General features: G+C 35.4%; 103 protein-coding genes, 4 tRNA genes, 1 riboswitch and 3 other annotated features. Of the genes, 13 read left to right on the forward strand and 94 right to left on the reverse strand.

Translation table 11 applies throughout. The features are described 5' to 3' along the window. The 3 genes from LDM90_RS06940 to LDM90_RS06950 form a co-directional block, all read right to left on the reverse strand. A partial coding sequence (locus tag LDM90_RS06940; RefSeq protein WP_223898742.1) for a phenylalanine--tRNA ligase subunit alpha occupies window positions 1-839 on the reverse strand: 839 nt, incomplete at its 3' end. A 38-nt stretch (window positions 840-877) separates the two neighbouring features. Further along, window positions 878-1,080: a binding site (T-box leader), on the reverse strand. Window positions 1,081-1,128: 48 nt separating this feature from the next. Then, a complete protein-coding gene (locus LDM90_RS06945) occupies window positions 1,129-1,479 on the reverse strand; it encodes a winged helix-turn-helix transcriptional regulator (protein WP_034980194.1) in 351 nt (116 codons plus the stop codon). A 78-nt stretch (window positions 1,480-1,557) separates the two neighbouring features. Next, on the reverse strand, window positions 1,558-2,328 hold the full coding sequence (locus tag LDM90_RS06950; RefSeq protein WP_034980192.1) for a TrmH family RNA methyltransferase: 771 nt from the start codon (window positions 2,326-2,328) through the stop codon (window positions 1,558-1,560). A gap of 92 nt (window positions 2,329-2,420) precedes the next feature. Between LDM90_RS06950 and LDM90_RS06955 the strand changes: the two genes are divergently transcribed. Further along, complete coding sequence (locus LDM90_RS06955) at window positions 2,421-2,753, forward strand: acylphosphatase (protein WP_223897110.1); 333 nt, start codon at window positions 2,421-2,423, stop codon at window positions 2,751-2,753. A 33-nt stretch (window positions 2,754-2,786) separates the two neighbouring features. Further along, on the forward strand, window positions 2,787-3,752 hold the full coding sequence (gene yidC, locus LDM90_RS06960) for a membrane protein insertase YidC (protein ID WP_223897112.1): 966 nt from the start codon (window positions 2,787-2,789) through the stop codon (window positions 3,750-3,752). Between the two features lie 129 nt (window positions 3,753-3,881). On the opposite strand, the gene LDM90_RS06965 is transcribed toward yidC, so the two are convergent. The 30 genes from LDM90_RS06965 to LDM90_RS07105 all read right to left on the reverse strand — a co-directional run bounded on the left by LDM90_RS06965 (window position 3,882) and on the right by LDM90_RS07105 (window position 30,502). After that, window positions 3,882-5,462 (reverse strand): HAMP domain-containing sensor histidine kinase, encoded by a 1,581-nt coding sequence (locus LDM90_RS06965; RefSeq protein WP_223897113.1) that lies wholly within the window; start codon window positions 5,460-5,462, stop codon window positions 3,882-3,884. Further along, window positions 5,440-6,153, reverse strand: coding sequence for a response regulator transcription factor (locus LDM90_RS06970; protein WP_034980187.1), 714 nt, complete (start codon window positions 6,151-6,153; stop codon window positions 5,440-5,442). The genes LDM90_RS06965 and LDM90_RS06970 overlap by 23 nt, the downstream gene beginning before the upstream one ends. A gap of 155 nt (window positions 6,154-6,308) precedes the next feature. Continuing rightward, window positions 6,309-6,863: a DUF177 domain-containing protein gene (locus tag LDM90_RS06975; protein ID WP_223897115.1), complete on the reverse strand. Its 555-nt coding sequence runs from the start codon at window positions 6,861-6,863 to the stop codon at window positions 6,309-6,311. Beyond that, window positions 6,864-8,018, reverse strand: a complete 1,155-nt coding sequence (locus LDM90_RS06980) for a nucleotidyltransferase (protein ID WP_223897117.1) — start codon at window positions 8,016-8,018, stop codon at window positions 6,864-6,866. Window positions 8,019-8,024: 6 nt separating this feature from the next. Further along, on the reverse strand, window positions 8,025-8,372 hold the full coding sequence (gene rsfS / locus LDM90_RS06985; protein ID WP_034980181.1) for a ribosome silencing factor: 348 nt from the start codon (window positions 8,370-8,372) through the stop codon (window positions 8,025-8,027). A gap of 9 nt (window positions 8,373-8,381) precedes the next feature. Next, the gene (gene yqeK / locus LDM90_RS06990; RefSeq protein WP_034980179.1) at window positions 8,382-8,978 is read right to left on the reverse strand and encodes a bis(5'-nucleosyl)-tetraphosphatase (symmetrical) YqeK; all 597 of its coding nucleotides are present in this window, start codon (window positions 8,976-8,978) and stop codon (window positions 8,382-8,384) included. Then, on the reverse strand, window positions 8,971-9,609 hold the full coding sequence (locus tag LDM90_RS06995; protein WP_373307193.1) for a nicotinate-nucleotide adenylyltransferase: 639 nt from the start codon (window positions 9,607-9,609) through the stop codon (window positions 8,971-8,973). Before LDM90_RS06995 ends, yqeK begins: the two co-directional genes overlap by 8 nt. Window positions 9,610-9,620: 11 nt before the next feature. Further along, window positions 9,621-10,736: a ribosome biogenesis GTPase YqeH gene (gene yqeH, locus LDM90_RS07000; protein WP_223897121.1), complete on the reverse strand. Its 1,116-nt coding sequence runs from the start codon at window positions 10,734-10,736 to the stop codon at window positions 9,621-9,623. Next, the gene (locus LDM90_RS07005; protein WP_223897124.1) at window positions 10,729-11,253 is read right to left on the reverse strand and encodes a YqeG family HAD IIIA-type phosphatase; all 525 of its coding nucleotides are present in this window, start codon (window positions 11,251-11,253) and stop codon (window positions 10,729-10,731) included. The genes yqeH and LDM90_RS07005 overlap by 8 nt, the downstream gene beginning before the upstream one ends. A gap of 106 nt (window positions 11,254-11,359) precedes the next feature. Continuing rightward, window positions 11,360-11,716 carry a 50S ribosomal protein L20 gene (gene rplT, locus LDM90_RS07010; RefSeq protein ID WP_034980161.1) on the reverse strand — a complete coding sequence of 119 codons (357 nt, stop codon included), beginning with the start codon at window positions 11,714-11,716 and terminating at the stop codon, window positions 11,360-11,362. A 36-nt stretch (window positions 11,717-11,752) separates the two neighbouring features. Next, window positions 11,753-11,953: a 50S ribosomal protein L35 gene (gene rpmI / locus LDM90_RS07015; RefSeq protein WP_034980158.1), complete on the reverse strand. Its 201-nt coding sequence runs from the start codon at window positions 11,951-11,953 to the stop codon at window positions 11,753-11,755. A 22-nt stretch (window positions 11,954-11,975) separates the two neighbouring features. Then, complete coding sequence (infC, locus tag LDM90_RS07020; RefSeq protein ID WP_034980154.1) at window positions 11,976-12,488, reverse strand: translation initiation factor IF-3; 513 nt, start codon at window positions 12,486-12,488, stop codon at window positions 11,976-11,978. Between the two features lie 37 nt (window positions 12,489-12,525). Then, window positions 12,526-12,637: a sequence feature (ribosomal protein L20 leader region), on the reverse strand. Between the two features lie 63 nt (window positions 12,638-12,700). After that, a complete protein-coding gene (locus LDM90_RS07025) occupies window positions 12,701-13,354 on the reverse strand; it encodes an amino acid ABC transporter permease (protein ID WP_223897126.1) in 654 nt (217 codons plus the stop codon). Between the two features lie 13 nt (window positions 13,355-13,367). After that, entirely contained in the window at window positions 13,368-14,006 is a 639-nt protein-coding gene (locus LDM90_RS07030) for an amino acid ABC transporter permease (RefSeq protein WP_223897128.1), read from the reverse strand. Beyond that, window positions 14,003-14,821 (reverse strand): transporter substrate-binding domain-containing protein, encoded by an 819-nt coding sequence (locus LDM90_RS07035; RefSeq protein ID WP_045928315.1) that lies wholly within the window; start codon window positions 14,819-14,821, stop codon window positions 14,003-14,005. Before LDM90_RS07035 ends, LDM90_RS07030 begins: the two co-directional genes overlap by 4 nt. Window positions 14,822-14,835: 14 nt before the next feature. Next, the gene (locus tag LDM90_RS07040; protein ID WP_274381267.1) at window positions 14,836-15,573 is read right to left on the reverse strand and encodes an amino acid ABC transporter ATP-binding protein; all 738 of its coding nucleotides are present in this window, start codon (window positions 15,571-15,573) and stop codon (window positions 14,836-14,838) included. A gap of 207 nt (window positions 15,574-15,780) precedes the next feature. Then, entirely contained in the window at window positions 15,781-17,715 is a 1,935-nt protein-coding gene (gene thrS / locus LDM90_RS07045; RefSeq protein WP_223897131.1) for a threonine--tRNA ligase, read from the reverse strand. Window positions 17,716-18,032: 317 nt separating this feature from the next. Then, entirely contained in the window at window positions 18,033-18,932 is a 900-nt protein-coding gene (dnaI, locus tag LDM90_RS07050; RefSeq protein WP_223897139.1) for a primosomal protein DnaI, read from the reverse strand. Between the two features lie 10 nt (window positions 18,933-18,942). Next, window positions 18,943-20,307, reverse strand: coding sequence for a DnaD domain protein (locus LDM90_RS07055; RefSeq protein ID WP_223897148.1), 1,365 nt, complete (start codon window positions 20,305-20,307; stop codon window positions 18,943-18,945). 2 nt (window positions 20,308-20,309) lie between these two features. Next, on the reverse strand, window positions 20,310-20,777 hold the full coding sequence (nrdR, locus tag LDM90_RS07060) for a transcriptional regulator NrdR (RefSeq protein ID WP_198178841.1): 468 nt from the start codon (window positions 20,775-20,777) through the stop codon (window positions 20,310-20,312). Beyond that, entirely contained in the window at window positions 20,764-21,381 is a 618-nt protein-coding gene (gene coaE / locus LDM90_RS07065; RefSeq protein WP_223897150.1) for a dephospho-CoA kinase, read from the reverse strand. The genes nrdR and coaE overlap by 14 nt, the downstream gene beginning before the upstream one ends. Then, window positions 21,378-22,208: a DNA-formamidopyrimidine glycosylase gene (gene mutM, locus LDM90_RS07070; protein WP_223897152.1), complete on the reverse strand. Its 831-nt coding sequence runs from the start codon at window positions 22,206-22,208 to the stop codon at window positions 21,378-21,380. The genes coaE and mutM overlap by 4 nt, the downstream gene beginning before the upstream one ends. 12 nt (window positions 22,209-22,220) lie before the next feature. Further along, a complete protein-coding gene (gene polA / locus LDM90_RS07075; RefSeq protein WP_223897154.1) occupies window positions 22,221-24,899 on the reverse strand; it encodes a DNA polymerase I in 2,679 nt (892 codons plus the stop codon). Between the two features lie 257 nt (window positions 24,900-25,156). Beyond that, window positions 25,157-25,282 carry a hypothetical protein gene (locus LDM90_RS09435; protein WP_274381268.1) on the reverse strand — a complete coding sequence of 42 codons (126 nt, stop codon included), beginning with the start codon at window positions 25,280-25,282 and terminating at the stop codon, window positions 25,157-25,159. A 130-nt stretch (window positions 25,283-25,412) separates the two neighbouring features. After that, window positions 25,413-26,723 carry a UDP-N-acetylmuramate--L-alanine ligase gene (gene murC, locus LDM90_RS07080; protein WP_223897156.1) on the reverse strand — a complete coding sequence of 437 codons (1,311 nt, stop codon included), beginning with the start codon at window positions 26,721-26,723 and terminating at the stop codon, window positions 25,413-25,415. Between the two features lie 156 nt (window positions 26,724-26,879). Next, a complete protein-coding gene (ytpR, locus tag LDM90_RS07085) occupies window positions 26,880-27,527 on the reverse strand; it encodes a YtpR family tRNA-binding protein (protein ID WP_198212158.1) in 648 nt (215 codons plus the stop codon). Window positions 27,528-27,548: 21 nt separating this feature from the next. Continuing rightward, complete coding sequence (locus LDM90_RS07090) at window positions 27,549-27,869, reverse strand: thioredoxin family protein (protein WP_034980119.1); 321 nt, start codon at window positions 27,867-27,869, stop codon at window positions 27,549-27,551. Window positions 27,870-27,904: 35 nt separating this feature from the next. Next, a complete protein-coding gene (trmB, locus tag LDM90_RS07095; protein ID WP_198212160.1) occupies window positions 27,905-28,564 on the reverse strand; it encodes a tRNA (guanosine(46)-N7)-methyltransferase TrmB in 660 nt (219 codons plus the stop codon). An 8-nt stretch (window positions 28,565-28,572) separates the two neighbouring features. Continuing rightward, window positions 28,573-29,769 (reverse strand): ABC transporter permease, encoded by a 1,197-nt coding sequence (locus LDM90_RS07100; protein ID WP_223897160.1) that lies wholly within the window; start codon window positions 29,767-29,769, stop codon window positions 28,573-28,575. Continuing rightward, window positions 29,762-30,502, reverse strand: a complete 741-nt coding sequence (locus LDM90_RS07105; RefSeq protein WP_198212164.1) for an ABC transporter ATP-binding protein — start codon at window positions 30,500-30,502, stop codon at window positions 29,762-29,764. Before LDM90_RS07105 ends, LDM90_RS07100 begins: the two co-directional genes overlap by 8 nt. A gap of 90 nt (window positions 30,503-30,592) precedes the next feature. Here LDM90_RS07105 and LDM90_RS07110 point away from each other — a divergent pair, with 90 nt between their 5' ends. From LDM90_RS07110 to LDM90_RS07120, 3 genes are all read left to right on the forward strand, one after another. After that, complete coding sequence (locus tag LDM90_RS07110) at window positions 30,593-31,024, forward strand: HIT family protein (RefSeq protein WP_122052645.1); 432 nt, start codon at window positions 30,593-30,595, stop codon at window positions 31,022-31,024. Window positions 31,025-31,033: 9 nt separating this feature from the next. After that, the gene (locus LDM90_RS07115; protein ID WP_223897162.1) at window positions 31,034-31,375 is read left to right on the forward strand and encodes a hypothetical protein; all 342 of its coding nucleotides are present in this window, start codon (window positions 31,034-31,036) and stop codon (window positions 31,373-31,375) included. A gap of 114 nt (window positions 31,376-31,489) precedes the next feature. After that, complete coding sequence (locus LDM90_RS07120; protein WP_223897164.1) at window positions 31,490-32,389, forward strand: peptidylprolyl isomerase PrsA; 900 nt, start codon at window positions 31,490-31,492, stop codon at window positions 32,387-32,389. Window positions 32,390-32,429: 40 nt separating this feature from the next. On the opposite strand, the gene LDM90_RS07125 is transcribed toward LDM90_RS07120, so the two are convergent. Genes LDM90_RS07125 through LDM90_RS07145 form a run of 5 tightly spaced genes read right to left on the reverse strand, consistent with a single transcriptional unit; the run spans window position 32,430 to window position 39,524 of the window. Continuing rightward, window positions 32,430-33,407, reverse strand: a complete 978-nt coding sequence (locus tag LDM90_RS07125; RefSeq protein WP_034980102.1) for a 3'-5' exoribonuclease YhaM family protein — start codon at window positions 33,405-33,407, stop codon at window positions 32,430-32,432. Next, window positions 33,400-35,898, reverse strand: coding sequence for an ATP-binding protein (locus tag LDM90_RS07130; RefSeq protein WP_223898743.1), 2,499 nt, complete (start codon window positions 35,896-35,898; stop codon window positions 33,400-33,402). The genes LDM90_RS07125 and LDM90_RS07130 overlap by 8 nt, the downstream gene beginning before the upstream one ends. Next, on the reverse strand, window positions 35,885-37,096 hold the full coding sequence (locus LDM90_RS07135) for a metallophosphoesterase family protein (protein WP_223897168.1): 1,212 nt from the start codon (window positions 37,094-37,096) through the stop codon (window positions 35,885-35,887). The genes LDM90_RS07130 and LDM90_RS07135 overlap by 14 nt, the downstream gene beginning before the upstream one ends. Before the next feature lie 2 nt (window positions 37,097-37,098). Next, window positions 37,099-37,452 carry a YlbF family regulator gene (locus tag LDM90_RS07140; RefSeq protein WP_223897176.1) on the reverse strand — a complete coding sequence of 118 codons (354 nt, stop codon included), beginning with the start codon at window positions 37,450-37,452 and terminating at the stop codon, window positions 37,099-37,101. Window positions 37,453-37,466: 14 nt separating this feature from the next. Further along, entirely contained in the window at window positions 37,467-39,524 is a 2,058-nt protein-coding gene (locus LDM90_RS07145; protein ID WP_223897178.1) for a PBP1A family penicillin-binding protein, read from the reverse strand. Window positions 39,525-39,608: 84 nt separating this feature from the next. On the opposite strand from LDM90_RS07145, the gene LDM90_RS07150 reads away from it, so the two are divergent. Beyond that, the gene (locus LDM90_RS07150) at window positions 39,609-40,478 is read left to right on the forward strand and encodes an RluA family pseudouridine synthase (RefSeq protein WP_223897180.1); all 870 of its coding nucleotides are present in this window, start codon (window positions 39,609-39,611) and stop codon (window positions 40,476-40,478) included. A gap of 178 nt (window positions 40,479-40,656) precedes the next feature. Here LDM90_RS07150 and LDM90_RS07155 read toward each other — a convergent pair whose 3' ends face one another. Then, window positions 40,657-41,571: a proline-specific peptidase family protein gene (locus tag LDM90_RS07155; RefSeq protein ID WP_223897182.1), complete on the reverse strand. Its 915-nt coding sequence runs from the start codon at window positions 41,569-41,571 to the stop codon at window positions 40,657-40,659. A gap of 19 nt (window positions 41,572-41,590) precedes the next feature. Then, window positions 41,591-43,357 (reverse strand): oligopeptide ABC transporter substrate-binding protein, encoded by a 1,767-nt coding sequence (locus LDM90_RS07160; protein ID WP_223897184.1) that lies wholly within the window; start codon window positions 43,355-43,357, stop codon window positions 41,591-41,593. 183 nt (window positions 43,358-43,540) lie between these two features. On the opposite strand from LDM90_RS07160, the gene LDM90_RS07165 reads away from it, so the two are divergent. Beyond that, a complete protein-coding gene (locus LDM90_RS07165) occupies window positions 43,541-44,908 on the forward strand; it encodes a serine hydrolase domain-containing protein (protein ID WP_223897186.1) in 1,368 nt (455 codons plus the stop codon). A 78-nt stretch (window positions 44,909-44,986) separates the two neighbouring features. Here LDM90_RS07165 and LDM90_RS07170 read toward each other — a convergent pair whose 3' ends face one another. The 8 genes from LDM90_RS07170 to LDM90_RS07205 form a co-directional block, all read right to left on the reverse strand. Then, window positions 44,987-45,766 (reverse strand): alpha/beta hydrolase, encoded by a 780-nt coding sequence (locus tag LDM90_RS07170; protein ID WP_223897188.1) that lies wholly within the window; start codon window positions 45,764-45,766, stop codon window positions 44,987-44,989. Window positions 45,767-45,947: 181 nt separating this feature from the next. After that, window positions 45,948-46,847, reverse strand: a complete 900-nt coding sequence (locus LDM90_RS07175) for a ketose-bisphosphate aldolase (protein ID WP_223897190.1) — start codon at window positions 46,845-46,847, stop codon at window positions 45,948-45,950. 84 nt (window positions 46,848-46,931) lie between these two features. After that, a complete protein-coding gene (locus LDM90_RS07180) occupies window positions 46,932-48,050 on the reverse strand; it encodes a PTS fructose transporter subunit IIC (protein ID WP_223897192.1) in 1,119 nt (372 codons plus the stop codon). Between the two features lie 5 nt (window positions 48,051-48,055). Continuing rightward, the gene (locus LDM90_RS07185; RefSeq protein ID WP_223897193.1) at window positions 48,056-48,385 is read right to left on the reverse strand and encodes a PTS fructose transporter subunit IIB; all 330 of its coding nucleotides are present in this window, start codon (window positions 48,383-48,385) and stop codon (window positions 48,056-48,058) included. Between the two features lie 6 nt (window positions 48,386-48,391). After that, a complete protein-coding gene (locus tag LDM90_RS07190; protein WP_034980067.1) occupies window positions 48,392-48,868 on the reverse strand; it encodes a PTS sugar transporter subunit IIA in 477 nt (158 codons plus the stop codon). A 13-nt stretch (window positions 48,869-48,881) separates the two neighbouring features. Continuing rightward, window positions 48,882-49,319, reverse strand: a complete 438-nt coding sequence (locus LDM90_RS07195) for a PTS sugar transporter subunit IIA (RefSeq protein WP_223897195.1) — start codon at window positions 49,317-49,319, stop codon at window positions 48,882-48,884. Continuing rightward, complete coding sequence (locus tag LDM90_RS07200; protein WP_223897197.1) at window positions 49,300-50,790, reverse strand: BglG family transcription antiterminator; 1,491 nt, start codon at window positions 50,788-50,790, stop codon at window positions 49,300-49,302. Before LDM90_RS07200 ends, LDM90_RS07195 begins: the two co-directional genes overlap by 20 nt. A gap of 330 nt (window positions 50,791-51,120) precedes the next feature. Beyond that, complete coding sequence (locus LDM90_RS07205) at window positions 51,121-51,984, reverse strand: aldo/keto reductase (RefSeq protein ID WP_223898745.1); 864 nt, start codon at window positions 51,982-51,984, stop codon at window positions 51,121-51,123. Between the two features lie 129 nt (window positions 51,985-52,113). Here LDM90_RS07205 and LDM90_RS07210 point away from each other — a divergent pair, with 129 nt between their 5' ends. Then, on the forward strand, window positions 52,114-52,683 hold the full coding sequence (locus LDM90_RS07210; protein WP_223897201.1) for a histidine phosphatase family protein: 570 nt from the start codon (window positions 52,114-52,116) through the stop codon (window positions 52,681-52,683). Between the two features lie 54 nt (window positions 52,684-52,737). On the opposite strand, the gene fba is transcribed toward LDM90_RS07210, so the two are convergent. The 5 genes from fba to LDM90_RS07235 form a co-directional block, all read right to left on the reverse strand. Continuing rightward, window positions 52,738-53,652: a class II fructose-1,6-bisphosphate aldolase gene (gene fba, locus LDM90_RS07215; RefSeq protein ID WP_223897204.1), complete on the reverse strand. Its 915-nt coding sequence runs from the start codon at window positions 53,650-53,652 to the stop codon at window positions 52,738-52,740. A 97-nt stretch (window positions 53,653-53,749) separates the two neighbouring features. Then, complete coding sequence (gene argS, locus LDM90_RS07220) at window positions 53,750-55,435, reverse strand: arginine--tRNA ligase (protein WP_223897205.1); 1,686 nt, start codon at window positions 55,433-55,435, stop codon at window positions 53,750-53,752. 255 nt (window positions 55,436-55,690) lie between these two features. Next, window positions 55,691-56,338, reverse strand: a complete 648-nt coding sequence (locus LDM90_RS07225) for a L,D-transpeptidase (protein WP_034980052.1) — start codon at window positions 56,336-56,338, stop codon at window positions 55,691-55,693. 41 nt (window positions 56,339-56,379) lie between these two features. Then, window positions 56,380-57,222, reverse strand: a complete 843-nt coding sequence (locus LDM90_RS07230) for an NAD(P)H-hydrate dehydratase (protein WP_223897211.1) — start codon at window positions 57,220-57,222, stop codon at window positions 56,380-56,382. A 1-nt stretch (window position 57,223) separates the two neighbouring features. Further along, on the reverse strand, window positions 57,224-58,504 hold the full coding sequence (locus LDM90_RS07235; RefSeq protein ID WP_223897213.1) for a serine hydrolase: 1,281 nt from the start codon (window positions 58,502-58,504) through the stop codon (window positions 57,224-57,226). Window positions 58,505-58,605: 101 nt separating this feature from the next. Between LDM90_RS07235 and LDM90_RS07240 the strand changes: the two genes are divergently transcribed. The 3 genes from LDM90_RS07240 (at window position 58,606) to LDM90_RS07250 (ending at window position 60,507) form a co-directional block, all read left to right on the forward strand. Then, window positions 58,606-58,689: transfer RNA gene (locus tag LDM90_RS07240), tRNA-Leu, on the forward strand. A 325-nt stretch (window positions 58,690-59,014) separates the two neighbouring features. Continuing rightward, complete coding sequence (locus tag LDM90_RS07245; protein ID WP_045928355.1) at window positions 59,015-59,239, forward strand: PspC domain-containing protein; 225 nt, start codon at window positions 59,015-59,017, stop codon at window positions 59,237-59,239. A gap of 164 nt (window positions 59,240-59,403) precedes the next feature. Further along, a complete protein-coding gene (locus LDM90_RS07250; RefSeq protein ID WP_223897215.1) occupies window positions 59,404-60,507 on the forward strand; it encodes a pyridoxal phosphate-dependent aminotransferase in 1,104 nt (367 codons plus the stop codon). Between the two features lie 232 nt (window positions 60,508-60,739). Here LDM90_RS07250 and LDM90_RS07255 read toward each other — a convergent pair whose 3' ends face one another. Next, window positions 60,740-62,383, reverse strand: a complete 1,644-nt coding sequence (locus LDM90_RS07255) for a putative polysaccharide biosynthesis protein (RefSeq protein WP_223897217.1) — start codon at window positions 62,381-62,383, stop codon at window positions 60,740-60,742. A 95-nt stretch (window positions 62,384-62,478) separates the two neighbouring features. Then, window positions 62,479-64,893: a leucine--tRNA ligase gene (gene leuS, locus LDM90_RS07260; protein ID WP_223897219.1), complete on the reverse strand. Its 2,415-nt coding sequence runs from the start codon at window positions 64,891-64,893 to the stop codon at window positions 62,479-62,481. 38 nt (window positions 64,894-64,931) lie between these two features. Beyond that, window positions 64,932-65,122, reverse strand: a binding site (T-box leader). 56 nt (window positions 65,123-65,178) lie between these two features. Between leuS and LDM90_RS07265 the strand changes: the two genes are divergently transcribed. Further along, complete coding sequence (locus LDM90_RS07265; RefSeq protein WP_198212212.1) at window positions 65,179-65,841, forward strand: phosphatase PAP2 family protein; 663 nt, start codon at window positions 65,179-65,181, stop codon at window positions 65,839-65,841. 55 nt (window positions 65,842-65,896) lie between these two features. Here LDM90_RS07265 and LDM90_RS07270 read toward each other — a convergent pair whose 3' ends face one another. The 7 genes from LDM90_RS07270 to LDM90_RS07300 all read right to left on the reverse strand — a co-directional run bounded on the left by LDM90_RS07270 (window position 65,897) and on the right by LDM90_RS07300 (window position 70,919). Beyond that, a complete protein-coding gene (locus LDM90_RS07270) occupies window positions 65,897-66,385 on the reverse strand; it encodes a cupin domain-containing protein (RefSeq protein ID WP_223897220.1) in 489 nt (162 codons plus the stop codon). Window positions 66,386-66,850: 465 nt separating this feature from the next. Continuing rightward, window positions 66,851-67,597, reverse strand: a complete 747-nt coding sequence (locus tag LDM90_RS07275; RefSeq protein WP_223897222.1) for a tyrosine-protein phosphatase — start codon at window positions 67,595-67,597, stop codon at window positions 66,851-66,853. 139 nt (window positions 67,598-67,736) lie between these two features. Next, window positions 67,737-69,191: an MDR family MFS transporter gene (locus LDM90_RS07280; protein WP_223897224.1), complete on the reverse strand. Its 1,455-nt coding sequence runs from the start codon at window positions 69,189-69,191 to the stop codon at window positions 67,737-67,739. A 29-nt stretch (window positions 69,192-69,220) separates the two neighbouring features. Beyond that, window positions 69,221-70,420 (reverse strand): methionine adenosyltransferase, encoded by a 1,200-nt coding sequence (gene metK, locus LDM90_RS07285; protein WP_034980024.1) that lies wholly within the window; start codon window positions 70,418-70,420, stop codon window positions 69,221-69,223. Next, a riboswitch (SMK box riboswitch) is annotated at window positions 70,418-70,498 on the reverse strand. It overlaps the preceding gene by 3 nt. An 80-nt stretch (window positions 70,499-70,578) precedes the next feature. Continuing rightward, window positions 70,579-70,651 (reverse strand) — tRNA-Val (locus LDM90_RS07290). A 4-nt stretch (window positions 70,652-70,655) separates the two neighbouring features. Then, window positions 70,656-70,727, reverse strand: a tRNA-Glu gene (locus LDM90_RS07295). 119 nt (window positions 70,728-70,846) lie between these two features. Next, window positions 70,847-70,919 (reverse strand) — tRNA-Val (locus tag LDM90_RS07300). Window positions 70,920-71,597: 678 nt separating this feature from the next. On the opposite strand from LDM90_RS07300, the gene LDM90_RS07305 reads away from it, so the two are divergent. After that, a complete protein-coding gene (locus LDM90_RS07305) occupies window positions 71,598-72,209 on the forward strand; it encodes a hypothetical protein (RefSeq protein ID WP_223898747.1) in 612 nt (203 codons plus the stop codon). A gap of 180 nt (window positions 72,210-72,389) precedes the next feature. On the opposite strand, the gene LDM90_RS07310 is transcribed toward LDM90_RS07305, so the two are convergent. From LDM90_RS07310 to LDM90_RS07460, 32 genes are all read right to left on the reverse strand, one after another. Continuing rightward, on the reverse strand, window positions 72,390-73,037 hold the full coding sequence (locus LDM90_RS07310) for a phage tail sheath N-terminal beta-sandwich domain-containing protein (protein WP_223897226.1): 648 nt from the start codon (window positions 73,035-73,037) through the stop codon (window positions 72,390-72,392). Beyond that, window positions 73,034-73,441, reverse strand: coding sequence for a phage tail terminator family protein (locus LDM90_RS07315; protein ID WP_223897229.1), 408 nt, complete (start codon window positions 73,439-73,441; stop codon window positions 73,034-73,036). Before LDM90_RS07315 ends, LDM90_RS07310 begins: the two co-directional genes overlap by 4 nt. Beyond that, window positions 73,438-73,878 carry an HK97 gp10 family phage protein gene (locus tag LDM90_RS07320; RefSeq protein ID WP_223897230.1) on the reverse strand — a complete coding sequence of 147 codons (441 nt, stop codon included), beginning with the start codon at window positions 73,876-73,878 and terminating at the stop codon, window positions 73,438-73,440. The genes LDM90_RS07315 and LDM90_RS07320 overlap by 4 nt, the downstream gene beginning before the upstream one ends. Continuing rightward, the gene (locus LDM90_RS07325; RefSeq protein ID WP_223897314.1) at window positions 73,875-74,240 is read right to left on the reverse strand and encodes a hypothetical protein; all 366 of its coding nucleotides are present in this window, start codon (window positions 74,238-74,240) and stop codon (window positions 73,875-73,877) included. Before LDM90_RS07325 ends, LDM90_RS07320 begins: the two co-directional genes overlap by 4 nt. Continuing rightward, window positions 74,240-74,599, reverse strand: a complete 360-nt coding sequence (locus LDM90_RS07330; RefSeq protein WP_223897232.1) for a head-tail connector protein — start codon at window positions 74,597-74,599, stop codon at window positions 74,240-74,242. Before LDM90_RS07330 ends, LDM90_RS07325 begins: the two co-directional genes overlap by 1 nt. Before the next feature lie 2 nt (window positions 74,600-74,601). After that, window positions 74,602-75,567 carry a capsid protein gene (locus LDM90_RS07335; RefSeq protein WP_223897233.1) on the reverse strand — a complete coding sequence of 322 codons (966 nt, stop codon included), beginning with the start codon at window positions 75,565-75,567 and terminating at the stop codon, window positions 74,602-74,604. Next, on the reverse strand, window positions 75,567-76,121 hold the full coding sequence (locus LDM90_RS07340) for a phage scaffolding protein (RefSeq protein WP_223897235.1): 555 nt from the start codon (window positions 76,119-76,121) through the stop codon (window positions 75,567-75,569). Before LDM90_RS07340 ends, LDM90_RS07335 begins: the two co-directional genes overlap by 1 nt. 114 nt (window positions 76,122-76,235) lie before the next feature. Next, window positions 76,236-76,628 (reverse strand): hypothetical protein, encoded by a 393-nt coding sequence (locus tag LDM90_RS07345; RefSeq protein WP_223897237.1) that lies wholly within the window; start codon window positions 76,626-76,628, stop codon window positions 76,236-76,238. Window positions 76,629-76,667: 39 nt separating this feature from the next. Further along, window positions 76,668-76,919 (reverse strand): hypothetical protein, encoded by a 252-nt coding sequence (locus tag LDM90_RS07350; protein ID WP_223897245.1) that lies wholly within the window; start codon window positions 76,917-76,919, stop codon window positions 76,668-76,670. Beyond that, window positions 76,906-78,294 (reverse strand): minor capsid protein, encoded by a 1,389-nt coding sequence (locus LDM90_RS07355; protein ID WP_223897246.1) that lies wholly within the window; start codon window positions 78,292-78,294, stop codon window positions 76,906-76,908. The genes LDM90_RS07350 and LDM90_RS07355 overlap by 14 nt, the downstream gene beginning before the upstream one ends. Beyond that, window positions 78,272-79,708: a phage portal protein gene (locus LDM90_RS07360; RefSeq protein WP_223897248.1), complete on the reverse strand. Its 1,437-nt coding sequence runs from the start codon at window positions 79,706-79,708 to the stop codon at window positions 78,272-78,274. Before LDM90_RS07360 ends, LDM90_RS07355 begins: the two co-directional genes overlap by 23 nt. Further along, window positions 79,699-80,949, reverse strand: a complete 1,251-nt coding sequence (locus LDM90_RS07365; RefSeq protein WP_223897250.1) for a PBSX family phage terminase large subunit — start codon at window positions 80,947-80,949, stop codon at window positions 79,699-79,701. The genes LDM90_RS07360 and LDM90_RS07365 overlap by 10 nt, the downstream gene beginning before the upstream one ends. Continuing rightward, window positions 80,933-81,775, reverse strand: a complete 843-nt coding sequence (locus LDM90_RS07370) for a terminase small subunit (protein WP_223897252.1) — start codon at window positions 81,773-81,775, stop codon at window positions 80,933-80,935. The genes LDM90_RS07365 and LDM90_RS07370 overlap by 17 nt, the downstream gene beginning before the upstream one ends. 69 nt (window positions 81,776-81,844) lie before the next feature. Further along, window positions 81,845-82,009: a hypothetical protein gene (locus LDM90_RS07375; RefSeq protein WP_223897254.1), complete on the reverse strand. Its 165-nt coding sequence runs from the start codon at window positions 82,007-82,009 to the stop codon at window positions 81,845-81,847. 53 nt (window positions 82,010-82,062) lie between these two features. Next, window positions 82,063-82,770 (reverse strand): type II toxin-antitoxin system death-on-curing family toxin, encoded by a 708-nt coding sequence (locus LDM90_RS07380; RefSeq protein ID WP_223897256.1) that lies wholly within the window; start codon window positions 82,768-82,770, stop codon window positions 82,063-82,065. Window positions 82,771-83,277: 507 nt separating this feature from the next. Next, a complete protein-coding gene (locus LDM90_RS07385; RefSeq protein ID WP_223897258.1) occupies window positions 83,278-83,769 on the reverse strand; it encodes an ArpU family phage packaging/lysis transcriptional regulator in 492 nt (163 codons plus the stop codon). Window positions 83,770-83,798: 29 nt separating this feature from the next. Further along, a complete protein-coding gene (locus LDM90_RS07390; protein ID WP_223897260.1) occupies window positions 83,799-84,302 on the reverse strand; it encodes a helix-turn-helix domain-containing protein in 504 nt (167 codons plus the stop codon). Then, window positions 84,295-84,804, reverse strand: a complete 510-nt coding sequence (locus LDM90_RS07395) for a RusA family crossover junction endodeoxyribonuclease (RefSeq protein WP_223897263.1) — start codon at window positions 84,802-84,804, stop codon at window positions 84,295-84,297. The genes LDM90_RS07390 and LDM90_RS07395 overlap by 8 nt, the downstream gene beginning before the upstream one ends. A gap of 43 nt (window positions 84,805-84,847) precedes the next feature. Then, on the reverse strand, window positions 84,848-85,006 hold the full coding sequence (locus tag LDM90_RS07400) for a hypothetical protein (protein WP_223897265.1): 159 nt from the start codon (window positions 85,004-85,006) through the stop codon (window positions 84,848-84,850). Window positions 85,007-85,022: 16 nt separating this feature from the next. After that, a complete protein-coding gene (gene ssb / locus LDM90_RS07405; RefSeq protein WP_223897267.1) occupies window positions 85,023-85,502 on the reverse strand; it encodes a single-stranded DNA-binding protein in 480 nt (159 codons plus the stop codon). Next, the gene (locus tag LDM90_RS07410; RefSeq protein ID WP_223897269.1) at window positions 85,495-85,968 is read right to left on the reverse strand and encodes a class I SAM-dependent methyltransferase; all 474 of its coding nucleotides are present in this window, start codon (window positions 85,966-85,968) and stop codon (window positions 85,495-85,497) included. The genes ssb and LDM90_RS07410 overlap by 8 nt, the downstream gene beginning before the upstream one ends. Continuing rightward, entirely contained in the window at window positions 85,968-86,093 is a 126-nt protein-coding gene (locus tag LDM90_RS09440; RefSeq protein ID WP_274381270.1) for a hypothetical protein, read from the reverse strand. The genes LDM90_RS07410 and LDM90_RS09440 overlap by 1 nt, the downstream gene beginning before the upstream one ends. Before the next feature lie 186 nt (window positions 86,094-86,279). Continuing rightward, entirely contained in the window at window positions 86,280-86,456 is a 177-nt protein-coding gene (locus LDM90_RS07415) for a hypothetical protein (RefSeq protein ID WP_223897271.1), read from the reverse strand. 2 nt (window positions 86,457-86,458) lie between these two features. Beyond that, complete coding sequence (locus tag LDM90_RS07420; protein WP_223897316.1) at window positions 86,459-87,232, reverse strand: phage antirepressor; 774 nt, start codon at window positions 87,230-87,232, stop codon at window positions 86,459-86,461. Next, window positions 87,204-87,422: a hypothetical protein gene (locus LDM90_RS07425; RefSeq protein WP_223897273.1), complete on the reverse strand. Its 219-nt coding sequence runs from the start codon at window positions 87,420-87,422 to the stop codon at window positions 87,204-87,206. The genes LDM90_RS07420 and LDM90_RS07425 overlap by 29 nt, the downstream gene beginning before the upstream one ends. Continuing rightward, window positions 87,419-88,219, reverse strand: coding sequence for a DnaA ATPase domain-containing protein (locus tag LDM90_RS07430; protein WP_223897274.1), 801 nt, complete (start codon window positions 88,217-88,219; stop codon window positions 87,419-87,421). The genes LDM90_RS07425 and LDM90_RS07430 overlap by 4 nt, the downstream gene beginning before the upstream one ends. 12 nt (window positions 88,220-88,231) lie before the next feature. Then, a complete protein-coding gene (locus LDM90_RS07435) occupies window positions 88,232-89,074 on the reverse strand; it encodes a helix-turn-helix domain-containing protein (protein WP_223897283.1) in 843 nt (280 codons plus the stop codon). A gap of 11 nt (window positions 89,075-89,085) precedes the next feature. Next, window positions 89,086-89,745, reverse strand: coding sequence for an ERF family protein (locus tag LDM90_RS07440; protein ID WP_223897285.1), 660 nt, complete (start codon window positions 89,743-89,745; stop codon window positions 89,086-89,088). Continuing rightward, a complete protein-coding gene (locus tag LDM90_RS07445) occupies window positions 89,738-90,001 on the reverse strand; it encodes a hypothetical protein (protein WP_223897287.1) in 264 nt (87 codons plus the stop codon). The genes LDM90_RS07440 and LDM90_RS07445 overlap by 8 nt, the downstream gene beginning before the upstream one ends. Further along, window positions 90,001-90,300, reverse strand: a complete 300-nt coding sequence (locus LDM90_RS07450; protein ID WP_223897289.1) for a hypothetical protein — start codon at window positions 90,298-90,300, stop codon at window positions 90,001-90,003. Before LDM90_RS07450 ends, LDM90_RS07445 begins: the two co-directional genes overlap by 1 nt. Window positions 90,301-90,358: 58 nt before the next feature. Continuing rightward, complete coding sequence (locus LDM90_RS07455; RefSeq protein ID WP_223897291.1) at window positions 90,359-90,523, reverse strand: hypothetical protein; 165 nt, start codon at window positions 90,521-90,523, stop codon at window positions 90,359-90,361. A gap of 62 nt (window positions 90,524-90,585) precedes the next feature. Beyond that, window positions 90,586-90,822 carry a helix-turn-helix domain-containing protein gene (locus LDM90_RS07460; RefSeq protein WP_223897293.1) on the reverse strand — a complete coding sequence of 79 codons (237 nt, stop codon included), beginning with the start codon at window positions 90,820-90,822 and terminating at the stop codon, window positions 90,586-90,588. Window positions 90,823-91,040: the final 218 nt, after the last annotated feature.

Below are 91,040 nucleotides of genomic sequence, written 5' to 3' on the forward strand. Positions count from 1 at the left end.
TTACAAATTGAGCACCCCTTGCCATTGCAGTTAAAGCAGGAAACATCCATTTCAACAGAAGGCTCAGTAAAAGGAAAGTAACTAGGACGCAGACGGGTTTCGCGGTCTTGACCAAAAATATGCTTTGCCATTAATTCCAAGGTTCCCTTTAAATCACCCATCGTAATGTTTTTTTCAACTACAAGACCCTCCATTTGCATAAACTGATGTGAGTGAGTAGCATCATCGTCATCACGGCGATATACTTTGCCTGGTCCTACCATCTTTAAAGGGCCCTTGGCAAAATCATGTTTTTCCAATACGCGAGCTTGGTCACCAGAAGTCTGAGAACGTAATAAATCTTCAGAATCAATATAAAAGGTTTCTTGCATGTCTCTTGCTGGGTGGTCTTTTGGCAAATTCATCATTTCAAAACAATAATGATCAGTTTCAATCTCTGGTCCTTGCACAACTTTATAACCCATGCCAATAAAATATTTTTCGAGATCATCCAAAATAATATTGATTGGATGCTTTGTACCAAGATGCATTTCTCTACCTGGTAAAGTAACATCGATTTTTTCTTTAGCAAGTTGATCTTCAACTAAAGTTGCTACTATTTCATTTTTAGCATCATCCAGCTTGGCATTAAAAAGATCTCGCAATTTATTAACTCGTTGTCCGACTTCACGTCTATCACTTGGATCAATATCTTTCATGGAATGAAGAATAGTTGTTAATTCACTTTTACGACCAGTTAATTTAACACGAACATCATTTAACTTCTCTTCATTTTTAGCCTTATCGATCTCATCAAGACCCTTTTCACGCAGTTCTTTTAACCTGTCAAATAAGTCCATAAAACTTTTCCTTTCAAATCAAAAAAAAGCTTCATCCCAAAAGGGACGAAGCTTCGCGGTACCACCCTAGTTTGGACACAAAATGCCCACACTCATGTTTCGATAACGGTGAATACCGGAATGGATTAGATTCTACTAGTAAGATGAAATTCACAGTTCTGTTTAGACTTTTCTTTCAGCTCAATAAAAAAGTCTCTCTGATTAAATGAATGCTGCTACTAGTCTTACTCTTTGTAATTAGTTAATAGAATATATCTTTTTTTAAAAACTTTCAAGTGGATGTATAAATTTAAACCCACTTATCTGCCCAGCCATGAATTTGGTCAAAAACAGGTTTTAATTCTTCACCTTTTTGTGTCAGGCTATAAGAAATGATTTTTGTTCTACTGTCGACTGAACGATTGACAATATTTTCTTTTTCTAATTCTTTCAATCTTTCGACCAAAACACGGTCAGAGCAAGGCAACACACACTGTGCTAGATCTTTAAAGCGCATATAATCACCGGCACATAGTGAACTAATGATTAAACCGTTCCACTTCTTACCAATGATTTTAAATGCGTTAATAAAATGCTTGCAGTATTCATAATTTGAAGCGCCACAATCCGCACAGTTTTTGTCCTTAATACCTTGAGCCATGATACTGTCCTCCCACAAGAAAGTGTCTACTTTGTGTTTATTATATTAAATATACTTACTAAAAACAAGTATTAACAGTCAGGAGAAATAGTAGACGATAATTCCAGCTGCTACTGCAGCATTCAATGATTCAGCTTTACCTTTAATAGGAATATATAATTTATGATCACAGATTTTTGCTATTTCTGAAGTAACACCATGTGCTTCATTGCCAATAACAATCCCTACCTGTGGTACTTTTACAAACTCCTGTAATTTCCTAGCATTTCGATCCAGCATGCTTGAATATATTGGTATTGCATTGTCCTGCATTTCTTTTATAACATTAATCAAATCTTGAACAACTAACTTGATATGAAATTGACTTCCTTGCATTGCGCGCTGAGTCTTAGGATTATAGATATCAACACTTTCAGGTGATAAAACAACACCATCAAATCCAGCTGCATCTGCTGTCCTAATAATTGTGCCAACATTCCCGGGATCTGCCAGATGGTCTAACAAAACCCACTTGCCAAAATTAAAATGGTAGTTTTGCGGTTGAGTAATTTTTAAAACCATAAATATATCTTGTGAATTTTTAGTGCTGGCAAGATGATGAGCAACAGAAGAGTTAATTACGAAAGTATTCATACTTGTCAATAAGTGTGGAAAAATATCTTGAATCTTAGCTAAAGCTTCTTCAGTGCCTAAAAGATACTTGTACTTTTCGTTTGCATTAAGAGCTTCAGTGACTAGATGAAAGCCTTCGATTACGTATAATCCATTTTCTTGGCGATATTTTTTCTGCTTCAATTTAATTAATTCTTTTACCAATTTATTATTTAATGAACTTATTTTTTTAGACATTAAGGTATCTTCTTTCGTATTTATCAATATTATTTTTAATTTCAAGCTGATAAAATGTTAAAATCAAGAAAGTAGGACTAGGAAGGATTATTATGGGATTTTTTAATAAACACAAGAGCGAAAGAAAAAGCGATCCAGCTGATAATTCAAGAGAAACTTGGCAATTAACCATTTCGGGTATTGTCCAGGGTGTGGGCTTTCGTTGGAGCGTATTAAACCTTGCTCAAAAAATGAAAATGACTGGCAATGTTCGTAATAACAGTGACGGGACAGTCACAATTACTTTACAGGCAGAATTAAGCCGAGTCAATCAATTTTGTGCTGAATTACCCAAAAATATTTCTCAATTTGCTCGCATTTCAAATATTAAAAAAGAAAAACTAACAAAAGTAAGCAAAATGAATGGTTTTCATGTATTATATTAGTTATTGGCAAAAAATAATAATTGGGTGAATTGAATGAAAAAATTTCGCAAATATATCGGATTAATTACTGTTTGTTTAACAGTCATGTTATTTGTTACTGCTTGTGCACAAAATGGTGGGGTAAATAAACCACCAACTGGTTTTATATACGGGTCAATCTATAAATTTATTGGTAAACCCATGCAAAATATAATGCTCTATTTTTCTAACCTCATAGGTGGAGCTAATGGAGCCGGCTGGGCTATTATCATAATGACTTTTGTAGTTAGAATGATTCTCTTGCCATTAATGCTTAATCAACAAAAGAAATCGACTACGCAACAAGAAAAAATGGCACGCCTGCAGCCGCAAATGAAGCTAATTCAAGATACCATGAAACGCAAAGATCTAAATCAAGATCAGCAAATGACTTTAGCCGGTTGGCAACGTGAACTATATTCTAAAAATCATTTATCATTAACTGGGGGAATGGGCTGCTTACCGTTAATTATCCAGTTCCCGATTATGATCGGAATTTATGATGCTGTAATGTATTCAAAGAGTTTGGCTAGTTCGTCATTCTTTGGTATTTCATTAAGCAGCAGGTCTATATCAGTAACAGTTTTTGCTACCATTTTTGCTTTTGCTCAAGGCTACCTTTCATTGGTAGGGATCCCTAAAGAGCAAAAGAAACAGATGCAATCTATGATGCTCATGAATCCTATTATGACGCTCTTCATCTGCCTCTCTGTTTCTGGTTCAGTTGCTTTATATTGGGCTGCCGGAAACTTTTTCTCCGTTATTCAACAGTTGATAGTAACATATATCATTATGCCTAAAGTTAAAAAAGAAGTAGACGAAGAATTAAAACGTGAACCTATTACAGAAGTCGTAACAAAGGAAAAAGTAGATGAGCTTCTTAACGCGAAGAAGGCTTCTCCTGCTCAGTCAAAGCAAACAAAACAGTTGCACGAAAACTTACGTAACCGCAACAAAGGAAAGCAACAAAGACGACCTTAGTTGTTTTTTTGAGTCCCAAAAGTGGTCCAACTTTCAGGCTCACATATAAGTTGATAAGTAAAAAGACCTTTTAAGTCTGTTTATCTTTAGATTGGGCAAACCAATCAATAGACTTTACAAAGGTCTTTTTTAATTTGTTTCTTTTTTATTTTTCTTTGCTTTTTCAACTTCTTCACGTTTATGCAGTTTTTGGGATTGAGCTTTTGTAAGTGCTGGAAATTCTATTATAAACTGACTTCCTTGTCCTTCCACAGATTCGACACTGATTTTCCCATGATAACTGGTAACTAACTTTTGAGCAATTGATAAACCTAAACCGTTGCCACCTTTTTCTCTAGTTCTAGCTTTATCGACTCTGTAAAACCTATTGAAAATTTTGCTTTGTTCTTTTTTAGAAATACCTTCACCAAAATCCTGGACTATAATATGCACATCATCTTGCGACAATCCCGCTGAAACATTCATTTCCTTACGATCTGTAGAGTATTTAATACCATTATCAATTAGAATAACAAGTAACTGTTCCAAATGGCCTTGATAAATTTGGATTTCAGTATCGCTAGGTAAATCATCCATATCCAGTCTGATAGCAAAATCCTTATGAACGAGCGACATATCACCAACGACCCGTTTAAGAACTTCAGAAACTTTGGTCACAGCATTAGGGTACTGTACATTAATTTGTTCCGCACGCGTTAAATCAAGCATTTCTTGAATTAAATGCTGCATTCTTTTAGCTTCTTGTAAAGAAGCATCAATTGATTCTTCCAAAATCTCCGGATCATCCTTGCCCCAGCGTTTAAGCATGTTTAAATGACCTTCAATTACCGCAACAGGAGTGCGAAGTTCATGAGAAACATCACCCACAAATTCCTTTTGTTGATCAATATAGCGTTGCATTCGATCTAACATTTGATTAAAAGAAACTGCTAGTTCTTGCAATTCATCATGACGATGGAAATCTCTTATTCTTGCAGTACTATTTGGATCATCATTAACTTCTAAAGCAACTCGTGACATTTCTTTCACAGGCTTTACAATGTCACGAACAATTATATAAGCTACCAGTGTAAAAAGTACGATAGCTATTAAAGAAATTCTTACCATCCACTTTAACAGGTCTTTCATTAAACCGTTGTAATATGTCATTTTATTAGCAACAACTATATAACCTGTAACTTTTCCTGAATGAGCAGTTCTAACTTTTTGATAAGTAATCAGTTCTTGTTTATGATTCTTAAAATTACGAGTCATCTCATAGTCACCTTTTATATTCTTAAAAGGAATAATTTTGCCACCATTATCAAAAACATCTTCTTTTCTAAGATTATAAACAACTACACTCAAATCCGGATTTGTTAACGAAGACAATAAATCATCGTTAAATGCACTGTTATGTTGGTCAGAGCTGATCGGGGGATTGCCTTTTAATACTTCTCTAGCAGATGGTGTTAAAGCCGGAACAACATTTGCAATTTCTAATTCTTTGGGTATTCTGTTCAGGCTACTATTGAGCTTGCTTACCATCTCATTCGATGTTTCTTTTTGCTGGACCATCGATTGCTGACCTACAAACGAATATATTATTACTGAAAATACAATAAAAGAGACCATAATCGTCAGAGCAACGATACTAACCCATCGCAATACCAACGATGAATGTTTGGTCTCTTTTTGGGATCTTTTTTTACTTCTTTTCATCATCCTCATCTCTTACCATGTAGCCAGTTCCACGAACCGTTTTGATATATGATTGTTTACCAGGCACATCAATTTTATTGCGTAAATAACGCACATAGACTTCGACAACGTTTGTTTCGATATTTGAACCAGGTCCCCAAATTTTTGCCAGCAACTGATCACGGCTAACCACGTTGTTTTTATTCTTAATCAAAGTCATGAGCAGGTTATACTCACGTTTAGTTAAGTCAACTGCTTTACCATCTCCACGGCGAACAATTCTATTTGCCGTCTCAATAGTAAGATCCTTGAATTTTACTACCTTCTTTTCAACAGAATCATCTGATGCGTCTTTTTCAATTTTTACTCTTCGTAAAACTGCACGTAAGCGCGCCAAAAGCTCTTCAATTGCAAATGGCTTAACAATATAATCATCAGCTCCATGATCAAGACCAGAAACGCGGTCAATAACAGAATCACGTGCAGTCATCATAATGATCGGTGTGCTCTTAACTTGACGAACTCTTCGGGCAATTTCTAAACCGTTAAGATCAGGAAGCATAAGATCTAGCAGAATAGCATCAAAATCTTCTTTTAAGGCCAAATCTAATGCCTTGCGACCATTACTTTCAACGACAGTATCATATTTTTCATGTTTTAATTCCAATTCAACAAAGCGAGCTAAATTTTTTTCATCTTCAACAATTAATATTCTTGCCATTTTTTATCTTCCTTTTTTAAAATTTGATTTCAGTTAATTTAATTTGTATTCTTGTCAATAAGTAAAGCATACTTTAAAAATGCTTTTAAAACAAGATTAAAAACCAGCATTTTAATAATACTGATTTCTAATTATATTTAATTATTCTTATTTAACTAATTATGGTTCTCATTATTTTCTTTAAATAAATCTTTTAATTTAGCAAAGGCAGGGTTTATTTGTTCCTTTTCTTTCTTATCAAATTCATCTTCAGAAATCACAGCCCAACCATTTCCTTCAGGATAAATATTTTGATCTCGTTCTTCCTCAGTCAAAATTGTGGTTGGGATATTTAATAAAACGTTGTCTTCAATCGCTTTTTGCAAATTAATAACTTCGTTTTTTACTTTCACAATCGGGATGTCACTCTCATCGATTTCCTCTTTAGCTACATCTGTATCAGTATAATTCTCGCTAAAACGAAAATTTTCTGTAAACTCAACAGGCTTTAAACTACGACTGGAAGGAACAACTAAACAGGCTTGCACGTGAAAGTCACCAGTAACGTATGGTTGATTGTAAAATGCATCCCCTGAAACAGTCACGTTATTTACTTGATAAACTAAGCCATGACTTCGCTTAATAAATTCTTCTTGCAACTCGACCTCACATTCAATGTGAGTTACAGGTTCGTTGCTATTTTTTATTTGAGTAAAATTCAAAGTTAACATTTAGACCTCCACTGGACGTCGCCCAAAGTTTTGATCAACTCCCATAAGTTGCTCAAAAAAACGATCAACACGTAATTGTAATTTCATTGATCCACTTTTAGTATTTTTTTGATCAACCTTCGATATGATGTCTGCGAATGGGGTTTTTCTAATCCCTTTAAGATATTTTCTTCCTAATTTACTATAGCCCAAAAGTAGAAGCGATTCATGGTTAAAGCTGGCAGTCATGTCTTCTTGAGTTACATTTAAGAGCGTATACAGGCTAAGACGACGCAAACGAGAATAAGTATAACGCTTTGATTTTACCCTTCGTAAAAATCCTGTAAAAGTTTGTGCAGCGTGAATCTCATGTTTCATTTTGTACTCAAGGCCTTCACTCATTTGATAAATTCTTCTTAGTTCAGAAACTGAAGAAGATTCCAATCTATATTTTAAAAATGGAAACAGCAAATTCCAATTTGGATAATTCTTTTGCTTGAATAGAAGCTGAACCTCTTTTTTAGGCAACCATTGTTCCAATGTATAATTAGTTTCATTATGAAGAATCATATTTCGTATTGCACTTGCACTTTGAACAACTTTATTACTCTGCAAAACGTCATCATGTCCAGCGCCAATTCGGTTAACAGGATGCAAAACTAAAGGCGTCCCCAAATTATGATTAGCAACTGCATAGGCTAGAGCAAGAATCGCATTGGGCTCACTAACTTCATGACCAACTTCTCTTGCTACCATTTGGTTATATTGGGTTGAATAAGTTTGACTATAATCATTAAAGTCCATATGACTTTGTGGGATTTCAGCAATTTTACTACCTAAATAAGCATAATTTTGTGTAGCGTCTTCAACTCCAAAAATCAAGTCAGTTGCGCCAACTTTTACCAGTTGATCTATACTGCCAAGTGCAAACAAATCAGCTGGTTCAACGGAAGTGGAAAATGGCAGTTCAAGTACTAAATCAGCACCACTTTCAAGTGCTGCCTGCGTACGAGACCATTTATCCATAATTGCCATTTCCCCACGCTGAACATAATTACCAGACATGACTACGATTATTGGGTCTTCACTACCAGCAATATATCGAGCCTGATTCATTAAAAATTCATGCCCACTATGGAAGGGATTGTATTCTGCAATGATCCCTACTACACTCATTGTTAGCTAATCTTCCTTTAATTCTAATCTTTTACCATTAGCCCATAGTTTTTCAACATTGTAAAAATCACGTGCATCTTCAGTAAAAACATTTACAACAACATCGCCTAAATCAAGCAGAAGCCAATTTGATTCACTCGTGCCTTCAACGCGATAATCATAATAGTTAACCTTGTGAGCTTCATCAATGATAGCATTAGCTATAGCATGTAATTGTCTGTTTGAACCAGCACTGGTCACAACATAATAATCAGCTAAAATACTATGTCCCTGCATATCGTAAGCTGCAGTATCTTCCCCATGACGATCACTAATTGCCTTTAGAGTAAAAGCCAATATTTCTTTACTAGTCAATTTTTCTCCTTATTCTTTAATACCCCAAACATTATAAGCGTCTAAAGTACGTGGATAGATTTTATTTCTTTTCTCAATTAAAAATTCAAGAGTATGTGCTAATTGATAGCCAACTCCCTTATCAAGATTAGCATAAGTTATTTTACGCGCTTCTTCAACTCCTGGAAATGACCTGCCAGGTTCAATATAATCAGCCATAAATACAATTTTATCTAAAGTTGTCATTTCAACGTCAGCTGTTGTATGCCTGCGTACTGCCGTTAAAATTTCTGAATCATTAATTTTCAGATCTCTCTGAATAAAATATATACCTACAATACCATGCCAAATGCTTCGATTCCAATTTAACAGATCTTGATCAAAGCCCTTGGTTTTAATAACTTCACGATATTCCTCGACTGAAACTTGTTTTGCATAATCATGTATAAATCCAGCTAATGCAGCTTTATCCTCATCATATTGGTTTAACTCTGCTAATTTTTTAGCAGTTTTGCTAACTCCAATACAATGCTCAAAACGATCTTCAGTCATATTACTTTTTTCTTTAGACACAATTTCATCACTAGATAGAACCGAATAAGTCTTTTTGAAAAATAAATCATTCATGATATAAGCCTTTTTTCTGAATATAATTTCTCACTGTATCAGGTACCAGGTATCTGATTGAACCCCCAATCGCAATTGTTTGTCTAACAAGGCTGGAACTAATTTCAATGGCAGGAACATCAACCCAAATCATTGGTAATTTTGCTTTTTGGGGGTATCCGGCCCTTTGAACTCCAACAAGAGTTGCCAGTTGAGCCAATTTAGTAGGCTCTTTCCATTCACCTAGATTATTAACTTGATCACTGCCCATGATCAAATAATAATGATTTTCGGGTTGAGATTCACGCAAATATCTTAAGGTATCAACTGTATATGAAACCCCTCCACGATATAATTCGAATAATTTCACTTGAAAACGAGGATTATCCTGAGTACCTAACTCAAGCATATTTGCACGATCTTGTGCAGAAACCACTGGCTCATCCTTTAATGGAGGAACATTGGTAGGAATAAACCAAATTTCATCAAGATGAAGTTTGGTCAATACTTGTTCAGCTACTATTAAATGACCTAAATGAATTGGATTGAATGTTCCACCAAAAATACCGATTTGACGACCTTTTTTGTGTTCTAATTTTTCTTCAGCTACTTCAACAGTTGGTGTTTTTTGATAATTCTTAGCAATAGCAATCATTATATCCTCTAAATTAATGCACGTCTAATACCTAGACCAATTTGACCTGGTGTATATACTCTAACCAAACAATTAGCAGGAACTGTTACAAAGCCTATTCCACCCAATAGCAAATCACTTTTTTCTTTAGTATGATATTCCTGCCATTTTAAAGGGGGCAACTCATCACTTTGCGAAGGTGGATTGAGCAGTTCACCGAGATGTTTATCATAGAAACTATCTGCATTTTCAGTTTTAGTCCTGTGAATATATAATCCCCGTGCTGCATAAACCGTAAAACTTGCTTTTTCCCCCTTTAAAAAGTCCACTCTGCCTAATCCAGCTAAAAATAAAGTGTTACCTGAATTAAGCTGAAAAGTTACAGGCTTAAGCTGCTTTTGCGGTGAAATAATGCTCAATTCCTGAGCGTTTAAACGTGTAGCCAACTGATTTTCCGTTATTATGCCCGGAGTGTCGACTAAAAAATGACCATTTGCCAAAGGAATTTCAATTTTATCAAGTGTTGTTCCCGGAAAGCGTGACGTAGTGATCAAATTTTGAATATCTCCCATTTGATCAATAATTGCATTGATAAGAGTGGATTTACCTACATTTGTTGTTCCTACAAAATACACATCTCGATCACGTGAGTTTTGATCTAAATATGCTATCAATTCTGATAAATTCTCTTTATTTTTAGCGCTAACCAAAAATACTTTTTTAGGAAATAAACCAACGCGATTAGCTTCCTGTCGCATCCAGTCCTTTATTTTGCTTTGACGAGAATTTTGCGGAAAAAGATCAAATTTATTGCCAACAAGAATAAAATCATTCTTTCCAATAAAACGTGTAATTGCAGAAAGCAAAGAATTGGTGAAATCAAATAGATCTACGACGTTGACAATTAATGCTTTCTTTTCTGATAAAGAATTTAATAATTTTAAAAAGTCATCATTATCAGACTCGACTGGCATAATTTCATTATAATGACGCAAGCGAAAACACCGCTGGCAATAGATATCATTGCCCTCATCTTCACTTTCTCTTGCTTGCTTCAAACGGGAAGCGGGTAAAAATCCTGCTTCTTGTGGACTATCTGATTGAAGAACAGCACCGCAACCGATACAAATAATTTGGTCATCCATTTTTTAATGTCTCCTTAAATGTAACTGGGTGTGAAAGGCTTAAAAAGAAAAAAATAATTTTCTCAAAAAAACGATTAATACGTGTATTCCACTTATCAGTTTGAATAAGCGGTTTTACTAATACTGATTCTACACCAGCCAAGTTTCCTGCCTGTATATCTGTGATTAACTGATCACCAACCATCATGACCTGGTCTTTTTTTAATCCCATTCTTTTTCTTTTCTTTGTTATAGCAAAGGGCAATGGCTTTTTCGACTTGGCTACAAAGTCAATATGATAAGGATTTAGAACTTTGCCCACTCTTTCAGCATTGTTATTAGAAATCACAACTAACTTAATATTGGCTTGTGCTAATTTTTTATTTAGATTATTCATTTTTTCAGCAGTTTCAAATTCGTTCCATGCCAAAAGAGTGTTGTCTAAATCTGAAAATACTGCTTTGATACCAATTCGGTTTAGCACCTTAATATCTAAATGATAAATTGTGTCAATTGTATAGTGTGGTCTGAATAACATTCAATTTCCCTCTTATCTATCACTGCACTAGTTTAATATACCAAATTTTCTACTGCAAGTGCTAAATTTTGACATAAAAAAACGGCGCCATAAGCGCCATTTTTGGTTAATTTAAAGCCTTTTTAGCAGTTTCTGCTAATTTTGCAAAGGTCTTTGAATCGTTATAAGCAATATCAGCTAACATCTTACGGTTAATATCAACACCAGCTAATTTTAAGCCGTGCATTAACTTAGAATATGAAATATCATTTTGTCTTGCTGCAGCGTTAATTCTTGCAATCCATAACTTTCTGAAGTCGCTCTTGCGTCTTCTTCTGTCACGAAACGCATATCTGTATGATACAAATAACTGTGTACTTGCAGCCTTAAATTGCATATGCTTTGCGCCACGGTAACCCTTGGCAAGCTTCATAATCTTTTTACGACGTTTACGTGTAACTGTTCCACCCTTAACTCTTGGCATCTAAAATTCCTCCTAAATATCGTTTTATATATTTGATTAACGCATTTGAGAGAGCATCTGTTTGATGCGCTTCAAGTCGCTGCGTGAAACCATTGCAGCCTTTCTCAAATGACGACGTTGTTTCTTAGTTTTGCCGTGGAAACGGTGACCTGTAAAAGCGTGATGACGCTTTAATTGACCAGAAGCAGTTCTCTTAAAACGCTTAGCAGAAGCGCGGTGGGTTTTCATTTTTGGCATTTTTCTAATTCCTCCAAATTAACTAATTATTTTTGTCACTCTTCGGAGCGAGCATTAAGAACATTGAACGGCCTTCCATCTTGGGCTTGCTAATTACAGTAGCAATATCGGATGTGGCTTCAGCCATTTTTTCCAACACTTCACGACCTAGTTCCTTATGAGTGATTGCTCGACCTCTGAACCTGATCGAAACGCGGACTTTAGCACCTTCCTTGGTGATAAATTTACGCGCATGTTTTAACTTGGTGTTAAAATCGTTACCCTCAATCGTTGGACTTAAACGGATTTCTTTTACACTAACCGTTTTAGACTTTTTCCGAGATTCTTTAACTTTCTTTTGTTGCTGGAAACGGTACTTTCCATAGTCCATGATACGAGCAACAGGTGGCTTGGCATTAGGCGAAATTAGAACTAAATCTAAATTTGCAACACTTGCTTGACGTAAAGCTTCAGTTTTAGTTACAACACCAACTTGTTCACCATCTTCATTAATTAAACGAACTTCGCGAGCGCGAATTTGATCGTTCAATATCAAATTCCTTGGAATAATTCTTCACCTCCATGTTAATCTGAGGACAAGAAAAAGGCGGGTAAACTTTACCCGCCCATAATCAACAGAAAATATCGATCAGCCTAGAGGTCAACTTAACTTAGGCGAGAAGCGGGAAGCTTCTTCTTGTTCTCAACTGTCGTAATTATACTCGTCTTTTGTAACTGTGTCAATCAGATAAATTTTAATGCTTTGATTTATGCAAATTGTTTATTGAGTCTATTACCGATTAGGGACAGGGTAAAGCAAACAATAAAATATAAAAGCGTCAGAGCCGCAAACATTGGTACGATATAATTGGCATTTTGACCATAAATAACTTGTGCGTGTTGCATTAGTTCAGGTACAACAATGATAGTAGCTAAAGATGTGTCCTTAATTAAGGACACAAACTGTCCAATAATAGTAGGAATCATATGACGATATGCCTGCGGCAAAACAACATGCCATAATGCCTGCACGAATGTCATTCCTGTGGATCTGGCACCTTCAATTTGACCCACAGCAACTGACTGAATACCTGAGCGCACAATTTCAGCAATCATACTGGATTCAAAGATTGTCATTGCAATAATTGCTGACAAAATTGCTCCTGGCCTTAAACCAATATTTGGCAAACCAAAATAGGTAAAGAAAATAATCAATAATAACGGTAAATTTCTCACAATGTCAATAATGAAACCAACAATTGCCGAAATAAATTTAATTTTTGCATAGCGAATTATTCCCAGAATCGATCCTGAAATGAAACTTAGCACGATTGCAAAAACTGAAATAAATAATGTGACTGCTAACCCCTTTAATAGAAAACCAAAGTTTAACCATGATAGGGCATTAATCCATGTTTGCATTTTAGTCGCCTCCCTAAGCCATTTTCTTTTCTAGATATTGCATATAATAACTTAACGGCATAGTAATTATTAAATATAGCACACCGATTACAAAATAACTGTTAAAAGTATCAAAAGTCACAGAAGCAATTGCATTAGCCTGGTACATTAAATCAAAACCAGCCACAAAAGCTAAAATAGACGAATCTTTTATTAAATTGACAAATTGATTTCCTAATGGTGGAATGACAATTTTAAAAGCCTGAGGTAAAATCACATAACGCATAGCTTGCTTATAAGTCATCCCCGTAGATCTGGCACCTTCCATTTGGCCTTGTGAAACAGACTGAATGCCTGAACGGATTATTTCAGCAATAAAAGCTGAAGTATACAAGAACAAACCAATTGTACCTGCAGTAAAGCCGTCAATTTGAACAAAATATTTCGGTACTATTAAGTAAAAGAACATTACGATAATTAATAACGGAATATTGCGAAAAATCTCAACGTAAGTCCTACCGATTTTGTTTGCCGCTTTATTAGGGATAACCTCTAGAAGCGCTAATAAAACTCCAAAAATCAGACTAAATATTAAGGTTAACAAGCTTGATAAAATAGTCCAGCCGAATCCTGAAAATAGTTGACTACTAAAATTATTGAAGATACGAATCATTTTATATACATCTCCTTATAGTTAAAACCAGGAACTTGACCGAACCACTTTTTAATTAAGCGATTGTATTCTCCACTCTTTTGAATCTTGTCAATCGCTCGATTTATAGCCCTATGAAAAGGTTCTTGATTTTTATTTACTGCGATGCCATAAGGTTCTTTAGTATAAGTTCCTCCGGTTACTTCAAGGCTTCCAGGACTCTGTGCGGCTAAACCATATAAAATACCATTATCACTAGTCAAAGCATCTCCTTGATGTGATTTCAAAGCTGATACTGCCTGACCATAATCTTGCATTGCGACAACTTTTGCTCTGGGAGCAACTTTCTTTACTGCCTCAACAGAGTTGTCTCCAACAATACCGATTACAGTTTTGCCATTAAGATCACTTGGCTTTTTAATTTTTGATCCTTTAGGGACAAGAAATGATTTACCAGCCTGAAAATACGATTTGGAAAAACTAATTACTTGTGCTCTTTCAGGAGTAATTGTCAAAGTGGCAATTACCGCATCAACGTTACCATTTTTCAATAAAGGTATTCTCGACTGTGAAGTGGCAAGCGTAAAGCGAGCTTGTCCTTTAGGACCTAAAATTTCTCTAGTAATGGCTTTGGCCATATCAATATCAAAGCCCTTTTCTTTATCATCTCTAATATCGATTAGACTAAAAAGCTTTTTGTCACCTTCAACTGCCCAAGTAATGGTATTGGACGAGCGCACATTTTTCAAAGCTGACTGGTCAGTGACACTATTGCCACAACCAGATAAAAGGAACATTCCCAAAAATAGCGAGATTGAGCAAATTAATTTTTTCATGATATTGCCCCCTCTTAATGCGCTATTATTTTGCTTAAAAATTGCTGAGCCCGTTCTGTTTTTGGCTGTTTAAAGAAGGAAGAACTGTCATCATCTTCAACAATATGACCCTGGTCCATAAAGATGACACGATTAGCCACTTCTTTAGCAAAACCCATTTCGTGGGTAACGATCAGGGAAGTCATATCACTAGAAGAAGTAATCTTTTTAATTACCTGTAAAACTTCATCAATCATCTCTGGGTCAAGTGCTGAAGTTGGTTCATCAAAAAGCAATAATTTGGGATGCATTGCTAAAGATCGAGCAATTGCTACACGTTGTTTTTGTCCACCAGATATCTGTGCTGGCATATTTTGGGCTTTATCAGCCATACCGACCATATCAAGCAAATTCATTGCCTGTTTTTTATTTTCATCCTCAGGTAAATGACTGACAATTCTAGGTGCCAACATCACATTTTCCAAAACATTTTTGTTTTTATAAAGATTAAAGTGTTGGAAAACCATACCTACATCCTGGCGCAACCTATTTGAATCTGTCTTGGGATTGGACAAATCCTGGTTATTAACTATCAGTTTCCCACCCTGGATTGACTCTAAGCGATTTATTGTTCTAATAAGCGTACTCTTGCCAGAACCAGAAGGTCCGATTAAAACAACAGTTTCGCCTTTATCGATGTGTAAATTAATATTATGCAACGCGTGAAATTTGCCATAAAATTTCTGCACGTCATGAAATTCTACCATTGACATAATTAATGCTCCTTTTTAGCAGTCCTAATTTAACTATCTAAACCAAGCTTTTTTAGCAATTGATTAATTAATCAAAAGTGCATCCCGTCAACACTACATTTTGTTACTCGACGTGCAAATTTTAGCGGTTTTGTATTTAAGGTCTAAGTCATCAAATTATTCCTGCAATCTATTAAATTAAACTTATCTTTACTATTTTTTACTCGATTATTCTTCACGTGAATATGATTTAACATCCTGTTCAATTTCACGAATAAATTCATCAAAACTCTTGGCTACTTCTTCTTCAGTGCCGTAGCGACGAACATTAACACCATTGTCCTTTAATTCCTTGTCACCTAAAACAAGAGTATATGGTACTTTTTGTGTTTGTGACTCACGAATCTTGTAACCTAATTTTTCATTACGCAGATCTGCTTCAGCTCTAAAACCACGTTTATTAAGTTCATCGCGAACTTTCTTAGCATAATCAGAATGAGCATCAAGATTAACTGGGATCACTTCTACTTGAACTGGAGCCAGCCAGGTTGGAAAGGCACCCTTGTAAATCTCAATCAGATATGCAATGAAACGTTCCATAGTACCTACAATTCCACGGTGAATCATAACTGGTCTCTGTTCTTCACCATCTTGACCCACATAGGTTAAATTAAATCTTTCGGGAAGCATGAAGTCCAGTTGAATTGTGGACATTGTTTCATCTGCACCCAAAGCCGTCTTAGTTTGAATATCTAGTTTTGGACCGTAAAATGCAGCTTCACCTTCAGCTTCAACATAGTCAAGTCCCATATCGTCCATAGCCTTTTTCAGCATTGACTGACTTCTTTCCCACATTTCATCATTTGCAAAATACTTTTTAGTATTCTTGGGGTCACGATAGGAAAGTCTGAAGTAGTAATCGGTGATATCAAAGTCTTTGTAAACATCTAAAATTAAAGTCAAGATCTTTGAGAATTCACTTTGAACTTGATCTAAAGTTACAAATGTATGACCGTCATTTAAAGTCATTTCTCGTACACGTTGCAGGCCTGACAGAGCACCAGATTTTTCATATCTGTGCATCATGCCCAATTCGGCAATTCTAATTGGCAGTTCACGATATGAACGAATGTGATGCTTGTAAATTTGAATGTGGGAAGGACAATTCATTGGACGCAGTTCAAGCATTTCACCGTCACCCATATCCATTGGTGGGAACATGTCATCACGATAGTGTGCCCAATGTCCTGATGTCTTATAAGCATCAACGTTCATTAAAACTGGAGTATAAACGTGTTGGTATCCGTCAGCGACTTCTTTATCGATAATGTAGCGCTCAACTACACGGCGAATTGTGGCACCTTTTGGCATCCAGTACGGTAAACCAGCACCGACTTGAGGATCAACAAAGAATAAATCCAGATCACGACCAATCGTTCTGTGATCACGTTCTTTGATTTCTTCACGCCGTTTGATATCTGCATCTAAATCTGCCTTTTTGAAGAATGCAGTACCAGAAATTCTTTGAAGCATAGGATTTGAAGATTGCCCTTTCCAGTAGGCACCGGCAACAGATAATAATTTAAATTGCTTAATTTTACCAGTGTTTGGTAACAGTGCGCTAAAGCCAAAATCGACAAAGCTGCCTAACTTATAAACTTGTACCTGGTCATTTTTTTCATCTTTAAGCATTTCACTCTTATATGGATCGTCCTTAAAAAGATCAGAAAGCTCATCTTTAGACATCAAGCAAGATTCAATTTTTTCTCCTGCTTTAATTGCTTTTTTGATTGTTTTTTCCAAGTCTGGTAATTCATTGATTTTTATTTGATTTTCTTTATCAGTATCAATGTAAAACCCCTCATCGTCAGATCCATGTTCACCAAAATGAATTTCAGGATAAGCTTTCTTGGCCACGGCCTCAAGAACAAATGCAACGGTATCTCGTAGAATTGCTAAGCCATCTTTATCTCTGTCAGTAATAATTGCAACCTCCGCATTTTTGCTCAACTTATAGTCTAAAGCAACAATTTGACCATCTACTTTTGCACCAAGAGCAGCTTTACCTAAAGATGTACCAATGCCATGTGCTAAATCAGAAATTGAAACAGCTTCAGTAAAATCTTTTTTTGAGCCATCAGGCAAAGTAATCGAAAAACTCATTTTTTCCTCCAAAAATTAAATAAAATAAAAAATCCCAGTGCAATTAAGCACTGGGACGTTAATTAACGTGGTTCCACCCAAAATTTAGTTCAAAAAAATGAACTATCTCGTTATAGATTGTTAACGGAATCTAACCTATTATCAAAATTTAGGTATGAATGAGTGGATTGCAAATACTAATGAAAGCTTTCAGAATAACGCTTTTCTCTCTGAACCGTCTTGCAACATGTTCATTCATTGGAGTTAATTATAACCCAATAATTTTTTAATGCAAGTATATTTTCATAATTATTAAGTTATTCCATAATTTTAGTAACTCAATGACGCCGATTGGGTCCAGATATTACTATTTCTGTTGCCAAAGAAGTTATTCTTTCCATAATTCTGGCTGCTTTTACTGGTTCGATTGAATTTTTAGTTTCCTTAAAATGGTCTTCTAAGTCACCCATCGCAAAGTTAGATGAGAAAAAGGTTGGCAAAATATTGTCCATTCGTGCCTGCAAAATTACTGCTAAAACCTCATCTCTAGACCATTGACTTAAATTTTCTGCACCTATATCATCCAGTATTAACAAGTCAGAACTAGCAATTTTTTGCACTTCATTTTGTAAACTATTGTCATTAAAATGACTGGACAAACTGGCAATGAATGTTGGAACATGCAAAAAGACAACATATTTTTCCATTGCCGCTACTTGATTTGCCAGCCCCGCTAAAATATGCGTTTTACCAATGCCAAAATTACCGGATAAATAAAGACCCTTTTGGTGGATATCTTGAGAATATTGATATAAAAAACGCTGAATAGCAGTCATTACTTCGGCTCTTTCTGATGTCATTTCAATTTGACTTAAGCGAACATCATGCAAACCTTCGGGTAAGTTAATTAAACGCAAGTGCTTTTTAATATTAATTTCCTGGTCATGAATCAGTTTACTGTCTTCAGGAACAAATTTAAGACTAATGGCATTTTTATTCATTATCAAATCCGGATAATATCCTTTGGTCACCGGATCTTTTTTATGTTGGCTCAAATAAAATTCAAAAAGACTGGGAAGGCTTTTATCAATTATACTGTCATTAAGTTGTGCTCGGTGCTGACTGATAAATTGTTGCACTTTAGGCTCAGCCAAAACTTTTTGCTTAATTTTAGCGGTACTCTCGTCTTCTGCTTTAGCAGTTTGTCCTTTAGCCATAAATTTTTTAATGGGTTGCATTTTATTTCACCTACTTCATGCCGTTTTTATCTTCAAAATTCTTGAAAAATTCTTTTAGCTCCGCGCTTGAAACATCAGATTTTACTTTTGGCTTTTGCTTGTTCCAATCAGTGCCCTTTTCAAACGTTTTTCTGGGAGCAAATCTGTTATAGCGCTTGCTCTGCCTTTGTTCTTGGGTCTTTTTTCTCTTTTCCATGTAATCTAAAGCCTGAGCACCAGTTTTAATTCCATGTTGCAGCCAATCATGCAAAATTTTGTTTGCTAATCGAAAAGAAATGTTTGGACTGCTTTTTAAACAAGCATATGTCAGAACATTGAGCAATTCAGCTGATATTCCCTTATCATTATATAAACTGTCTAACACTTGATACTCACTTGCATCAACATAATCGTTTCGTTCAGTTTTTAAGTGATACAAAAACTGCGCTGGAGTATCAGTCTGAGCTTTTTGCAATAATTTTTGTTCTTTTTGATTTAATTGGCTATCACTTTTATTAAATTTCTCAGGTATTTTTGTCTTGTCTTGCAAATGCCTGCGAGTATCGCTTCCATGAATGCTGTTAGCAATAGTTTGCTTTATTTCTCTCATATTTAATTGATAGTCACCATGCAAACAAGGTATTGCCTCATCGACAAATTCCTGTTCTGAAAGCCCATATATACGCATAACAGCTCGAATAGCTTCTTTATTCTGATCAATTTCGCTACCAGCAATTTGATAAATTTCAAATTGCTGTTTCATAAAATCCCAGTCAATATTATCTTGATCATTGACAGTAGCATAATCGCTTGCAGAATAATTATTCTCTCGAGCTGCTTCCTTAACCTCAATTGAAGGATCTATTGCTTCTTGATCGGATAAATGGAAAACATCCATAAAGGAAGCAGAAATATCGGGTGCTTCCTTGATGCCACTTAATTCACTCCGACTTTGTTTAGTCTCTCTTGCAAACTCGTGACTTAATTTATTAAAAGCAGTTATACCAACTTTTTCTTTTAACAAACTTGCTAAAAGAGAAGTTGAAAAAAATTCACTGCTTGACGGAACATTTTTAAGGTCGAAACACAAAACATGACCCATGATTTGGTTGTCAAGCAGTTTCGTTTGAATCAAACCAACAGCTTCAAGCTTATGCAACGCACCAAATAATTTTTTAATATCACAATCTGTCTGTTCTTGAAGAGTATAGATTCCCTTAGCATCAGAAAGCATTGCCTGTACATTATAATCTTCATTCAAACTTAAATAGAGAGCTAAAGGAAGAGAACCAATAAGAGGTTGATACAGTTTAATTAATATGCGCAAATCTTTAGGAAAAATATCCACCCTGTTAGTAATGAAAAAAGGCTGTTTGGGATCATTTGTCTCAAACATAATTAATTACCTTTTTCCCTTTTTGCAATCATATCTTCCATTGTTTTCATGAAGCTAGACATATCTTTAAATTCACGATAAATAGAAGCAAAACGAATATAAGCAACATCATCAATTGTTGCCAGCTCATCCATTACTAGTTGACCAATTTTTTTCGAAGAAATCTCGCTAACCCCTTGTTGTCTGATTTTGTTTTCTACATGATCGACTAATTCTTCGAACTGTGTACTTGATATCGGCCGCTTTTGACCTGCTGCCATTACGCCATGTAAAATTTTTTTACGATTAAAGGGTTCTCGAGTACCATCATTTTTAATTACCAATAAAGGAGTAGTTTCAACTCTTTCAAACGTGGTAAAACGATAGCCACAGTTTTCACATTCACGCCTGCGTCTGATTGCGCGATTTTCATCACTGGGTCTTGAATCAATGACTTTTGAGGCATTTTTATGACAATTAGGACATTCCATATAAGTCCTCCCCTTTTATGTTAAGAAGCAATCTTTCTAATTTTGATTTCAAATCTTGTTTTGTACCAGTATTATTAATTACAAAATCAGCCAACTTTTCTTTCTGGGACAAAGTCATTTGACTGCGAATACGCTTCAAGGCAGCACGCTCACTCAATTGATCCCTTAACATTAGCCTTTTCATTTGCAGTGATTCCGGTATTGCAATTAATAAGGTAAAATCGCAATATTTTTGACCATTTGATTCAAACAAAACTGGTGCATCTACAACAACCAAAGAATTTTTGTTCATGTTGTTTAGCGCAATTTTAGCTTGTATTTCTTGAAAAATCAATGGATGGGTAATTGCATTTAAAGCTTCGAGTTGTTTTTTATCGTTAAAAACAATCTGTCCTAGCTCTGAACGATTGATTGATCGATCTGACTTAAGAATGCTTGTACCAAAATGTTTTAAAACCAGTTCATAGCCCTTTTCGTCCCTATTTAAAACATCGTGAGCAATTTGATCGCAGTCTATAACCGGTATTTGTTTTTCTCTAAAAAAAACATCTGCAGTACTTTTACCACTTGCTATCCCACCGGTTAAGCCTAAAATCTTTGTCATTTGTAAATCACCTGACATTTAGGGCAAAAAGTAGTTCCTCGTCCGTTTACCTTAATTTTCTCAAGAGGTGTGCCACAACGCACACAAGGCTCGCCTTTACGTCCATATACTTGCAACATTTTTTGAAAACCTCCTGTCTTCCCGTTCGCATCCAGATATGTATGAATTGTAGTACCTCTTTCAGCAATTGCCAATTCTATTAACGAATTAATATTGTCGTGCAATTGCACTATCTTTTCTGCTGGAATAGTATTGGCTTGACTTAACGGGTGAATTTTTGTTTCCCACAAAACCTCGTCAACATAGATATTGCCCAAACCTGCAACAATAGATTGGTCAAGGAGTGTGTTTTTAATATTTTTCTTTTTACGTGCTAAACCATTTTGTAAATACGAAACAGTAAAAGCTGCTGAATTAGGTTCAACACCTAATTTACCAATACCAGTCTTTTCCCTTTCAGTCCCCGTCTTAATCAGCTGCATTCGGCCAAACTTACGCACATCATTATAGCGCAATGCTGAATTATCTTTAAAAACAATTTGCACGTGGTCGTGTTTGTCCTTTTTAGTATTTATTTTGACTAAACGATACTTACCTTCCATCCGTAAATGAGACACTATTGTTAAATTGTCACTAAGACGAATAAGCAAATATTTAGCGTAACGATCTATATTTTCTATCTTTTTTCCAGTTAATTGTCTTGCAAATTCTTTAGCATCTCCGGTAATAATTTTTGGGTACCATACAGTTACTTCTTTTATTGTTTTCCCTTTGATAAGAGGAAGAAGTGTTCGCCTAACAGTTTCAACTTCCGGCATTTCAGGCATTAAAATTGCTCCTTACTTCGCATCAAACCAGTTGTGGCCATATCCAGAGTCTGCTACAAGAGGTATATCAAGTCGTACAGCGGATTGCATAACTTCAGGCACAATTTTTTTGATTGTTTCTAATTCATCTTTTGGTACATCAAAAATCAATTCATCATGAACCTGGACTACCATTTTTGTCTTGAGATGCATGTCATCCAATTTTTTCTGCATGTTAATCATTGCTATTTTAATAATATCTGCAGCTGAACCTTGAATAGGGGAATTGATGGCTGTTCTTTCGGCAAAAGAACGGACATTGTAATTTTTGGCATGAATATCTGGTAAATAACGTCTTCTGTGCATAATTGTTTCCGCATAGCCTTTTTCACGTGCCACTTGCACAGCTTTATTCATATATTCTTTAACTTGCGGATATTGTTCAAAGTAATTGTCAATAAATTCCTTTGCCTGTTTTCTGCTAATATTAAGATTCTTAGACAAGCCATAATCAGAAATGCCATAAACTATACCGAAATTAACTGCCTTAGCTCTGCGGCGCATTAGCGGAGTCACGTCATCGGTTGACTTAAGATGAAAAATGCGCATTGCGGTGTGAGCATGAATGTCATAACCTGTTCTAAAGGCTTCCTGCATCTGCTCATCACCAGAAACTTGTGCTAGTACCCGCAATTCAATTTGAGAATAATCACATGAAAAAATATAGCCGTCAGGTTCGCTAGGCACAAAAGCTTTTCTAATTTGCTTGCCCTCTTCTGTCCTAGTTGGAATATTTTGTAAATTAGGGTCGACTGAGGACAAACGGCCTGTTGCAGTTAACGTTTGTAAGTACCTGGTATGAACGCGACCATCTTTTTGGATAACATCTAATAAACCATTAACATAGGTAGATTGGATTTTAGCAATTTGCCGGTAAGTCAGTATTTGTCCAATAATTGGGTTTTCATCTTTTAACTGATTTAAAACATCAACAGATGTTGAATAACCAGTCTTAGTCTTTTTAATTGGTTTTAAGCCCATTTTTTCGAACAAAATATGGCCTAATTGTTTTGGAGAATTAATATTAAATTCTTCACCAGCTTCGTCATAGATTTGTTGTTCCATTTTCTTAAGGTCAACAGCAAACTCATCTTGCAGCTCAGTTAAGGTTTTAGCTTGCACCTTAATACCATTTATTTCCATGACAGATAAAACTCTTGCAACTGGTATTTCAATGTTGGCATAAAGATCATCCTGCTCGTGTTCTTTTAGTTTTGCCAGTAATGTATCTTTTAGATTTTCTATTGCCTCAATTTTACCAGCTAGATGGTTAAACAAAACTTGATCATTTTCTGGTATATGAACGCTTTTACCTTTGCCGTATACTTCATAATCGCTTTTTACAGAATTATCTCCGTACATCCGGCATATTTCACCCATATCGTCTGAATTATTTTCATTATTAATCAAATATGAAGCAAGAAGCATGTCATAGTCAATGCCACGAGCGTGAATACCCAAACGATTTAGCCCAACTGTTGTTCGCTTTAGATCAAACACATTTTTAGTAATTTGCTTATCTTCAAGCATATTTTTAAGTTTAGCTTCTTTTAGCAGTTCAACATTGCGACTAATATATATTTGATTATCTACCTTAATGGCAAAACCGACAAAATCAGCTAAATGATAATTAGCACCAAGCATTCCGAGATAAAAAGTAATAGTTTGTCCATCAGTAACAGCAAAATTATTAACGTCATTTTCTTTAAGTTCAGTAAAATCAACTACTTTATCATTTGTTTTTTTAGATTGATCTTGTGGTTGATTTTCTCCGTCGGGATTTAATTCACTCAAGAATTTACGAAAGTTCATCTTTTCATAGAATCTGCGCAATTTCTGATAGTCAATAGGGCGCCTTTTAACATCATCGATCCCAATAGTTAAAGGAGCATGACGATCAATAGTAGCTAATTTTTTGCCTAAAAGAGCCTTATCCTTATCATTGATAAGGTTTTCTTTCATTTTAGATGGCTTCATATCATCTACATGATCATAAAGATTTTCAACCGTACCATATTCCTGGATAAGTTGTGAAGCTTTTTTTGGCCCAATTTTGGTTACTCCAGGATAATTATCAGAATTATCTCCCATAAGGGCTTTCATATCAATAAATTCAGTTGGAGTAACACCATTAACTTTTTTCATATGTTCAGGTGTATAAGCTTCTAAGTTTAGTACCCCTGATTTAGTGACCATAACTGTTGTTTGCGGCGATGCCAGCTGAGTCAAATCTTTATCACCTGTAACTACCGTAACTTTAAAGCCTTCTTTTTCACCCTTAGTTACGAAAGTTCCTATGATGTCATCGGCTTCATAGTTATCAAGCTCATATGTAGACAAACCCAAGTCATGCAAAAGCTCCTGAATGTATGGCAGTTGTTCAGATAATTCTGAGGGAGTCTTTTGTCTGCCACCTTTGTAGTCAGCGTACATCTTATTTCTAAAGGTAGTTTTACCTGCATCAAAAGCAACCAAAACATGATCGGGTTCGACATCATTTAGCACGACATCAAGCATATTTTTAAATGTGTAAATGGCGTTAGTATGCAATCCTTCAGGATTTCTGAAATTTTCAAGTTGGCGATATAGTGCATAAAAGGCACGGAAGGCAACTGAATTACCATCAATTAAAAGTAATTTTTTATCAGCCATTAGATCTCCTTACAATTAAACCAATTTTCTTTATTCAACTACCATTTTAACAGTTTTTGCACGGATCTTGCACAATACTGATTTTTTAACAAAATGGTTAAATTTCGTTTATCAACTTTAAATTAACAACTTACTTTTTGATTATTACGCTTTTTATATAGAATTTTTAGAATTTTCTTTAAACAAAAACATCAAACTCTTTTTAAGTTTGATGTTTTCACTAATAAATATAGTCTTAACTGACTTTCATGTTTTAGTTACGGACAAATAATCTTTGTTTCTTTAGCAATCTGAGAATCATTATCATTAGAAATTAGGATTGCGTCTTTTAATTCTAGAGCCTGAACATTTGAAGATACGCCAAATTTGCTAGAATCAGCCAATATAAAAGATTGTGAAGTTCTTTTTGCGATTAACTGCTTCTTTATTGCTTCATCAAATTGTGGCGTTGTGTGCCCGCTGTTAAATACAAAAATAGCCTTACTAAACTTTTAGTAAGACTATCAAATAAAATTACAGCAACTCTTCTAAAGCATCTTCATATTTCTGAATATCTCCTGCCCCCATAAAGACAATTACGCTATTCTCGTTTTGAGCAAGATCTGCAATATTATCAAGATCGATTACTTCTGAGCCAGGAATTTTAGCAACTAAATCATCACTTGAAATATCTCCACTTGCCTCCCTTGCAGAAGCATAAATCGGGGTAACATAGGCCTTATCTACATCACGCAATATTTTTTCAAAATCTTTAGCATATTTCTTTGTCCTGGAAAAAGTATGTGGCTGAAAAACGACAACTAATTTCTTTTGTGGGAACTTTTGTCGTGCAGCCTGAATTGTTGCTCTCATTTCAGTTGGATGGTGAGCATAATCATCAATAATGTTGATATCACCGAAATCTTTTTCAGAAAAGCGCCGTTTTGCACCGTGATAAGTAAGCAGTCCTTTTTTAATATCTGCCACAGGAATTTTTTCAGTGTAGGCAACAGCAATCACGGCTGTTGTGTTTAAAATATTGTGGTCACCAAAAAGATGTATTTGAAATTCACCAACTTTTTTACCATGATTTACGACCGTGAAGCTTGAACCTTTAGTTGTTCTTTTAATATTGACTGCTTGAAAATCATCATTATCTTCAAAACCATAAGTATATTTAGGAATATCAGAATGCAATTTCCTTAGTCTTTCATTTCCACCCCACACAAAAAGTCCTTTTCGAGTCTGATCCGCTGCTGTTTGAAAAGCCGAAGTGTAATCAGCCTGATCCTTGAAATAATCCGGATGATCAAAATCAATGTTAGTCATTATTTGATAATCTGGATGATAAGCTAAAAAGTGACGCCGGTATTCATCTGCTTCATAGACGAAGAAGCGAGAATCCTTAACACCCTTGCCCTCACCGTCACCAATTAAATAGGACGTGGGTGCAGCTTCACCTAACACATGAGCTAAAAGACCAGTAGTAGAAGTTTTGCCATGGGTTCCTGAAACACCAATGCTGGTATGCATTTTAATAATTTCTTCTACTGTATCAGGGTAGCTTTGCCACGCAAGTTTCTTTTTTTCACAAGTTTTTACTTCTGTGTTGTCATCTTTAAACGCGTTTCCTTTAACGATGACTTGTCCCGAATCTTTAATATTATACGGACTAAATTCTCTAACTTCAATACCAGCTTTTTTTAGCGGTTCTTGGGTAAAAGTGTATTTTTTAATATCGCTGCCAGCTACATTAAAGCCTAGATCATTTAGCACTAAAGCTAAAGAGGCCATGCCAGTTCCTTTAATTCCGATAAACCAAATTTGCTTATTTTTATCTAACATTTGCTGAACTCCAAAATTTTATCATTGCTGTTTATTTTACCATTGCTGAGTCAAAAAAGCAGGATCATCAAAAAAGCTTTAAAAATTAGCTAAAATGCTTTTCACAAATTAATGATACAAAAAGACTTTACCATCAAAATGATAAAGTCCTAAGTGCTATAAAGTAATCTGACCGTTTGCTAATAGTTCGTCACACTTTTCGGGATCAAAGGCTTCTCCAACAGTAAATTCATTAGGAACCACCATAATTCCACGCTTTTGAGGAGCGTGTTCAAGCCCCAATTCACGAGCAGAACAAATCATGCCATAGGAATCCACGTGACGCAGTTGACCTGGCCAAATTACTTGACCATTAGGCATCAAAGTACCTGGTAAAGCAACAACCACTTTTTGTCCCTGTGCAATGTTAGGTGCACCACAGACAATTTGATGTTCTTCTCCATTGCCCACATCAACTTGTGTAACATGCAAATGATCAGAATCAGGATGTTTTTCACAGCTTTTGACATAGCCATAAACAAGCGTTGGTTTGCTATATGCAAGTTTATCAGTAAAACCAACTTCTGCTAATTTTTCATTTAAAGCAGTTAAATCATCTTTTGACAGCTTAACTTGTCCATCTGGTAATTTATCGTAGTCAATTAGCTGATCAACGTTAAAAAAGTTATAACCGGTAACATTACCCTCTTCATCAGTAATGCGTGTGATATCACCTTTTTCATCGTATTCACTATTGCCCTTATCCTGACCTAAAATTACAATCAAGGTATTGGGATAACTTCTTTTATTAATACTAGTAATCATGAATCAATAATCCTCTTTCACTTAGTCAAGTGACCGTAAAAAGCTTTCAACCTCATCTTTAGTTTTACGATCCTTATTAACTAGTCTACCAATTTCTTTGCCATCTTGGTAGACCACAAAGGAAGGAATACCCATAATATTCATTTCCTTAGCTAAGTCAATAGAACCATCACGATCAATCTGATAAAACTTGCTATCGGCAAAATCTTTTTCGATTTCTGGCATGAAGGGGTCTAAAAAGCGACAGTCTGGGCACCAGCCTGCTGAAAATTCTAAAACTACTCGTCCATTTTTGGTAATCGAGTCTAATTTATCTTTATTCAATTCTTTTATTTGTTCCATTTTGAAAAAACCTCTCAATCCTTACTCTTATTTAATTATTTTACCCCAAAATCAGCATGCAGAGCATAAATTGGATTTCCCTTAGCTGCAAATTTGTGTTCATATTCCGTTTCAATATTGGCAGCTACAATTTCATCTTTTTCATTATGAAGATCAACTGACACAAAATCAAAATGCATCCCAAAATTATTCATGCTCTGCACAGAATAGGCAAAAAGACCTGCATTATCAGTTTTAAACTCTATTTGACCATTTTCCTGCAAGACGGTTTGATATTTTTGTAAAAAAGACTTATAAGTTAACCGCCTTTTCTCATGCCTAGTTTTAGGCCAGGGATCACTAAAATTCAAATATATTTTACCTGCTTTGTGAGCATCAAAAAAAGTGTCAATATTAGCAGCATCTGCGCAAAGAATTTGGATGTTAGACAATTTTTTAGCAAGTTTGGTTCGCAAAATCATGCCTGCCGCGGTCATTTGCAATTCCAGAGCAACAAAATTTTTTTCGGGGTGCTCTTCCGCCATCGTAGTAATAAACTTTCCTTTGCCGGGCCCTACTTCTATCTCTAATGGTTTTGAAATATCAGCAAACCGCTTTGACCAATCAATTTTCAGACTTGGATCAGGTCGATCAATCACACTTTCTGGATGCTCTTGTACAAGTTTTACAGCCCACGGCTTGTTACGTAATCTCATCTATTCTGCTACTTCCTTTTCTTTACTTTTGCAGGTAAGTATAACCTTAATACGCCCCAGCTGAAAACAACTAAACATCCCATTGCCGCAAACAAGCGTAAATTAATTGGTAAGGTGATCAGCCAAGAAATACTGATTACAACCCCTTGAGCTAATAATATTCCCGCTAATGCAGATACTAAATCAAGGCCACGATTGGAACGCTCAATTGGATAAACACGATACATGATATTGGTATCGAATTCATCAACCATTGGTATCAATTGGTAAATAGTCAAAAAGACTACTAAGCATGATAAACATAATGCCCAAATCCAATTTTGTACCAGCCAGGAAATTAAAACTGCAAAAGCAGTCATTCGGAAAACTAAATTAATATTTTCTGGGTTTCTAAGCACTGAACGGCGATACAAAAATTTATGCGGATTTTCTGACGATAAATTTTTAGGCAATAAAAAGTCCAAATATTTTCGTCTTTTAATATTAGTCTGTCTTTCTTTAACGTCTGTGAACATGCTAAAAGCGCTATAAACAACATTTTTGCGATTTTCTTCCAGCTTTACGGCATATTGCCAATCAAAAAGAGCAGCATGTTGCGGCTTCACAACAAAAATAACGACAGAAACTGCCAGCAAAATTGCGATTAAGATCATGCTTTGCGGTTTAAACATTCCCAAACCAAACAGAAGCAGGAAAAAGATATTTAAAATTAAAATGGAAATTTTTTGGTTAAAATATAAATTATATTCCATAACCTTAAGTTGCAATATTTTGGCCAAAAAAACAGCAAAAACAGCGAAAACATAATTTAAAGGTTCAATCTTTGCCTTAATCGTTGCAAAAGGAAATATAACTCCCGCCATTAAAACCAAGCAAATTGCGGGTACAATTAAACTATAATTTAACATTGGTTTCAAATATGATGCTAAATTTTCATCTTCAGGCAGTAAAAATTGTAAATCAGCTGGTTTTAGCAATGTTACCAGTTTTCCTATTAAAAGTGGCAACCATAACAAAATACCAACTAGCGGACGATAATACCACAGACTTTTAGGCATAGTCTTCATTGTCTGTGCATACCAGAACATGAGTGCTCCAAAAAGGAAAATCAGAGCCAAGATAAAGAAATCATTAAAAACCAATACTAGATATTTTAAAGACTGGCGTATATTTTCCTGCAGCCTTTTTTTAGCCAAGTCACGCATTTTGTTGCTCCTGACTTAAAATTTGATAGATTTGGTCAAACGAGTCTGTTTCCTTTAAGTCATAGTGCTTTCGAATTTCAGCCAAAGTGCCAGTAGAAGCAATTTTGCCGTTGTTCAAGACCGCATAGCGTGAAACTGCCTGGACACTGTTAGCTAAAATATGTGTCGACATTAACACCATTTTGCCTTGGTCAGCAGCACTTTTGATTAATTGCACTAAATTAGCTACTGCCAAAGGATCTAGTCCGGTGAAAGGCTCATCAATTACAAGCAGTTCTGTATTTGCTAAAAAGGCTGTCACGATCATCACTTTTTGCTTCATACCCTTAGAAAAGTGAATTGGCAACCAATCGAGCTTGTCATCAAGCCTAAACATCTGCAGCAACTCATGGGCTTTTGCCCAAGCCTGGTTTTCATTCAGCTGATAGCTAAGAATTGTTAATTGCAGATGTTCCTTCAAAGTCAATTCTGAATATAAAACTGGCGTCTCTGGAATATATGCGACTTGTCTTTTAAATTTAGTAGGTTGTGTCGCTAAATCAATGCCATTTAGAGTAATTTTTCCTTTTTGTGGTCGCAACAATCCCAAGATATGTTTAATTGTTGTCGATTTGCCTGCACCATTTAGTCCAATCAGCCCTAAAACTTCGCCTGGAGTGATCTCCAGATTAATATCTTTAATTACCGGTACACCTGTGTAGCCACCGGTCAGATGCTCAATTTTTAAAGTCATAATTCCTATCTTTCTTTTAATGAATTTACTCATTTAATATGATAGCATGATATTAAAAGAAACTAAATTTTGAAATGAAGAGGTTTTAAAATGGAAGAATTAGATAAAGATTGCTTATTTTGTAAAATTATCACAGGTGAAGCAAACAGCTACACTGTTTTCGAAAATGATGACGTCAAAGCCTTTTTAGACTTATCTCAAGTCAACCCAGGTCACACTTTAATGGTACCTAAAAAACACATCACTAACTTTTTTGATTATACACCTGAAGACGCTCAGAGATATCTACAATATATTCCAACAATTGCGAATGCAATTAAGAAATTTGACCCTAGAATTACTGGTATGAACATCAGTAGTAATAATGGTGCAAGTGCAAGCCAAGTGGTAATGCATTCACATATTCATTTTGTTCCACGCTTTGAAGGAGACGGATTAAAGATCGCAACTCGCAATAACGCTGAAAAATATACTGAAGAAGATTACCAAAAAATTGCTGCTGCAATTAGAGCTGAATTTTAAGGTGATATGATGAAACATTTTAGTTTAGGTCTAGCTGTGGGTGCTGGTTTTGGCGTTGTTCTTTCACTATTTAAAGATAAAAACGGTAATCGTTTATTTCCATCAGCGCAAAAACAAATTAATTCAGTAAAAGAAGACTTTAGTGATCTTTCCGCATCTAGCAATAATTTAAAGATTGCCAAGCAAAAATTAAAAGAGTCATTGCCACAGGCTAAAAATACAATTTCTGAATTAAAAAAAGAAGTAGAATATTATCAAATAGGCATTAATCGGATTATCGCCAAGCTAAAAGCCAAAACCACAAAAATTAATAGTAAAATTGATAATGGAATAGATAGTTCTAAAAATTAGTAAAGAAACTGCGAATTTTTGGCAAAAAACTTAAAAATAAAAACTAGATTTGTCAGTTTATGTTATATTAGTTGTCGGTGACTTAATTTATTAAGGATGTGGAGAATTTATTTTATGAAAAAATATATCAGAAAAGCAGCAGCTGTCATTGCCGTAGCAAGTATGGCTTTATCGACAGCAGCTTGTTCCAATGGTGGTAAAACCGTTGCTTCTTACAAAGGCGGTAAGATTACTCAACAAGAATACTATGATGAAATGAAAAAGTCTCAGTCAGGTAAATCCGCATTGGCAAATATGATTATCAATCGTGTTTTAGAGCAACAGTATGGCAACAAGGTTTCAAAAAAGCAAGTTGATAAACAGTATAACAACTACAAAAAACAGTACGGCAGTCAATTTGATGCCGTTTTGCAACAAAATGGCATGACTGCTTCAAGCTTCAAGCAAAACTTGAAAACAAACTTGCTTACTGAAGTTGCCTTAAAAGACATCAAGAAGATTTCAAAGAATCAAGAAGAAAAAGCTTGGAAAGCATATCAACCTAAGGTTAAAGTGCAACATATTTTAGTTTCCAAAAAATCTAAAGCTGAAGAAATTACTAATGAATTAAAGAATGGTAAAAGCTTTAAGAGTTTAGTAAAGAAATATTCTTTAGATACCGGAACAAAGAATAATGAAGGAAAACTGCCGGCTTTTGATTCTACCGATTCAAGTTTGGATCCTGCGTTTAAGAAAGCCGCTTTTAAATTAAAGACAGGTGAAACTACAAAGAGTCCAATTAAATCTCAATCAGGTTATCACGTAATCAGAATGATTAAGCACCCTGCTAAAGGATCCTTTGCTTCACACAAAAAAGAGATTGATGACCAGATATATCAGACAATGTCACAGGATCAACAAACTATGCACGATGTACTAGCTAAGGTTATTAAAAAAGCTGGAGTTGACATAAAAGACAAAGATCTAAAAGATGTTTTAGCTTCTTATGTTTCTACTTCAACTAGTAAAAAATAATAGATATTAAAAAGAGTTCAAGCAAGCTTGAACTCTTTTTTTATTCTAATTTATGAGCTTTTCCTAATGATTCATCTATTTTGGGCCTATAAAATTTTCGACCACCTTGACTCATTATATTATCTGTAAAGTCTCCTGGACGAGTGTGCTGTAAAGCATTAGTAATAGCATAAACAGATGCGTCCAAATCATCAATGCGATGCAGTAACTCGGCTTCAAGCAAAGCAGGTAACTTAGGTGAACCATACTCAAATTTACCATGGTGAGATAAAACCATGTGCCGTAGCAGCAACAAGTCTTCAGATTCTAAATCAATTTTAAGCTGTTGAGCCGCCAGCATAATTTGTTCATCAATTAAAACCAGATGTCCAATCAAATTACCTTCAGTAGTATATTGGGTCGCTGCTGGACCGGTTAATTCAAGCACTTTACCCATATCATGAAGAATACAGCCGGCATATAGCAAAGAACGGTTAACTTGAGAATAATTGTCCGCAAGTCCTTTTGCATCGCGTAGCATTGATACAGTATGGTATGCTAATCCACCACGCACTGCATGGTGGTTACTCTTTCCCGCTGGAAAATCAAAAAAACGTTTATCCCATTTTTTTAATAAGAATCGTACAATTCTGTTCCAAGTAGGATTCAGTATCTCAAAGACATATTGGTTTATCTCTTCTTTCATATCAGCAATTTTTTCGGGAGCTGATTTAATAAATTGCCTGAGGTCATAACCTTCCTCTGGGCCAACAACACGCAAGCTGTAAATCTTTATTTGTGGCTGTCCCTGATATTCTTCGCGCTTACCATCAAGCTCAACAATAGTCCCGGCATTAAATGTTGCAGCATCTTGATCATTTGCATCCCAAAAGTTGCCACGAATTTCACCAGATGAGTCACTAAATGACATTGCTAAATATAGTTTGCCCTTTTTTGTATGTCTTAATTGAGAATTCTTAATCAGTACAACCAACTCTAGTTCTTCGCCATCATTATAATCCAGCAAACGTTTATACATTTTTAGTTCCTCTCTTAAAAGTTAGCGGTTGTATTTGCAATTTATCAACTAGACTTGTTTGTGCAGTAAAAATTAATACCTGATTGCTTCCAGCAATAGCTTGAAGCAACTTTTCAATTTCATTAACTCTTTGATCATCAAAGTTAACAAAAGAATCGTCTATTAATATAGGTAAATTTATTTCATCTTGTATCTGTTGAACAAAAGCCAGTTTTAAAGCAAAGTATAATTGTTCAGAAGTTCCTCTAGAAAGATATTGCACTTCTATCTTTTTACCATCAAAACGAGTAACCGTTATTTTTTTACCAAATTCAATATTATTATACCGATTATTCGTTAATAGTCGCAAATATTCTTTAGCAGTAACCAACATTTTAGGAAATCGTTCATTCGATGCCAGATCAAGAGCTCGACCAATCCATTCAGCTGTAAATAAGTTAGCCAGATATTCAATACTCAAATTTTTTAATTTTGCTTTTAAATTAGCCAGTTTTTGTTTTTCTTCGAAAACAGCTGTGGAGTTTGCTAAATTTTCCATTTTTACTTTTATTTCAGCTGTTTTTTCTTGTAAATGATTAATATTTTCATGAACAGAAGAGATCTTTAACCTTAAATTTTCGAGATCATTTTGATTTTTGGTTTTATTTTTTGCATAACTTTTCAACTCACTTAAATCATTCTGCAAATTTGACTTAAGAGCATCAATTTGGTTTTGTATCTTATCCTGTTTTAACTTTTGCTTTTGGACTTGCTCATATTCAGCTAAACTCGAAACTTGCGCTTTTGCTAAGATTATTTTTAGTTTAGTGGTAATTTCATTGAGTTCATCTTTATTTTCAACCAAACTATTTTTTAAACTAGTTTGCTTTTCACGGCGCAATTTCTCTAAATTTATTTTCTCAGTTAGTTGGTCTAGTGCATTCAATACATCTTCAAAAGTACTTACAGTTTGATTCAGTTCATCACCTAATTGGACTGCTATCGGTGTGACTAATCCTATTAACTCATTTTTTCGCTGATTATTTCTTTTTAAGTTTTGAATTAATACTTGATATTGTCTCCACTCATTAATTAAATTATTTATATCTAAATTGATTGGATTAATACCATACCGTTTTTCAAAAGACTGCCTTTGTTGCCTTATTTTTTCGTTCTGTTCTGCAACAGTTTCTACTGTTTTTTGTGTTTGTTTTTGCCGATAAGAACCAAATACTATTAATGCCAGTCCAACACCGCTAGCTAAAAAGCCAAAAACTTGTGCAATAAACAATAAAATTAAACCGACAACAAAAATAATGCCACCAAAAAGAAGGAATTGCTTAGAATTATCACTCTTACTCTGCTCAATCTTCAATTCCTTTTGAGGTAGTTTTTGATAATCTTCTTGCAACTTAATTATTTGCTCTTGATTCATTTTCACAATTTTATTTAAATTTGAATCAAGTGCAATAAGTTGATTTTGCTCATCTTTTATTTGTTCATCTTTTTGTAAGCAGTTGCGATATTCTGATTGCCATTGCAATACTTCCGGCTTTTTTTGTGACAGCTTTGAAACTGCTGTATTTTCTTCCGGATCATCGGAATATTCATTTAACTTTGCAGTTATTTTTTGTTGCTTTTTATGCAAAGATTCAGCTTGTATGGTTAGAGTTTGAGCTGACTGAAATTGCTTTGAATCAAAATTAATTGTTCTAACTTGATTTTGCAAATCCTGCAATTTTTCGTAACTCGGAAAAAGTTTTTGAATCTTATCTAAACTGTCATACTCTTTTTGTAATTCAAGTTCTTTTTGCTCTTCTTGATGTTGCAAACCTCTTTGCTTCTTAAAATTGCCATTAAGTTCTTGGTAAACCGAAAATTCATTTTCAGAGTTACTGACTTCATTTTCTTGTTCTTTAATTTCTAACAACAATTGGTTAATAGGCGGCTTTTTACCAGTTTTTTTGAACAAGGCATCAGCACTTTTAGAAAAATCGTCACGTAAAGTTATCAGACTGTCACTATTAGCCTCACCCAAATAATAGATACGTTCCATTAAGTCTTTCTGCTTAATTTGATCAACTTTTGCCAGCATATCCTGATTAAAAATAAAACTGTCAGTATAAAATTTACCATCAATATTTTTAATTTGATCAAAAAAAACATTTTCTGGTACAACCTGATTATCACATTTAACAGTCAGAGTGCCAGCTTTTGAACCTTTACCCTTTGCATAAAGTCTTTCCAATTGATAATGCTGACCATTTTCATTTTCAAAAAATAAAGATCCACCCATTGGGCTAACTTGTGCTAAAGGAGTATAGTCCTCAAAAAATTCTGAACCCTGATTAGCAAGGTGGAAACCAAATAAAATCTGCTTAATGAAGGCAACGACGGTGCTCTTTCCCGCTTCATTTACCCCATAAAAAACATCAATATTTGAATTTGTTAAATCAAAAGTAAAGTTTGAAAATTGACCAAAATTAACTATTTGAATTCTAATTAATTTCATCATTAGCTCCTTTCAATTTACTATTCAACTTAACTTCAGCGAGTTGCTTCACTTCCAGAGCAAATTCAGGGTCTTGGGCTAAAGTATCAGTATAATCAGATTTTAAAGCCCAAATTTTGCTTATTTGAGCAAATTGTTCAGAACTAAAAACTTCTTTTTCAGCCTGTTTAAAGTATTTTTGATCATTAGAAGCGATTTCTAAATTATCCCCATTAATAAACCTCACATCTACCAATTGTGAATCGTGAGTCAGTTTTCTGGAAATCATTTGCCAAAAATCACTGTCTTGAACCAATTCTTTTTCTTTTTCATTCAAAAAATCAGCACCCTTAATTTGCAGACAAAAATAAGTAGTTGATATGGCGGACAAACAATTAATAATCATATTTTCCAGTTCTGTTTTTGTCATTGGTTGTGTTAATTCAATTTCTTTTTTACTCCATGTAATAGAATTAGTCTGCACAAAATGAATCTTAGTTTGTTTTGTTTGCTCATCAATAGTTCCTAAATAGCAACCTTTTGGGCCGGTTTCATTAATGTGACGCCCTTGGATATTTCCCGGGTATACAATTAATGGCGTTTCGGACAAGACTTGTCTTAAGTGAATATGACCCAATGCAAAATAATTATAATTTAGATTTTGTAACTCACTCAAACTAAAAGGAGCATAAACATTTTGTGAACTTGCACCAGCTCTTTCCTGTGCGTGCATGATGCCAAAGGTATAACGATTGCTTTTAGCAGGAAACTGCGTTGCAAAGTCTTCATTAATATGATTTGCCAAATATGAAAAGCCTGTCACGTCATACTCAAAACCATTTTTTGTTTTATAAGAGACAGTTTCTACTTTTTCACCATTACCCAATAATTTGAAATATGGACTTTCAGCAACCAATAAGTCTTCCTTTGACATATGATCATGATTGCCAAAAATCATAATTACCTGAATCTGCGCATTGACTAGTCGCTCAATTTCATGGGCGAAAAAAATTTGTACACTGGGAGTTGGCTTGAAACTATCAAAAGTATCCCCAGCAATTAATACTAAATCTACCTTTTCTTTTAGAGCCAGATCTACAATTTTAGTTAAAGATTGCATTGGAGCTTTTTGAATCTGCTTAAAACTCTCAGATGGTAAAAAAGATAGCCCCAAAAATGGACTATCTAAATGTGCGTCAGCAAAATGGATAAATTTCATTATTATTTATTCCTAAGACCATCATAAAGGTCATTAATTGGCTTAGTAATTGCTTTTTGAACGTCGTCAATTGTTTTATACATACTTTGTTCAGCCTGCAAGAGTTTTAATATTTGTGCATTTTTTTGCACTTTTTCATTTAATTTTTTATAATCCTCTTCTAGATCCTTAGGAAAATCTCTTCCCTCAGACTGTGAATTAATAATTTTTGTTTGCATTTCATCCATCTGTTTGAACAAAGCTGCACTTTCTTCATTGTTTTTAACTGCAGCAACGGCATCACTTAAAGCCTTAAATTCGTCAAGCTTTTGCAAATCGGTTGCTACTTGATTTGCTGAATCATAAATATTAATCATATTTTTCCTCCTAATTAATGACCTAAAAGTCCTTTAATGTCATTATACCATTCATTAATTTTTTCTCCTGCTGAACCTAAGCCTTTTTCGATTTTATCACCAAAGCCCTTTGTCCAATCAGAACCAGCACCGTTACTTTGAATAATTTGCTTTGGTGCTTGTTCTTTAAATTGATTTTGAGCAGTATATGGCAAAATTGCTTCCATTTCAGCTTTGTATAATCTGGTAATACCAGTTTCTGAAACTCCATGCATGAAGTGCTGCTGATTAGTACGGTCAAAGCCAACCCAAGTAGCTACCACAACGTCAGGAGTATAACCAACGATCCACTGATCTTTAGTACCAAAGCCATAAGAGTTTGGTACTTCAGTTGACCCAGTTTTACCCGCAACCCGATAACCGGCTGGTTGAGCCGATGTTCCAGTTCCGCCTGCAAAAACTCCCAATAACATGGTAGTCATTTCTTTAGCGGTATTTTCAGAGATAATCCGATGCGTGCCTGTATCATGATTTTCAGCAATCACATTCCCACTAGCATCAGTAATCTTAGTGATGAAATAAGAGTTATTAGGCAAATTTCCCTTATTGGCAAAAGCTGAATATGCTCGAGCCATTTGGATTGGTGAAACACCTGTTGATAGCCCACCTAAAGCTAAAGCAAGATTTTGGTCTTCTTTTGGCACCTTGATACCAAAATTATTAGCTGATTGAACTCCCTTAGATACCCCTATTCGATCTAATAGCCAAACTGCAGGAACATTTTTGCTCTGCGCCAAGGCAGAATACATCGGGATTTTATCAGAATAGCCATTGTCAACGTTATGCGGTTGATAACCATTCTTACCAAAACGCTGCAGTTTATTAGAAAGCTGTGAATCATAGTGATAACCTTGTTGAAGTGCTGGAGCATAAGAAACTATCGGCTTAATTGAAGAGCCTGGCTGTCTTTTCATTTGAGTCGCACGGTTATAGCCACGGAAAACATGTTTGCCTCGACCACCTACTACTGCTCTAACTGCACCTGTTGTAGGGTCCATTACCACTGATGCGCCTTGAGGTTTAGTACCATCAGTTGCGTTTTGCGGGAACAGATAACCTTGGTCAAATTTTTGCTGCAGCTGACTTTGATAATTTTGATTAAGGGTTGTATATATCTTCAATCCCTTATTCATTACGTCTTCTTCTTTTAGACCATAGCGATTAATTGCTTCATCAACTACTGCGTCAAAGAAATAAGGGTAACGATACCCATCTTTATTATGATAAGTATCATGTAAAGTTAAACCAATTTTTTGCTCACTTTTCGCCCTGGAACTTGATAATTTTTTATTATCAACCATTAGATTTAAAATCAGGTTTCTCCGAGACAAAGCATAGGACATATGGTCAATTGGGTTATATTTACTTGGATTACGCAAAATACCGGCTAAAGTTGCTCCTTCTCCGATTGTCAACTGACTGGCATTCTTGCCAAAATACTTTTGACTGGCATCTTCAACGCCCCATACACCATTGCCAAAATAAGCTTTATTAAGGTACATAGTCAATATGTCTTTTTTAGAATAAACGTGATTTATCTCGACAGCAAAGAAAAGCTCTTCAACTTTACGAGAGAATGTTTGCTTTTGAGTCAACAAAGCATTTTTAGCCAATTGTTGTGTGATAGTCGAACCACCACCAGATATTTGACCACGATTAAGAACCAAGCCTAAAGCAGCTCTGCCCATGCCTTTGATACTAAAGCCTGGGTTCTTCCAGAAAGTACGATCTTCTGTTGATATAACTGCATTTTTTACATTAGGTGAAATTTTATTATAGCCAACATAGGTGCCTTTTTGTGAGTATAGTGAACCAGATTTTTGGCTTCTATAATCGTAAATACCAGTTGTAGCTGATAATGATGCCTTTAAATTTGATATGTTTGAAGTTTTAACTTTAACGGTATAATAAGTACAAACCAATAACATCACGGTAAGCAAAATCAAAATGATCCAGCGACCGATAAAAAAACGGTTATCAAAACGGTGCCATAGGCCACCTATCCCGTTTTTCTTTGGTTCATTGTTTTCCATTTTATCTGCTCCTTTAGAAACAACTAAAATTGTACCATATTAAAGGAAATTACCTTTATTTTCAAAAAGATTTAACAAATATTTATGAGCTATTATTTTACCTTTAACTTTCCTAAAAATCTCAATCCATGTTCTGTAAATAATTTATTACGTCTATTACTGGTTCCCAGAAAATGGCGTCATTTTTTACGCGTTGAACGTAAAGTACAGATTAATGGTAGTTATTATCATTTTAATCAAAAAGTAAAGCCAAATGATAAAGTTGAACTATGGCTCGATCACGTTGAAAGCAAGCAACATATTTATCCAGAAAGTGGTAAAATTCCGGAGGTTATTTACGAAAATGACAATCTCTTAATCATAAATAAACCTGCAGGGCAAAAGACGCATCCTAATTCAAATGAAACTAACACAGCTTTGAATGATTGTGCCACCTATTTAGGATTTTCCCCTTTTATCGTACATCGGCTAGACATGTTAACCAGTGGTCTGCTACTGGTTGCCAAAAACCCGGCTGTTGTTCCTATTTTAAATCGCGAATTAACCAGTAAACTTTTTCAGCGCGAGTATTTAGCTGTGATTAGTATTAATGAATCGATAGCTAACAGAGGAACAATCGATTTGCCAATTGGCCATGACCCACTTGATCAGCGCAAACGCAAAATAATAAGCAATGGTCTAAAGTCAATCACACATTATCAGATTTTAAAGTATTTAGACAACAATACTGCTTTAGTTAAATTAGAACTAGAAACAGGAAGGACGCACCAAATTCGGGTTCATTTGGCTGCGATTGACTGCCCAATTGTGGGAGATCCACTGTATAACCCCAACTTTAAAAATGAACAATTTTTGCATTTAACTGCGTATCAAATTTCTCTGAAAGTTCCCTTCACATTAGACAAACTGAAAGTAAAATTACCGTATAAAGATATTCCTCTACTGCAAAATTAAAAAGACCGTTTGTCAAATGACCAACGATCTTCTTTATTTAATTAAAAATTCTATAATGTAGTACTTGAAGATTCAAATCAAGTAATTTTGCTAATAAATAATACTGTTAACCTATTTATCCAACAATTTTTAATAAATTCTAATTAAACAAAAGCTATTTACTAAGTTTTCTGATAATTTAATCACCCACGAAAGTACCAGCTTCTACTTCACGAATAAAATCTGCTACATGCTTATAATAAACATCAGGATTATCAACCATGTGATGATGTCCTGCATTCGGTGTAGTAACTAAGCGTGAGTTAGGAATTTCACGTTGCATAATCTTTGCAGTCTCTAAAGGCATAGTATCTTCTTCACCAAAAGTCAAAAGGGTAGGCATTTTTATTTGCTTTAAGTACTTTCTAAAATGCCAATCTTTTAATTTACCTGTTACTACAAATTCATTATCACCTTGAAAGGCATGGTAAACAGGCAAACCACCAATACGCTTAATATGATATAGCTTGCATGGCTGTCGCCGATCAAGAAAGTTAATATTTAATATTTGAATATCCTCTTGGTAGCGTTTATTGTCATAGTCATTGTTTTCTTCACAATCACGCATAAAATCTATTTCTGATTGCGGGAAAATTTCTTGTCTACGACGGTTAATTGACTCAATATAGTCATCAGTATCATCAACCATGGAAGAAATAATAGTCCCTTTTAGGTGTTGACCATATTTCACTGCATATTCTTGTGCAAGCAGGCCACCCCAACTTTGTCCAATCAAGTAGCAATTATCAAGACCAAGTTTGGCACGAACTTCATCAACTTCATCAAGGAAGTATTCATAAGTTAAGTATTTGGCTGCAATTTCAGGATTATCATAATCCGGTTGATCTGAATAAAGAGAGCCTAACTGATCATACATAGTAACTTGAACATGTAGTCCCTGCTTTGCTAATTGGTCAGCAGCATCTTCCCAATATTCATGATTTCCTCCTGGACCTCCATGAAGTGCCAATAAATGAATATCACCTTCACCTTGGGTACTTGTCCACAAATGATAGCCATTATCTAAAGTTATAATTTTTGTTCCAGTTCTCATTGAAATTTACAGCTTCTTTCTATTTAGTAAAACCTACTTCATTCCACAAAGGATGATTATTATTTTGTTTTGACGGCTTAAGCGAATAGCCGGAAATCTTGTCATTAACTGCAAAGATTTGATAGGAATTATCAACTGGAATAATATAAGCTTCGTCATTCATATATCTTTGCCATTCATGAAATTTTTTAACCCGATAGTCATGATTAAAAGCCTTTTGAGAATTTATTTCATCTAAAAGCTTATTATTTTTTGCAGTTACAAATCTTGTCATGTTAAAAGGTGCTGATTCACTATAATATGGATGTGGAGAAGGTTCAGTAGGTGTTGACCAACCAGCCAGATACATGTCGACGCCTTTATTATCATGTTGTAATTTATCATAGAAAGAATTGTGTTCAATTAAACGACCCGTGGACAATTGTACATTAAGTCCAACTTTATGCCATTGTTGCAAGTAGTTTTGAACTATTGGCTCCTGAGTAGTATCTCCACTCATAGCTGCAAAATGAATTACCAAAGGTTTGCCATTCGGCTGAACGCGCCACTTTCCTTTTTTCTTGTAACCCGCTTTATCCAGAATTTGATTTGCCTTTTTTAAGTCGTAATTATATCCTTTCTCAGTTTTATCAAAGTAATCACCAAACTTTTCTGGAACCAAAGTTTTTACTCTAAATGTTAAACCATATGTATAACGCTTATTAACCGCATCAACATTCATAGCATAACCTATTGCCTGCCTTAAAGCCTTATTATTCATCTTAGCATTAGGATTCATAACATTCTTGCTCTTCTCAGCATCCCATTTTCCTACTTTAAAGCCTAAATAATGATAAGCAATTGGGATTTGGGCAATGAAGTTCACGTTTTTGGTATTTTTAACTTGTGGCCACTGGGTATTAATTACAGGAATAATATCAAATTTATGACTTTTAATTGCTTGAGAAGCAGAATTAGGAGATACCACTGAAATAACAACTTTATCTAATTTTGGTTTCCCTCTCCAGTAATATTTGTTCGGTACCCAGGTTGCAGATTGCCCTCTAACTAGTTTTTCAATCCTAAACGGTCCGAAAAATAACGGATTTTTCCTGATCTTATCTGAAGACTTTAATTTAGCAAAAGGAATATCTTTTAAATAATGATAAGGTTCAACTGCTTCCCAAAGCGAACGACTTCCTGCATTTGACATACTTGGATTTAAAGCTGAGCAGTGTAAAACAACTTTACGGCCATTTTCTCCATCAGGCATTTCAATTCCAGAAATAGTTTTAGCTTTGCCTTCGTGATATTCTTTTAAGCCCTTTAAGACTTCAAACTGACTGCTATACCGCGGACAAGCTGTATCTTTGTTAGCCAAAATCTCATACGCATATTCGAAATCTTTGGCAACTACCTGTTTACCGTCAGACCATCTAACGCCCTTTTTAATATTGATTGTGATCGTCTTATTTTTAGGATCTAATTTACGTGTAGCTGGACCTTTATCAGTGACACCATATTGATCATCACTATCGAATAAAGTTTCTTGACCGGGAGCTGCAACCATTGAGTCAAGGTCTTCAGAGGAAAGTTCTTGTGAAAAAATACCTGAAAAGGGTGTATCTGTAACAACTGCAACTTTCACAGTTCCACCATCTTTAACATTCTTTTTAGGAGCTTCAACAGGAAATTTTTTCACTGTCTTAGTGTCATCACTATTGTTAGCACTTTTAGCACAGGCTGCCAGTGTTATGGTGGCTAGACTCAAAATGCCAGCAGAAGCAAGCTTACTTCTTTTTTTCATAAAAATCACTCATTTCATTATATTTTATTCATATTACTAATAAATTTTTCATTTATGTCAAATCGTATAATCATATATTTTAAAGGAGTATTTAAAAGAATTTTTATTTAGTGTAAAATAACAAATGCTTCTGTATAATTTTAATATGGAAAAAATAAATATAGAAAGAGTTAGAAAGTGAATATGAACAAGCAAAAAATTGCCGATTTAGCTCAAAAAGCTATTAATACTTTTAATTTACCCAGTTTAGGAATTGGTGTTTATCACAAAGGTGAAAGCTTTAGTCATGTATATGGTCAAGCTGAGCAAGACAATCTTTATCCTTTAGCTTCAATTTCCAAAACATTTTTTGCTACTGCCGTTTGTCAATTGGCTGATGAAGGTAAGATAAATCTAGATGATCCTTTAAAAAAGTCTTGGCCTGAGCTTAAGCTAGAAGATAAATATGCTGAAGATCATTTAACATGGAGGGACGCCCTTAGTCATCAAAGTGGCTTACCAGCTCACGATCTGATGCGTTTTACTAATATGAACAAGCATGACCTTTCTTTAAAAGAAAAAGCTGAACACGTTGGTCATTTAAAGCCTAACCATGAATTACGTTATAAAATGCAATACAGCAACCTGGTCTTTGCTTTAGCCACCTATGCTTTTGAACAAGCAATTGGTGAAGATTACGGTACCTATGAGCACCAGCATTTACTCGAACCCCTTAAGTTAACTAGAACTTATATTAACCATCATGAAGCACCAAGAGAAGATATAGTTAAACCATATATTAGAGACAATGGAATTACAGAAGAGGTTCCTTTTATTGCACCTGGTAAAGTTGGTGGTGCCAGCAGTATGCTCTCATCTATTTCGGATTTGCTTACCTGGGCTGAATACCAGTTAAAATTGCAAAAAGAAAACAAAAACAACGCAATAGCTGAACACTTTTTGCCTCAATCTATTATGGCTCCAAGCCGTGCCTACGGTGGTGCTAATTTTGGTGCTTATGGTTTAGGTATGATGATGGAAGATTACCGCGGACACAAATACTTTTACCATAGTGGTTCATACATTGGTTACTGCTCTTTCATGGGCTTTGTTCCAGATCTTGATTTAGCTTTTGTTTCAACCACAAATATGGATTCAACAGATGCAATTTTTGCATTGGCATATCAAACCATAGATGATACTTTAGGTATTTCGGATACGGATTGGACTAGCAAAATCAAACAGATCGTTGATCAAAAATTAGCAACCCGTGAAGAAAACATTGCCAATCTTAAAGGAAAATCACCCGAAAATTTTGCGGCTAAAGATAATCTTTTAGGAGATTATGAAAACCCAGGCTACGGCTTAATTACGCTAAATGAAAAAGATGGTAATTTAACAGTTACAATTGGCAAGTGGGATTATCCTGTTATTGTTAATGAAAAAGGTAAAATGTATGTGGAAGAAAGATTGTATCAGCATGAGCTTTTACCAATTGAAATTCATCAAAATCAAGTTTTGCTTTGGACAGAGCGCGCACTTAATGAACCAACTACTTTCACAAAGTTATAAATAAAAAGCTAAACTTTAATAATTAAAGTTTAGCTCAAAATTATTTTTAACAGATCAGTCTTACAAAAGACTGGTTTTTTATTTTATATGCGAACTAATCCAAGGCACGACCTTACCAATAACTTCATTAAGTTTGGTAAAATCACCAGTTTCAACATTGTAAGTATGGTTCGCATTTTCAACAGTAAACGAATCTACGTTATCCATGTGACAGTTTTTAATAAAATTCAGACTGATATTTGGATCCAAAGTGGGATCGCTGGTACATACTTCAACTAAAATTGGATTTTTAAAATTTTTAATGTTGTCATTCAAAGTTGTTTTCAATTCATCAAAGAACCTATGATATACCAGTTCAACACCACCGCTACTGGTATGAACAATGCAGTAACCTAAATTATCCATTTGAAATTTATCATATGCCATTTCAAGAGGCTCAGAAGTATTGATAGCGCCATTTAGAGAAACTATAATTTTTGCTGGTAACCTCGAACAAGTAAATACTAAGCGACCACCAAGGCTATGACCTAAAAGTCCAACGTTATTTTCTTCAACATATGGTAAAGACTGCAAATATTTAAAACTCGCTTTAACCTCATCCGTCATCACTTTCATGCCATAATTTTCTCTTGAATAAAGGTTCTCTCCCATACTGCACAAGTCAATTCTCGCTGCAACGATCCCGGCCTCTACAATTTTTTTGCTAATTCTTGCTAACATATGATTATCATTATTCCTGGAAGACATGAAACCATGGATCATCAATACAGCAGGAAATTTTTCTCCTTCATTTGGAATATCAACTTGTATTGGCACCTCATGGTCGATGCAATTCAAAAACCTTAACTCTTCACGCACTTCAATTATCTCCTTAAATATATCTTTTTAATTTAATAATATAAAATATATTATACTGCTATTTTTTCCAGGTAAATATCAAAATAATATATAGCTTTGCGACTACACAGAAAAAAAGTCTACAAACTTTTGAAACAAAATTTCAATGTTGTAGACCCTCTACAATTGTTAATACTAAAATTTAAATTTTATCTGATCTCCAAGGATCAATACCTTCATATAGTTTAGCTTTTCCAATTGAATTAAATACCTTATTTTTATGATGAACTACCTTTTTACCTGCTTCAATGGCTTCAGGGAATAAATTATTTGGATCCCAGCCATCATTTTCGGATAAGATTTCACGAGTCTTTTCGAAGAAAGCATGTTTATAATCCGATGAAATATTAACTTTGCTAATTCCATTCTTCACTGCTTCAGCAATCTGCTCATCTGGATTTGAAGAACCACCATGCAAGACTAGAGGTGTATCAGGAACTGCCTGAACTATCTTTTGTAAAATATCAATTCTGATTTTAGGAGTAACATCAGCAGGGTAAATGCCGTGACTAGTTCCAATACCAACAGCCAAAGTATCTACACCAGTTTCCTCTACAAATCTTTGTGCTTCTTCAGATGTGGTATAAATGCCTTCTTTTTTGTGTCCCTCAATATGAACTCCAGTCTGACCAATAGTACCAACTTCACCTTCAACAGAAACACCAACTCTGTGAGCCATTGTTACTGTTTCTTTAGTTAGAGCAACATTTGTATCCCAATCTTCAGCCGACATATCAATCATTACTGAACTAAAGCCATCATGAATTGCTCTAGCTGCACTATCCACAGAATCACCATGGTCAAGATGGAGTGCTACTGGAATTTTACTGTCACGAATACGAGTTAAAACATAGCTAATAAAATCATCTTTGCAATATCTTAATTCTGTTGGGTGGATCATAATAATCGCAGGTGCATAATCAGATTCACATTGTTCAATTGAAGTTCTCATTAATTCCAAGTTTGAAACATTATATGCTCCTACTGCAAAATTGTTTTTTCTTGCTACCTCAAGCAGCTGATTCATATTTACTAAGGTCATTTTTTCTCCTCGTCTACTAATTACATTACATTAAATTAAATTAACTTTTTTAAATTAAATTCTGCATCACTTCCTCTAAGTTTTTTATTGTAAATTCACACCCGAAAGGTCAACATCTTTTTCATCATCTTGACTCCCGTCTTGTATTTCATTTACCTCTTTATCAGTCAATGGCTTTTTAATAATTGCCAATAATATACCTGTTACTAATGAACCTGCCAATAAAGCAATTACGGCAATCATAGGCTTAGACATTGCTGGAATAACAAAGATTCCGCCAGAAGGAACTGAACTTTCATTTCCCCAGCCATAACTTATCATTCCTGTAATTCCACAACCAATCCAAGTACAAGGCAAAGTCCGTAATAAGTCGTTCATTGCGATTGGAATAACGCCCTCAGTAATCATGCAACATCCCATCGGAAAAGCTACTTCAATATTTTCAATTTCTCTTTTGGTATAAATATTTTTATGAAATAGTTTGGCTAAAAAGTAAGACATAGTAATACCAATGGGTGGCACCATAGCAGCTAAGACTTTAATTCCTTCAGGCCCTTTAATCCCATCAAGTAATAAGCCATCACAAATTAAGTTTGGAATTTTGCTTATAGCTCCACCAAAATCAGCACAACCAATCCAGCCAATTAAGAAACCGTATAAGGCTCTTTGTGACCGATCTAAGCCAGTAATGAAGTGATTAAGAGCGGTCGTGGCAGCAGTTAATGGTTGACCTAATAGGAAAAACATAATCAGAGCTGTAAAAATTGCAGTAACAGTTGGTACTACTAACATAGGCATCAGTCCGTTGGCCCACCGAGGTACTTTAATTTTTCTAATACCTAGTGCAATATAACCAGCTATAAATCCTCCAATGATACCTCCAAGAAAACCTGCTCCCAAAAAAGAAGCTATCTGTCCTGCAAGAAATCCAGGCGCAATACCCGGTCTATCAGCAATTGAATAACCAATATAACCGGCGATGAACGATGGTAATAATCCCATTCCCAGCACACCTAAAGTGGTCATGCTATTAGGAAAGTTCATTTGTGCAAGGCTAGTTACCTGCTTACCGCCCATCAGATTACCTATGGCTATCAATAATCCAGAAGCCACAACTAATGGCAACATGTATGAAATGGAAGTTAACAGATGCTTTTTGACGGCTGATCCAGCTTTTTTAGCACCTGTGACAAATGTATTCATTTAAATCACTCCTTTTGACTCTTTCTTTCTTTCACTTCTTCTTCAATTCTTTCCAGCAATTGTTTGGGAGCCTTTACAACCAGTGAAGTACCTACTTTTACTGTCGGAATATTTTTAAAGCGCTCGTTGCCAGTAGTTGCAATATCAACAGCCAGCAATGCTACATCTGCCTCAGCAATTTGCTCAGGAGTTAATGCATTTTCAGTACCGATTGTTCCTTGGGTTTCAACGTGAATTTCATCTCCCAATTCTTTGGCTGCCTTTTCCAACTTTGCCTTTGCTAGATAAGTATGGGCAATACCAGATGTGCAAGCACAAACACAAACTATTTTCATAATTAATCATCTCCCTTTGTTTCCACACAAAAGATCAATAACATTTTTCTTATTTTTGGCGGCATGTAGCTTATCAATGAAATCATCATCAGACAGTAAAATTGCCACTCTTTGTAAAAGCTTTAGGTGCAACGTATCCGCATCTTGATCCCTGACTGCAAATAAAATTACGGCTGTAACTGGTTTATCATCTAAAGTTTCCCAAGGTATAGGATGATCACTTAGACCAATCGCTATCATAGTATTTTTGACGGCTTTTGATTTGCCGTGTGGAATTGCTACCCCTTGACCAATTCCAGTTTCCCCTTCTTCTTCACGTAGAAATACGTCATCAATGAAGTCCTGGGTATTTGTAATATCGTCATCCTCTTTCAAAAGAGTACTGAGCTCTTTAATTACATCTTTTTTAGTTTTTCCATTTAAATGAAGGTCAATCAAGTTTAAATTAATGACTTTCGCAATATTAATTTCTTTATCAGCCAAATTTTTTGACCTCCTATCTTTTTAAAATCTGAACAATTTCAGTTGCTCTTTCAGCTTTGTTTATTTTTGCAATGACACTGTCGTTAGCCAACTTGTCTATGATCTGAATTATTTTTTTAAAGCTTTTATTGGTTTTTTTTATTATTTTAGGAACTACTAAACAGATAAGCGTATTAACCTTGGAATCATCAAGACAATCCCAATCAGCTATCAAAGTTTTTGATTTTAGAATCAATAACCAAGGCGTAAAATCGGATTCTAAAATTATGTGAGGAATGGCAATTCCCTTTACCAAAGCCGTGTTAGCGATTTTTTCTCTCGTTGACAAACTTTTTAAAACTGTTTTTTTGCTCACATCCATTTTTGAAGCGACTATATCAGCTATAATTTGAAAAGCCGTTTTTTGATCTGTTACATCAAAATCACAACTATCAAGCAAAACTTCGTTCATTAATGATATTCCTTACTACATTTCTGACTTTCTGCTCATCCTTTTTCGTAAAAAAGGCACTCACTAATTCGACAGGAATCTTTCCGTGATAATTAATCGGAACTGTACTAATTAGCAATTCAATTTCAGGCTTATTTTTGATAATATTTTCAATATTATAATTAGAAGCTAACCCAACAATTTCAATTTCAGGGATTGAGTTTTTTATCTTGGTAGAAATAATTCCAGAAGTCCCAATACCTGTTGTGCAAATCACATAGGCCTTAATCTTCTCATTCGATTTATTATTTTCTTCATAATATTTAGCAAAGTACAAACAGATAAAGCCAGTTTCATCGTCCGGGATAATCGGTAAATTAAATTTTTGACTTGCTAATGTTGCAGCTTTTTTAGTAGCGGTAAAAACTTGCGGATATTCTAGTTTGATATCTTTTAAAAGTGCATTTGGTAAGGATATCTTCATTTTCAACCTGCTGATCATGGCCAAAACATGATTTTTAATTTCATCTTTTATAGAAGGTGAAAAGCTGCAATGCAAATAAGCGGAAACTTTGGAAATAAAAAAGTCGGTAACCTGATCTGCCAAATCGCGATCATCAAGAACAATGCCATCAAATGAATTAAAACGAGAAGTTAGCAGATACTTAAACAAGTAATACACTTCGGAATCTAATTCTTCTCCTTTAAAGCCCAGATACTTTTTCATGTTTGATACAATACTTTTGCAAATGCTAAAAATTTCAGGATTCATTTTAATTTCTGTTTGCAAACTGGTATCTAAAGAAATTGACTTATCAATTGCCTTAAATTTTTTTGCCCTAATCAAAAGAACGTAAATATGAGCAAAAAAATTTATATTATACGGATAAGGTAAAGAGCCATTTAAAACTCTCAGTGCCATTTCGACCTGGCTTAAAGCAAAATTAAAATCCTTTTGATCTAATTGAGAAGTATTTTTCCGCAAAGTTTCAATGTCAGTAGACTTATTAATGTGAAGTACTACCTCCATCAAAGCACTTCTGATGTCTTTCTCATTGCCAGTAATCTTTACTGATCTTTGTTTGCTTTCAAGTTTTAAATTCCACTTACATATTCTTTTACTGATTTGCTTTTCATCATTTCTCAAGACAGGTTCGCTGATATACAAACTGTTAACTAAGTCATAAATTTTAACATCGTTGGGGGATGCAAAAAGCAACTTTGCCAGCATGTTCTCCTGTCTGAGCTGTGTTGATGAATCATTATGGACATTGCTATTTGCCACATTTAGATAATTTGAATAATTTAGCTCATAGCCCCGCCCCCTTTGGGAAACAATTATTGGTTGAGAATATTTTTTGTTGATACTATTGATATGGCGAGCAATTGTTTTTTTTGAAACATTTAAACCATTTGATAGTTCTTCAGAAGTAATGAACTTATTGTGAAGCTTGAGATAATCAATAATTTCTTGACTAATTTCTTTATGCACTGGTCATACCTCCTGATATTTTTATTTTGCTACTTATGTAAACGCTTAAATAATTAAAAAGTGTCCGTTGTTTGTTTCTACAACGGACATTTATATTAATTGTAAGTAAAAATAAGCTTATCAAGAAGTTACTTTATTAGTTAAAAATTGACTTAATTTAAATTTTTTAAACAAAAAAGCCTTCTAAACTGATAAATCAGCTTAGAAGGTAAGTTAGGTTTTTGATTGTCTTTATTATCAAATTAAATCAATAAATTAACTTTATATTCTGATAACTTATTCGAAAAATTTAAGCTCAAGTTCACTTTAAAAGATTTGAAACACTCTTTTTTATCTTTTTCCTCCAAATACTGGAAAATGACTCGAAGAGCCATAATCAAAATTATGAATATTTTCCAAAGTTTTCATGTCTATATCACTTATTTCAAAGTTCAATTCTGCATTTTGCTTCATATGCTCTGGATTAACAGACTTTGGCAAAACCACTGTATTGAGCTGCCAATCATATCGAATACATAACTGGGCAACTGAAACTTGATATTTTTCTGCCATACTCTTAATAGTATTGTTCGTCAGAGCCTCACCGTGAGCAACTGGCGAAAATGACTCCACAACAATGTCATGTTCTTGACAAAAATCAATTAACTTTTTTGGTGTTGCTCCAATATGACACAAAATTTGATTTACCATTGGTTTAACATCACTGTTGTCAATTAAATTCTGCAAATCCTCTGGCTGAAAACTGGAAACGCCAATTGCGCGTAATTTTCCTTCTTTCATAGCATCTGTTAATGCTCGCCAAGTCTCTATATTTCCTTCAAAATGGCGATCATCTGACTGGTTAACTTCCTTCCAAGGTTGAGGATTGTGAATAATCATCATATCTAAATAGTCAAGATCCATACGAGTAAGGGTTTCATCAATCGACTTTTTAGCTTCTTGATAATTTTTGATTTCAGCCTCTACTTTAGAATTAATAAAGATTTGGTCACGACTAATACCTGAATCTTTGATACCCTGGCCAACTCCTTTTTCGTTATGATATGCCTGAGCAGTATCAATATGCCTGTAACCCATTTTTAAGGCAGTTTGCACGGGCGAAGCTACCTCGTTATCTGGGATTTTCCAGGTTCCTAATGCTAGTTTAGGGATTTTTACCCCATTATTAAGTGTAAATGTTTCTTCAAAAATCATGTTTATCCCTCCATACTTCTTTTCTTGAGTATAACGCTTAAATTGAACTTTAAGTCAATTTATTTCATTTAGATTTTTATGAACTTTTTGTTTACAATTAAATGTATATATATCAAAGAAGGTAAAAATATGAAATATGTTTATCTAATGCGTCACGGACAAACTTTGTTTAATGTCCAACATAAGATTCAGGGATTTTGTGATTCACCTTTAACTTCTTTAGGAATCAAACAAGCAAAAGCAACGAAAAAAGAATATTTTGAGCATGAGAAAGTCAATTTAGAAGAGGCACATTGTTCAACTTCTGAAAGGGCAATAGATACTTTAAAAATAGTGACCGATCTACCTTTTAAAACACACAAAGATTTACGCGAGTGGAATTTCGGTACATACGAAGGAGAAGGTGAACACTTAAATCCGCCACTACCTTATAACGACTTTTTTGTGCAATTTGGTGGCGAATCTCAAAAACAGGTAGTCGCAAGAATCAATAAAGCGATTATCAGTATTGCAGAATCATCTCTTTATCAACATATTCTGATTGTATCGCACGCCGGTGCTATAGCAAATTTTTACAGAAAGTGGGAAAAATATAATACTTTTGAACGCAAATATCACTTTAAAAACTGTTCAGTCTTAAAATACGACTATGAAAATGGTGTTTTCCGTTTGCAGTCGATTTTTAACCCCAGCTGTTAAAGCAAAGAGAGATCAATCATTCAGATTGATCTCTCTTATATTATAATTATTAAATTATTCCAAGTTCAATGAACTCTTGTCAAAACCAGCTGACTTAATCTTGTCATCAATTGATGGAGTACCAAGCCAAGTGATCATTTCTTTCATTGAAGCTGTAATTGCTTCTGTGCCTGGAAGAAGAAGCTTACGAGGATCGTAACCCTTGTTGTCTTTATCTTCATCCTTATGTGCTTCAAAGTACTTACGAGTAGCAGCTTGGAAAGCTAATTGGAATTCAGTGTTAATGTTAACTTTAGAAATTCCGAGAGAAATAGCCTTCTTAACTTGGTCTTCAGGAATACCTGAACCACCGTGTAATACCAATGGAACAGAAACTGCATCAGCAATTTCCTTCAAACGATCAAAGTTTAAACCTTTCCAGCCTTCTGGATAAACACCATGGATATTGCCAATACCACAAGCAAGTTTGTCAACACCTGCAGCTACGAAAGTTTTTGCGTCTTCAACAGAAGCAAGTTCACCACCATCGGCACCTTGATTTTCACCAATTTTACCGATTTCGGCCTCAACTGAAATGCCACGTTCATGCGCCAACTTAACAATTTCTTTAGTTTGAGCTAAGTTCTCTTCAGTTGGCAATGCATGACCATCAAACATAACTGATGAGTAACCAAGAGCAATACATTCTTTAGCAGCTTCAAAGCTACCGTGATCTAAGTTCAATACAACTGGAACAGAAATATCCATTGCATCAATTTCGTCTTCAACTAAGTCCTTAGCAACTTTATAGCCACCCATGTACTTAGCTGCACCCATTGACACCTGAATTAAAACTGGGGTTCTTGTTTCCTCAGCTGCTTGCAAAATTGCACGTGTCCATTCCAAGTTGTTAGTGTTATAAGCACCTACTGCATAATGGCTTTTACGAGCATCTTTAAAGATTTGATTACCATTATCTAAATATGCCATTAAATATACCTCCTATTAAACTTACAGTCATATTGTATCGTATTAATTAATCGTTGAACAATCTTTTATTTGATGTAAACGTTATTATTTAAAACTTTTACATTTCTTTAGGAGCATTCACACCTAATAGACGCAAAGATTCAGTTAAAACAATTGAAGTTGCCTGGACTAATGCCAATCGAGCACTAATTTGATCATCATCTACTAAAACTTTAACATTTGCATAATACTTGTTAAATTTCTTAGCTAAATCAAGAGCAAACTTAGCAATAACTGACGGCTCAAACTTATCACTGCTGCGAGCAATGATACGAGGAAAATCAGCAAGGGACTTAGCAACACCAAAAGACCAGTCATCATCGATTTTTATATCTGTTAATTGCGGTTCGTGACCTTGAGCAGCTGCCTTGCGCAAAACACTTTGTGCACGAGCATTTGTATACTGCACATATGGACCTGTGTCACCTTCAAAACGAACAACTTCATCAAGGTCAAAGTCAAAGTTTTCGGTTCTTTCATTCTTTAAATCATGAAAAATAACTGCGCCAACTCCAACATCATGAGCTACTTGATCTTTATTGGTCAAATCAGGATTTTTCTGCTCAATTTGTTTTTGAGCTAGTTTAACGGCATCTTGTAAAACTTGATCAAGAAATACCACATTGCCTTTTCTAGTAGATAATTTTTTACCATTTTGAGTAATCAATCCAAAAGGAACATGGTAAATTTCATCAGCCCAATCATAACCCATTTTTTTCAAAACAGATTTTAATTCTACAAAATGCTGAGCCTGCTCGTTGCCGACCACATAAAGCATTTTAACAAAATGATAAGTTTTCATACGATAAATCGCAGCTGCCAGATCACGTGTCAAGTAGATGCTAGTACCATCTGATTTAACAATCAAAGCTGGATTTTCATCTTCACCCATGTCAACCACTTGTGCACCGCGAGATTCATGCAAAAGTCCTTTTTCTTTCAGTTCATCAATCACGGGTTGCATTTTATCATTAAAGAAAGCCTCACCTTTATACGAATCAAAAGTGACACCCAATTCTTTGTAAATACGGTTGAAATCAGCCAAGGAAACATCCCGGAACCACTGCCATAATTTAACTGCTTCTGGATCACCCTCTTCTAATTTCTTAAACCACGCGCGACCTTCATCTTCAAGCTCAGGGTGCTTTTCAGCTTCTTTATGGAACTTGACGTAATATTTAAATAAATTCATGATCGGGTCTTTTTTAACGTCTTCTTCCACACCCCAGTGCTTGTAGGCCGCTATTAATTTACCAAATTGTGTACCGTAATCACCTAAATAGTTGATTTTAATTGGTGTGTAACCAACTTTTTGCAGGGTCTTGGCAATTGAATTGCCAATTACTGTTGACCTTAAGTGCCCCATCGACATTGGTTTTGCAATGTTGGGGCTAGACATATCAATAGGAACATTCCCCTCTCCCAATTTTTGGTCACCATAATGTTCTTTTTGTTGCAAGATTTCTGTGAGAGTTTGTGAAATCAACTTGCTGTGATTGATAGAAAAATTAACGTAGGGTCCAACAACTTTAATTGAAGCAAAGTCGCTGCTTTTTAGTTTGTCTGCAATATTTTGCGCAATAACTACAGGATTTTGATGCAGCATTTTTGCCAATGCAAAGGCTGGAAAAGCATAGTCACCCATTTTTTCATTTTTTGGTCTTTCAATTAATGAATTGATTTGATCTTTGGAAAGGTCAATCTGACTAGCGATTAAGTCAACTACCTTATCTTTAAAATCCATTTTTCCTCCTAAATGCCAAAAAAAGTCTCTTCCTCATTATTTGAAGAAGAGACGAGTTATAACCCGCGGTACCACTCTATTTGATACAAAGTATCCGCTTATTAAATTTGCTAAATTATTAGTTAGGCACGCCTTCAGTCATTTTTCCAGCTTGACTTTCACCAACTCAAACTCGCTTTTCTAGAAAAATGCCTACTACTCCTAACCACTTTCATCAAAAGATTATAACAGGAAATGAAAGCTTAGCCAAATTTTTTAGTTATTTTTGATAATTACTTTGGTACCTACTGGAATATTTTCAGCCAACCAGCGTGAATCAGGTACGCTTAATCTGATACAGCCATGAGAGGCAGGCTTGACACCTAACTTTTCAGCCTCTTTAATATTGTATTTGCCATTGCCTTTCGTAGGAACGGAATGAAAAAGATAAACATTTTCTTTGTCCCAACTAGTCCAGTTATTAGCACCTTCATTTAATTCAGGATTATAAAAAGAGTCTCCACGACCATTTTTAATTTTATAATTTCCTGTTGGTGTCAATGACTTACCTTTTTTAAACAAACCAGCACTTGCAAGCATGGTGTACACTCGTTTATTACCCCGCAAGATGTAAACTCGATTACCCTTTAGGGAGACTCTAATTGTTAAGTCATTTTCGAGATGCTTAATTTTAGGATAGGGCTTTGTCTCACTTGGCTTTTTCCAATTAAAGGGAGAACGTAAATCTTTTGGATCCTGATACGGTCGATAAGATGCCGCTGTTTTAATAACAGCAGTTTTCTTTACTTCCATAGCTGAATTTTTCTTTTCTGGCTGAGATGGCATTGAAATTCGTGCCAGACTAATAGCACATATTAATAAAACACAAAAAGCAGTAAGAATTTTTAAAAGACTTTTCTTCATGTTATAACCTTTCTCCCAACCAAATTTTCAACGTAAAATATCTAATTAGCATATTGATTCATTAGCTGTGGCAACATCGCGCTTATTTCGGTCGGTCGCACTACATAATTATTTTCAGCAATTTTATCGCCTGCCAAAGAATGAATAAAAACTGCGGCCAGAACAGAATCCAAACTATTGCCAAATTGAGCTGTAAAGCCACCTATTATACCAGCTAAGGTATCTCCCATTCCACCTGTAGCCATGCCAGGATTGCCTAATGGATTTACAAAAATCTGATCGGCTTTGGTATAAATGTGAGTGTGATTTGATTTTAAAACCAAAATAGCATTTTGGGTAGGAAAAATCTTTTTCAAAGCATTTGAATTCGCACTGTCAGTCTGATATGAAATTCTAATTTGACTCAATCTTTGCCATTCCATTTGATGTGGTGTTATGACCACTAAACCGGGGTGAGTTGGAATTAGCTTTGGATCCTGACCAATCATGTCCAAAGCACTCGCATCCAAAACCAATATTTGATTTTGAGAAACATTTTGACATATCGTTGACATTAATTGCCGAGTAAAAGTGCTGGATCCTAAACCTGGTCCACAAACGATAACATCCATTTTTTTCATTAAATTTACCAAATTCCGATCACGCCAGTCAATAAACATGACCTCAGGATTACGTGCATGCAGTGCATCAAGATTCATCGCATGGGTGGCCACAGAAATGAGTCCCGCACCACTATTAAGTGCAGCCTCAGCGGCCATGATAATTGCACCACCATAGTTTTCACTGCCACCTATTAATAAGATCCGACCGTAATTGCCCTTATGAGAGTCACTTGGTCTTTTTTTTATTACTTTGGTCAAAATATCTTCTGTAATTACTGCCATATTAGCCTCCAAATAGCCAGCGCCAAAACCTTACAAAAATGTTTACTCTATTAGTTGATTCTAAAGCATGGGCGGGCAACAATAATCCATTAGGGCTTTGCAGTGAAATAATTTTGTTTTTGCCAATCTTAAAGTAATAAGCGTTGATTTTTTGCCCTTTTTCTACTGGAGCTTCAACAGTTTTGGATGTTAGACCCACCTGAAATTTAAAGCCATTTCGTGGTATCCAGATCAATGCTTTATTTTTGATACCAATATTTATCTGCCTGGCTTGTCCATTGTGAACTGCCATATTAGTGTGACCAATAATTACTTCATTACGCTGAAAAACTAAGGGCTCGTATTTTTGATAAACATAATTGAGCAGTTTAGCTGTTTGAATAAAACGGGCAGGATCAGTGTTAGTAACATGTTTCGCTCCCATTATCACAGTAATTATTCGCCCTCCACGATAAGGTGCAGTGGCAATGAAACAAGCACCTGCAGCGTCAGTAGTTCCTGTTTTCAAACCATCGATTTTTAGATTTTTATGATATTGCGGCATCCCTTTTAACATCCAGTTAAAATTGCTCATTGGCGTTGCCATATTTTGGTCAATAAAGTCCATTTTAGCAATTTTAGTAGTCTTAAGTACTTCAGGATAATCCTGTATTAATTTCTGGCCTACAATAGCCATATCCTTGGCAGACAACATGTTCTCATCATTTTTACCTGCACCAGGATAAGCATCATTACCAACGCTTTTGTTGGGCAATCCGCAGGTTGTATAAATACGAGCATCTTTAATGCCCCATTTTTGCAACTGCTGTCTCATTTGCTTAACGAACGCAACCTGAGAACCACTAATTGCTTCTGCTAACATCATTGCGGCTCCGTTGGCGGATTCAATTAAAGTTGCTTGATACAATTGTCTAATCGTATACGTGTGCTTCATACGCAAGGGAACGTTTGAATACTCTCTGTTACTGGCAACGGCAAAAATTTGCCGAGTAGGCGTAACCTTAGTGTTCCAATTGATTTTTTCCTGATCAATTGCCTTTAGGGTTAAATATGCGGTTACCAGTTTTGTCATTGAAGCTATGGGCAATGGCTGATTAATATTTTTGCCATACAATAATTGGCCAGTCTTACTATCAATTGCTATTGCTGCTTTAGCATCGATAGCTACTTTATCTTGATCAAAATTATCAGGCAATTTTGAAGCAGCATTCACGTCAACTGGAAGTGCCAGTAATAAAAAGCTGATAAAAAATAGAATGATGGTTTTTGCTTTCTTTTTCAAGTATGATTCTCCCTTCCCTGATATTTTTTGGATTATTTTACGTTTTATGCTTACATTTTACCAAATTTTTGGTATGATTATTACTGTGCTAAAAATAATAAGCCCCGATGGCGGAATTGGCAGACGCGCAGCGTTCAGGTCGCTGTTTAGGTAACTAAGTGAAAGTTCGAATCTTTTTCGGGGCATCATATTAAGATAGTAAGAGCTAGTCCATTAAGGATCTAGCTCTTTTGTTTTTATTATTTTTCCCCGTTTCTAGCGTATTATTTAGAACTTGCTAATTGACAGTCACAGTAGTTACTTGAAGCAACTTCAATTTAACTAAAAATAAGCAAAAATTAAATGCTTATATTAGTATAAAAATTGCTATTCCTGTAAACAGCATCAATGGTATTTCGCAAGTGATTTTTCAAAAACTTAGACTTGGCTACTTTTATTTTTAAAAATATGTTTTCAATTGTACTTAAATGATTTTTTTGTATTAAAATTATAGTAAAAGGAGGTATTGTCATGCAAAAACGTTTAACAAAATCTGAGGATAAGATTGTCTCCGGTGTCTTTGGCGGAGTCGCGGAATACTTTGGCTGGGATAAAGCATGGACCAGGATTGGAGGCGGAGCCTTAATATTGTTTTCATTCTTTACAGGATTGCTTTTATATATTATTGCTGCAATTGTTATGCCTGAAAAGGATCACGGTAATGACACTCCTGACGGTGAATTTCATAAGTACTAAATTCTTAAAAAATAAATTTATTTGTCTTACTCAAAAATTCAAGTTTAATTCAAGTTCGATTATATGAAAAATTAGACCTGAATTTATTTTTGTGCAATTTGACCTTTTTCGAATTAAATAATATGATTTATACAATAATTTACTTAAAGAAAGGTTAATATATTATGAGCTTAGACGTTAATATACTCCCATCAGATTACATTGACTTATCTATTGGGGATTTTCGTTCTGGAATAAACAAAAGTATAATTGACAAACTTGTGAAACGAGTTGAAAAAGAAGGCAACGGATACACTCCAGGTATGGGTCTGCCAAAACTCAGAAAAGAAATTGTGACATATTACAAAGAAAAATATGGCATAAAAGATATTGATGTAGATAACATCCAAATCACAGTGTCATGCTTACATGGTGCATTTTTATCCTTAAAGTCAATCATCAAATCTCAAAGTGATGAAATTATAGTTATTGCTCCCTTCTTCCCTTCGTACTTAAATTTAATTGCAGGAGTAGGTGCAAAGCCAGTGATAGTCAAATCAGAGGCTCCCGATTTTGCACTACCAAAAGACCAAATCAAAAACGCAGTAAACCAAAAAACTAAGGCTATTATCATTAACTATCCTAACAATCCCACAGGCGCAAGTTTATCAGAATCAGACCGTAACTTCTTGAATAAACTATGTGAGGAAAACAACATTTTTCTAGTTGATGATCATGTTTATAGCGACTATCCGAGCACCTATAAATATCAACCAGTCTCAACTGACATTTCTCATCAAATATTAGTCAGCAGTTTTTCAAAGACTTTTGCTATCCCAGGAATACGTCTAGGCTATGTGATTGCTCCTGCCGATATTATTAAGCAAGACGGTTATTATAATGAGGGGATCACTTTTAGTGCCCCAACTATTAGTCAATTCATTGGTGAAATAATTTTAGAAGAACCAGATCATTATACCCATCATATTGAAGAAATTGGACAAAGAGGTAAAAAACTAACTAATTTGCTTTCTACAAGTAAGTATTTTGCTTCCTCAAAGTATCTAGGAGGCCTATATATGTTTATTAAAATTCCTGATGAAATCAAAGATGTTGATTTGTACTATAAACTCTTAGAAGACCACTTTCATGTAATTGTTGCCAAGGGTAGTGATTTGGAATATTCCGACAGATACTTTAGAATTTCCTTATCTACCGAAAAAGATGCTTTATTTGAAGGTATGCATAAGATTATTGACTGTGTAGACTATACTTTGAATTATAAATAATTGCATTCTTAAAAAGATTAAGTCAATAAATTAAATATTATATTTCAGTTCAAATTAATAAACTCTTTGCTTATAGCGTTTTAGTTCAATTAGCGAAGAGTTTTTTATTTAACTTTTAAAAGCTAAAAGCTATTATAAGTTCATTAATAAAATTGTTCCAAATATATTTAGCCCAAAGAAAAAACTTGATACCGTTTTTACTACGGTACCAAGTTTTAAATTACCTTTTCACTTATGCATGAATGTGCAATTTTTCTAATATAGGAATAATTTTATCCCCAAGAATTTTTTGTGCCAAATCAGACTTAATCGCAGCAAATCCGTAAAATAAGCACCCGACAATAATGGATATAACTACTATAATCAACGACTGCAAACTACTTGCAGGATTCAAGAACAATTCAAGTCCTTTTTCTACTGCCAAAACAATTAAAAACATGGTTACAGAAAATGCGGTAATTCCAATAAAACGTCTTCTTGTTCTATCCTGGTTGAAATTATAGCCAACTTTAAGGTGTTTTAAGGCCATAAAGATAATAACGAGCATCCCTAAGTTAGTGGCAATCAGCGGACCAAAAATCTTAAACAAATAGATCATTGGATACTGCATTAAAATTTTAATAATTAGTCCTAATACTAAATATTTAATTGCAAGACCATTTTCTGACAGACCTTGTAAAATCGCCATCAATACAGTGAATAAACCTAAACTAATTGCTGTAAATGATGAAAGATATAAAACATTTGAACCTAGCTTGTCATACCCATAGAAAATTGTATAAACCGGTGTAGAAATTGCTGCCATACCAAAAGAGGCTGGAATCATGACAAATAGAAATAAATCTAAAGTGTTGCCTATTTGATTTGAAATCCCGTGAAAGTCATGCTTTGTGTGTGCTGCGGACAACAAAGGAATTGTTGTCACGGCCATTGCACTGGCAAGAGACACGATAATCATAATCAGCTTATTAGCATTTAGAGCAAATAACGCATACCAAGTTTCAATTGTATTATTGGATGCATTGATCAAACTGGCAATCATTGGATGAAAAGAATACTGATCTACCAGATAAAAAAGCTGTATTCCTGCATCAATAATAATAAACGGTACTGCCTGAGCAATAATTTCTGCAAAAAGAGCAGATGTTGAAACTTGTATTTCATTATTAGAATTTTCAACTAATTCATTAAGCTTGTTACGCCTCGAAAGCAAAAACCAGGCTAGAACGGCAATTCCAAAAATTGCTCCGATTGCTGCCGCTAAATTTGATTGTACAACAGCGTCAACAAAGTTGCCATGTTGCACCTGCATAATTACATAAGCGGTTAACAACATCCAAATAACTCGTGCTAATTGCTCTACAAATTGAGACATGGCTGATGGCATCATATCCTCATATCCCTGAAAATATCCCCTCATAATGCTTAAAACAGGGATTATCAAGATGGCGTATGACAGACTACGCATGACTTTTACCTGTCTGGGATCAATCTGCGAACCATTAGAAGCCAAAAAAGGCGAAGCAAAGTACATTATTGCAGCTGAAATGATACCCAAAATTACCATCAAAATCAGACCACGATGAAAAAGCTTACGTCCTACACCATACTCATTAAGCGCATTATATTTTGCTACCTGTTTCGCAACGGCGCCAGGAATACCTGCTGTAGATATTAAAATAAAAATACTATAGATATTATAACTTCTAGCAGTTAATGCATTGGCAATGTTGCCATAAGGTGACATCCAATAAAACCATGGAATAATATAGAGTGCTCCTAAAATACGTGACGTAATAGAGCCAAAAGTCATCCATGCACTGCCCTTAATGAAGGTATTTTGTGTATTTTTTTCAGATAAATTATTTTCTCTCATTAATATTCCCTAAATCTAGTTTACTAACTATATTATTGTGAATGAAAAAAGGCAATTAACAACAAATATACTTTGCACTTTAGGAAAAATTAACTTTATTTAGCTACAATATTGACAATTTTATTCGGTACAACAATGACCTTTTTTACATCTTTGCCTTGCAAAAACTTCTGTACATGTGGTAGAGCCAGTGCCTGCTTCTGAACTTCATCTTTATCCAAACCAACAGCTGCTGTAAAATTCCCACGCAGTTTACCATTAACTTGAACCATAATCTCAACCGTTGACTCAACTAATTTAGCCGGATCATAGGTTGGCCATTTTGCAAACGTAACAGATTCATCATGACCAAATATTTGCCAAATTTCTTCCATCATATGAGGAGCAATTGGTGCTAAAAGCGTAATAAAACCTTCCGCATATTTTCTTGGAATAGTTTTAGCTTTTTGTGCTGCGTTAATGAAGACCATTAATTGAGAAATTGCGGTGTTGAAATGTAAATTATCGAAGTCCTCTGTAACTTTCTTAACAGTTTCGTTATAGATTTTATCTAAGGTGCCATCATTTTCAGTCACAATATTTTCTTGAGGAATAGCTTTAAGGTCTAAATCGTTAACAAATAAACGCCAAACTCTGTCCAAGAACTTTTTGGTAGAAGCAGGTCCATTATCATCCCAATCAATTGAAGCATCCAGTGGACCCATGAACATTTCGTACATTCTCAGACTGTCTGCACCGTACTCATCGATCACGTCATCTGGGTTAACAACATTGCCTTTTGACTTAGACATTTTATCATGATCTTTAAGAATTAATCCTTGATTGAATAATTTTTGGAACGGCTCTTCATTTGGAATAACTCCCAGATCATATAAAACCATGTTCCAAAATCTTGCATAGAGCAGGTGTCGTACAGCATGTTCTGCACCACCGATATAGAGGTCAACCGGCATCCACTTCTTGAGCAATTCGTAATCAGCTAATTTATTATCATTGTGAGGATCAACAAAACGTAAGAAGTACCATGATGAACCAGCCCAATTAGGCATAGTATTAGTTTCTCTTTTACCTTTACGACCATTTTTATCAACCACGTTGACCCAGTCTTTAAGATTAACTAATGGACTCTCAGGTGTTCCTGACGGCTTGATGTCAGTAGCATGAGGTAAAACGAGTGGTAATTCATCTTCTGGAACCAGCGTTGTTTCTCCATCTTCCCAGTGAATTACTGGAATTGGCTCACCCCAATAGCGCTGACGACTAAATTCCCAGTCACGTAACTTATAATTAACCTTTTTTTCTCCAGCATGGTGTTCAGTGAGCCAGGCAACAATTTTCTCTTTAGCTTCTGCATTGTTGAGTCCGTTTAGGAACTCGGAATCTATGTGTGGACCATCACCGGTATAGGCTTCCTGTGCAATATCTCCACCCTTGATAACGGCCTTAATAGGCAAATTGAATTTCCGGGCGAACTCATAATCACGGGAGTCGTGAGCTGGGACAGCCATTACCGCACCAGTACCATAACTGCCAAGTACGTAGTCAGCAATCCAGATAGGAATTTCTTCATTATTTACAGGATTAATTGCATAAGCACCTGTAAAGACACCTGTCTTGGTTTTATTTAGATCTGTTCTTTCAAGGTCGGACTTAGATTCAATTTGTTTAATATAGGCATTGACTTCATCTTTATGACCATCAGTCATAATTTTTTGAACTAATTCATTTTCTGGAGCTAATACAGCGTAAGTTGCACCAAATAAAGTGTCCGGACGCGTACTAAAGACATCAAAAGTTTCATTGGAATTTTTAACCTTAAAGGTAATTTGTGCACCTACAGAACGACCAATCCAGTTGCGCTGCATTTCTTTAATGTTTTCCGGCCAATCAAGATTGTCTAAACCAGCCAGCAAACGGTCAGCATATTTGGTAATTCTAAGCATCCATTGCTTCATATTGCGTCGATAGATTGGGTAACCGCCACGTTCAGTCTTACCATCAACAATATCTTCGTTGGCAACAACTGTACCTAAATCTGGTGACCAGTTAACAGGAGCTTCAGCTTCATAGGCTAGACCGTTTTTATACATTTGTTCAAATGTCCATTGGGTCCACTTGTAATATTTTGGATCACAAGTTGCAAGTTCCCTGTTCCAATCATAGGAAAAGCCCAAAGTATTCAGCTGTCTTTTAAAATTGGCAATATTTTCAGTAGTAACAACGGCCGGATCTTGTCCAGTTTGAAGAGCATACTGTTCAGTCGGAAGACCAAAAGCATCCCAGCCCATTGGGTGAAGGACGTTATATCCTTGACTACGTTTCATTCGTGCGACAATATCAGTTGCTGTGTATCCTTCCGGGTGCCCTACATGCAGTCCCTTACCAGATGGAAAAGGGAACATATCTAAAACATAATAATTTTTCTTTTTCGGGTCATTACCGGTTTTAAATGTTTGATTTTTTTCCCAGTAATCCTGCCATTTCTTTTCTACAATTTTGTGATTATACATATTTTTACCTCATAAAAAAAGTCCTATGAAATATTTTTTCATAGGACGAATAATCGCGGTACCACCTAAGTTCCGCGCCAAAAGCGCGACACTCATGCCCCTTAACGCGGAAAGCAAACGTTAGATTTTTTCCAGGCTCAGTTCACAATCTGCTTTTCAAGTCTTGCACCTTCCGACTCTTCTCTATAGAAAAACAAAACTGCTACTAGTTCCTGATCTTTATTTTTTGACCAATAATGATTATAATTTACCACAAATGCAAAAAAAAACAAGGGGAGAAAGTTTTTGAACAAAACAATTCAAACAAAGAGAGACACCATAATACCTGCGACGATATTTTTGATTTTATATGCTATCTGGGCAATACTAGTTGCTTCTGAAAATCAATTTATTCGTGAATTTGATCAAACAATTATTAGTATTATCTGCAATAACAATCCTGCAGTAATCAAATTTGCTACAACATTTACCAATTTAGGCAATACCAATGTAATTATGATTGAAACAATCATCCTGGTTATTGTTTTAGCATTTTGTAGAAAATTTGCTTATGCATTTTTTACAGCTGGAACAATGATTGCAGCCAATGGTTATAACTGGATCATCAAACATGCAATAGCTCGTCACAGACCACTTACCCACCACCTTGTGACAGCTCACGGATATAGTTTCCCGTCTGGTCATTCTGTTGGCAGTGCCACATTATTTGGAATTTTGATTGTTTTAACAATTTTATTAATAAAAAATAAAGCCGCTAAAACTGTATTATGTATCATTTGGGCATGTTTTCCAATATTAATCGGTTATACAAGGATTTTTAGCCATGTCCACTACCCTTCAGACGTAGTTGGCGGATTTTTAGAAGGAATATCATTTCTTTTAATCGGCTATTCCTTCCTTTACCATTATTATTTAGAAAACCAAAGAGCACAAAGTACTATTTATTAAATAAAAAGGATTCAAGCTTATTTTCAAAGCCTTGGATCCTTTTTTCATAATCACTCTAATCTAGCGCTAGACGTTCAATGACTTTTTTGTATTCAGGATATTGTTTTAGTAAATCTGCCTTTTTAAGCATCTCAAAGTCATGATAATCAAATCCTGGTGAAACAACACAGCTTACTAAACAAAAACTGTTTGGTTTAGTAACTTCTGATGCAAAAATAGTGTGTTTGGGAACTTTGAATTGCATGAATTCTCCAGCAGAAACATTTTTCCCCAATTTAACAGCTGAATATTTACCATCTGGAGCAATACAATGAATAGTAATCGCTTCTCCATCGTGGTAATACCACATTTCATCATGGTTCAGTCGGTGAAAGTGAGAACAACTGGTATCATCAAGCAAAAAGTAAATGGAAGTGTAATAAAATCGATTTCCACCACTATCCTCATCATAAAATTGTTGATCACTAGTATAAACTTGCCTGAACCAGCCACCTTCTTGATGAGGTTCAAGATCTAAACTTTTAATATAATCATCGCGCTTCATTTTTTCTCCTTAGTAAAAATTTTAATAATTAAAACTACTTTCTACAAATCTAGCCTATTTTTGTCAAAATGTCATCTGAAAATTAATTTAATAAGGCTAATAACTATTATAGTTTTAGTCTAAATTTATTATTACATTGGTTCTATGTTTTATTGTCTATAAAAAATTTTAACTATTTTTATATTAATATATATTTTATTAAAATAAAAAAGTAGCACTGTACAAATTTATTTTAATAAGTTTTCTCCTAATGATTTAAGTCGCAAAGCAATAAGCATTAGTTTAGCCAGTCTGTAACTTTACTTTTCTTTTGTCTGTATAGATTACTATTTACAATCGTAATTGTTAAAGTTTTCAACTTGGTATGTACTAATACTCAAAATCAATAGTGAAAGAAGTCAAAAACTTAAAAATGATATGATTCCAAAATTCAAGGAACATATCATCTTTTTGTTTATTTAAATTTTAGACTAAATAAATTTGCCTCATTTTGCTCTTAAAATCATTCGGTAAATTCAGTCCTTTAATCAGGTAATTATCAAAATCCCCATAATTTTGCCTAATGGCAGAAAAATACCGTTCTAAATATGACTTTTGAACCGTTAAAGCTACAGCAACATCTTTCAATTGTGAACTTGTTAATTGGTCTCTTAGGTAGTCCAAAATTTCCTGATTTTCCTGCTTGCGCGCTTCAATAGTTTTTAGATAATCCGTTAAGATTTGATCATCACTTACTCCCAGGCTTTTCAAAATTAAAGCTGCTGCCACTCCTGTGCGATCTTTGCCTGCAAAACAATGAAATGCTGTCGGAACAGGATCATTTATGAGAGTCATTAAAAATTGATGGTAGCCATTTTGAGCAGATTTCTGTAAAGCTAATTCTTCATAGGTGGTAAGCATATCTTCTTCAGCCTGATTATTACCAGAAACGATTTCTTCAACACTGGCTTGATTAACCTGAGCATCTTTTAAAACATCAATTACAACGTAATCTAATCCGGACCACAAATAATCCGGAAATTGTTTTCTTTCTTCCTCGCCCCTAAAATCAAAAACTCTCTTAATTTGATATTTATCTTGTACTTGTTCTTTTTGATAAGGAGTCAAGTTATACAATTGCCCACATCTAAAAAGTAACCCGTCTTTTACTTTTCTTCCTTCAAATCCAGTGTAACCACCTAAGGAACGCCAATTAGTAATTTCCCTTGCCATTTTTTAATACTCCAATTACTTATTAAGTTTAATATTATTATTATAATTTTTCAGGCAAAATATTTCTACTAATGAAAAAATTTTAAAATAAAAAAACCTGCTGGTAAATAAACCAGCAGGTCTGTTATAAATTTAACGACTAATTAGCTTTCTTTTTGCTTTTATAAATACAATTAAAAATAACAGATATTACTATAGCAACAAGCGAAACGAAGTAAACCCCTTTTAAAGCACTAAAAAGTACTTGCCTTAATTGTGGAATTAAGTTCGCAGATAGTTCTTGGGCTTTAGCTGATGAAACTATTTTGTTCATCATGCCTTGTGTCAAATTCGGATGTTTTGCAAGTTGATGTGCCACGACGGTATTGAAGGTAATACCAAAAATGGAAACCATCATTGTTTGACCTAAATACCTCATTAATGTGTTAAAGGAAGTAGCAACACCAATATTTTCTTTAGAAACTAAAACCTGTGACCTGACTTGCGAAGCGGTTAGAACTCCACCAAAGGAAAAGCCATTAAGAGTTGCTATGACACAAAAGACCCAAAACGGAGTATGAATAGGAACAAGCAATAACATGCAGTCAGCAATCAGCAGGATTGTAAGCAATCCAAAGAAGGTTTTTCTTACACCCCAGCGACTCAACATGCCACCGATCAAAAATGAACCCACAACCCACATAACAGAGCTTGGAGTTACGGCAAAACCTGCAATAGTAGCAGAAGTACCATTAATCCCCTGCATCCAGGTTGGAATATAAAATTCAAAGCCAATAACTACTCCGGCAACAAGCAGGGTAATCATATTAACAGCCAAGAACTCTTTGCCCTTGAGCATTGACAGTGGCATAATCGGATCATCCGCGCGCTTTTCTTCATGATAAAAGATAATTGCGCTGACTATGATTAGTACAATTAAAGCAATAAGCATAAAAGGATTAAGAGTACCTAAATCTTGTAGTGTAAACATTAAGGTTAAAAGCAAAACAACTAACCAAAATGTTCCTTTAACATCAAGCTTTGTCTTTTGCTTATTCTTTGGTTCATTTAAGAAAAAGACAACTAATAAAAGTGCAATGATACCAATTGGCACATTAATGTAGAAAACCCAATGCCAAGAAAGATTTTGTACGATAAAGCCACCGAGTAATGGAGCAATGACTGAAGCTACGCCCCAAAAACCAGAATTTAGACCCAGCATTTTTGTTCTTTTTTCCAGACTGTATAAATCTGCAATTATGGTCATAGCCACCGGTTGAACGGCTCCAGAACCCAGACCCTGAATAACACGGAATAAAATTAATTCAACCATATTCTGAGCCTGACCGCAAAGAGCAGATCCAATCACAAAAAGAGCTATTCCAAATAGAAAAATTGGTTTACGCCCAAAGCTGTCAGCTAATTTGCCATATAAAGGAGTTGATACAGCAGTCATAAACAAAAAAATGGAAACAACCCAATTCATAATTTCCAATCCGTTCAGATCAGAAACAATTGTCGGCATTGCAGTAGAAACGATTGTACCTTCGATGGCAGTCATAAATGTCGTCATAAAAATCGCAATCATCACTACTCGTACATTTGTCTTCTTCACAATTACAACTCCTTCATTAGCTGCTAAAATTATTTATTTTCATGAACAAAATTTAAAAGATCTTGAACTTTATCAGTTTTCTCCCATGGTAAATCAATATCTGTTCTGCCAAAGTGTCCGTAAGCTGCTGTTTGCTCATAAATTGGCCGCCTTAAATTAAGCATTTTAATTATTCCCGCGGGGCGCAAGTCAAAGACTTTACGTACTGCTTTTGTTAAGAGTTCGTCACTTGCTTTACCTGTTCCGGCAGTATCAACCATAACTGAAACTGGATGAGCAACACCAATTGCATAAGCTAATTGAACTTCACAGCGATCAGCCAAGCCTGCAGCAACAATATTTTTAGCCACATATCTGGCAGCATAACTGGCACTGCGGTCAACCTTTGTCGGATCCTTTCCAGAAAATGCACCACCACCGTGGCGAGCATAGCCACCGTAAGTATCAACAATAATTTTACGTCCAGTCAGTCCTGAATCACCCTTAGGTCCACCAATAACAAAGCGACCTGATGGGTTAATCAGAAACTTGGTCTTTTCATCAAGGTATTTAGCAGGTATTACCTTTTTAATTGCCAAATCTATCATAGCTTGGCGAATCTCTTCGTTTGAAACCTTATCATCGGTCTGTGTTGAAATAACAACGGTATCTACACGTGTTGGTTTTTGTTTTTCATCATATTCAACAGTCACTTCTGCCTTAGCATCGGGTCTAAGCCAAGTTAAAGTACCATCTTTGCGTAGCTTAGCAACCTGTCTCATCAAGCGATGAGCAAGCGAAATAGGCAGAGGCATTAATTCAGGCGTTTCATTGATTGCAAAACCAAACATTAAGCCTTGATCTCCCGCCCCGATTTGATCAAGCTGATCTTCGTCAGATTGATTTTCACGCGTTTCAAGAGAATGATCAACGCCTTGAGCAATATCAGGTGATTGTTCATCAATATCAATTAAGACAGCGCAATTATTGCCATCAAAGCCAAGTTCTGGTTTATCATAGCCAATTCTCAAAACTGTCTTGCGAACAATTCCTTGAATATCAACATAAGCACTAGTTGATATTTCACCAAAGACATAGACAATACCAGTATTGACGATGGTCTCACAAGCTACATGAGCTTGAGGGTCTTTGGCAATAATAGCATCCAAAATTGCATCAGAAATCTGATCAGCAATCTTGTCTGGATGACCTTCAGAAACAGATTCTGAAGTAAACAAACGTTTTTCCATATTAGTCCCCCTATAGACAATAGCTATTCGGTTACAAGGCATCTCCACTTAAGGATCCTCTCAGGACTTGAACCGATTTTTTAAAATTTTCGTTCTATGTTCTTATATATACATTGATAATAAAAAAAGCTACCGCATGTTCGGTAGCCATAGAACGATGGAGGATACAGGGCTCGAACCTGTGACCTCCTGCTTGTAAGGCAGATGCTCTCCCAGCTGAGCTAATCCTCCAAAGTGACCCGTACGGGATTTGAACCCATGTTACCGCCGTGAAAGGGCGATGTCTTAACCACTTGACCAACGGGTCATTATTCTGAATCAAAGCACATTCAATAGTATACCTATTCTGAAAGAAAATGCAAGGATTCAATTTATTAAATCAATAAATAATGGCGGCGCGAACTTCCCTTCACACCACCATCATTATGGAGGATACAGGGCTCGAACCTGTGACCTCCTGCTTGTAAGGCAGATGCTCTCCCAGCTGAGCTAATCCTCCATTTTGTTGTCATCTCTCGACCACTCTTAATAATTTAGCATAAGTTTCTATTTATGTCTACATTTTTTTGAAATTTTTGTAGGATTCTGTTCATTAATATTAATTTCTATGAATTAACTAAACTTTTTCAATTCTTTTTATATTAAAGATTAAGGATATAACTAGATCGGGTGAAGAATGCTTGACTACTATTCAAGAAGTTGTCGGATCAAGTATAACAATCGGAGTTTAATCTCTATGTATTTTTCATCTGAATTTTGGGGAGTATGATTGAAAATTTTATATCGAAAGTTTAAATCTCTCACATTCCATTAAAAATTTTTATTTTCTGATAAAAGAGTTTTCTTATACATTTGTTAGATTTTATCCTACTTTAACTTTTATTTTAAAAAGTACAATATATTTTGATATTGAAAAATTGTCACTTAAAATAATCTATTCTTGTATCTTCTATAATAATTATTTATACTAGAATTAAAAAAATAAAAGCATCACATGAAATTTTTTAATTTAATTATATAAAGTTTTTGTAACATTAAAAATCTTAAATATTAAGGTTCATATTTTGTCCATAACGCCAGCGACATTAAACCTATGGTAGTAAATCTTTGGGAGGAAGTAATGGGTAATCTAAAAAAAACCTTATCATTTTTAATAACAAGCTTATTCATCTTTTCTTTGATAGGATGTTCAGCTAATGATACGAACAAATCAGGTGATAAAGGTGGAAGTAACAATCGACAAAGTAAAAAAGTAGTAATAGAGAAAAATACTGCTAAAGCAGTAACACTGTCGGCGGGTACTCATAAAGTCGGTAAAGAGATTAAACCTGGGCGTTATGTAATTAAGGCCGTCTCAGGTAGTGGCAATCTATTTTCACGAAACAGTCCTAATGATCGTAATATAAATGTCATTTTAGGGCCAACTGAGGATGATACATGGATGAAACTTTCTTCGTACACCACTGACTTAAAAGCTGGAGAAAAGATAAAGATTGACGGAATTGAATCAACAAAACTAATCCCAACTCCAGACAAACGTATTTTTAGAAAGATATTAACCCCCGGCAGTTGGACAGTAGGTAAAGATATCAAACCTGGCGATTATACTATTAAAGCTGTACGAGGAACTGGAAACATATTCTCTGACAATGGCGAAGATGACATTAATGAAATTTTAGCAAAGCACCCTGATAAGGACTACGGTCAGGTATCAAAAATTCATGTTGAATTAAATAAAGGTGAAATAATAACTTCTGATGTTCCTAAAATAAAATTAGTAGAAGACTAACTACTAAAATTACAAGCATTATAGAAGTCAAACTTATTTAATTTTATTAATTCATTTAATTCGTTTATAAAGCATAACTTTAGGGGTTTTATTCCATTAATCTGATTGATGAAAAACTATTTTAAAAAGAAAAGACAATTCAATTGATCTTATTATTAATGAAAAAAGACTAATTTAAATTTATATTACGTTTTGAGTCCAAAAATTTTGATAAAAATTATATAATTTCTTTAAAGCTTGAGTCCGATATTCATTCGGAGTCAGGCTTTTTGGTTTAACAATTGGTGCCTTAGAATTATTATCGCTGCCCTTAGTCGTGGGACTTGTAGGTGTTGTTCTGTCAGTCAATTTAACATTAATAAAATCGTTTGACATCAAAACTTCTGGCTTATCAAGGCTAATATCTTGTTGATCGACAATCCTGCTATTTAGCAAAGTTGATACAATCACCTTGCTATCGCTCTTTTGCACAGTCACATGCAATTCATTGCCGACTGTGCCAGGAAATTTTGCGGTAAATGCCCACGGTAATGACTCATCGTTGGCTGTTGCCGCAACACCATCATTGTTGTTTAACAATAAAACTGTGTTTGCTCCTTTGAGCACTTCATGCAAAGTTTGCAACTCTGGCTCATCAATATCATGGCCAAGCAATGCTTTAAAGTTAGAGTCACTGTTTATTTTAATAATCCCTTTAGCTCCCCAGTTAAGTTGTGTGCTAACTGGTAGTAATGTCCGCCCAATATCTGTGCCATTGTTGTTATTGCCCTTACCGACAACGTTAAAATAGGCACCAGGACGGCGTTTGTTCTGTGTTTTCCAACTCATTTAATATTTCCTTTCACTTCTTCATTGTTTAATTTGATTTCATCTTTTTTATCCGGGTAAAACCTACCCCAAACTTCGAATTGATAAATTAGCGTATTGTCTTCTTGTTGAGTTACTTGAATATGTCTTAGCGGAGCATAGTCTTTTAGCTCTAGCAAACCACTCAAGAGATAATCTTCCACACGTTCCATATCTGTTTTTGGATTTTTAGGATTAGGAAAATATATAACCTGATAAGCATACTTTCGAGTCTGCCTATCAAACATTTCAGGAGCTGAACTAGTATCAATCTTCTCAATAAAAAAAGACGGTTCAGTAAAGCCGTCTGCTTGGTTTTCAGTGTAAATTGTTGCCTCAGGGAATAACCGTGCTATCTCGTCAGCAATACGTTCAATGATCGTCATTCCATCAGTCTCCTTAAAATATCGTCCATTACTGGCGTAATCAGCTGTGGGATCTGATTGGAGGTCTGCTTAGTTGCTTCCTGCAGGAAATGCTGACCAGGAACCCAGCTTACCTTTAGCCTTTTGCCAATAGAAGGAACATATCTGCCTGGCGTCTGTCTATGTCCGTTCTCAACAAAAGATGCATAGTTTTTCCCATTTCTAAGTTCGATCGAGATGTCAGCCCCTGAAAAAATCGGACCATTTAATTGCCAACTCCGTCTTAAATCGCCAGTCTTAACAGGCGTGTTTGCTTCTGCATTGCGCTTATAGGTCTCTCCCACATTCTTAACGCTTTTTTTGACTTCACTTTTAAGCTGACCGCCTGATACCTGAGCATTGACATGCTTGGCAAATTCTTCAAATTGACTATTGTCAAAATCTCCAAATGCGCTCATGCTTTTTCATCCCTTGTCATTGCTATTTCTTGGTGGCTCACATAGCCTGAATAGCCTTTACTGCTACGCTTATACTTCGTCACCTTGCCATTAACATCAGTCACAATAATAGTCGCACCTGCTGGCACATCTATTCCTGTTCTAATCAGTAAAGTAGCATCGTATTCATCAGTGCCATAAAACGACTGTTCACTGGCTTTTAAGCCTTTGAGTATAACCTTAGCTGGTTCATCTGTAACTATCGTCACAGGCTCACTCGAGGTTATATGATGCTCGTTAACTACTTTCTTAGTTGCTTGAATAGTTACCTTGTCATTCCATAATTTTGGGGCTACTTCTTTCAACTTGTTAAAAGCATCAATCATTGCGGTAGTCTCCTAAAATGAATTAGGTCGTTGATAAAGTCATCTGTAATCGGGTTAAGCTTTTGCATTTGAGCATAAAGTTCTGCTGGCGAGCCGAAGTTAACCGACACATCACCTTCACTAATTGAATTGACGGTATCATTACTAGTCCATTCGTGTGTCTGTATTAATTGCAAACACATTGCCGTGATAGTGCTATCTATTTCTGGAGGCAATTCATCAATAGGTATATTAGTAAAGTTGTCCACCGATTTAATTACTCTGTCTATACTGAAATCTATCAGATCATTATTTGATTTGTCACCCAATAATTGGGCGATCTTATCTTTAATCTCCTTTTTACGTTCGTCATTCATCTTTACTTTCCACTCTTGCTTGCAGTTTTAGTGCTACTTGCCTTAGTTGATGGTGCTTGTGGAGCAACTTTGTCTGCAATCACAAACTGAATACCTGCTGTCTTGGTATTAAGCAGTAGAACATCATTATATGCTTGCTCGTAATAAAGCCAGTTACCGCTTGATTTAGCGCTTGGTGAATCAAAACCTGCAAAAGTATATTTCTCTGGTGCAATTTGAACACCGTTGTAGATCAACATCATTTCAATTTGTTTAGAATCATCAATAGTCTTTGCGCCAACTGTGAAGTCGTATGCTGTTTGCATTAAATCAGACGGAATTACAACAATGTTTACATCATCTAAGCTGTAAACTGTACGTTGTACATTGTTTGGATCTTTGAGTGTTAAGCCACGGTTCATTGCCTCAGCTTGCTTAAGGATTGCATTGATCTTTGGCGTTACGTACAAGTATCTGTTTTGATTTGGAATTCTTGCTTCATCAAAATCGACCATCATATTATCAAAGGCAGTAAGAATGTTCTTTTCATCCAACGTATCAGTGGTAATACCTTTGCCACCGTCTTTAGTTTGTTTCTCTAAAAATAGCTTACTAAACATGTATTTATCCATTTCGGGCATTTTCTCGTCCAGATTGAATTGACGGGTAATGTTAGCAATTGATACTACATAGTTAGTTTGATCAATGTCAGATGGGTCAACTAGTGTGCTCCAGTAACGCTCATTAGTTAACTCGTATGAGTCCCAGTCGTTGCTATAGTTAGCCTTAATATCGGTTATTTCACGTCTTTTTCTGTCTCTACGTCCTTCTTCAATTGTTAATCTTGGAAGTTTGATATGCTTAGCGCCATCAAATGAAATCAAACCATTACTTGGCGAGTTCCAAAGTGGAGCAGTATACAAGTGCCCATCGTAAAACGCTTGTTGTACTGCTTGTTGGTATTGTTCTGCGTAATTAACTGTTTCCATTATTTATTATTCTCTCCTTTAAAAACATTAGTCATCGTGGCTACTGGATCAGGATCGGTCTTACCACCACCACCTTGTGGTTGATACGGCTCTTTACTTCCATGGTCGAATAAATAGCCATCTGATTTCTGCAATGAACTAATTTGATCGTCTAAGCCTTCTACTTCGCCTTTGTCGTTGAGTTTTACATCATCAAGATTCAGCAGAGCTTTCGCAGCCTTGGAATTGCGTACTTTAGCTTTGCCTAGAGCACTGTCGACTGCGCTATTAAGCTTGGTTTGTTGCAATTCTTTAGTCAGGTTTTCTGTGTCCTGTTTGTATTTGTTTTGCAGCTCCTTGAATTCGTTGCTGAGTTCCTCGTTGTCTCCTGCTTGCTTTTTGAGTGACTTCAAATCCTTATCTCGTTCAGCAATTTGCGACTGCAAAGACTCATTCGTCTTATTCAGTTCCTCCATTTTGGACTTTGCGCTCTCAACGTCAGCACCATGTAGGCTCATTACTTTGTCAATTTGTTCATCGTTTAGGTTTAATTTTTTTAGTTCTTCACGTTTCATTTATTTGTTTCCTCTCTCGCTTCTTTTTACGTGGGGCGGCCACAAATCAAGGCATAAAAAATAAGCCTTTTTACGCCATGCTTGGGGCACAAAAAAAGTAGCTGTTAAGCTACATTAATTGTTTTGATTATTATTTTCAGAAATTTTTTTTCTAGCTTTTTCTGCAAAATACTCCTTATTATACTTTTTAGATAATTTTCTATAAAGTTCTATACCCTTTTCAGTCATTGGAGATTGATCTCCATAATGAAAAGTAATTAGAGTTGAGGTAATGTCTATATTAGAGTCTTTAAGATACCCATTTATTATTAACCACAGTACTGTTTCTTTTATTTTTTCAAAAGTAAAACCATAAGTAAAATCTTCTTTGTCATCAGAAAATGTTCCTTTGGGGCTAATTATCCCAGAACCTTTTAGGGTATCAAAATTATCCGAATACATTTTTATATTTTTCAATTCAAAAAAAGCAATTCTTTCATATAAATCCTTACTTTGTTTGTCTTCCATTTTATTTCTCCCATTATTAAAGGCTTAAAAATATAATAACTACCACAGAACATCATCAAACTTAGAATATAGTTCTGATAACTTTTTACCATCAATTTCGAAGTTCAATACTTCATTAATATTTTTAAATTTTTTAATATAGTCACCACTGCCAAGCTCACGTCTCTCAGAAAAGTCAGGTGCATTTGGGTCAGGTTCCAATAACCAACGCCGATTATTTAAAGTGAACTCTATTTCGTATCCTATTTCAATTAACTCTCTAAATTGAGCTAAGCTCTTAATCTTGCTCATTATTGTGCCACCTCCTTAAGTCCTCAATTTCGTTTTCTGTTAATGATCTACCAGCTCTTCTATATAGTCTTATTTTACCACGGCTTTTATCAAATTGTTTTACCCAAAAGTGCACATGAGGTACGATCATATGCATTTTTTTATTGCCATGGTCAGTTAAGTCTAAATCTTTGTCAACAAAACCTGTTTCATCGTAATATCTATATTTAACCAACTTTCCCTTGTATAATCTGCCAATAACTGATAAAGGTTTACCTTTAGTCGACATGTTATGCATTTCTTTTATAGATGGAACAACTTTTTCATATTTATTAATACGATTTTGTTCCTTTTCATTAACATGTCTAATTTCAATTTGTTTCTTCCACTCGTTAAAAGTCATGTTTTCAACATATTCACCCTTGCCCGATTCAGGATCACGAGCCCATCTTTCAGAACTATCTGGTAATCCTTCGAAATATGGCATCGTGGTACATCTACAATATGGGTGTATTAGTGGATAATTCAAGCCCTCTACTTTGTCTTTTAAATCGAAGACTTTCTCGTCCAAATGCGCACACTCATCACACGTATGTGACTCCAGTGTCGCTAAATATTGGTATTGCTCAACTCCTTCTTCTTTATAGGCATTGGCTGTTGCAGTTTCAGCTACATGTCCCATCTCAGTAATAACAAGCCTATGCAGTTGATAGTCTTCAACGTCTTTTAGTCGCTGTCGCATCATTTTAAATATCTGTTCGTTGGAATGACCTAGAACTGATCCTCGCAATAATGCATCTCCTAGCTCATTCGGCAATATCTCTGTGTAATTTTTCCAAAGCCTCTTTGAGAAATCACTGCCACGCCAAGGCTTGTTTACGATGGCTTTTACTTGGTACTCATTAACATTAGCAAAGCTACTCGATAATTTAGCCTTCTCTATTTGTGTTAAATAGATGCTGTGCATGTAAGTTTGTTGATACTGGTTAGATAGACTGTTTTCCATTTTATTTGTCTCAGAGGTAGCGTATTGAGCTAACAGGTTAGTTAATTGCTCGTCTATATTCTCCAAACGTGACAACTGACTTTGAAAATACTCAGTGTCTAATTCTTTATCAAAGCCGCCAGCTTTAGCCTTAGCTTTGAACTCTTTTAAAGTCATGTGCCAGTCACGAGTACCGATTGTTGACAGTATCTTACGAGCATCTTTAACCGTAATCTCCTGATTAGCAGCATATCGTTTAAGCCAATAGTTAACTTCCTGCTCTAATACCTGCTCGACCTCTTTAAGGCGAGCCCGCATTGCCGTTTCATATTCAGCAGTATTTTGCAATTGTTGCTGTTTCTCATACAAAAAACGACGTTTCCAATAATTAACTTCCCTTTTCGTCGTCATTATTGTCACCGCCGTTTAGGATGTCAGGGTTACCATACTGATCATTATGGTTTTTAACATCTTCTTCTTGGTCTTTCATTTCCTGTTGCCAGTCTTCAACTATAGGGTTCGCTTTTGCTATCGCCTCTTTGCTAGTCCAATTTGCCAGTTGGCTCACCACTTGCGCTTTTTCAACATCATTTTGAATTGCGGTTCTAGTCCAAGTTTGCTCTATCGGTCGACTATCAGCGTCAGCGACATGCAGCCAGTTCATAATTGCCCGGACTAGCTCTGTTAAAGCGTCCCTAAAATATGCTTCCGTCTTTGCTGCCTTTAATTCAAGGTGAGAATACAACATCTTAATAGCTGTTCCTGTGGCATTGTTGGTTTTAAAATCAGTTGGGTCAATTCCCTGTGCATGAACAAAGATGCTTGTTTTGGTGATCTCAAGCATTGAATTTCTTGCTTCGGTTGGAATATCAATTGCCATCTGGTCTACTCCAGAGGCATCAGCATTGCCCAAATTTGCGATTTTAATTGCCTTATATTTTTGTAAGTTTTTTCTGAATTCGCCAAAATCTTGATCATCATAGTTTTTAAGAACAAGGAAAACCTGCTGAATATCGTCTAGGTCATTAACATAGCCGTTATAAATTTTGTCATAAACGTCTATTAAGCCTTTGTAATGATATAGATCTGGCTGTTTTTCTTTGTTTTTAGGAAAGGCTATAAATGGAATACGACCTAGACCATGATGGTTGACACTTGATGTACCAGTTTCTACGCCTGTCGTTGCATCATAGATTGCAAATCTATCGTCCAGTGGTTGAAGATCGGTAAATTGCTCATCTCTCGATTTAAAAGCAGTAACTGTCTGTTCATCCCAATATTCATGTACCCAATGATACTTGGCTGTGTCTGGATTTAACTCTTTGTAAGAACGTCTAAGTGCAACTAACTTACGGTTTAGGTCAGTAGAGTATATTGGGGTTATCTGATCAGGTGGCACAATTGCATATCTGAATTGACCATCTGTGTCAATCCAGTAATGTAGCCATGCTATACCTGCATTTGCTGCATCTACCACTAGTTCATTAAGTCTCAAGCCGAAGTTATCGCCCAGTGTATTTTTAATTTGTTGGTTGAGCTTATCATCATCAACGTCTATTGTCGGTGGCTTCGTGGCTAAATAGCCTGCTTTCTGGTCAACAAGCAATTGATGAAAATTAGAACTTACTCTGTTATCAGCAGCTCTAAAAGGGTTTTTGCTTTCCTTACCAGCATCTTCTTCTTTTGTTTTAGATTCGCCATTGTTCTTTAAAGTAATATCATTCTTGTTTAAATAATATCGCTTAGATGTACTGTATTTCGAAATAAACTCTGTCCTTCTTGCTTGCGTATTTTGCAGCAGTTTCTTCATTGAATCTACTTCCAAGGTTCGAAACCTCCTTTCTGTATCAATCTTTCTAGTGCATATCGTGTTGCGTCCATTGTGTGGTCATTACCATCCGGGTAGCCTGATTTATAATTACCATTCAAATCCAACTCAAATTCATAACCAGTAAATTCTCGCCATGCATCTGGACATCTGGCAGGATCAATTACAATTTCTCGTAAGTCTTCAAGCCATTTATACCCATGATCTCGAGATCCTTGTCCTTTTCTAGCTCCATAAATGTTTAAACCCAAATCATGGTATTCGGCAATTGTTCCAGGGGATGCAGAATCAGCAATTACTGGCTCATTCAATGGATTACGTTGCTTAATCATTTCAACGGCATCTCGGTTCTTAAGACCAACTCTTTCAAATTCGTCAAAAATAAAAATACGGCGTCTAGCCGCATCCCAATATATCTTTACATACGCAGTAGGATCGTGTGCAAAACCGAAGTCTAGACCATGATATACTTTGTCGAATCGGGCAATTTCATTGTCTGTAATAGCCCGTGTAGTAATGTTGTTGAACACTTCTGCACCAGTACCTGTTACTTCACCTAGATACTCATGTCTATATGCTTTCTCATTGTCTTTTTTCAACTGCTCCGCATCTGCTAAGAACTCAATACCTAGCCACGACTTCGGAACAGAACGATAATCAGACAAATTAACCAACGTATCAGCTCTCATCTGTTCCTGATCTACAGCCTGATTAACCCAGTTAGACTGCCTAGCAGGTGGATTGTAAGAATAAAAGGTAATTATTCCAGAACCGCCACGTCCAAGAGATTGGTTGATTGAGCGAATCTCTTCCATGCCTTTAAACTCGGTAACCTCTTCAAAATGTTTGAACTTGGTATATCCTTGACGAAACGTTTGTGACTTAATCTTGCGTGGATCGTCTGCTCCCTTAAATCTAATTTGTTGTCCTGTTGGCTTAAAAGTCAACTGCATAGGACTAACAGATGACTGCCAATATTCGTCTACATGTAATAGATCAATTGCCCATAGATATTGCTCAAATACCGAATCACGCAAGGTATTAGCTACTTTACGCAAAACAATGGCATTAGAGTTCTTATCTTGCATCACACCAAGAACAATCATAATTGAAATAAAAGAGGACTTGGTGCTGCCTCGTCCTCCCTTTAGCCAATAATTAGCATGTTTTTTGTTGTGTATGTCCCAAAAGAGGCTATAAAACGCAGGTGAGATGTTGTTTTTAAGACTTACTTGCATTCTTATCCTCCTTTGGCACATCAAAATTGATGTTTACTGTTGTGTCATTGTCGTTATTTTGTTCTTTGAGCCACTCAAGCAGTTTGTCACGGGCTTTGGTTTTGTCATATAGCTCAATCGTGGCACCATCTTTTCCCTTGGTTATCTTCTTAATCAGAGAAGTATCAACTTGGTCTTTGTCCTTAAAGTAAAGATAGCTGTGGTGGATTGTGACCTGCTTGCCGTCAGCATCTAACACTGGCTTATCTTCAACAACATTTGTGCTTAGTTCATGACCTTTATCATCTTTGAAAGTCTTCTTGGTCTTTTTCTTTTCAACGAGCTTTTCTGACCAACTCCCGAAATTAAGATAATTGCCAATATCACCTTTGGCTTCCTTGGCTACATCTTCAATTAGGTCTAAAGGCTCAATAGCTAACTCTTTTAACTTAGCCTCACGAATATTTCTTATTTGTTCTTGAATACTAGGTTTTACTAACATTTGTGGACCACATACGTTGGCCGTCTTGTAGCCACCGCCGAACACGTTTAAGTAAGCTTGAGTGGCATTGTAAAGCCTTAGATATTCAAGCACGAACTCTTTTTGCTTGTCTGGCAAATCACTGTCATTTAGTTCTGCAATGGCTTCACTCGTTGGTGTTTTTGTGTGCACATCTTTTCGAATAATGTGCACATCTTTTTTGCTTTTATTGCGCATCCATTTGTAACGTGTTTTCCATGACCTAACTGTATTCAGCGCCACACCATATTTTTCGGCAATGTCCTTGTACTTCATGCCTAACTCGTAGTCATGTTGTGCCGCTATTCTTTTTTCCGAATCAGTCACATCATTTCACCACCTCCTAATTTTAGGCAAATAAAAAGCACTCAGTTTAGAGTGCCTTAATCTTTATTCCTATGTTCTACTAAGTGCTTTAATTACACTCATTAGTGGTTTATTACTCCATATTTGTTTATCACTAATTTTTTCGATTTCTTTATTTTCTCTTTCACTATAAGGTCTAACAGCCTTAATTATTTTCTCATCAGACGGAAAATCAAGTTGAAATTTTTTACCCATAATATAACCACCTCTTATAAAAAAACAATTCTACTACATATTAGTATAATTGTCTACTTTTTTAAAAAAATATTTTTACTTACAACATCATCAATAATTTCAAAATTCATTACTACATGTTTGTGAAGAAAATCTTCTGTATCTTTTTCAGACTTTTCATTTTTAGCTATTCCTAAACAAAAATTATATAGCTTTTTTTGTAAATTATTTTTAAAATCAAATTTTAAATAATTAATATGTAAAAAATTTATTGTGGAAAGTAAAGCAGTTCTTTTATTTCCATTACTAAAAGATTGATATCTTGCGATTAAATACATCATATGAGCAGCTTTTTTTAATATAGTTGGGAACATATATTCTCCAAAAATTGGAAGTTCAATATCGCTTACCAGGCTTTCAATAGCTCCCCTTTCCTTAAGATAATAAGTACCACTATAAGAATCTTCTTGAAAAACACCATCAGACCTTTGATTTAAAACACATATTCGTTCCAAAGACAAATAATTTATAGGAACAACTAGGGTTAAAAATTTCTTTCGAATTGATCCGTAAGGTAAGAAAAGATCAAAACTATTGTCATTGTTGCTATTCATTTCAAAACCACTTTTATCATAAGTTGGTATTCCATAATTTTTATGAAGACTTTTTAAAAATATTTCAAAATATTCTGTTACTTGGTCATGTATTTTTTCATTTTTGACATCTATAGGGAGGAGAAAAAGGCCATCATAACTTTTATCCTTAAAACTAAACTCTTTCACAACTATATTTCTCCTTGTTACAATCCGATAATCATTCAAGAAAAATTTTTATTTCTTAACTTTATTTTATCAATAAATAGTATTAATTACCAAGTATTTGAATTAATAAAAGGTGCAGGATTCAAACTGACATTTACGTTTTTGAAAACCGTTATGCTACCTTTGTGACGCGGACATAAAAATATGGACTCCTGATAGGTCTGATCCTTGCTTAGTATATTGACCACCATATCAGCTAGCCCACATTTGACACGCTAACTTAATATAATTACCCAAATTTAAAATATATTATAGATTATCCAATAAACACGTATTAAGGTAATGGCGTGTCTATTGCGGTGTTGAGATTCGAACTCAGCTACAACCATTACCGCAACCTTGGAGGAATATATACTAGTAAAAATTGTTAGTTTAACGTCGTTCCAGACGATTTAATAGCTATCAAGGATTATCCCTAATCTTTTGACACTACCATAATATAATATAAACACTCCGCTTGGACTTCGCTCATTGTCCGCTTTTGGAATTTTCCTTTTGTTCATCTTCAAAAATTCTCAAGTCTTCAATTGATGTGTGATCTCGCTTGCGATATAACTCCATACGTTCAGCAAATTCAACCAAAGCCCTATTTTTAAGTTCATAATATCGTGTCGTCTGATAACCTAATCGTTGCGCTATGGCATAATTGCTTATGTTTTTGATATATGACAAGTACAAAATAGTTCCGTATGGTTTTTCACCAGAATTACTGCAGCTGCTAATAGTGTGATCAACTGCCAATACGCAATTATCTGCATCAATATTAATTGCCATGCTTTTATCCTGATGATTAATACCATTGTGTGCTGTAATACCTGTAATATCCATTTGTGGGCTAGACAAGTCCGAGCGATGTTTTCCTGAAAGGTTCAAATAATGGTCAAAGTCATGCTCAAAGAAGTCCTTAACATTTTGCGCTGTTCTGACTGTATCAATTTTGGTGCTTTTTAAAAAACTCAATTGAACAACTCCAATCATTACTATCAGCCTTACTTTAATTTCTTCACAAAAACTTTTGTGTCATTGCCAGCTACCATGTATTTTTCACCTGGCTCGATATCACACCAATGATATTTCTTAACGATAAACTCATGGTGAGTTTTCCTCTTAGCTTCTTCAGTGTTTTTAGCGACAATTCCCCAATATTTTAAATTTCTTAAATTAACGATATAAACATCATCGTATTTTCCTTTAAATATATCCCTGGGCTTAATTCTATAGTAAAGCAATATCCTGTTTATGGTTGATCTAGTGTGGCCTAGCTTTGTTGCAATTTCACCAACCGAATAGCCCATTTTAACCATTCTGATAACTTCATCATCGTAATAGTGTGGTGTAAATTTCTGACCAGTTGCACTTGTCTTCATCTTTAGTCGAGGCTCTGCTCCTGTTGCCTTGTGCAACTTTACCATTAGTGGATTATCATCAGGTATTGCTAGAGTGCCATACTTGTCTTCTATTTCATGGATAATCTTGTAAGGTATATCAGCCACTTTTATCACTCCAAAAAGCTGTAATTTCCACTCTTGGTTTATCAGAATAATACTTGTCCACTTTTAGCGACACCACCTGCCTATCGTCCCGATATAGTCCCTCATGCACGCATACTGCTTTATGCTGCACGTGGTCTAACTTCATCTTTGGATTAAGCCCATCAAGAACAATCTTGGCTATGTTGTCGCTGTCGGGCTTTTTACTAGGTCTTTCTTCTCCGTTAAGGCACCTTTCTTTGCGCTTTTTTGAATATGTTTTAGGTATTTTAAAATATGCCTTGATACCCAAACTAATATCGGCTGAGATAGGCTTAGTGATGCCATTTTTCTGCCTTGCAGATAACGCACTGTATCTTACTAGCTCCTCGTACTTTTGCGTTGTGGAGGGTGTGTAGGTGCTAACATAATTGCCTCTACGGGCAAACCTTGGCCTTGCTTTGCCCTGTGGATCACCTAGTATGCCAAATACCAAGCTGTGATATTCTGACTTATCACTCTGCATTAATTAGCCTCCTTTCATTTTGCTGTCATATTTGTCCTATTACTTACTCTAAATAGCCATCAAAAGACCAATAATCCTTTCCTAATTGGTCCTGAATATTTTTACACATAAAACATTGCTCTGACTTAATTGAATTGATTTCATAATTAACTTTTGGATCTTTAGATGGTCCAGAAAAATCAATTAATTTATTTTTATTCATATTTATTAACCCACTTTTAAAATGGCAAATCGTCATCCGATATGTCTATGGTATCGCCTGAACCGTTAAATGGATCCTGACTATTGTTATCATAATTAGCATTATTATTGCCTTTGCTGTAATTTCCGTTGCTACTGTTGTTTGCATAACTGCTAGTATTGTTATTCTGGCGGTCTTTCTTTGATTCAAGCAAAGCAAAGCTATCAACAACTACCTCTGTTACATATACTTTCTTGCCATCTTTATCATCGTAATTTCTGGTTTGAATTCGCCCATCTATACCAACAAGTGAACCTTTAGAAGTAAAATTACAGAAGTTTTCTGCAGCTTTGCGCCAAATGACACAGCTGATAAAGTCTGCATCTCTCTTACCTTGAGAATTGGTATATTGCCGATCTACTGCCAGATTAAATGCTGTTACAGACAGACCACTTTTTGTTGTTCTCAATTCAGGGTTTTTAGTCAACCTACCAGTTAATACTGCTCTATTAATCATTTTTAGCTCCTTTGATAAAAACTGACCAGCGTGTGCTACCTCTGCGATCTCCCAAAATAGGCTCTTGGCCAATAACGTTAAAAACCTTGTTAAACGGAATTTGATTATTAGACCATTTGAAAAGTAGTGTTCCTGTTGGCTTTAAAACTCTCATGCATTCGTCAAATCCTGCCTTAATGTAAGTTGACCAGTCTTTAGGTAAAGACCCATATTTAAGCTTTAGCCAGCTATTATCACCTGCATGTATCAGATGCGGCGGATCAAATATTACTAGGTCAAACTCATCACTTTTGAAAGGCAATTTCCTAAAATCTGCAATGATGTCAGGGCTGACAACTATATCTCTGATATATTGGCGATCTTTTACTTCATCTTTTTCACTGCGGTTATCAATATATACTGTATGTGGCTCGTGCTTGTTGTACCAGAACATTTTAGAGCCACAACATGCGTCTAGTATCTTCATCAATCACGCCTTTCATTAGGCAGCTTTTGAAAAAACTCATTGTCCTTCAATTGATACTCAGGTGGCACATGACCTACATAGATTACCTTGCCATCCTTATTCTTACGATATACTGCTCTTGCCATTTAACTCCTCCATTTTCCTCCCAATTATTAAGTACTCGTTATGTCCTTTCATGTACTCAAACATGCAATTAATATTGCAGAAGTTTAAACTGCCTTCATGAAGGCTTTTTATGGAGATAAAATCTTCACTTTGTCTATTAATTTTCTGATCACATGTTGAGCAATATGTTTCTTCTATCATTTGCATTAATTAAACTTTTTTAAATAATCATCAACTGTTATCTGCTCTAAATCGTGATAATCTTCTAAATTTTCTAGCAAGCAGTCCATACTGCAAAATGTGTCTTCATCATCAAGCACAATGACACCATCTTGACCAGTTAGCTTACGCTGACAATTTAAACAAAATACATCTTCGTCCATTTTTATGCCCCTACTTGTTCTTCTCTATTCATAAACTTGTCGATAAAGTATTGTTGCCCTATCCCCGTAACCTTAGGTGTCTTTTTAATTGATGGTTTACCATCCGAGTGGTTAATCACTGTTTCTTTTATTTGAAATAGATCAAGCTCCATTGAGCGTTGAGTTGGCATATTACGGTCACTGCCTCTACGGCTAATTAAGTAGCCGTTCTCTCTTAGCCATTGGAACAAACGATTCTGTCCAATTTGAATACCCTTGCCCTTTAATATCTTTGCCAATTCGCCAATTAGGATAGTGTCATCACTTGCTGAAACCGTATCGGCAAACAAGGCTTTGGGCTGCATTTTCTTAATTTGAATGTCCTTTTGCTCCAACTGATCGGCTGCTTGTTTTAGTAAACTAGCTAAGCCTTCTTTGTTTGTAGTGATGTCAATTGCCTTCTGGTCTGTCAGATAAGCGCCATGTCTTCTAATTGCAGGTAGCACTTCGCTAGTTACCCAACGTTTAAACTTTTTTGCGTTGGGCAATTTACTGCTCAGGATCAGACTATATAGTCCTGACTCATTAATTATTGTGATTTTCTGCTTTCCTCCGGGGGTGAACGTTTCGTTCACCCCTTTGTCTTCATCATCAACATGGTCTCTGATTGCTTTTGCTGGGTTACTGTTGTACCCAAGAATAGTTGCTACATCTTTGGCCACGAAGTAGGGCTCATCATCAATAGTTAACGTTCTGACTTTTTGTTTTTCAAATGTAAATAACTGCACGTCTTGCATTTTCGTCACTTTCTTTCTCTAATTTCACGAAGAACTTGTGTAGTCCTTCTAGTTTTGCTTTTTCTCTTTTGTCAAATGCGCCAATGCCATTGGCAACGTCATATTTAAATCTTTTTTCTGCTCGTTCTTGGAACATTCTGTTGTAAATGCTGTCCCAGTCACTAGCTTTTTCTATTTTCTTATTAGTCATATTCGTGGCCTTTTATCTGCTATTTTCGAAAAATCAATAACCTTGCGCCGATCACTCTCTTGCATCCTGCTTACTAGCCGTGAGTGATAAGTTCTGTACAACTCGTCCAAACTTAAATTGGTCGTTGTAATAATTCGCTGATTGCTCTCGTATATATCGAAAATTGTGTCTTGAACAAAGCTAGTAGCCATATTGTTGGCACTCTCTGCTCCCAGGTCATCTAGGACAACAAGGTTAGCTTTGCTGACTACATCGGTTACGTGCTTTGGCGACCAAATCCCAGTTTTATCAGTAAACCAGTTCTTCATCTCTCTTATGAGCTTGTTAACGCTGATAAACAAGCACCTACCCATTGGGTCTGAATTATCGTTAACTGCGTTCAGGATAGCCATAGCAAGATGTGTTTTTCCCGAACCAGCATTGCCGTAAAAGATACAGTTACCTTTTGCATCTGGGTTTCTTAAATAATCTTTAGCAATATCATGTGCACTGCTTTTAGCCAGGTACTCAAAAGTTTTAGGCTGGGCTTTAAAATTTTTAAAGGTGTAATTAAAAACTTCATCCCGATCGACCAACGATTGACGCTTAAGATAGCCTCTAGTTTGGTTTATCTTTAGGTTTTGAGCCATTTTCTTTATCTCTGCCTGGTTTTTCTCGTATTGACATTGCTCGCAGAAGGGCTTCATTTTTTTAAATCCATCCAAGTAAACTAAGTGCTCATGATGTTTAGGACAAATCTGATCAGTTGTTCTCGTGCGATGGGCAATTATATTTACTGCTTTGCCATTTATTTTCATAACTCCTCCTGTCTAAAAGGGTAGGTCATCATCTTCCACACCATCCATTGTCCCGTTTGCGTAGGCTTCTGCTCCAAAGCTTGCATGTTCTGGCACATTGCCCTTAACGCTCCAATCATCATCAAAACTGCCATTAAACCAAGTACTGCCCTTTTGAATATATTGGAACTGGGTATTGTTGGCTTTAAGGTATGTCTTGTACTGACTTAACTTTTCTAGTAAATAGCTGTCAGTATGCTTGCTTGATTGCTTAATCCATGCCTTATAGTGTTTAAAAGCATCTTTCTTGCCCTGCTTTTTAGGATATTCAGCCCATATTTTTTCAAAGCGGTCTGCAAGTGATTGGTCATTTGACCGTATATTATTCTCTTTTATATGTTCTCTTATATTGTTCTCTTTATTGCTCACATGTGGGTATAGGGGTTGCTCACGTGTAGGTATACCCTTAGTCACATGTGGGTATACCCCCTGCTCATGTGTGGGTACCCCTTGATCATCGGTGGGTATAGGGGTGAAACTGTCAGCTTGCCAATTTTGTGTAAAAGTTTTTGCTAACTTTTCGCCAGCATAAATTTTCCGATATTGAATATTGCCCTTTTCATCCTTAATAGATTTACGCCTTATCAGCTTTTTTTCTTCTAGCAAAGCTAAATACCTGCCTATCGTGCTTGTTGAACAATCTAACTTTTTTGCTAAAGCTGAATTACTCATGTAAAACGATCCAGTAATATTAAGCATTGATACTATTTCGCCAAGAACCAAAATTGATTTTGGAAGTTTAAGCAGGTCTGGATCATACGCGGCACCTGTGGGTATCATTAAAAATGTTTTTGACTCTTTAAATTCAGCTGCCATATTATTACCTCCTAAGAAATGATTCCCTTCTTTGCCAATTCCTGAAAAACTTCCATGTCTTTACCCTTAAGAGTGTTTGCAAAATCTTTTGCTTGCTTATTCCCCTCAGATGCATGTTTGACAACTAAGTACATCGGTACTTGTTGCCCGTTATAATTAACAGTGTAATTTCTTAAATCTTGTTTAGCCGATCTGTTTTGCTTATTGCTTTTAACGTATCCGCCATCTGGATTACTATCCTGTGTGTCTGGATCCTCATCCTTATCGGTAATGTTAAATAGCTGTTTGTAAAAATATTTCTGGGCGCTTGTACATGCTTTTTGTACTGCTTTTTCACCTGTATCAGAGCCTGCACCTGGCATTGCTCCTATCAATGTTTCAACTCCGTCAGTTATAGTAAAAGTTCCTTGCACGTATACAAAGTTGTTAATACCGCCCTTTTGGGTTTTCTGCTGTTCTTTATCAATAACTTTGAAGTTTGGAATAATAGAAAACTTATTATCTGAAATCACTTTCTGAACTGCTGCTTTAATTGCTGCCTCGGATTGAAATGAATAGCGTTGATAGTTGTTGTTGCCATCCTTTGCTATTGCCCCAATATCTTTATTGGCTTTAGCAATCTTTTCGGCTAGAGAAACATAATTCTTTGGCTTTGTATTTTCTTCAGTCATCAGCATTACTCCATTTCTGCGCTAACCCTTGCTTATAAACTTCTTTAATAGCATCATCAATCACGTTATTAAGCACATTGATAATTGCCTCTTGTGTAGTTCCGTGATAGCCTTCGGGAAATCCCTGTTTGAGTCCTTTAAGCATATCAATTCCCTTTTTAGGACTAGGTAACGTTCTTGCCTCATTGATTAATGCCGTAGTGTATATCTTGGCATTTTGATCAAGTTCGTCTTCCCATTTGAGAAAGTCGTTCATCAAAGCGCCTCTCTTTCTTTGTCTGTTAGCTCATGCCCGTCAAAGTAGAACATTGCTAAGTCGTACCACCATTCTCCGTCCGGATCATCCCACCAATCAGAAAAGTCTTGCAACATATCCTCGTATGTTCGCATGCCTTTTGGATTTTTAGGCGAATAGCCAACTGCTTCAGTAAACTTTTTAAGGTCGTTCATTAGAAAAGCCTGCGCTATGACAAAGTCCCTAGCCGTGCTGTAGTCACAGCCATACTCACCATAGATAGCTAAGCCACCATTAGCCTCTGTACCGATACACTCCATTTGTGTTATAATCTCCTTAGTATTCTTTATATGCTTTCATTGAATACATGCCCGATTTTTATCGGGCTTTTTTGTGCCTTAAATCGTCCCTGGCAGAAAGGGCGGTATACTTAGTATGTAAATCGTTGATACCAGCCCAGCAATTGCTACTAGCAATGATGCTATTAACAATCCTTTGTTTTTCGGATAAGTGCCGAAACCTGCGTATAACATGTGCTGCCATTCTTCTAATATCCTTTCCATAATTTTTCCTCATAAATCTCTATGTTCTTTAACTACTTTGTTTTATCCTTTTTCGGAAATGTTAAAATTGGAATATTTACTATCAGTCGTCTTCACTTCCTTTCTAAGTGTGTCTAAGCTAATCTCCAAAGCATCAGAAATTTTGCACGCATTTTTAAATGACATTTCAGAGCCATTTTTATAATTCGCAATGATGCTCCATGGTAAACCTGTAAGCTTAGATAATTTGTAAATACTAATCTTTTTAGCTTTCATGATTTCTTGGATTTTATCCCACATTTAGTATGCCTTTCTCTTGCAAGCACTACATATAGTGCTATATACTTATAGTGAATTGCCCCTTGATATAGTGATATATCATGTGAACCGAGTGAATTCAGAGAAAACCTAAGTTTTTGGATATGGCAACCCTGAGCCAAGCTTAATTGAAGGTGCAACGCATAGGACAATATCCCACGAGCGCTCGGCAACTCATTTGAGTTGAAGATATATGCTGA

The organism is Lactobacillus huangpiensis, from assembly GCF_019972815.1.
Classification (GTDB): Bacteria; Bacillota; Bacilli; order Lactobacillales; family Lactobacillaceae; genus Lactobacillus; species Lactobacillus huangpiensis.

Excerpts from the sequence above, each read along its gene's own strand:
- LDM90_RS06945 (WP_034980194.1), bottom strand. The coding sequence starts at position 1,479 with ATGGCTCAAGGTATTAAGGACAAAAACTGTGCGGATTGTGGCGCTTCA.
- LDM90_RS06950 (WP_034980192.1), bottom strand. The coding sequence starts at position 2,328 with ATGTCTAAAAAAATAAGTTCATTAAATAATAAATTGGTAAAAGAATTA.
- LDM90_RS06955 (WP_223897110.1), top strand. The coding sequence starts at position 2,421 with ATGGGATTTTTTAATAAACACAAGAGCGAAAGAAAAAGCGATCCAGCT.
- yidC (WP_223897112.1), top strand. The coding sequence starts at position 2,787 with ATGAAAAAATTTCGCAAATATATCGGATTAATTACTGTTTGTTTAACA.
- LDM90_RS06965 (WP_223897113.1), bottom strand. The coding sequence starts at position 5,462 with ATGAGGATGATGAAAAGAAGTAAAAAAAGATCCCAAAAAGAGACCAAA.
- LDM90_RS06970 (WP_034980187.1), bottom strand. The coding sequence starts at position 6,153 with ATGGCAAGAATATTAATTGTTGAAGATGAAAAAAATTTAGCTCGCTTT.
- LDM90_RS06975 (WP_223897115.1), bottom strand. The coding sequence starts at position 6,863 with ATGTTAACTTTGAATTTTACTCAAATAAAAAATAGCAACGAACCTGTA.
- LDM90_RS06980 (WP_223897117.1), bottom strand. The coding sequence starts at position 8,018 with ATGAGTGTAGTAGGGATCATTGCAGAATACAATCCCTTCCATAGTGGG.
- yqeK (WP_034980179.1), bottom strand. The coding sequence starts at position 8,978 with ATGAATGATTTATTTTTCAAAAAGACTTATTCGGTTCTATCTAGTGAT.
- yqeH (WP_223897121.1), bottom strand. The coding sequence starts at position 10,736 with ATGGATGACCAAATTATTTGTATCGGTTGCGGTGCTGTTCTTCAATCA.
- LDM90_RS07005 (WP_223897124.1), bottom strand. The coding sequence starts at position 11,253 with ATGTTATTCAGACCACACTATACAATTGACACAATTTATCATTTAGAT.
- rplT (WP_034980161.1), bottom strand. The coding sequence starts at position 11,716 with ATGCCAAGAGTTAAGGGTGGAACAGTTACACGTAAACGTCGTAAAAAG.
- rpmI (WP_034980158.1), bottom strand. The coding sequence starts at position 11,953 with ATGCCAAAAATGAAAACCCACCGCGCTTCTGCTAAGCGTTTTAAGAGA.
- LDM90_RS07025 (WP_223897126.1), bottom strand. The coding sequence starts at position 13,354 with ATGCAAACATGGATTAATGCCCTATCATGGTTAAACTTTGGTTTTCTA.
- LDM90_RS07030 (WP_223897128.1), bottom strand. The coding sequence starts at position 14,006 with ATGATTCGTATCTTCAATAATTTTAGTAGTCAACTATTTTCAGGATTC.
- LDM90_RS07035 (WP_045928315.1), bottom strand. The coding sequence starts at position 14,821 with ATGAAAAAATTAATTTGCTCAATCTCGCTATTTTTGGGAATGTTCCTT.
- LDM90_RS07040 (WP_274381267.1), bottom strand. The coding sequence starts at position 15,573 with ATGTCAATGGTAGAATTTCATGACGTGCAGAAATTTTATGGCAAATTT.
- thrS (WP_223897131.1), bottom strand. The coding sequence starts at position 17,715 with ATGAGTTTTTCGATTACTTTGCCTGATGGCTCAAAAAAAGATTTTACT.
- dnaI (WP_223897139.1), bottom strand. The coding sequence starts at position 18,932 with ATGCAACCCATTAAAAAATTTATGGCTAAAGGACAAACTGCTAAAGCA.
- LDM90_RS07055 (WP_223897148.1), bottom strand. The coding sequence starts at position 20,307 with ATGTTTGAGACAAATGATCCCAAACAGCCTTTTTTCATTACTAACAGG.
- nrdR (WP_198178841.1), bottom strand. The coding sequence starts at position 20,777 with ATGGAATGTCCTAATTGTCATAAAAATGCCTCAAAAGTCATTGATTCA.
- coaE (WP_223897150.1), bottom strand. The coding sequence starts at position 21,381 with ATGACAAAGATTTTAGGCTTAACCGGTGGGATAGCAAGTGGTAAAAGT.
- mutM (WP_223897152.1), bottom strand. The coding sequence starts at position 22,208 with ATGCCTGAAATGCCGGAAGTTGAAACTGTTAGGCGAACACTTCTTCCT.
- polA (WP_223897154.1), bottom strand. The coding sequence starts at position 24,899 with ATGGCTGATAAAAAATTACTTTTAATTGATGGTAATTCAGTTGCCTTC.
- murC (WP_223897156.1), bottom strand. The coding sequence starts at position 26,723 with ATGTTAGATAAAAATAAGCAAATTTGGTTTATCGGAATTAAAGGAACT.
- ytpR (WP_198212158.1), bottom strand. The coding sequence starts at position 27,527 with ATGATTACTAGTATTAATAAAAGAAGTTATCCCAATACCTTGATTGTA.
- LDM90_RS07090 (WP_034980119.1), bottom strand. The coding sequence starts at position 27,869 with ATGGAACAAATAAAAGAATTGAATAAAGATAAATTAGACTCGATTACC.
- trmB (WP_198212160.1), bottom strand. The coding sequence starts at position 28,564 with ATGAGATTACGTAACAAGCCGTGGGCTGTAAAACTTGTACAAGAGCAT.
- LDM90_RS07100 (WP_223897160.1), bottom strand. The coding sequence starts at position 29,769 with ATGCGTGACTTGGCTAAAAAAAGGCTGCAGGAAAATATACGCCAGTCT.
- LDM90_RS07105 (WP_198212164.1), bottom strand. The coding sequence starts at position 30,502 with ATGACTTTAAAAATTGAGCATCTGACCGGTGGCTACACAGGTGTACCG.
- LDM90_RS07110 (WP_122052645.1), top strand. The coding sequence starts at position 30,593 with ATGGAAGAATTAGATAAAGATTGCTTATTTTGTAAAATTATCACAGGT.
- LDM90_RS07115 (WP_223897162.1), top strand. The coding sequence starts at position 31,034 with ATGAAACATTTTAGTTTAGGTCTAGCTGTGGGTGCTGGTTTTGGCGTT.
- LDM90_RS07120 (WP_223897164.1), top strand. The coding sequence starts at position 31,490 with ATGAAAAAATATATCAGAAAAGCAGCAGCTGTCATTGCCGTAGCAAGT.
- LDM90_RS07125 (WP_034980102.1), bottom strand. The coding sequence starts at position 33,407 with ATGTATAAACGTTTGCTGGATTATAATGATGGCGAAGAACTAGAGTTG.
- LDM90_RS07130 (WP_223898743.1), bottom strand. The coding sequence starts at position 35,898 with ATGAAATTAATTAGAATTCAAATAGTTAATTTTGGTCAATTTTCAAAC.
- LDM90_RS07135 (WP_223897168.1), bottom strand. The coding sequence starts at position 37,096 with ATGAAATTTATCCATTTTGCTGACGCACATTTAGATAGTCCATTTTTG.
- LDM90_RS07140 (WP_223897176.1), bottom strand. The coding sequence starts at position 37,452 with ATGATTAATATTTATGATTCAGCAAATCAAGTAGCAACCGATTTGCAA.
- LDM90_RS07145 (WP_223897178.1), bottom strand. The coding sequence starts at position 39,524 with ATGGAAAACAATGAACCAAAGAAAAACGGGATAGGTGGCCTATGGCAC.
- LDM90_RS07150 (WP_223897180.1), top strand. The coding sequence starts at position 39,609 with ATGAGCTATTATTTTACCTTTAACTTTCCTAAAAATCTCAATCCATGT.
- LDM90_RS07155 (WP_223897182.1), bottom strand. The coding sequence starts at position 41,571 with ATGAGAACTGGAACAAAAATTATAACTTTAGATAATGGCTATCATTTG.
- LDM90_RS07160 (WP_223897184.1), bottom strand. The coding sequence starts at position 43,357 with ATGAAAAAAAGAAGTAAGCTTGCTTCTGCTGGCATTTTGAGTCTAGCC.
- LDM90_RS07165 (WP_223897186.1), top strand. The coding sequence starts at position 43,541 with ATGAACAAGCAAAAAATTGCCGATTTAGCTCAAAAAGCTATTAATACT.
- LDM90_RS07175 (WP_223897190.1), bottom strand. The coding sequence starts at position 46,847 with ATGACCTTAGTAAATATGAATCAGCTGCTTGAGGTAGCAAGAAAAAAC.
- LDM90_RS07180 (WP_223897192.1), bottom strand. The coding sequence starts at position 48,050 with ATGAATACATTTGTCACAGGTGCTAAAAAAGCTGGATCAGCCGTCAAA.
- LDM90_RS07185 (WP_223897193.1), bottom strand. The coding sequence starts at position 48,385 with ATGAAAATAGTTTGTGTTTGTGCTTGCACATCTGGTATTGCCCATACT.
- LDM90_RS07195 (WP_223897195.1), bottom strand. The coding sequence starts at position 49,319 with ATGAACGAAGTTTTGCTTGATAGTTGTGATTTTGATGTAACAGATCAA.
- LDM90_RS07205 (WP_223898745.1), bottom strand. The coding sequence starts at position 51,984 with ATGATTTTTGAAGAAACATTTACACTTAATAATGGGGTAAAAATCCCT.
- LDM90_RS07210 (WP_223897201.1), top strand. The coding sequence starts at position 52,114 with ATGAAATATGTTTATCTAATGCGTCACGGACAAACTTTGTTTAATGTC.
- fba (WP_223897204.1), bottom strand. The coding sequence starts at position 53,652 with ATGGCATATTTAGATAATGGTAATCAAATCTTTAAAGATGCTCGTAAA.
- argS (WP_223897205.1), bottom strand. The coding sequence starts at position 55,435 with ATGGATTTTAAAGATAAGGTAGTTGACTTAATCGCTAGTCAGATTGAC.
- LDM90_RS07225 (WP_034980052.1), bottom strand. The coding sequence starts at position 56,338 with ATGAAGAAAAGTCTTTTAAAAATTCTTACTGCTTTTTGTGTTTTATTA.
- LDM90_RS07230 (WP_223897211.1), bottom strand. The coding sequence starts at position 57,222 with ATGGCAGTAATTACAGAAGATATTTTGACCAAAGTAATAAAAAAAAGA.
- LDM90_RS07245 (WP_045928355.1), top strand. The coding sequence starts at position 59,015 with ATGCAAAAACGTTTAACAAAATCTGAGGATAAGATTGTCTCCGGTGTC.
- LDM90_RS07250 (WP_223897215.1), top strand. The coding sequence starts at position 59,404 with ATGAGCTTAGACGTTAATATACTCCCATCAGATTACATTGACTTATCT.
- LDM90_RS07255 (WP_223897217.1), bottom strand. The coding sequence starts at position 62,383 with ATGAGAGAAAATAATTTATCTGAAAAAAATACACAAAATACCTTCATT.
- leuS (WP_223897219.1), bottom strand. The coding sequence starts at position 64,893 with ATGTATAATCACAAAATTGTAGAAAAGAAATGGCAGGATTACTGGGAA.
- LDM90_RS07270 (WP_223897220.1), bottom strand. The coding sequence starts at position 66,385 with ATGAAGCGCGATGATTATATTAAAAGTTTAGATCTTGAACCTCATCAA.
- LDM90_RS07275 (WP_223897222.1), bottom strand. The coding sequence starts at position 67,597 with ATGGCAAGGGAAATTACTAATTGGCGTTCCTTAGGTGGTTACACTGGA.
- metK (WP_034980024.1), bottom strand. The coding sequence starts at position 70,420 with ATGGAAAAACGTTTGTTTACTTCAGAATCTGTTTCTGAAGGTCATCCA.
- LDM90_RS07310 (WP_223897226.1), bottom strand. The coding sequence starts at position 73,037 with ATGAGTTGGAAAACACAGAACAAACGCCGTCCTGGTGCCTATTTTAAC.
- LDM90_RS07315 (WP_223897229.1), bottom strand. The coding sequence starts at position 73,441 with ATGACGATCATTGAACGTATTGCTGACGAGATAGCACGGTTATTCCCT.
- LDM90_RS07320 (WP_223897230.1), bottom strand. The coding sequence starts at position 73,878 with ATGAGCGCATTTGGAGATTTTGACAATAGTCAATTTGAAGAATTTGCC.
- LDM90_RS07330 (WP_223897232.1), bottom strand. The coding sequence starts at position 74,599 with ATGAATGACGAACGTAAAAAGGAGATTAAAGATAAGATCGCCCAATTA.
- LDM90_RS07335 (WP_223897233.1), bottom strand. The coding sequence starts at position 75,567 with ATGGAAACAGTTAATTACGCAGAACAATACCAACAAGCAGTACAACAA.
- LDM90_RS07340 (WP_223897235.1), bottom strand. The coding sequence starts at position 76,121 with ATGAAACGTGAAGAACTAAAAAAATTAAACCTAAACGATGAACAAATT.
- LDM90_RS07345 (WP_223897237.1), bottom strand. The coding sequence starts at position 76,628 with ATGGAAGACAAACAAAGTAAGGATTTATATGAAAGAATTGCTTTTTTT.
- LDM90_RS07350 (WP_223897245.1), bottom strand. The coding sequence starts at position 76,919 with ATGAGCAAGATTAAGAGCTTAGCTCAATTTAGAGAGTTAATTGAAATA.
- LDM90_RS07355 (WP_223897246.1), bottom strand. The coding sequence starts at position 78,294 with ATGACGACGAAAAGGGAAGTTAATTATTGGAAACGTCGTTTTTTGTAT.
- LDM90_RS07365 (WP_223897250.1), bottom strand. The coding sequence starts at position 80,949 with ATGCAAGTAAGTCTTAAAAACAACATCTCACCTGCGTTTTATAGCCTC.
- LDM90_RS07375 (WP_223897254.1), bottom strand. The coding sequence starts at position 82,009 with ATGGGTAAAAAATTTCAACTTGATTTTCCGTCTGATGAGAAAATAATT.
- LDM90_RS07395 (WP_223897263.1), bottom strand. The coding sequence starts at position 84,804 with ATGCAGAGTGATAAGTCAGAATATCACAGCTTGGTATTTGGCATACTA.
- LDM90_RS07400 (WP_223897265.1), bottom strand. The coding sequence starts at position 85,006 with ATGAATAAAAATAAATTAATTGATTTTTCTGGACCATCTAAAGATCCA.
- ssb (WP_223897267.1), bottom strand. The coding sequence starts at position 85,502 with ATGATTAATAGAGCAGTATTAACTGGTAGGTTGACTAAAAACCCTGAA.
- LDM90_RS07410 (WP_223897269.1), bottom strand. The coding sequence starts at position 85,968 with ATGAAGATACTAGACGCATGTTGTGGCTCTAAAATGTTCTGGTACAAC.
- LDM90_RS09440 (WP_274381270.1), bottom strand. The coding sequence starts at position 86,093 with ATGGCAAGAGCAGTATATCGTAAGAATAAGGATGGCAAGGTAATCTAT.
- LDM90_RS07415 (WP_223897271.1), bottom strand. The coding sequence starts at position 86,456 with ATGGACGAAGATGTATTTTGTTTAAATTGTCAGCGTAAGCTAACTGGT.
- LDM90_RS07420 (WP_223897316.1), bottom strand. The coding sequence starts at position 87,232 with ATGCAAGACGTGCAGTTATTTACATTTGAAAAACAAAAAGTCAGAACG.
- LDM90_RS07425 (WP_223897273.1), bottom strand. The coding sequence starts at position 87,422 with ATGACTAATAAGAAAATAGAAAAAGCTAGTGACTGGGACAGCATTTAC.
- LDM90_RS07430 (WP_223897274.1), bottom strand. The coding sequence starts at position 88,219 with ATGAAAATAAATGGCAAAGCAGTAAATATAATTGCCCATCGCACGAGA.
- LDM90_RS07435 (WP_223897283.1), bottom strand. The coding sequence starts at position 89,074 with ATGGCAGCTGAATTTAAAGAGTCAAAAACATTTTTAATGATACCCACA.
- LDM90_RS07440 (WP_223897285.1), bottom strand. The coding sequence starts at position 89,745 with ATGACTGAAGAAAATACAAAGCCAAAGAATTATGTTTCTCTAGCCGAA.
- LDM90_RS07445 (WP_223897287.1), bottom strand. The coding sequence starts at position 90,001 with ATGAACGACTTTCTCAAATGGGAAGACGAACTTGATCAAAATGCCAAG.
- LDM90_RS07450 (WP_223897289.1), bottom strand. The coding sequence starts at position 90,300 with ATGGAGTGTATCGGTACAGAGGCTAATGGTGGCTTAGCTATCTATGGT.
- LDM90_RS07455 (WP_223897291.1), bottom strand. The coding sequence starts at position 90,523 with ATGGCAGCACATGTTATACGCAGGTTTCGGCACTTATCCGAAAAACAA.
- LDM90_RS07460 (WP_223897293.1), bottom strand. The coding sequence starts at position 90,822 with ATGTGGGATAAAATCCAAGAAATCATGAAAGCTAAAAAGATTAGTATT.